Origin of the sequence: Halobacteriovorax sp. (assembly GCF_048381875.1) — a bacterium.
GTDB classification, from domain to species: domain Bacteria; phylum Bdellovibrionota; class Bacteriovoracia; order Bacteriovoracales; family Bacteriovoracaceae; genus Halobacteriovorax_A; species Halobacteriovorax_A vibrionivorans.
In genome coordinates this window covers 713,956-829,298 of record NZ_JBLXBP010000001.1, presented here as the reverse complement: position 1 = coordinate 829,298, position 115,343 = coordinate 713,956, and the positions used below count along the sequence as shown (strand labels likewise).

104 protein-coding genes (2 of these 104 only partly in view) are annotated in these 115,343 nt (G+C 35.8%); 49 read left to right on the top strand and 55 right to left on the bottom strand.

Annotated features, from left to right (window positions below):
- Together ACN5L8_RS03855 and ACN5L8_RS03850 are read left to right on the top strand one after the other, a co-directional pair.
- Positions 1-622, top strand: partial view of an acyl-CoA dehydrogenase family protein gene (locus ACN5L8_RS03855; protein WP_158536922.1) — the final stretch only. 1,145 nt of this gene lie to the left of the window's left edge; 622 of the gene's 1,767 nt are visible here — the last part of the coding sequence; its start codon lies beyond the left edge, outside the window; the stop codon is at positions 620-622.
- Between the two features lie 79 nt (positions 623-701).
- On the top strand, positions 702-2,366 hold the full coding sequence (locus ACN5L8_RS03850) for a CRTAC1 family protein (protein ID WP_419172358.1): 1,665 nt from the start codon (positions 702-704) through the stop codon (positions 2,364-2,366).
- A 28-nt stretch (positions 2,367-2,394) separates the two neighbouring features.
- Here the strand turns inward: ACN5L8_RS03850 and ACN5L8_RS03845 are convergent, their stop codons facing one another.
- From ACN5L8_RS03845 to ACN5L8_RS03830, 4 genes are all read right to left on the bottom strand, one after another.
- Complete coding sequence (locus tag ACN5L8_RS03845; protein WP_419172357.1) at positions 2,395-3,003, bottom strand: transposase; 609 nt, start codon at positions 3,001-3,003, stop codon at positions 2,395-2,397.
- Between the two features lie 159 nt (positions 3,004-3,162).
- Positions 3,163-3,672 carry a YtfJ family protein gene (locus ACN5L8_RS03840; RefSeq protein ID WP_419172356.1) on the bottom strand — a complete coding sequence of 170 codons (510 nt, stop codon included), beginning with the start codon at positions 3,670-3,672 and terminating at the stop codon, positions 3,163-3,165.
- 8 nt (positions 3,673-3,680) lie between these two features.
- On the bottom strand, positions 3,681-4,031 hold the full coding sequence (locus ACN5L8_RS03835) for a hypothetical protein (RefSeq protein ID WP_115363551.1): 351 nt from the start codon (positions 4,029-4,031) through the stop codon (positions 3,681-3,683).
- A 3-nt stretch (positions 4,032-4,034) separates the two neighbouring features.
- On the bottom strand, positions 4,035-4,532 hold the full coding sequence (locus ACN5L8_RS03830) for a hypothetical protein (RefSeq protein WP_115363549.1): 498 nt from the start codon (positions 4,530-4,532) through the stop codon (positions 4,035-4,037).
- Between the two features lie 84 nt (positions 4,533-4,616).
- Here ACN5L8_RS03830 and ACN5L8_RS03825 point away from each other — a divergent pair, with 84 nt between their 5' ends.
- Together ACN5L8_RS03825 and ACN5L8_RS03820 are read left to right on the top strand one after the other, a co-directional pair.
- Positions 4,617-5,294, top strand: coding sequence for a hypothetical protein (locus tag ACN5L8_RS03825; protein ID WP_419172355.1), 678 nt, complete (start codon positions 4,617-4,619; stop codon positions 5,292-5,294).
- A 20-nt stretch (positions 5,295-5,314) separates the two neighbouring features.
- The gene (locus ACN5L8_RS03820) at positions 5,315-6,337 is read left to right on the top strand and encodes a CpaF family protein (protein ID WP_419172354.1); all 1,023 of its coding nucleotides are present in this window, start codon (positions 5,315-5,317) and stop codon (positions 6,335-6,337) included.
- Here ACN5L8_RS03820 and ACN5L8_RS03815 read toward each other — a convergent pair.
- From ACN5L8_RS03815 to deoC, 3 genes are all read right to left on the bottom strand, one after another.
- Positions 6,334-6,606: a hypothetical protein gene (locus ACN5L8_RS03815; RefSeq protein ID WP_115363543.1), complete on the bottom strand. Its 273-nt coding sequence runs from the start codon at positions 6,604-6,606 to the stop codon at positions 6,334-6,336. The two genes, ACN5L8_RS03820 and ACN5L8_RS03815, sit on opposite strands and share 4 nt — an antisense overlap.
- Positions 6,607-6,688: 82 nt before the next feature.
- Complete coding sequence (locus ACN5L8_RS03810) at positions 6,689-6,988, bottom strand: hypothetical protein (RefSeq protein WP_120405085.1); 300 nt, start codon at positions 6,986-6,988, stop codon at positions 6,689-6,691.
- A gap of 73 nt (positions 6,989-7,061) precedes the next feature.
- Positions 7,062-7,742 carry a deoxyribose-phosphate aldolase gene (gene deoC, locus ACN5L8_RS03805; protein ID WP_412473538.1) on the bottom strand — a complete coding sequence of 227 codons (681 nt, stop codon included), beginning with the start codon at positions 7,740-7,742 and terminating at the stop codon, positions 7,062-7,064.
- A gap of 63 nt (positions 7,743-7,805) precedes the next feature.
- Here deoC and ACN5L8_RS03800 point away from each other — a divergent pair, with 63 nt between their 5' ends.
- Genes ACN5L8_RS03800 through ACN5L8_RS03785 form a run of 4 tightly spaced genes read left to right on the top strand, consistent with a single transcriptional unit; the run spans position 7,806 to position 11,003 of the window.
- Positions 7,806-8,759, top strand: a complete 954-nt coding sequence (locus ACN5L8_RS03800) for a sensor histidine kinase (RefSeq protein WP_419172353.1) — start codon at positions 7,806-7,808, stop codon at positions 8,757-8,759.
- Between the two features lie 3 nt (positions 8,760-8,762).
- Entirely contained in the window at positions 8,763-9,440 is a 678-nt protein-coding gene (locus tag ACN5L8_RS03795) for a response regulator transcription factor (RefSeq protein ID WP_419172352.1), read from the top strand.
- Between the two features lie 16 nt (positions 9,441-9,456).
- Positions 9,457-10,224, top strand: coding sequence for an enoyl-ACP reductase FabI (locus ACN5L8_RS03790; protein WP_115363532.1), 768 nt, complete (start codon positions 9,457-9,459; stop codon positions 10,222-10,224).
- A 2-nt stretch (positions 10,225-10,226) separates the two neighbouring features.
- The gene (locus tag ACN5L8_RS03785; protein ID WP_334678315.1) at positions 10,227-11,003 is read left to right on the top strand and encodes an exodeoxyribonuclease III; all 777 of its coding nucleotides are present in this window, start codon (positions 10,227-10,229) and stop codon (positions 11,001-11,003) included.
- A gap of 53 nt (positions 11,004-11,056) precedes the next feature.
- Here ACN5L8_RS03785 and ACN5L8_RS03780 read toward each other — a convergent pair whose 3' ends face one another.
- The 6 genes from ACN5L8_RS03780 to hemC form a co-directional block, all read right to left on the bottom strand.
- On the bottom strand, positions 11,057-12,277 hold the full coding sequence (locus ACN5L8_RS03780) for a M20/M25/M40 family metallo-hydrolase (RefSeq protein WP_115363528.1): 1,221 nt from the start codon (positions 12,275-12,277) through the stop codon (positions 11,057-11,059).
- Positions 12,278-12,425: 148 nt separating this feature from the next.
- The gene (locus ACN5L8_RS03775; RefSeq protein WP_419172351.1) at positions 12,426-13,463 is read right to left on the bottom strand and encodes a uroporphyrinogen decarboxylase family protein; all 1,038 of its coding nucleotides are present in this window, start codon (positions 13,461-13,463) and stop codon (positions 12,426-12,428) included.
- Positions 13,464-13,480: 17 nt separating this feature from the next.
- Positions 13,481-14,179 (bottom strand): response regulator transcription factor, encoded by a 699-nt coding sequence (locus tag ACN5L8_RS03770; protein WP_158536921.1) that lies wholly within the window; start codon positions 14,177-14,179, stop codon positions 13,481-13,483.
- On the bottom strand, positions 14,172-15,080 hold the full coding sequence (locus ACN5L8_RS03765; RefSeq protein ID WP_419172350.1) for a sensor histidine kinase: 909 nt from the start codon (positions 15,078-15,080) through the stop codon (positions 14,172-14,174). Before ACN5L8_RS03765 ends, ACN5L8_RS03770 begins: the two co-directional genes overlap by 8 nt.
- A 7-nt stretch (positions 15,081-15,087) precedes the next feature.
- A complete protein-coding gene (locus ACN5L8_RS03760) occupies positions 15,088-16,359 on the bottom strand; it encodes a glutamate-1-semialdehyde 2,1-aminomutase (protein ID WP_419172349.1) in 1,272 nt (423 codons plus the stop codon).
- A gap of 15 nt (positions 16,360-16,374) precedes the next feature.
- Entirely contained in the window at positions 16,375-17,907 is a 1,533-nt protein-coding gene (gene hemC / locus ACN5L8_RS03755) for a hydroxymethylbilane synthase (protein WP_412473536.1), read from the bottom strand.
- A gap of 227 nt (positions 17,908-18,134) precedes the next feature.
- Here hemC and ACN5L8_RS03750 point away from each other — a divergent pair, with 227 nt between their 5' ends.
- On the top strand, positions 18,135-19,457 hold the full coding sequence (locus ACN5L8_RS03750; RefSeq protein WP_419172348.1) for a S8 family peptidase: 1,323 nt from the start codon (positions 18,135-18,137) through the stop codon (positions 19,455-19,457).
- 41 nt (positions 19,458-19,498) lie between these two features.
- On the opposite strand, the gene ACN5L8_RS03745 is transcribed toward ACN5L8_RS03750, so the two are convergent.
- From ACN5L8_RS03745 to ACN5L8_RS03725, 5 genes are all read right to left on the bottom strand, one after another.
- The gene (locus ACN5L8_RS03745; protein ID WP_115363514.1) at positions 19,499-20,512 is read right to left on the bottom strand and encodes a hypothetical protein; all 1,014 of its coding nucleotides are present in this window, start codon (positions 20,510-20,512) and stop codon (positions 19,499-19,501) included.
- A gap of 11 nt (positions 20,513-20,523) precedes the next feature.
- Positions 20,524-21,486, bottom strand: coding sequence for an HlyD family efflux transporter periplasmic adaptor subunit (locus ACN5L8_RS03740; RefSeq protein WP_419172347.1), 963 nt, complete (start codon positions 21,484-21,486; stop codon positions 20,524-20,526).
- Positions 21,455-23,620 carry an ATP-binding cassette domain-containing protein gene (locus tag ACN5L8_RS03735; RefSeq protein ID WP_419172346.1) on the bottom strand — a complete coding sequence of 722 codons (2,166 nt, stop codon included), beginning with the start codon at positions 23,618-23,620 and terminating at the stop codon, positions 21,455-21,457. Before ACN5L8_RS03735 ends, ACN5L8_RS03740 begins: the two co-directional genes overlap by 32 nt.
- Positions 23,621-23,628: 8 nt before the next feature.
- The gene (locus ACN5L8_RS03730; RefSeq protein ID WP_419172345.1) at positions 23,629-25,275 is read right to left on the bottom strand and encodes an ABC transporter transmembrane domain-containing protein; all 1,647 of its coding nucleotides are present in this window, start codon (positions 25,273-25,275) and stop codon (positions 23,629-23,631) included.
- A 71-nt stretch (positions 25,276-25,346) separates the two neighbouring features.
- Positions 25,347-26,249: a hypothetical protein gene (locus ACN5L8_RS03725; RefSeq protein ID WP_115363506.1), complete on the bottom strand. Its 903-nt coding sequence runs from the start codon at positions 26,247-26,249 to the stop codon at positions 25,347-25,349.
- A 272-nt stretch (positions 26,250-26,521) separates the two neighbouring features.
- On the opposite strand from ACN5L8_RS03725, the gene ACN5L8_RS03720 reads away from it, so the two are divergent.
- Both ACN5L8_RS03720 and ACN5L8_RS03715 read left to right on the top strand, forming a co-directional pair.
- Positions 26,522-26,857: a hypothetical protein gene (locus ACN5L8_RS03720; RefSeq protein ID WP_115363504.1), complete on the top strand. Its 336-nt coding sequence runs from the start codon at positions 26,522-26,524 to the stop codon at positions 26,855-26,857.
- Positions 26,858-26,878: 21 nt separating this feature from the next.
- Positions 26,879-28,492: a PhoU domain-containing protein gene (locus tag ACN5L8_RS03715; protein WP_419172344.1), complete on the top strand. Its 1,614-nt coding sequence runs from the start codon at positions 26,879-26,881 to the stop codon at positions 28,490-28,492.
- Here the strand turns inward: ACN5L8_RS03715 and ACN5L8_RS03710 are convergent, their stop codons facing one another.
- The 9 genes from ACN5L8_RS03710 to ACN5L8_RS03670 all read right to left on the bottom strand — a co-directional run bounded on the left by ACN5L8_RS03710 (position 28,493) and on the right by ACN5L8_RS03670 (position 43,001).
- On the bottom strand, positions 28,493-29,065 hold the full coding sequence (locus ACN5L8_RS03710) for a hypothetical protein (protein ID WP_419172343.1): 573 nt from the start codon (positions 29,063-29,065) through the stop codon (positions 28,493-28,495).
- Positions 29,066-29,138: 73 nt separating this feature from the next.
- Positions 29,139-29,906, bottom strand: coding sequence for a hypothetical protein (locus tag ACN5L8_RS03705; protein WP_419172342.1), 768 nt, complete (start codon positions 29,904-29,906; stop codon positions 29,139-29,141).
- A gap of 80 nt (positions 29,907-29,986) precedes the next feature.
- Positions 29,987-31,285: a S8 family serine peptidase gene (locus tag ACN5L8_RS03700; RefSeq protein ID WP_419172341.1), complete on the bottom strand. Its 1,299-nt coding sequence runs from the start codon at positions 31,283-31,285 to the stop codon at positions 29,987-29,989.
- An 88-nt stretch (positions 31,286-31,373) separates the two neighbouring features.
- Positions 31,374-32,288 (bottom strand): endonuclease/exonuclease/phosphatase family protein, encoded by a 915-nt coding sequence (locus ACN5L8_RS03695; RefSeq protein WP_419172340.1) that lies wholly within the window; start codon positions 32,286-32,288, stop codon positions 31,374-31,376.
- Entirely contained in the window at positions 32,289-33,086 is a 798-nt protein-coding gene (locus tag ACN5L8_RS03690; RefSeq protein WP_419172339.1) for a hypothetical protein, read from the bottom strand.
- Between the two features lie 75 nt (positions 33,087-33,161).
- A complete protein-coding gene (locus tag ACN5L8_RS03685) occupies positions 33,162-34,226 on the bottom strand; it encodes a hypothetical protein (protein ID WP_419172338.1) in 1,065 nt (354 codons plus the stop codon).
- A 136-nt stretch (positions 34,227-34,362) separates the two neighbouring features.
- A complete protein-coding gene (locus tag ACN5L8_RS03680; protein WP_419172337.1) occupies positions 34,363-39,456 on the bottom strand; it encodes a hypothetical protein in 5,094 nt (1,697 codons plus the stop codon).
- 182 nt (positions 39,457-39,638) lie between these two features.
- Positions 39,639-41,819, bottom strand: a complete 2,181-nt coding sequence (locus ACN5L8_RS03675; RefSeq protein WP_419172336.1) for a hypothetical protein — start codon at positions 41,817-41,819, stop codon at positions 39,639-39,641.
- Positions 41,820-41,915: 96 nt separating this feature from the next.
- Positions 41,916-43,001, bottom strand: coding sequence for a tRNA dihydrouridine synthase (locus tag ACN5L8_RS03670; RefSeq protein WP_120405067.1), 1,086 nt, complete (start codon positions 42,999-43,001; stop codon positions 41,916-41,918).
- Between the two features lie 94 nt (positions 43,002-43,095).
- Between ACN5L8_RS03670 and ACN5L8_RS03665 the strand changes: the two genes are divergently transcribed.
- Entirely contained in the window at positions 43,096-43,737 is a 642-nt protein-coding gene (locus ACN5L8_RS03665) for an HAD family hydrolase (protein WP_158536917.1), read from the top strand.
- A 9-nt stretch (positions 43,738-43,746) separates the two neighbouring features.
- Positions 43,747-45,183: a signal recognition particle protein gene (gene ffh, locus ACN5L8_RS03660; protein WP_419172335.1), complete on the top strand. Its 1,437-nt coding sequence runs from the start codon at positions 43,747-43,749 to the stop codon at positions 45,181-45,183.
- A gap of 443 nt (positions 45,184-45,626) precedes the next feature.
- Here ffh and ACN5L8_RS03655 read toward each other — a convergent pair whose 3' ends face one another.
- The 5 genes from ACN5L8_RS03655 to ACN5L8_RS03635 form a co-directional block, all read right to left on the bottom strand.
- Entirely contained in the window at positions 45,627-46,070 is a 444-nt protein-coding gene (locus ACN5L8_RS03655) for a hypothetical protein (RefSeq protein WP_419172334.1), read from the bottom strand.
- A 180-nt stretch (positions 46,071-46,250) separates the two neighbouring features.
- Positions 46,251-46,460, bottom strand: coding sequence for a hypothetical protein (locus ACN5L8_RS03650; RefSeq protein ID WP_419172333.1), 210 nt, complete (start codon positions 46,458-46,460; stop codon positions 46,251-46,253).
- The gene (locus ACN5L8_RS03645) at positions 46,460-48,031 is read right to left on the bottom strand and encodes a hypothetical protein (RefSeq protein ID WP_419172332.1); all 1,572 of its coding nucleotides are present in this window, start codon (positions 48,029-48,031) and stop codon (positions 46,460-46,462) included. The genes ACN5L8_RS03650 and ACN5L8_RS03645 overlap by 1 nt, the downstream gene beginning before the upstream one ends.
- A 33-nt stretch (positions 48,032-48,064) precedes the next feature.
- Entirely contained in the window at positions 48,065-48,553 is a 489-nt protein-coding gene (locus ACN5L8_RS03640; RefSeq protein ID WP_419172331.1) for a hypothetical protein, read from the bottom strand.
- Between the two features lie 200 nt (positions 48,554-48,753).
- Positions 48,754-49,047, bottom strand: a complete 294-nt coding sequence (locus ACN5L8_RS03635) for a hypothetical protein (RefSeq protein ID WP_419172330.1) — start codon at positions 49,045-49,047, stop codon at positions 48,754-48,756.
- A gap of 100 nt (positions 49,048-49,147) precedes the next feature.
- On the opposite strand from ACN5L8_RS03635, the gene ACN5L8_RS03630 reads away from it, so the two are divergent.
- The 7 genes from ACN5L8_RS03630 to ACN5L8_RS03600 all read left to right on the top strand — a co-directional run bounded on the left by ACN5L8_RS03630 (position 49,148) and on the right by ACN5L8_RS03600 (position 54,628).
- Positions 49,148-49,966 carry a hypothetical protein gene (locus ACN5L8_RS03630; protein ID WP_419172329.1) on the top strand — a complete coding sequence of 273 codons (819 nt, stop codon included), beginning with the start codon at positions 49,148-49,150 and terminating at the stop codon, positions 49,964-49,966.
- On the top strand, positions 49,959-50,306 hold the full coding sequence (locus ACN5L8_RS03625) for a hypothetical protein (RefSeq protein ID WP_419172328.1): 348 nt from the start codon (positions 49,959-49,961) through the stop codon (positions 50,304-50,306). The genes ACN5L8_RS03630 and ACN5L8_RS03625 overlap by 8 nt, the downstream gene beginning before the upstream one ends.
- A 344-nt stretch (positions 50,307-50,650) precedes the next feature.
- Positions 50,651-51,550 (top strand): M48 family metalloprotease, encoded by a 900-nt coding sequence (locus ACN5L8_RS03620; protein ID WP_419172327.1) that lies wholly within the window; start codon positions 50,651-50,653, stop codon positions 51,548-51,550.
- Positions 51,551-51,552: 2 nt separating this feature from the next.
- Positions 51,553-52,341 carry a MotA/TolQ/ExbB proton channel family protein gene (locus tag ACN5L8_RS03615; protein ID WP_419172326.1) on the top strand — a complete coding sequence of 263 codons (789 nt, stop codon included), beginning with the start codon at positions 51,553-51,555 and terminating at the stop codon, positions 52,339-52,341.
- Positions 52,341-52,985, top strand: a complete 645-nt coding sequence (locus tag ACN5L8_RS03610) for a hypothetical protein (RefSeq protein ID WP_419172325.1) — start codon at positions 52,341-52,343, stop codon at positions 52,983-52,985. Before ACN5L8_RS03615 ends, ACN5L8_RS03610 begins: the two co-directional genes overlap by 1 nt.
- A gap of 247 nt (positions 52,986-53,232) precedes the next feature.
- Entirely contained in the window at positions 53,233-54,240 is a 1,008-nt protein-coding gene (locus ACN5L8_RS03605; protein WP_419172324.1) for a hypothetical protein, read from the top strand.
- Positions 54,224-54,628: a hypothetical protein gene (locus ACN5L8_RS03600; protein WP_419172323.1), complete on the top strand. Its 405-nt coding sequence runs from the start codon at positions 54,224-54,226 to the stop codon at positions 54,626-54,628. The genes ACN5L8_RS03605 and ACN5L8_RS03600 overlap by 17 nt, the downstream gene beginning before the upstream one ends.
- Here the strand turns inward: ACN5L8_RS03600 and ACN5L8_RS03595 are convergent.
- Both ACN5L8_RS03595 and ACN5L8_RS03590 read right to left on the bottom strand, forming a co-directional pair.
- The gene (locus ACN5L8_RS03595; protein WP_419172322.1) at positions 54,625-57,696 is read right to left on the bottom strand and encodes an AAA family ATPase; all 3,072 of its coding nucleotides are present in this window, start codon (positions 57,694-57,696) and stop codon (positions 54,625-54,627) included. The genes ACN5L8_RS03600 and ACN5L8_RS03595 overlap by 4 nt on opposite strands.
- Positions 57,697-57,698: 2 nt before the next feature.
- Complete coding sequence (locus ACN5L8_RS03590) at positions 57,699-59,330, bottom strand: hypothetical protein (RefSeq protein ID WP_419172321.1); 1,632 nt, start codon at positions 59,328-59,330, stop codon at positions 57,699-57,701.
- A gap of 152 nt (positions 59,331-59,482) precedes the next feature.
- Between ACN5L8_RS03590 and ACN5L8_RS03585 the strand changes: the two genes are divergently transcribed.
- Both ACN5L8_RS03585 and ACN5L8_RS03580 read left to right on the top strand, forming a co-directional pair.
- Positions 59,483-59,938, top strand: coding sequence for a hypothetical protein (locus ACN5L8_RS03585; RefSeq protein ID WP_419172320.1), 456 nt, complete (start codon positions 59,483-59,485; stop codon positions 59,936-59,938).
- 19 nt (positions 59,939-59,957) lie between these two features.
- Positions 59,958-60,941, top strand: coding sequence for a hypothetical protein (locus ACN5L8_RS03580; protein ID WP_419172319.1), 984 nt, complete (start codon positions 59,958-59,960; stop codon positions 60,939-60,941).
- Here ACN5L8_RS03580 and ACN5L8_RS03575 read toward each other — a convergent pair.
- Complete coding sequence (locus ACN5L8_RS03575; RefSeq protein ID WP_419172318.1) at positions 60,938-61,486, bottom strand: hypothetical protein; 549 nt, start codon at positions 61,484-61,486, stop codon at positions 60,938-60,940. The two genes, ACN5L8_RS03580 and ACN5L8_RS03575, sit on opposite strands and share 4 nt — an antisense overlap.
- Before the next feature lie 95 nt (positions 61,487-61,581).
- Here ACN5L8_RS03575 and ACN5L8_RS03570 point away from each other — a divergent pair, with 95 nt between their 5' ends.
- Entirely contained in the window at positions 61,582-63,480 is a 1,899-nt protein-coding gene (locus tag ACN5L8_RS03570; RefSeq protein WP_419172317.1) for a hypothetical protein, read from the top strand.
- Positions 63,481-63,763: 283 nt separating this feature from the next.
- Here ACN5L8_RS03570 and ACN5L8_RS03565 read toward each other — a convergent pair whose 3' ends face one another.
- Positions 63,764-64,306, bottom strand: coding sequence for a YceI family protein (locus tag ACN5L8_RS03565; RefSeq protein WP_419172316.1), 543 nt, complete (start codon positions 64,304-64,306; stop codon positions 63,764-63,766).
- 34 nt (positions 64,307-64,340) lie between these two features.
- Between ACN5L8_RS03565 and ACN5L8_RS03560 the strand changes: the two genes are divergently transcribed.
- Positions 64,341-64,580 (top strand): hypothetical protein, encoded by a 240-nt coding sequence (locus ACN5L8_RS03560; RefSeq protein WP_419172315.1) that lies wholly within the window; start codon positions 64,341-64,343, stop codon positions 64,578-64,580.
- Positions 64,581-65,177: 597 nt separating this feature from the next.
- Here the strand turns inward: ACN5L8_RS03560 and ACN5L8_RS03555 are convergent.
- Positions 65,178-66,473, bottom strand: a complete 1,296-nt coding sequence (locus tag ACN5L8_RS03555) for a chloride channel protein (RefSeq protein ID WP_419172314.1) — start codon at positions 66,471-66,473, stop codon at positions 65,178-65,180.
- A gap of 59 nt (positions 66,474-66,532) precedes the next feature.
- Positions 66,533-66,967, bottom strand: coding sequence for an Rrf2 family transcriptional regulator (locus ACN5L8_RS03550; protein ID WP_120405060.1), 435 nt, complete (start codon positions 66,965-66,967; stop codon positions 66,533-66,535).
- Positions 66,968-67,113: 146 nt separating this feature from the next.
- Here ACN5L8_RS03550 and hmpA point away from each other — a divergent pair, with 146 nt between their 5' ends.
- From hmpA to ACN5L8_RS03530, 4 genes are all read left to right on the top strand, one after another.
- Entirely contained in the window at positions 67,114-68,283 is a 1,170-nt protein-coding gene (gene hmpA / locus ACN5L8_RS03545) for an NO-inducible flavohemoprotein (RefSeq protein WP_419172313.1), read from the top strand.
- Positions 68,284-68,397: 114 nt separating this feature from the next.
- A complete protein-coding gene (locus ACN5L8_RS03540) occupies positions 68,398-69,699 on the top strand; it encodes a cytochrome-c peroxidase (protein ID WP_419172312.1) in 1,302 nt (433 codons plus the stop codon).
- A 123-nt stretch (positions 69,700-69,822) separates the two neighbouring features.
- The gene (locus ACN5L8_RS03535) at positions 69,823-71,091 is read left to right on the top strand and encodes a hypothetical protein (RefSeq protein WP_419172311.1); all 1,269 of its coding nucleotides are present in this window, start codon (positions 69,823-69,825) and stop codon (positions 71,089-71,091) included.
- A complete protein-coding gene (locus ACN5L8_RS03530) occupies positions 71,088-71,516 on the top strand; it encodes a hypothetical protein (protein WP_120405056.1) in 429 nt (142 codons plus the stop codon). The genes ACN5L8_RS03535 and ACN5L8_RS03530 overlap by 4 nt, the downstream gene beginning before the upstream one ends.
- Here the strand turns inward: ACN5L8_RS03530 and ACN5L8_RS03525 are convergent.
- A complete protein-coding gene (locus ACN5L8_RS03525; protein WP_419172310.1) occupies positions 71,508-72,383 on the bottom strand; it encodes an arginase family protein in 876 nt (291 codons plus the stop codon). The genes ACN5L8_RS03530 and ACN5L8_RS03525 overlap by 9 nt on opposite strands.
- A gap of 23 nt (positions 72,384-72,406) precedes the next feature.
- Between ACN5L8_RS03525 and ACN5L8_RS03520 the strand changes: the two genes are divergently transcribed.
- Positions 72,407-73,720: a DUF4339 domain-containing protein gene (locus ACN5L8_RS03520; protein WP_419172309.1), complete on the top strand. Its 1,314-nt coding sequence runs from the start codon at positions 72,407-72,409 to the stop codon at positions 73,718-73,720.
- Positions 73,721-73,731: 11 nt separating this feature from the next.
- Here the strand turns inward: ACN5L8_RS03520 and ACN5L8_RS03515 are convergent, their stop codons facing one another.
- Positions 73,732-74,571, bottom strand: a complete 840-nt coding sequence (locus ACN5L8_RS03515; protein ID WP_115363455.1) for an MBL fold metallo-hydrolase — start codon at positions 74,569-74,571, stop codon at positions 73,732-73,734.
- Positions 74,572-74,774: 203 nt separating this feature from the next.
- On the opposite strand from ACN5L8_RS03515, the gene sucC reads away from it, so the two are divergent.
- The 4 genes from sucC to ACN5L8_RS03495 all read left to right on the top strand — a co-directional run bounded on the left by sucC (position 74,775) and on the right by ACN5L8_RS03495 (position 77,961).
- Positions 74,775-75,947, top strand: coding sequence for an ADP-forming succinate--CoA ligase subunit beta (gene sucC, locus ACN5L8_RS03510; protein WP_115363454.1), 1,173 nt, complete (start codon positions 74,775-74,777; stop codon positions 75,945-75,947).
- Entirely contained in the window at positions 75,947-76,822 is an 876-nt protein-coding gene (gene sucD, locus ACN5L8_RS03505; RefSeq protein WP_115363452.1) for a succinate--CoA ligase subunit alpha, read from the top strand. The genes sucC and sucD overlap by 1 nt, the downstream gene beginning before the upstream one ends.
- A gap of 44 nt (positions 76,823-76,866) precedes the next feature.
- Entirely contained in the window at positions 76,867-77,295 is a 429-nt protein-coding gene (gene ndk / locus ACN5L8_RS03500; RefSeq protein WP_115363450.1) for a nucleoside-diphosphate kinase, read from the top strand.
- Positions 77,296-77,487: 192 nt separating this feature from the next.
- The gene (locus ACN5L8_RS03495) at positions 77,488-77,961 is read left to right on the top strand and encodes a CarD family transcriptional regulator (protein ID WP_233500278.1); all 474 of its coding nucleotides are present in this window, start codon (positions 77,488-77,490) and stop codon (positions 77,959-77,961) included.
- Positions 77,962-78,074: 113 nt separating this feature from the next.
- On the opposite strand, the gene ACN5L8_RS03490 is transcribed toward ACN5L8_RS03495, so the two are convergent.
- Positions 78,075-78,671, bottom strand: coding sequence for a TetR/AcrR family transcriptional regulator (locus tag ACN5L8_RS03490; RefSeq protein WP_419172308.1), 597 nt, complete (start codon positions 78,669-78,671; stop codon positions 78,075-78,077).
- Positions 78,672-78,775: 104 nt separating this feature from the next.
- Between ACN5L8_RS03490 and uvrB the strand changes: the two genes are divergently transcribed.
- Positions 78,776-80,773, top strand: coding sequence for an excinuclease ABC subunit UvrB (gene uvrB / locus ACN5L8_RS03485; RefSeq protein ID WP_419172307.1), 1,998 nt, complete (start codon positions 78,776-78,778; stop codon positions 80,771-80,773).
- On the opposite strand, the gene ACN5L8_RS03480 is transcribed toward uvrB, so the two are convergent.
- The gene (locus ACN5L8_RS03480; RefSeq protein ID WP_419172306.1) at positions 80,736-81,248 is read right to left on the bottom strand and encodes a hypothetical protein; all 513 of its coding nucleotides are present in this window, start codon (positions 81,246-81,248) and stop codon (positions 80,736-80,738) included. The two genes, uvrB and ACN5L8_RS03480, sit on opposite strands and share 38 nt — an antisense overlap.
- 113 nt (positions 81,249-81,361) lie before the next feature.
- Here ACN5L8_RS03480 and ACN5L8_RS03475 point away from each other — a divergent pair, with 113 nt between their 5' ends.
- A complete protein-coding gene (locus ACN5L8_RS03475; protein WP_115363440.1) occupies positions 81,362-81,760 on the top strand; it encodes a hypothetical protein in 399 nt (132 codons plus the stop codon).
- The gene (locus ACN5L8_RS03470; protein ID WP_115363438.1) at positions 81,738-82,886 is read left to right on the top strand and encodes a metallophosphoesterase; all 1,149 of its coding nucleotides are present in this window, start codon (positions 81,738-81,740) and stop codon (positions 82,884-82,886) included. Before ACN5L8_RS03475 ends, ACN5L8_RS03470 begins: the two co-directional genes overlap by 23 nt.
- Here ACN5L8_RS03470 and ACN5L8_RS03465 read toward each other — a convergent pair.
- Both ACN5L8_RS03465 and ACN5L8_RS03460 read right to left on the bottom strand, forming a co-directional pair.
- Positions 82,883-83,893, bottom strand: coding sequence for an HD domain-containing phosphohydrolase (locus ACN5L8_RS03465; RefSeq protein WP_419172305.1), 1,011 nt, complete (start codon positions 83,891-83,893; stop codon positions 82,883-82,885). The two genes, ACN5L8_RS03470 and ACN5L8_RS03465, sit on opposite strands and share 4 nt — an antisense overlap.
- A complete protein-coding gene (locus tag ACN5L8_RS03460) occupies positions 83,890-86,448 on the bottom strand; it encodes a hypothetical protein (RefSeq protein WP_419172304.1) in 2,559 nt (852 codons plus the stop codon). The genes ACN5L8_RS03465 and ACN5L8_RS03460 overlap by 4 nt, the downstream gene beginning before the upstream one ends.
- A gap of 227 nt (positions 86,449-86,675) precedes the next feature.
- Here ACN5L8_RS03460 and ACN5L8_RS03455 point away from each other — a divergent pair, with 227 nt between their 5' ends.
- Positions 86,676-87,509: a flagellin gene (locus ACN5L8_RS03455; RefSeq protein WP_419172381.1), complete on the top strand. Its 834-nt coding sequence runs from the start codon at positions 86,676-86,678 to the stop codon at positions 87,507-87,509.
- A 60-nt stretch (positions 87,510-87,569) separates the two neighbouring features.
- Here the strand turns inward: ACN5L8_RS03455 and ACN5L8_RS03450 are convergent, their stop codons facing one another.
- Together ACN5L8_RS03450 and ACN5L8_RS03445 are read right to left on the bottom strand one after the other, a co-directional pair.
- A complete protein-coding gene (locus ACN5L8_RS03450) occupies positions 87,570-87,914 on the bottom strand; it encodes a hypothetical protein (RefSeq protein WP_115363430.1) in 345 nt (114 codons plus the stop codon).
- A gap of 131 nt (positions 87,915-88,045) precedes the next feature.
- Complete coding sequence (locus tag ACN5L8_RS03445; RefSeq protein ID WP_115363429.1) at positions 88,046-88,453, bottom strand: DUF523 domain-containing protein; 408 nt, start codon at positions 88,451-88,453, stop codon at positions 88,046-88,048.
- A gap of 134 nt (positions 88,454-88,587) precedes the next feature.
- Here ACN5L8_RS03445 and ACN5L8_RS03440 point away from each other — a divergent pair, with 134 nt between their 5' ends.
- Together ACN5L8_RS03440 and ACN5L8_RS03435 are read left to right on the top strand one after the other, a co-directional pair.
- Entirely contained in the window at positions 88,588-89,775 is a 1,188-nt protein-coding gene (locus tag ACN5L8_RS03440) for a hypothetical protein (protein ID WP_419172303.1), read from the top strand.
- A gap of 105 nt (positions 89,776-89,880) precedes the next feature.
- Positions 89,881-90,135, top strand: coding sequence for a hypothetical protein (locus tag ACN5L8_RS03435; RefSeq protein WP_419172302.1), 255 nt, complete (start codon positions 89,881-89,883; stop codon positions 90,133-90,135).
- A 100-nt stretch (positions 90,136-90,235) separates the two neighbouring features.
- Here ACN5L8_RS03435 and ACN5L8_RS03430 read toward each other — a convergent pair whose 3' ends face one another.
- From ACN5L8_RS03430 to ACN5L8_RS03395, 8 genes are read right to left on the bottom strand one after another with little or no spacing between them, the layout of a single operon-like run.
- Positions 90,236-91,726 carry an aldehyde dehydrogenase family protein gene (locus ACN5L8_RS03430; RefSeq protein ID WP_419172301.1) on the bottom strand — a complete coding sequence of 497 codons (1,491 nt, stop codon included), beginning with the start codon at positions 91,724-91,726 and terminating at the stop codon, positions 90,236-90,238.
- A gap of 9 nt (positions 91,727-91,735) precedes the next feature.
- Complete coding sequence (locus ACN5L8_RS03425; RefSeq protein ID WP_115363423.1) at positions 91,736-92,947, bottom strand: thiolase family protein; 1,212 nt, start codon at positions 92,945-92,947, stop codon at positions 91,736-91,738.
- The gene (locus ACN5L8_RS03420; protein ID WP_115363421.1) at positions 92,944-93,606 is read right to left on the bottom strand and encodes a 3-hydroxyacyl-CoA dehydrogenase family protein; all 663 of its coding nucleotides are present in this window, start codon (positions 93,604-93,606) and stop codon (positions 92,944-92,946) included. The genes ACN5L8_RS03425 and ACN5L8_RS03420 overlap by 4 nt, the downstream gene beginning before the upstream one ends.
- Positions 93,599-94,462, bottom strand: a complete 864-nt coding sequence (locus tag ACN5L8_RS03415) for a 3-hydroxyacyl-CoA dehydrogenase NAD-binding domain-containing protein (protein ID WP_334678347.1) — start codon at positions 94,460-94,462, stop codon at positions 93,599-93,601. Before ACN5L8_RS03415 ends, ACN5L8_RS03420 begins: the two co-directional genes overlap by 8 nt.
- Positions 94,463-94,468: 6 nt before the next feature.
- Positions 94,469-95,281 carry a Phenylacetic acid catabolic protein gene (locus tag ACN5L8_RS03410; protein ID WP_115363416.1) on the bottom strand — a complete coding sequence of 271 codons (813 nt, stop codon included), beginning with the start codon at positions 95,279-95,281 and terminating at the stop codon, positions 94,469-94,471.
- A gap of 28 nt (positions 95,282-95,309) precedes the next feature.
- The gene (locus ACN5L8_RS03405) at positions 95,310-96,098 is read right to left on the bottom strand and encodes an enoyl-CoA hydratase/isomerase family protein (RefSeq protein WP_419172300.1); all 789 of its coding nucleotides are present in this window, start codon (positions 96,096-96,098) and stop codon (positions 95,310-95,312) included.
- A gap of 2 nt (positions 96,099-96,100) precedes the next feature.
- On the bottom strand, positions 96,101-96,880 hold the full coding sequence (locus ACN5L8_RS03400; protein ID WP_419172299.1) for an enoyl-CoA hydratase-related protein: 780 nt from the start codon (positions 96,878-96,880) through the stop codon (positions 96,101-96,103).
- A gap of 14 nt (positions 96,881-96,894) precedes the next feature.
- On the bottom strand, positions 96,895-97,206 hold the full coding sequence (locus tag ACN5L8_RS03395; RefSeq protein ID WP_115363410.1) for an EthD family reductase: 312 nt from the start codon (positions 97,204-97,206) through the stop codon (positions 96,895-96,897).
- 285 nt (positions 97,207-97,491) lie between these two features.
- Here ACN5L8_RS03395 and ACN5L8_RS03390 point away from each other — a divergent pair, with 285 nt between their 5' ends.
- The gene (locus ACN5L8_RS03390; RefSeq protein WP_120405043.1) at positions 97,492-97,857 is read left to right on the top strand and encodes a hypothetical protein; all 366 of its coding nucleotides are present in this window, start codon (positions 97,492-97,494) and stop codon (positions 97,855-97,857) included.
- 7 nt (positions 97,858-97,864) lie between these two features.
- Here the strand turns inward: ACN5L8_RS03390 and hppD are convergent, their stop codons facing one another.
- A complete protein-coding gene (hppD, locus tag ACN5L8_RS03385) occupies positions 97,865-98,938 on the bottom strand; it encodes a 4-hydroxyphenylpyruvate dioxygenase (RefSeq protein ID WP_158536916.1) in 1,074 nt (357 codons plus the stop codon).
- A 102-nt stretch (positions 98,939-99,040) separates the two neighbouring features.
- Between hppD and ACN5L8_RS03380 the strand changes: the two genes are divergently transcribed.
- The 9 genes from ACN5L8_RS03380 to ACN5L8_RS03340 form a co-directional block, all read left to right on the top strand.
- Positions 99,041-99,556 (top strand): energy transducer TonB, encoded by a 516-nt coding sequence (locus ACN5L8_RS03380; RefSeq protein ID WP_419172298.1) that lies wholly within the window; start codon positions 99,041-99,043, stop codon positions 99,554-99,556.
- Between the two features lie 83 nt (positions 99,557-99,639).
- Positions 99,640-103,068, top strand: a complete 3,429-nt coding sequence (locus ACN5L8_RS03375; RefSeq protein ID WP_419172297.1) for a thiamine pyrophosphate-dependent enzyme — start codon at positions 99,640-99,642, stop codon at positions 103,066-103,068.
- Positions 103,065-104,402: an NUDIX domain-containing protein gene (locus ACN5L8_RS03370; RefSeq protein WP_419172296.1), complete on the top strand. Its 1,338-nt coding sequence runs from the start codon at positions 103,065-103,067 to the stop codon at positions 104,400-104,402. The genes ACN5L8_RS03375 and ACN5L8_RS03370 overlap by 4 nt, the downstream gene beginning before the upstream one ends.
- Before the next feature lie 255 nt (positions 104,403-104,657).
- Positions 104,658-107,525, top strand: a complete 2,868-nt coding sequence (locus ACN5L8_RS03365; protein WP_419172295.1) for a hypothetical protein — start codon at positions 104,658-104,660, stop codon at positions 107,523-107,525.
- A gap of 319 nt (positions 107,526-107,844) precedes the next feature.
- Complete coding sequence (locus ACN5L8_RS03360) at positions 107,845-110,421, top strand: hypothetical protein (RefSeq protein WP_419172294.1); 2,577 nt, start codon at positions 107,845-107,847, stop codon at positions 110,419-110,421.
- 126 nt (positions 110,422-110,547) lie between these two features.
- Positions 110,548-112,170: a carboxyl transferase domain-containing protein gene (locus ACN5L8_RS03355; protein ID WP_115363396.1), complete on the top strand. Its 1,623-nt coding sequence runs from the start codon at positions 110,548-110,550 to the stop codon at positions 112,168-112,170.
- Between the two features lie 22 nt (positions 112,171-112,192).
- The gene (locus tag ACN5L8_RS03350; protein ID WP_419172293.1) at positions 112,193-112,987 is read left to right on the top strand and encodes an enoyl-CoA hydratase-related protein; all 795 of its coding nucleotides are present in this window, start codon (positions 112,193-112,195) and stop codon (positions 112,985-112,987) included.
- 6 nt (positions 112,988-112,993) lie between these two features.
- On the top strand, positions 112,994-114,898 hold the full coding sequence (locus ACN5L8_RS03345; RefSeq protein ID WP_334678353.1) for an acetyl/propionyl/methylcrotonyl-CoA carboxylase subunit alpha: 1,905 nt from the start codon (positions 112,994-112,996) through the stop codon (positions 114,896-114,898).
- Between the two features lie 11 nt (positions 114,899-114,909).
- Positions 114,910-115,343: the start of a hydroxymethylglutaryl-CoA lyase gene (locus ACN5L8_RS03340; RefSeq protein WP_419172292.1), read on the top strand. Its footprint extends 481 nt past the window's final position; only the first 434 of its 915 coding nucleotides appear in the window; its start codon is at positions 114,910-114,912; the stop codon falls past the right edge of the window.

Here is a 115,343-nt window from a genome sequence, read left to right as displayed (position 1 = left end):
TGAAAGATATATGCGTGACTCACGTATTAATATGATCTTTGAAGGAACAAATGAAATTCTTAGAATCTTCCTTGCTCTTTCTGGTATTAGAAATCCTTCTGAAAGTATGAAAGAGTTAGGTAAAGCGGCAGACGTTTCTAAAGCACTACAAGACCCAATTAAATCAGTTGGTGTACTAACAAACTTTGCACGTGGTCGTTTCTCTAAAATGATTGGACAACGTCTTATTACTAAGCAACATGAAAAGCTAGATAAAGAAGCAGGGAAGTTTAACTCTCTTCTTGGTCAATTTGCGATTCAAGTTGAAAATACACTAATGAAGTACGGTAAGAATATTATTGGAAATGAGCTTCCACAAAAGAGAATTGCTGAAATGGCAATGAATCTTTATGTAATGCTTGCAGTAATTTCACGTACAACTTCTATTTTAAACAGTGAAAAAGTTGATCAGGCCAAGAAGGACTATTGTCTTAACCTTGCTCGTGTAGCACTAAAAGATGCTAGAGCAGTAGTTGTAACAAATCTTAAGTCAATGACAAATCACGATGATAAGATTGTTAAAGCAACTTCAGATATGGTTTGTGATAATGATGGTTACGGATTAGACATTATTAACTTCTAATTTCTCTAAAAAAATATTTTTCACAAATATTGGCCCTAGTTATTTGCTAGGGCCTTCTTTTTTCTATTATCATATAGGTATGAAAATTCACTACTTATTAGTCTTCGCTTTATTATTTAGTGCTTGCTCTTCTTTTAACAAGAAGAAAAAAGAAGTCAAAAGAAAGCGAGCAAAAATTAATTACGGCCCACAGAAGAAACCATCTGCATTTATTGATGTGACTCATAAGGTTGGCCTTGCAAATATCGAAGCTTCTCGTGTTTATATTTATGATATCAATAGTGATGGGCTTGAGGATTTAGTTTTTCTAAGTGGGAATTATTCAACAGCTCAGTTCTATTTGGCCACAAAGAGTGGAGAGTTTGTTAAGGCGAAGAATATTTACTTTGAGGATGATGTTCAAGCAACGTTTTTTCAGTTTTCTGATTTTGATAAAGATGGAACGACAGATGTATTAGTTGGGCTTCACAATCAAAAATCGGCCTTAACGAAAAAACCAATCTCTATTTATTTGGGAAATAAGTCTCGCGGAAATAGTATTATTTTTAGAAAGGCACATGAATTTAAATTTGATTTCATCGCACCTATTACTAATGTAAACGTCTTTGATTACGATAATGATGGTGAATTAGATATGTTTGTTGCAAGTTGGTTTGACCGTCGTAACAAGGGGAAACCTGTTGCAAACCGACTATTTACGGCCAAGAAGAAAAAAGTCTATGAAATATCAGGGGCCTTAACTTCTGAACTGGCAATGCGAGGTGATGAAGAGTATAACGTCGCACCTACATTCTCATCTAGTATCTGTGATATCAATAATGATGGATATCCGGATATTCTAACTAGTAATACCGCCGGCTATCCTAATAAACTTTGGCTTTCAACTGAGCAGAATAAAGTTTTAAAATATGTAGATTATGGACCTCAATCTGGCTATGCCATGGATAGTATTACAAGTGGTGGACGTTTTAATGGTGGTAATTCAACCTTTGCTATTTGTGGTGATTACAATAATGATGGTTATTATGATATTGCCATGGGAGAGGTTTCAAAGTCTCTTGATCTCGACTATCGTGACCGTTCAAGTATCCTCACAAATAGAGGTCTTAAAAAGATTTCATTTTTAAGAACAGAATATACAAATGATGGTGCACTTACTAATTGGAACCAAGGTGATATGCGCGGGCTTTGGAGTGATCTTAATAATGATGGCCTCATTGACCTAATTGTTGATAATTCGGGGTTTCCTCCGCACACAAGACTCGTTAGCTTTGTACAAGAAAATGATCACGAATTAGTAAACCGCTCTAAAGATTACGGTATTGATATTGTAAACCCAAGCTCAACTGTAGTCTTTGACTACAATGGTGATGGAAGAAATGATCTTTTAACAATTCAAGTTAATACCAGAGATGCACGTATTAAGCCGCGTGTTTATCTTTTTGAAAATAATTTACCACAGAAGAACTTTATTAAGTTGAAGCTTGAAGGTAAGAGGTCTAACCATGATGCAATCGGTGCAAAGATTATTGTTGTCACAGATAAAGGTCGTACACTAACGCGTCAACATTATTTTTCATATGGACAATTCCAACCACAAAACTCATCGATTGTTCATATCGGCCTTGGAGATGAAAAGGTTAGTGAAGTCATCATTGAATGGCCTTATCGCTTAAAAAGTGGAAAGAAACTCCGAAGAAGTTATCCTGTTATAATGAATGAGCTTACGCTTATTAAGGAATAGGTGCCATGCACCTTTTGTTTCGCAACTGCTAAAGAATTCTCCTTGAAGATTGGTTTACTATCGGTTTATAGACTGGTTTTTGCAGCGACTGTCTTGTTTGGTCTGTCGCTTTTTTATCTTCAAGGTTTACCCATTTTAAAAAAGACGTTTTATCTCCATATATCGGGTCTTTTAATTTGAAACCAAGATTTTGGTTGTTTATATAATGGTAGAGTGAAGAAAACTCATATTCTTCACAAAGGCTTGAAAGGTCTTTCCTCAACGGATTTTGATATATATAGCGCAGAACATTTAAGTAATATTTTTGATCTCTTATTAATGACCACTTATATCGATCACCAAAGATACGGTTTATTCTTCCTGTATATTTTCTGATAAGTTTGCTTAGGTGAGAGTTAAAAAAGAACATAAACTTATCAAGATCACTATTTGGGGTCCATATCATTAAATGATAGTGATTCGACATTAGGACGAATGATTGAATTTCTACTGGATGATGAAGGTTTGCATAATTTATTGATTTCATACAAAAAGACCAGACAATAGGCATGGGAATATCAAACCATTCCTTATTATTAGTTCTTATTGTTACATGATAAGGACAAATATTCGTTCTTATTAAAGATTTTCTAGGCATAAAATGATTAATAGTGTCAAATGTAAAAGTTGTAAGTATGTTTTATGAAGGTAGTTGAAGTTTTTCAGTATTGAAACATAAGTATTAAGAAAAAAATAAAAAAAGACTTCTGAAGAGAAGTCTTTTAGCAGTTGCGAAACAAAAGGTGCATGGCACCCTTTAGAGATTATTTTTGATTAAAGAGATCATCTCTTTTACTTGCTTATCACTGGCCTTACCATTGATTTTATAAATGATATTTCCGGCCTTATCAAAAACAATAATATTAGAATCATCATCTTTTACAATTCCGTCCCATTTTTTTACGACGACTTTTTCTAGGTCTTTAACATATAATGTATTAGGGTACTTCTTTTGCTTATCTTCAAGAGCACCTTCTAGGATTGAGTTAGGTAGCCAAGTTGCATCCATATTGATTACGGCAACTGAAGCGTATTTTTTTAGATCAAATTTTTCAGCGGCCAGTGCTTCAGAAGCATGATTATTTAAGTCTTTCTCATCTGGATCAACATAGAATAGTACGTGTACTTTGCCTTTTAGCTCTTCTGAAGACCAAGCATTCCCATTTAAGCGTCCGCCATTATCTCCTGAAATTTCTACTACTGGTGGTCTAATTGCAAATGATGCCACACTTGAAAGTAGTAGTGCCCCTAAAATCAACTTCTTCATAACCTCTCCTAATCGATAAATGTTTTATTGAATATTTGCTTAATATTCTTATTAAATTTTGAATCTTTCTTTAGCGTATGCTTAAGTATTTTTGTTCTTAAAGTATCGTTATATTCAACTAATTCCTGCATCAACTCGTCAAATTGATTTAATTCAATCACATTTGGAATACGTGTTTGAAAGAAGTCCTTTAGTTGTTTGATTCGATTCTTTTCAATGTCCAAAAAATTCGTCAGCTTATGTCCTTCTTGTCCATTATCGCTTCTCTTTTGAACCGGCGCAAACTCTTCTCCTAACACTTTTCGGATATGTTGATCAATTTTCTTAGCATCGTTATTATCATTATTGTCGTCGTTCATACTTTATCCCTTGGCCTCTTCTTCAAGAATTTTTAGAATTTTTTCAAGTTTACTTCCTTCCTTGGCCAATGATTTAATAATTCTTTGAGATGAGATTGTGCGAGAGAACTCGTCTAAGCATAGCTGAACATCTTCATTTCTTATGTTAGATGCTGAGATATCGATGAAGTCCAGTATTTTTTGTTCCTTAGTCGTAGGTCTCGTTGCTTCAAATTGATAATAACTTGGGAGCTCTTCTATACTTTTGAAGATTGGAAACTTAGTCCAAATATCTTCGATATCGGAAATAATATAAAAAGGGTAGGGAAACTTAGGTGATAAGTTTTCCTCTTCCATAACATTGGAGAGAAGGCCAAGTAACTTGATAAGACGATCTCTTTTAAGGCGAGAAGCATCAAGGTAAACCGGTTGATGGCCAACACGATAATGTTTTAAATTTGCCTTGATTTCCACTTTATCAATGGACTTCAATTTGAATTCTTCAAGAATAGGAGTTTTCATTTAATTATTATAACAGTTTCTTGTGTTATTGATAAAGCGAATATAAGTCTGGAAAGTGATGGAAATCTCATTTATCATAGGTATATGGAATTGGATTACATAGAACTTCCCGAGGCATTTTGTCAGTTACTCATCAGTAACGTATCAAGCTCAAGTCAGGCCTCTGTGGATCTTCAAAAATATATTTATCAATCACCGGCCATGGCAAGAATTCTCTATCGAGTTTTAAATGCTGGTGAAGAGACAGACCTCACTTCACTTATTAAGAAGTTTGGATGGCATGGGATTCGTGATCGTTTATTGGCCTATTATATAAACTTCTTAGAAAATAGTAATCATCCTCATTCAGTTTTAGTTGATAGTGTTGATGATATTACAAATCTAGAAGCTAGGTTTCGTGATAAAACAGTAAGTGGATATTCTAGACTAATATCTCTTGGCTTTTATTTAAAAGTCTCTTGTTATGAACAAGACTTAAAGTCATTGGATGAGCATCCTTATTTTCCATCTCGTAAAATCGATCAATTAATGGCCTCTGTTACAAATCGAAATATAAGAATTGATATTCTGATTTTGATGCTTGTGCATTTCTTAAAGTTTCTAGGTGAAGAAAAGCTTTTTGGATTAATTAAGGCCAAATCAAGCTTTGATATGATTGAGACTATGCTCGAACCAAATCAGAAACAATTACTACAAAAGAATTTAATAAATTATGCGCTTAGTATTGGGGATCTCGAACTAGTTGCGGCTAAGACTGTTTAGGATTCATTTAAAGGAAATATATGACTGAAAATAGTATTTGGAAAATGTTAGATGATCTATCAACAAAACGAGGGATCTCTGAAATTGTCATTAATGGACCAAATAGTGTTTTTGTTGAAAGGGCCGGAGAGTTCATTGGCCTAAATGTGAATATTAATAAAAAAGATATTCTCGACTTTGCTACAGAAGTTGCAATTTTTAATAAGAAAGAATTCTCAAATAATGATCCTATCTTAGATGGCCGTCTACCAGATGGCTCACGTGTTAATATTATTAGTGAACCATTTGCCTCAAGTGGTACATCCATAACAATTAGAAAATACCTTTCAAATAACTTTGAGCTCGAAAAACACGGAGCTCTCTTTAATATTCCTGAAAATGTCGTTCCATTCCTTATGGCCTTAATGCGCTCAAGAAAGAATATTCTGATCTCTGGTGGAACAGGTTCTGGAAAGACGACTTTTATGAATATGCTTTTAAAAGAAGTTGATCAAGGAGAGAGAATTATTACCATTGAGGATACTATTGAGCTTGTTTTAAAACAGCCAAACTCTGTTCGTCTTGAGGCAGGGCTTGATAAGAATATCTCAATGAGTGAGCTCGTTAAAAATACCCTACGAATGAGACCTGATCGAATCATTGTTGGTGAGGTTAGGGGAGCTGAGACTTTTGATATGATTCAGGCGATGAATACTGGCCACGATGGAAGTATGACTTCAATCCATGCGAACTCACCTGTCGAGTGTCTACAAAGAGTTGAGTCTCTCTTTCTAATGTCGGGCTTTGATCTACCATATCATGTAGTTAGACGTTATATCTCCACGGCCGTTGATTATATTATTCAATTAGGACGCGGTGAGAATGGAAGACGTAAGGTTACTCAGATCATGGAAGTAAATTCTATGGAAGGTAATCACATTCTAACAACTTCAGTTTTTGAGACTGAAAATGATGAATTAATCTTCAGTGGAGCAGTTCCTTCAAGTGCTAATGATCTCCAGTATAAAGGGGATTTAGAAATCAATTATTGGAATACTCTTTAATTCACTATCATTGTCGCATCAATCTTAGTGAAAATATTCTCATTCATCTCATCGGAGTGAATTGCCGTGATGAGACAATGATGGTCGATATCTAAAATAAAAGCTGCGATGGGAGTAATGATCAAGGACTCATGAGAGCCTTTGGCCTTTAGTTTCATTGCGGCTTCGCTGAGTTTAAATAAGTCCCTATCATTTAATTCAATCTGACGCTGAGACATTCTCTTTTGTGCATGTTTTGAAATTGATAATTGATTAATGACTCTTTCCATACAAACCTTCCATGGTTATTGTTAAAGTCATTTTGCCACCTTGCACATTATTAGCGGTAGGTGGGAAGCGGTAAAGAAAAGCTTATAATTTCTTTAGCTCTTTTAATTCCATGAGAATTCCAAGCTGTTGATGACGTAAGCTTAGACATTTTGATTGAAAGTAGTAATTTCTCGTTTGATTAAAAAGTGAATTGATTTGTTTTTTAAGGTCCTTACCAATCTTCTTGGTTCCAGCCTCATTAACAACTTTCTTAATTCTTATGAACTCTCTTGTGTTCTTATAAGCAATATTCTGATCTTGTTGTTCGCAACTTGCGAGGCTCTGTAATGAAAAGATTGTTGTAACTAAGGTAAGCGTGGTGAAAAGGAAAGCTTTAAACATTCGATCTCCGGCTAGATTGAGTAGCGTCTTGCTACTTATCTATCAATACCATAAGAACGCGTCTACTTACACCTTAGTAAGAAGATGTTGTGTTTTTTTCACCATTCATAATCGCAATTCCAGAACTTGTTCCAAGTCTTGTCACACCCATTTCGATGTATTTTATTGCGTCTTCGTAACTTCTAACACCACCAGATGCCTTTACCTCACAGCGTTTCTGGGCCTCTTCTAACATAATTTCAACAACTTCTGGTGTTGCCCCTGAGGAAGAGAAACCAGTTGATGTTTTTATAAATTTTGCACCAGCATCGATGGCCGCATTTGTGGCCAAACGGATTTCCTTTTCATTCAATAGGCATGTTTCAAATATAACTTTTACTGTCTTCTCTCCAGCTTGTGCAACAACTGCTGCAATATCACTTTTTATATAGTCAATTTCCCCTTCTTTAAGCTTTCCTATATTTAAGACCATATCAATTTCACTGGCACCTTTTGCGATGGCATCTTTCGTTTCAAACGCCTTTGCCTCAGTTGTCATGGCCCCTAATGGAAAACCAATAACAGTACAAATCATGGATCTTTGCGGGTCAAGATGCTTCTTTGCTTCTTCAATACGAGAAGGGTTAATACAAATTGACTTAAATCCATATTCATTGGCTTCAGTACATAACTTCTTTATCTGAGCAGCACTTGCTTCTGGCTTTAAAAGAGTGTGGTCAATATACTTTGCAAGATTTTGGATTTTTGATTCCATTTTGTCCTCATTATTAAACATTTTTCCTTAACTTATAGTGCCAATAATTGCTAAAATTTGCAAATGGCACGTCAAATTAGGGGACCTGTATTTTTACATCCCGTCTTTATTTTTATTTCATCCCTTGTAGCTCTTGGGGTTTCATTATACCTCTATATTTCTTCATATTTAGAAGTTAACGAGAAGCTAACGATATTTGTTGAAAAGTCTGGGATTCAGCTCGTGCAATTTCAGCAAACTCAGACCTGGGTTATGATCCTGGTCTTATCAATTCTTGTTACTTTGATTATCTTAGGCTTTAGTTTAGTTTTTTATTACTATCAAAAATTACGTCAGCTCTATCGTATGCAACAAAACTTTATTAACGGTTTCACGCATGAACTAAAGACACCGGTTGCTTCTATAGGGATATTTATCGACACCTTAAAGAAACATGAATTTCCTCGCGAAAAGCAAATGGAATACTTAGATGTTATGCGCCAAGATACGGAGAGACTAGGCGATAATATTGAACAAATCCTTCAGCTTGGACGAATTGAAGAGAAGAAGGTCGAGCCAGACGTGAGACTGATTGGGGTTCGTACGGCCATTGAAGAATTTCTGGATAGAAATAAGCATAATTTTAAAGATCTTCAGGTTAGTTTTCTTCATCTTGAAGAGGATGCTTTTATTGATTTTGATCCGAAGCTCTTTGATATTTTACTCATGAATATTTTTACCAATGCGATTCGATATAATAGTAAAGCTCAGAAGAAAGTTGAGGTTATTTTTCAAAAATCTAAAAACTTTGGAGAGTTATTCTTTGTCGATAATGGTGATGGTGTTGAAGAAAAAGAATTAAAGAATATATTTAAAAAGTTTTATCAAGTTGGTAGATCCTCTAAGGGCAGTGGTGTTGGTCTTTATATGGCCACTCAAATTATGAAAATTCACTCTGGTAGAATTACTGCTTCTAGTGAAGGTAAAGGCAAGGGTCTAACTTTAAAATTATCATTAAAACTACATAAGAAGGATTAGATTATGAGTCATATTTTACTTATTGAAGATGAGGAGAATATTGCAAAGGGAATCATCCTAAATTTAGAACTAGAAGGATTTGAAGTTACTCATGCTGCCCGCGGTGATGAGGCCATTGAGATCTATGAGCAAAAGAATTTTGATTTGGTGGTTCTTGATCTAATGTTGCCTGGACTAAGTGGTGAGGATATTCTTGTAAAAATTCGCGATGTAAATGAGAAGACACCTGTTTTAGTGCTATCTGCTAAAGATAGTAGTAAATCTAAAGTTCGCTGTTTTAATTTGGGGACAGATGATTATCTGGCAAAACCATTTAACCTGGATGAGTTTATTTTAAGGGTTAAAAGGCTTCTCAAAAGATCAAGTTGGACAAAGAAAGAAGTCGAAGTTTATAAGTTTGGAAATAATGAGATTAACTTCTCAGACTTTAAGGCCTATTCAAATGAACAGGAGTATTCACTGACTGAGCAAGAGGCTAAGATTTTGACACTTTTAACTCAAAATGAAGGAGAAGTGGTAACGCGCGGTGAGTTACTTGAGTCATTGGGCTACAAAAAGGATTCAAATACTCGTACAATTGACAACTTCATTGTACGTTTTAGAAAATACTTTGAAGAAAATCCAAAGGAACCTAAACATATTATTAGTATCCGCTCTGTCGGCTACAAGTTTGTTAAATAAAGTAATGGAGATATAAATGGGAATTTTAGAAGGAAAGAAAGTTCTAGTCCTAGGCCTTGCAAATGATAAGTCAATTGCATGGGGAATTTCAAAACAAATGAAAGAGCAAGGAGCACGTCTTGCATTTTCATACTTAAACGAAGCTCTACAAAAAAGAGTTGAACCACTCAGCGAAGAAATTGGTGGAGAGTTTACATTTGAGTTAGATGTTCAAAATGAAGAGCATATGACTAAGATGGCAGAAATCGTAAAAGAGAAATGGGGTGATGTTGATGTTATCGTTCACTCACTAGCATTTGCAGATAAAACAGATCTTAAGGATCGTTTTCATAAAACAAGCCGTGAAGGTTTTAAAATGGCACAAGATATCTCAGCTTACTCACTTTTAGGTGTGTGTAATGTTCTTAAGCCACTTATGGCAAAAGATTGCTCTGTTATCGCTCTTACTTACCATGGATCAGTAAAAGTCCTTAATGGTTATAACGTAATGGGTGTTGCAAAAGCATCTCTTGAATCAACAATGAGATATCTTGCTGATGATTTAGGCCCAGAAGGGATTCGAGTAAATTGTATCTCTGCAGGTCCAATTAGAACTCTTGCTGCTTCTGGTGTACCAGGGCTAAAAGGATTCTTAAATGACGTTGAAGAGAAGTCGCCACTTCGTCGCAATGTAACTCAAGAAGATGTTGGTGGAGCTGCTGTGTTCTTAGGTTCACGCCTTGCAAATGGTGTAACTGGACAAGTGCTTTACGTTGATTCTGGTATCTCGATTTTAGGAGCCTAGTTTTGACTAAGATTTCAAGTTGGAACGTTGCAGGTCTTAGGGCCTGTGAGAAAAAAGGTTTTTACGATTGGTATTTAGAAGATGATTCAGATGTAATTTGTCTCCAAGAGACAAAGGCACTACCTGAGCAATTAAGTGATCGCCTAAATAATCCTGATAATCACGAAGTGTTAATAGCACCTGCGGAAAGAAAGGGATATTCAGGTGTGGCCACTTGGGTACGCAAAGGAATCAATGTTAAGCACACGGTTGGACTTGGAATACCTGAGTTTGATTGTGAAGGACGTACCATCATTTCAGAATTTGATGATTATATCCTCTTTAATTGTTACTTCCCAAATGGGCAAAGAGATCACGCAAGAGTTCCATATAAGATGGACTTCTGTCGTGCTGTTGCTGATAAAGCTTTAAAGCTTAAGAAGAAGACAAAGAAAGAAGTTGTGATCTGTGGTGACTACAACACTGCCCATACTGAAAATGATCTTGCTAATCCAAAAACAAATAAGAAGACGACAGGTTTTCTTCCTCTTGAGCGTGAATGGATGGATGAGTTTAAGGCCCAAGGCTTTACTGATCTTTTCCGTGAATTCACTTCTCCAGAAGAAAATGGCCACTATACTTGGTGGACTTATCGAAGCAATTGTCGTGAACGAAATGTTGGTTGGCGTATTGATTATTTTTGGTCAACTGATGAATTTGTTTCAAGAGTAGAGAATTGTTGGCATCAGCCAGATGTAATGGGAAGTGATCACTGTCCGCTTTCAATTGAATTCAAATAAAAAAAAGCCTCCTTTCGGAGGCTTTTTTTATATCAAAGTTGAGAGATCTGAAATTATCTATCAAGTTCAATGACAAATGATAAGGCAAGCTTAGCAAATTTTAGTGCATGATCTGCTGTTCCACCCATGTAATCTAGAGTATCACGTGATGTGTGAATTCTTCCATTCATTTCACGCTTACGAGTTTCAAATGGTGTCGAAGCTGGAAATCCTTGAGCTGTCCACGAAGCATGGTCTGAACAAGCATATCCACAAGTATCACGTCCCCAAGTTAATTCTGGAAGATATGTATCAATCAGAGATCCTAGGAAGTTATTTTGTGCTTCATTAGTATAGTCAGTAATAATCGTAATATCGTCATTAGAGTTATTGAAGTTTGTCATATCAAGTTGCATGACACCAACAACACTTTTACCTTCACGCTTGTGAGTTTGTGCAATATCTTTAGATCCAAGAAGTCCAACTTCTTCTGCTGCATAGGCCATGAATTTAATTGTCTTCTCTGGTTGATAACCACTTTGAGCTAAAACCTTTAAAACTTCTGTTACAGTTGCTGTTCCTGAAGCGTTATCATCTGCACCTGGTGCGTGAGCATTTGTACGTCCCCACCAACCAGCAATAGAGTCAGCATGTCCACCAATTACGATAATATCATCTGATTTACCTTTAATTGTTGCAATTACTGATGGTTGAGGGAATCCTGAATGATTAAAGAATTCAACACTGATATCATTTCTGTGTGCCGTTAGGCTCGTCCAATGATCCTTAAGCCATTGTTGTGATTGAACACCTGTTTCTGACTTATAATAACGATTATGGAAGCTAGACATCTTTTCAATAACACCTCTAATTGAGCTTTCCTGTGCTTTTGAAATAGTATCTCTTACAAGATCTTCTTGGTTAAGAGTGTAGTCGGCAACAAGTGAACTATAGTCTTGCTGTCCTTTCATATTTTCTTGAGATTCTTTAACGAATTTTAATGCTTCTTCTTTTGTTTGAAATGCGAAGTATCCACCACATCTTTTATGTTCTTCGTGGGCAAGGTGAGAAATTTCAGCTCGCTCTTCCATTCTTTTTGTTTTTGCAATAACAAGATCTTTTTCAACTTTAATAACATCGAGTTGCATTTCAGAGTGTAGACTCTGAGTTGATGTGAATAGGTCTTTTCCTGTTACAATGTAATTATGCTCGTGATTCCCGTTTAGATCTTGGGCAAAAGAATTAATTGTTAAAAGAGACAGTCCTGCTACTAATACCTTTTGTGTAAATTTCATTCAACCTTCCTTGGTCAATTTTATCTATTAACTAAACAAGTTTATGGCCAAACAACTGATTAAAATAGCGATAGATTCTATTATATTCTTACATAGAAGCTGTAAGGGCCTTGTATTAGGAGAGTTTGGGCGCTATGCGCCCAAACAATTAGTATTGAAACTTACTTTGAATTAATTCGACACTTTTTCTCACGTTTTCTTGGTCAATCCACTGAAGACAACCGTGTCCAAGTCCACAAACCCATTTATTCATCGGAGCATTGGCCGTTTGGAGTGACTCATAAAGCCCCATCCATTTCTTCTCTAGAGTCTCCCATGGAAGACCTAAGTATGCTGGTTCAAGGTTTCCTTGAATATAGTAGTCGTTACCTAGAGTGTTTAGAACATGACCAAGATCATGTCTCCAATCAACACCAAGAACATCAATATTATCGTCCTCGATTGCTTGTAGATAACGAAGGTGAGTCATTTTAGAATAGTAGATGACTTTTTTATTTGGGAATTCTTTTTTGAATTCTGCTGTAACTCTTTTGAGTACAGGAAGAACGATCTGAGTATAATCTTCGTAGTTTAACTCACCAGAAGCAGTGTCAAATAAACACATAGCATCTGCTCCTCCTAGGGCCTGAGCACGCATCTCACCAAGAAGTTCTGGGATAAGTAACTCGACAAATGCATTCCAACGTCCATCATAAAGACCTAGCTTTGAACTATAAAGTGATCCAGCATGAGATCCTTCAACAGCATAAGTGTATAGAGTGAAAGGAGCACCAACAAATCCTAGAAGAGTCGTTGTATTTGGTAGAGTTTCTTTTAAAAGTGTACAGGCTTCACCTTGGAATTTATAAAAGTTCTCTGCTGTATCAAGAAATTTTAGCCCTTTAATATCAGCTACAGTTTCTAGTTTCTTTTCTAATTTAGGTCCTGGTGCATATTCTAGTCCCATTCCCATTTGCTCAAGAGGGAAAAGTAGATCTGAAAATAAGATGGCCGCATCAAATTTAAAGTCATTGATAGGACCCATTGTTACTTCACATGCTAGCTCTGGTTGCTTGCATAATTCCATAAAAGTATTCTTCTTTTTCATTCCTTGGTAATGATCGTGGTAGCGTCCAGCTTGACGCATAAACCATACAGGTACAAATTCTTTTCCGTTTTCACTTTTGCGATCGTTAAATAATCCCATCTCTTAATCCTTTTTGATTATTTATTAATAATCAATTTATAGCCAATTCCACGAACACTTTGAATCTCTAGGGAGTTCTTGGAGTCGCTCTCGGCCCACTTTCTAAGTTTAACAATATAATTATCCACTGTTCGTTGAGAAGGGAACTTGTCTTCACCCCAGACTTTCTCAATAATAAGATCCCTCTCTACAGCTTCGTTCTTTTTCTTTAATAAGATCTCAAGAATTGCGCATTCTTTTTGCGTTAAATTAATTATTTTTCCTTCACCATCTTGAACTTCAAATCTTTTTGGCCAAATCTTTAAGTCACCAATGATAATTTCATCATCTAATGAATCAATTGTAGTTTTAAAGCTAAGAAGACGATCAAGCCTAATTGTTAGCTCTTTTAAAGCAAATGGCTTTGTTATATAGTCTTCTCCACCTGCTTCAAATCCTTCAACCTTCGTTTGAGGGTCATTAAGGGCAGACAAGAAAAGAAGAATGAAGTCTCTTCTTTCTTTTCTAAATTCTTTTGCTAATTCGATTCCATTACCATCAGGTAGACCAATATCCATAAGAATGATATTTGGGCCAAATTGTTCAAAATAATATCTCGCATCTTTGACATTTTTTGCAAGTTTACATTGATGACCAACATCTTCTAAGTATTCACTTAGAGTATCACCAAGGTTATTATCGTCTTCTACGACTAGTATCTTTCCGAAGTTACTCATTTTCTTCCTCGGCTTTTGAAAGTGGTAGAGATATCTTAAAGATAAGTCCATTCTCCTTCGTAATATCTAAACTTCCATGCATACGACTTATTAACTTTCTTGATAGATAAAGTCCTATTCCAGAGCCTTTTGTTGACTCATGTTTATAAAAGAGATTTCCAAGTTTGTTAATTTCACCATTAAAAGTACCTTTGTCTTGGTATGTAATAATGGCCTTATTTTCAAGGGTAGTAATTGTTATAGAAACATCTTTCGAGTTCGTATGTGAAATCGTATTTTCTAAAAGATTTTTGAATATAATATTTAGGGCAAACTCATCAGCACTTACACTAACTTCCTCAGCACCGTCTTCTAGTTCAACATTAAGTTTTGAAGAGTAATCTGACTTTACAATATTAGCGATAAAGTGAGTGATGTCGACATCAACAAAATTAAGATTTCCACCTCTTTCTAATCTCGAAAGTTGAAGGATTTTATCCATTTGATTCTCAAGTCGAATGGTATCCTCAATTAGGCGATTCGTTAATTTTTCTAATCTTTGATTTTCTATTCCATCAACTTCGTCTTTAATGACTTCCGATTGTAGCTTGATACTAGCAAGTGGCGTTTTAAGCTCATGTGTAAGACCTGCAAAAAAAGCCGTAATAGATCGATTCTTTCTTTGGTCGCGTATAAATAGGAGAGTATGTGAAACTACTAGAACTAGAATTAGCACTAGAAAGGTTGTCCCTTCCCACTTTATAAGTGATACAATATTTAGGTCTTCTGTAACATTTAAGCTACTAAGGCGGTCACTAAGCTTAAAAATTAAATAAAGCCACCAAACTCCAAAAAGAAAGATTAGGCCACTTGTGATGGCCGATACAATGAAAAATGGTGATGATGACTTCTTAAGTTCCAAGTTCTAACTAGCTCCAAAGTCTCTTTTCGAGGTCTTTTGCAACATCTTCGTCGTGAGCAAGTGAGCCAAAACCAACTTCATATGCATTAGGTGAGAGATAAATCCCTTTTTCTAATAGTAGTTCAAATAATGGAACAAAGTCTTCACCGATGTTTCCTGGAATATTACCAACTGACTTTATCTTATCTCCTGGAACAATCCAAAATAGAGAAGAGTGGTGGATAATATTATAATTTGAAAACTGTCCATCGTTATACTCAGCTAGCCATTTCTTAAAGATATTTACAATTCTTAGAGTGTTTTGTTCTAGCTTTTCGTAATTTTCTTTTGTCATCTGCTTAAGCGTCTCAAGCCCTCCAACCATTGCAAGTGGGTTGGCACTTAAAGTACCTGCTTGATAAACACCTCCAACTGGAGCAAGGTGTTCCATTATCTCTGTTTTCGCTGCTAGAGCACCAACTGGAAGACCACCGCCGATAACTTTTCCGTAAGTTACGATATCTGGTGTGATTCCTGTAAGCTCGGCCATTCCACCAAAGGCAACACGGAAACCAGAAATCACTTCATCAAAGATTAAAAGAGCATCATTTGCTTTTGTGATATCGCGAAGTCCTTGTAGGAATTCTTGATCTTGAATAAGAAGTCCATTATTAGCTGGTAGAGGTTCAACGATAATTGCTGCAATTTCATCTTTGTGGTCTTCAAAACATTTTTTTACACCATCAAGATCTTCTAGTTCTAGAATTAGAGTATCGTCAGCTACACCTTTTGGTACACCTAGTGAAGATGATTCAGCTGCTCCAGCAAGACCTGAGCCTGCTTTAATTAACATGGCATCAACGTGTCCGTGGTAACAACCGTTAAATTTAATGATTTTATTTTTCTTTGTTACACCTCGAGCAAGTCTTAAAGCAGTCATAACCGCTTCAGTACCAGAGTTCACAAATCTGATTTGATCAACGTGAGGTAGACGAGAAAGTAGGTATTCAGCAAGGTCAACTGAGTATGGCTCACAAGCTCCGTAGCTCCAACCACGACCAAGGGCCTGGGTCAATTTTTCTTTTACTACTGGATTTTGGTGTCCAAGAACGAGGGGACCAAAGCTCATGCAAAAGTCGATATAGTCTTTACCCTCAATATCAGTAAAGTATGCACCATTTGCGCTCTTGAAAAACTTAGGAGTTGACTCCATTCCCTTGAAAGATCGAACAGGTGAGTGAACTCCTCCTGGAACCATCTTTTTACTCTTTTCAAAAATCTCTGTGTGTAAATTACTCATTATTTAATCCTTTTCTTATTTTTGCTTCATCCAGTTTTTAAACTCTTCCATTGATGTGAATGGACGAACTGTAATATCTTCTTTTGATAATTGTTCAAAAGTCTTTCCAAGCCCACAAGCATGGAACTTATTCTTTATTTCTGGAATATGTTGTGTATAAGTTTTATATTGTGAGAAGCTTGTCCAAAAGAAGACATCACATTGTCTTAATTCGTCCATAAATCCTTCACGAATGTCATTCGTACTTTTTTCGTAAGCTTCCATAATCTGGCCGTAGTCAGAGTATGAGTCCTTATGAGTTAGAATGGTTAATTCTTCTTTTGGCCCATTCATCACTTCAATTGCTTTGGAATCACGAATTTTATCTAGATATGCTTCACCTAAGCTGTCACAGCTTCCATGAACCCATTGACCATTCCTAGCAAGTAGTCTCCAAGTTGAAAGTCCTGCCGTATAAACTGCCTTACCGTGGTTTTTGAATAGGTTTGCACCGTAACGAGCAGAAACAAGAAGATCATTATTAGGAATATTTGCTTTCTTAAGCGATTCCTTATTTATTAATTCACAATAAATATATTCATCTTCTCTGTGATCAGCGTGAGGAAGACCGATGAAGGCGCGCTCTTTCTTTTCTGGAGAAGGAAAGCTTCCTTCAAGATGTCTCTCAAAGATAACTTTGTCATCTACTTTACCTTTATGAGTATGAACGTAGTAGTCGCCTTTTTTAGTAACGTTAATTCCAACTGCTAAGTGACAACCTCCACCATAGCTTGCAAAGGCCTGGCGTTCACGACTTACTTCACTAACTGTATCTTTATCTTGAAGCTGTTTTAACTTTGCTTCTAATTCACCATTATCATCACGTCCTTCAAGGCATTCAATTCCTAGAGCACCTTGAGATGCCGCTGCTGGGAATTGGCTATGAGGCATAACCATAAAAGTCATATCTTTTAAAAGTGGCTCGAGCTCTTTTCTCGATGACTCAGTGATTGCAAGTCTTTCAATCCCAGGCATCGCAAGAACGATGGCATGATAATTACCATCTCTCAATTTTTGTAGGCGTGAGTTTACATTTCCTCTAAGCATCTTTGTCGTAACTTTTACGTTCTCTCCATATGGAAGATATTCAGCAAGTGAGCTTTCGATATTTGTAATTCGTCTTGGTGATGATGTTCCAACAACAAATTCTTTAATTTCTTTGCACATTAATTGGCTTACAGTTTCTTCTTTAATAAAGAGAATATCGTGAGCGTAATCTCTTTTTGTAATGGCCGCTAATTTAATACCTTCAGGCCTATCACTTCCAAGGTCTTTATAAGAGTGAACCACCATATCAATTTCTTTATTTAAAAGGGCCGCATCAAGTTCTTTAGTAAAAAAGTCTTTACCTTCAAGTTGCCAAAGAGGCTTGTCTGTAACCTGATCTCCTTGAGTCTTGATAACCTTCAGCTCGAACTGATCTCCAGTTAATTCTTCTAATTGATCTTTAACTTGATTACATTGTGTAAGTGCTAAAAGAGAACCGCGTGTTCCAATGATGTACTTCAAAATATATCCTTGTGTTTAGATGTGAGTCTGTAAATTACAATACTTAACTTACTTTTTTGTCATGAATTTGTCATTAAAAGTGGGGTAAAAACAACGTGTGCGCTATGTGTTAAGAGATGGTAGTGGTCCCATATCCGATGAAAAATGTAAGAAAAAGATATTTTCTTTATTGATTTTATATGGCTACACTTAAGTTGTTGAAATTTAATTAGCAAAAGGAATTGCAAATGAATCGTTCGATCTTGATTGGAACAATCTTAATTGTTCTGGGTTTTTTTCTGAATATATCAGCTAAGGCCACATCAATACACGCCAACTCGAAACGAATTGTTATCAAAGTAAAGAAAGGGAAGTCGCTGCCACAATTTTCTGGTGTTCAAAAGATTAAACATTTCTTTGGTGAAAACTATGTCGCTTACACAAATGGTGATGAATCATTAATTGATCTCTATCTTGATCATGAAAATGTTAAAACAGCATACTTCGATACATATGCGGACTCTGAAAAGTTACCTCGTCCAACTGATGTGGAAAAAGTAGCGCCTCAATTTAATAAGTCTCGTGCAACTCTTTTTAATGATCCAAAGATATCAAGGCTATGGGCATTCGATTCAGCTTCTGAATATGGTATGGGCGTAACAAGAGCGTATGAAGAGTTTGGATTCTCTACTGGAGCTCCTGTTATTGTAGCAGTTGTTGATACTGGAGTTGATTATAATCACGAAGATCTTAAAGATGTCATGTGGATCAATGAAGATGAAATTCCAGGTAATGGAATTGATGATGATGGAAATGGGTATATTGATGATATTCATGGAATCAATACTCTTGAGCGTGACTCTAGTGGAGAGGCGACAAGTGATATTATGGATAAGCATTCTCATGGGACACATGTTTCAGGAACAATTGCAGCAAAACAAAATAATGGAAAGGGGATTGCTGGGGTAGCTTCAAATGTTAGAATCATGGGGCTTCGTACTGTTCCTAGTCGAGGTGATGAAACTGATGTCGATGTTGCAGAAAGTTTTCTTTATGCTGCAAGAAATGGCGCGCGTATTATTAATTGCTCATTTGGAAAGTCTCATAATGAAGGTGGAGACCTTGTTAAAGAGACAATTGACCATATAGCAAAAGAGTATAATGTTCTTGTTGTAACAAGTGCAGGTAATAGCTCAAAGGATATTGATCGCTATCTTACATATCCTGCATCTTTTAATAGTGAGGGGATGATTGTAATAGCCTCATCAACTAAGTATGGGCGTTTTTCGTATTTTTCTAATTATGGAGTTCAAAATGTTGATCTCTCATCTCCTGGTTCATCGATCTACTCGACAACACCTGGGAATCGTTACGGGAATATGTCTGGAACATCAATGGCCGCACCAAATGCTTCTGGTGTTGCAGCAGAAGTTCTCTCTCGTAACCCAAGCTTAACAGCGGTGGAGCTAAAGAAATTGTTAATGGATAATGTCGTTAAGAATTCATCAATGGATGGCGATATTCTCACGGGTGGAATTATTAACCTTAATTCAGTATTACAAGCACTTTAAAAAATAAATAGTGCCCTATTCAGGGCACACTTTCCTTTTAGTTAGTGCCAAAGTTTATATCTTTCCTTATGATTTACTTTCAACTGAGTTATATTTCCTACGTCATTATAACTTAGATTAATTCCTTTAGTGTTATTTGCGATATAAATGCCTTTTTCTGACTCATTAGCAGATTCACTTGAGTTGGTTTGTAAATACTTCTCATAATTAAAACCATCACCGCCATCGATGATGTTGATTAAATAATATTGATCACACTTTTCAAAAGTAATAATGATGGGTTCTTTATTTCGATTTGTTAATATCTCTAGATAACTTTCATACTCACCGCTTTCTTTGGTTCTAAGTCTTTCTTTTTTATTAATTTTGAGTTGGCCATGTTCGAGAGAGTTTAGAATCAATTCAAAGAAGGCCCTTTCTTGATTTAGTGTAGCATTGGTTATCTGTTTTAAGGTTCTTGCACAGCCTGCTACATCGGCCAACGTTCTTACTTGCATATGTGCTAATGAGATAACATCAAGTCCACTTTTATGATCAATAGAGTAGTTTATAATTGAATTAATCCGAGACTGTATTTTGATTTTAGACTTAACCATTTGTTGTATAAGAGGGAAGCTCTGCATGTCAATGAAGTCACTTATGTCATTTTCAAGAAAATGTACTTTTCTTTTTTCGTTAATCTCTTCTGCTAACACAATAACTGGAACGTTGGTAAAGCGAGGGTATTTCTTCATCATTGAAATTAGTGAGAGATCTTTTTGGGGATCACTATCATAGTAAATAACAACATCAATATGTTCTCTTTTTACACTTGCAAATAATTGAAAGATCATTGATAAGTTCTCTCTTTCAATTATTCTAAAATTATCTCCAAGTAGAAGCCTGAGCCTATTTGAAATTTTTTTATTATTTGAAACGATAAGAATACTAGGCTTTTGCTCCTTTATTAGGATATGTTGTTTGTTTTTTTTGTTTTCAGGTAAGTTGGTGCTACTTCTTTCGAAGTCTGATGAGTCTGGAGTATTCCCAATGGCCTGTAAGATTTTTTTTAACATTTATTGCTCCGTTAATGTGTAGAAAAAAATGGTTTTCGAGTTACTTCTTCCAGTGGTCCAATTAGATATTTTAAGATGCTTTTTCTAGCGGTGAGAATATCCGCATGTATTTTCATACCTGGTAAAATTAAATTTTGAATATCATCATTTCCCATGTAGTTTTTTGATAGCCTAACAACCCCACGATAGTAACTCTCATTCTCGTCTGAGTAATATGTGTAAGGTGAAATTGATGTGATGATTCCTTCAACTGAGCCATATATTCTGTAGTTATATGAGTTCACTTTAATATCAACAGGCATGTTGACTTGAACAAAGCCAATATCATTTGGGCTGATTCTAATAATTGCATTTGTCGTACTCTCAATGGGAACTATTTCCATAATCTTTTCATTTGCTACAATTGTATCTCCAATGTTCTGTGCTTTTATAGCTCTAGCGATACCTGCACTTTCGGACCTAATATTTAATGTTTCGATTTTATTTGTAATTTTACTTAACTCATCCTTTAAGGATATGAGTTTTTTGTTAATAAGAGAGACTTTTGATGTTTTTGTGGAACTATTTCCAAGTTGTAGGTTCTTGAATTGAATCTTTAACGATTCGATCTCATTTCGAATAGAGTTTTCTCGACTTCTTAAACCCTTATCTTCTAGAGTGAATAAAATATCTCCTTCTGCAACAATTTGACCCTCGTTAACATATATATTCACAATTGTTCCTCCATGCATATGTTTGATAGAGTGAACCTTTGTAGAAGGCCTTATTTCACCTTCACTTTTAACGATTTCTTTTACTGTTGTTGTCGATGCCCAAAGTATTAATCCGCTAAAGCCTAGTAGGAGAGTTAATATAATAGATTTCGTTAGTAAGGGAACTCTAGCTTCTGCCAGTAAAATATCCTGTCCTATATAATCGACTTGTCTAGAGTATTCGATATCATCAACTATTGATGTAAATTTTCTTTTGATCATTTAAATCTCCATTTTGGACAACTTTAATATATGACTCCTTAAGAAGCGTAGCTTTGTTTTTTGTGATTATTTTAGCGTCTCTTGTTAGATATAAAACTTCATCACATTCTTTAAGTATTTCAAAATGGTCACTTTTAAAAATAACAGTGAAGTTATTGCGAGCTATATTGATAAATTTCCTTAACATTGGCAGACTTTCGTTGATTATTGATGATGGTATCTCTTCGATTAAAACAATTTTTGCCCTTGTTGTAAAAGGGATAAGTAATACAGTCGCGGCATATAGTTCTTTTGAAATCTTGTAATTATGTGGTCCATTCAGTGGTGTATCGATAGTCAAATCACTGTCTTTAAGCATTTTGTTTAATCCAAATATTTCCATACTAATTAGTAATTCTTTTTTTGTTATTAGTGGATTTATGTATTTTATATTCTCAAAGATGCTAAGGTTTTTTAGTAAGGACTTTGTTAAATTAAGAGTTATCAATCGTTGTCTTAGATACATTGTGTCAGCTTGGCGGTGATCAACATTTCCAACTGTTATAGTCCCAGTGTGAGGCATGTATGTTTTATTAATAAGTTTTATTAGTATATCTTTTCCTGTGTTGTGATCACCATCAATACCAAATATCTTTCCATGTCTTAAGCATAAGTTAATATTTTTTAATAATGGGATCAGAGTAATTGGGTTTGTGTAACTGACTTGAGTAAATCTCAAATCGAGGCTTTTTAAATAGAGATCTTCAAGTGAGTATAGTGACCTTTTTTCTATATCTTTAATTAATTCTATGTGTATGTCTTTTAGAACTTTTCTCGAAGATAAATTGGAATTTCGATTAGTTAAGTAGCGATTTATTGGAAGAAAGATAAAAATAATGAGCGAGATACTTGCTAATAATTTTGAGATACTTAAATCTTGATTCCAGTATTGATTTATACCGATCGTTAAACACAGAATTATCGTAATAAATGATAAAACGTAAAAATGAATTGCATATTTGAAAATAAGCATTTCACATTTTAAATCATGTAAAGCACTACCGGCAGTCATACTAGTAAGTCTTTTATTAAAAATAGGAAGTATATTTTCAAAGAAAATAGATTCAGAACGCCTTTTTAATTCATTTGTTAGTATCATTCTTTGCTTTGAAATATTTTGGAATAAAGTTTTTGCAATACGAAGGTTACGATGATGTCTCTTATAATGAAGAAAGTAGAAAGGGGACATGATCAATATTGGAAGGGCCATCTTCCATGATATGATCACTAATGGGATAAGAAACAATGGTACAAAAAGTAAATCTAGAATTTGAGCGGTTGTATTTGAGCCAAAAAACCTTGTCATTCGATTAATCTGCTCGTATAGGTTTATATTGATATGTTCCTTTTCAATATTCGCATCTTTAAAGTTTATCATTTGTCTAAAGAGTTCTGTCTTTAAAAGATAATTAACTCTTGATGATGTCCATGCGATTATACTCGATCTTATATTTCTTATTCCGTAATCAATGGCCAGGACTATGACTACTCCCGTTGATGCATTGATAAGAGTTAGACTATCTCTTGTGATTAAATAGTTCTCGTGTATAAAATAAATGTAGTAGGGTATTACTAGTATTGAACAGGTGGAAATTAAAGTTAGTAGATATAGAGAGTTTATATTTTCCCTAAAGCGAAAGAAAAACTTTATCATCCATTTTTTTTCATTTTTGCTTATGTTGTTTACGGTGTTTTCTTTGTCGTCGCTACTGATCAAAACCCGTCTTTTTACAAGTATTGCTGAATTAATATTTATATGACTTGTTTTTGAAAGGTCTTTTCTTTGACCTTTTGAGTTTAGAAGGTAATATTCCTTTTTGCCATCATCATAAGAATAAATTAATAGGTCACCATCTTTACAGTAGTTATCGATGTTTTCATTTATTATTATAAAGCAAGGTAGTGCCTCTCTTTCTATGTTTTTAAAGCTAATATCAAGATGAATGCTTTCAAATCCTAATGATGAAAGTGCATTTCTAATGTCTACTAGTCGCATTCTTGGGTACGACAAAAGAATCTCACTTACATCTTTCTCATGTATATCGTCTTTTTTTAATTCAATAAAGTAGCTAAATAACCTCTTTTTATTATTCATACATTATCCTAGGTTAAGTAACTACTGTATTCACCTATGCGATTATTAAATAAGTCTCTATTACATAGGTTTATGTAGTTATGGTCTTTTGAGTTTATGAAAATTATTTTATTGTCTCTAATGTTTGCGATATGATTGTATACTTTTGCGTAATCTCTCTTATCAATATTCGCTTCAAAGTCGTTGAGGAAGATGACCTCTGGGTCTAAAGCAAGTTTTCTTGTCATGTAAATTAGTGCTTTTGCTTCGTTTGAAATTAAAGATGTATCCTCTTGAGTGATATATGTCTCTAGTCCTAGAGGTAATGCGCTTAGTATTTCGTTTAATCCCAGTGTGTTAATGTAATAGTTTAAATTTGATTCTGGTATCAATCCAAACGAAGTTAGGTTCTCTTTGATTGTTCCATCCCATATATTCACCTGTCCATTGAGTATAGTGATTTTCTTATAGATAGAGGTCTCATCAATGTTTATGAGGTAATCATCATTAATGAGAATTTTATTTCTTAATTGATTGATTTTTGATGATAAGATGTAATTGATCATGTTTTCATCTGCATTCTCTAAAGAGATAGTATCTCCTTTCATAAATGGAACCATTACTTCTTTCTTATTTTGCTTTAGAGGGATAATCATTGAATAGATGGTTTCAATAACTTTTGTTCCCATCTCCTTTTGATGTATAGAGGGGCTGATTGATAAGTCTTCTATTATCTTTGTTTCATGTAAACGTTTTATAACTTTAAACATACCAATGGTCGGGCCAAAGGACTTACTTGCAATATATACACTTGCCACAAGTCCACCTATTCCTATTTGATTTATCGTTATTAGATACGAACCTACAGCTATGATTAAGATGATATTTATTTGGGCAAATAAGTTATTTAAGTTTATGTTATTTAACTCTTCTTTATTGGTGATAAACTCCTGTTTAACTGCTCTTCTCATTAATACTTTAAAACGATTGTGAAAAAGGTTAATTCGACCAAATCTTTTAATTGTTCTGAGGTTGTTTAGTGTGTGATAAAGAAGGTTATCTTTCTTTATAATTGAGAGATGCTTAAAATATATTGAATCTCCAACTTGTTGTGTTGAGTTTAGTGAAAATATTGTGAATATGATAATTAACACTAATGGAATAAATGCCAGTATTGGATTGATATATAAAAGAAGACCAATGTACATAAGAAGAAAGGGGAGCTCTGTAAGAGTAACAATGCCACTATTTGCATAAAGGGCCTTGTCTGCACCGATCTCATTTAAAGAATGCTGAAAGAGTCCTATATTATAATATGATGGATCCATAATGATATTTTTAATAAGATTTTTAGTCTTGTTGTTATCGTAACGGGCGCTGTTAAACGTTATTATATAAAATCTTAAATATTTAAGGCCGGCCTCTACCAATATAAAGACAACGAGTGCTAGCAGGATGTAAAGTAAGAGCGCTGTATCTCTTTCTGGAATTGCTCTGTCGAAGATATTTAATATAAGAATCGGTATCGCAAGAATGGCCAGATTAATGATAAAGTTTAAAGAGATTAATAATGGTAGAGAGATAAAGTTATAATTATATAATTGAACACACTCTTTAAACCACTTTCTAAGTGAATTTGGTAGGTGTGAAAGGCTGATATTCTCTTCATTAGTCATGCCATCTCCTATAGTGGGAAACTATATGAGATTAATCGACGACACTGAGAGACTTTTTGACTTAATAAAAGTTAAATTGCAGCTCTTGTATTTGCAATTGCCAAGTGTTTAGCTCTTCTTTCTACAAGGTCTTGAATAGCAAGTTTTGCTTGATCAATCTTTTCTGTCTTCTTCTCGTTTAATACTTTACCGTGGTTTAGGATATCTCCAAGGCGGTAAACTCCATGCTGCTTGTCGTATTCAGTTTGAATCGCAGAAGGTGAGCCAAGGTCTACGAAAACAGAGTTATTTGGACAGTGACCTCTGAAGTGCTCATCAGCAAAAATGGTATCATTAGATCCAATTGTATTCACATGAGAGTTGAATTTGTAATAAGAATCAAAGTCTCTCCATTTAACGGTTTGAATATTTACGTTTGGAAATTCTTCAATGAGAGCTTGTACTTTTTGTGGATTTCTAGCACTGATATAAATATTGTATTTCTTCATTAAGTGCTTAATCGAATCTCTTGCAAGTTGTCCTGAGCCAAGAATTAAAACATCACCAGTTTCATATTTTGACTGAATGATTCTTCTCATGATTCCGGCATATGATTGTTGACCAATCTTAACGAGGTGCTTTTTTCTCACTTCTTTAGCATCTTTAAAAAGTTTTTCTAAAACTCTTAGAATGACAGAAGAGCGAATATCTTCTTTAAGGTAATTTGCAAATGCTTCTTTAAATTGAGCAACGATCTCACTTTCACCTTTTAGTTTACTTTGTAGACCGCAAATCGTTTCTAAGAGAAAGTGATAGGCTTGTTTTGAAGTATGGTATGTACCTAAGGCTTTATCCTGTGAATCAAACTCTGTAGTTGTGAGAATGATTGTTCTTTGGCAAGTAATTAGAACAAATGCTCCTGGCATCTCTAATAGTCTTTTAGGTATTTCGTTACTTTTTGTTTGAATATTAAGTAAATGGATCTTTTCTAACAAAAATCTGTTCCTTGCGTTGTGTTATTGTCCGATCTCTGTAAAAAGAGATTACAAAATTCAACACTTAAAAGTGTCACAATTTTGTAGAATTCATTATGCATTGACGATATTGCGCTAATTTGTCTTCATTGAGCAAAATAGTCAATGTTTTCTTTACAATATTACTATCTTACACATTTTTATTTAGGTCTAATTGAGTCTGTCTATGATGCGATCAATAACTTCCTAAAGTTCTTTTCACGGGTAGAAATTTCTGCTAATTTGTCCTCATCATGAATACAGTTACGAAAAGTTCAAATGATGTGGCCAGTGAGGCCAAAAAGCCTAAATCAGCGTTTAAAAGAGTGCTTGAGAGGCTATGGAATAAGTTGAAAAAGCCTGCTTTAGCATTTGATCGCAAGGTTGATGGGGCCATTTCTTTCTTTATTCAACACTATGGCAAAACAAAGTTCATGGTAGCCATGTCAAAGAAAATTCAATACTTAGGAATTGAAGGACTTTGGAATAAAGGCCCAAAAGCTTTTATTTATTTTTTCCTATTTTATCTAATTCGAGATACAATATTGTACATAATCATACCAATTTGGGTGGCCAAGGCTACTTCGTAAATTAATTTTATTATGTACTATTTGCAACACATCTTATTTTTTATCTCAGGTCTCGCAATTTTCTATTATGGCCAAAGAATTATTTCAGCTGGAATTCAAAGTTTAGGCTCACAAAGTATTAAACATATCGTCTCTGATATTGATGGTAAAAACTTTGTAGTTAACTTTTGGAATGGAGCAAGACTAAGTCTTTTAGCATTTTCCCCAACTATGGCAAATCTTGTTACCATTGGTCTAGTTAATGCTAACCTTATAAAGCAAAAGAGGGTGTTGCCTATGTTTTTAGGCTCATCCCTGGGCTCAATTGCAATATTCATTATTCTTGTTTTCTCATCTCAAGAGACGGCCTTGAATCTGATGGCCTTCGCTTTAATCTTAGGTTTAATTTCCCGCAATCTCTATATTAGAAAGTTATGTAAGCTCTTATTTGGTCTTGCTTTCCTATTCTTAGGCGTTGCAGTTATGCACGAGAGTTTTGTAAACCTTGTAACGTGGAAGTATATTCAAAACTTTATCGTCTTATTTATCGATTACTCACTTTTTACAAATATGCTAATAGGACTCACTGTTGGAAGTATTATTGCTGTTATCTTAAGAAGTCAGACAATGACTTTGGCAATTGTAGTGGTTCTTTTAATTAGTAACCTTTTTCCAACTAGTTTTTGCTTTGCAATGCTTACAGCGTCTTCACTTTGTTCGTTTGTCATTAACTTTGATACAGCAAGACGAAATGCAAGACCTTTGGCCATAAGACTAAGCCTTGGCCCGTTAATTCATTATTCAGTCGCTACAGCAGCTTCTTTTCTATTAATTGTATTAATTGATCATAATGTTCAAACTGATTTAGATCCACTTAACCTTGTTGTTCTGGGATTCTTCTTTGTAAACATTTTAGCTATTCTTAATTATTTCTTTTTTAAAAACATTATTTCAGAAATGGTTAAAGGCCTATATCCTGATGCTAAGTTCAAGGATCGTCCAAAGCTCAAATTTCTAGGTGATCGTCGTCACATATCTTCAACAATGGCCTATGTCCTAGTAGAGCTAGAAATTGGGAAGCTCATGGATATTGTTTCTCGAATGTTTGATAAATGTTATGAGTACGTAGAAAGTCCAACTAAAGGTGCTAGGGCACTTGCAAAGATTAAAGATTACGAAAAGATAATCGACAATATTCAAGTTGAAATCAATGAATTCATCTCTAAGGTCATCTCTAGCGGAGTTGAAGAGGAAGAGAGTCGCAATGCTATTAAGTTAATGCAGATTGCTTCTGATCTTGAGCAGTTAGCTGATAGTCTAGATAAGTTAACGACAATGCTTACGAAGTACTATGAAAATTGGCAACTATCGGCCGATGAGTCTGAGCGCTTATTAAACTTTTATAAGGAAGTTCAAAATCTTTTTGCAGAAAGCTTAAGCCTTTATGAAGGGCATATTGCCTCTGAAGAAGATGTTGAACGAGTTATTCATGATACAAGAGAGCTCAAGAAGCATCTGATGACTGAAAGAGAGGACTTCGCTAAAGTTCATCACAATGAAGATGGTCGAAAACATATCTATTATTCTGATATGATGACTTCAATTTCTGTTGTTAGAGCAAATGTAAGAGATATATACTTACTTCTTTCAAAGTAATTATTCCCATTTCTGCGTTAATTCGTTTTGACAAACGACTAGTGGAAGCTCTTTAACGACAGTGTTTTGATCCTTATTAATTGCAAAAGGAAATAACTTTTTAGTTGAAGCTATCTTTCGTCCAATAATCTTTTCTTTATGTGCACGAGAGGCCCTTACTCTTCGATAACGAACACATTTTTTTCCTCTCATTTGAATACATTTTTTTATCATGGATACTTTATGAATTTGACTCTCGTGGTATTTCATCTCCTTTTCGACTTTTTCTTTTGTATTTGTTATGGGGATAAACTTTTCACCATTTGTTGTTCTAATTCGGTAATTACCAAATGGTCTAACCGGTCTTAAAGTCAGTAGATCTTCTTTAGCTTTAAGATTGATATCAACTTTATATTCAAAACAACTATAGTCTTGATCAACAACTTCACTCATTACTTCTAATGCTGTTATTTGAATTTTAAAAAAATTTGGTATTTCATAAAAGTCACGAGTAATCTCAGACAGTCGTTGCTGTGAAGGTTTTTGGTTACAACTTAAAAGTAGTAGGGGAATGATTATTATTAAAGCTCTCATGAAATAATCATAAGGCCCTAATGCTATCTTTTAATAGTGGGGAAACGCTTAAATTAGGTTAATAAAGCTAAAGCTAAAACCAAAGTGCTTGCATGCGCTTAAGAGAAATATCAGTGTATTCGATATCTTCTGTTTTAGATGCAAGGCCTCTTCCCTTATCTGCTTTTTCTTTATGTGCTAGATTTTCAATAAGTAGTTTATTAAATACTACGCTCATCTTAACTAGTGAATTAGCACCTTTTAGAGTTTGTGCTGATACTTTCTTATCTTTAGCTAGTGTAATGTAATTAGCAAAAGTATAGTAATTATCTGAGAATCCATTATAACAAAGTTGCTCAAGTTCTTTGTGTGTTCGATCCATATGATCTCTCATCGCCAGAGGTAGAGTTTTCTTTGTTGCTCTTTTTCCTTCGTATGGAAGATGCCACACAACATTTTCAATATCGTTTGTAATTTCTTCTTTCAAGGTATATTCCCACATTTTCGGTCGATCATTATAATTAATGAACTCCTGATGAAAGGAAGCACATGTTTTAATCTCTTTTTTAAAACTAGGGTATATTTGTGAGAAAGTTAAATATTGCTCATATAAAGATAAGAAATAGACTTTCTTATTATCTAGCTTTGAAATATCTTTAGAGGTTTGTGAGTCTGCACTTGCAGGACCTCTTTTTTTCTTTTCAAACTTACGAACTTTATAAGTCGGAGTAGGGTTTACTTCGCTTTCTGATCGGTCTGTAAACTGTGCAAATTGGTCACCAAGCCCGTTACCGTAATGTTGTGATCCAGCACAGCTAATAAGTGTTGTCGATAATAGAAATAGTGTTCCAATTTTTTTCATTTTAGTCACCTCTTATTATCTCTTATCGACAGAAAGAGGCTTATATTTAGAAAAAATAGATGTGTTCTAGAGTGAACCTATCACCATCTTAAGAATCGTCTTGCCGTCATTATTGCGGCCGATTCATTTAAAGTTCCACCACTTACACAAAGATTACTTAATTTAGCTTTCTTAGTGGCCGATGATAATAGTATGTCTTTTACATGCGCTGGCGAAATGGGCTTAGCATAGTAGTCGGCCATTGCGAAAATTTTGGCCGCGATATTGGTAACGTGAGGAGCTGCCTGTGACGTACCATTAATTGGAATGTAGCGATCTCCTGGTGAGCATGAGTATATGGCCACACCTGGTGCAAAGAGAGAAACAGTTGTTTTCCCAAAATTAGAAAAATAAGCTTTATCTTCATTGTCTTCGTCAATTGCTCCTACGGAGATAACATTATCAGCGATAATTGATGAAGGGTAGTGAAGCATTTCATCTGTATTATCTTTCTTATTTCCAGCAGAGAAGACGAATAAAATATTTGAATAGCTTTCTACGACTCTTTGACCTTTTTTCATAAGGCCCTTCATATAGTCGTTACGAAATTTCGTGATTGTTGACTTGTACTTCTTATCAGCTTCTTTCTCACTTATATCAAACTCGTCTTGAAAGAGCTCGTTTACCATATCGTATGCAGGCTCCCAGCTTTGGCCCCATGAGGCATGATAAATCTTCGACTTATTTGCTGAGTATTTAACTGTCTCTTCAAACTTCTTGATCATCCAAGACTGATAATAGTTTAGGTAATTCTTAATATTTTGAATTTTATAATAGCTTCTTGAATATTTACTCGGTGTAAACTCTTTCTTTTTAAATAGCCCGACTTCATCGTCACCAAGATAGCGTATAGGCATGAACTTAAGGTCCCAGCTTTTCATTTCATACGGAAGCTTTTTTGTATTCATCGCAAGACAAGTGACATGAGAGCCATGTGTATATGAAGAGAAGTCACTTCGATGATCCATGAAGTCATCATCTTTTCTTATCTCTTTATACCATTCAAGTTCTTCATCTGTTGCAATCTTTAATGTTTTTCGACGTCTAACTTCATAGTACTTGTATACATTTGGATCAAAAGTACCAATGAGTGAAGGGTCGAATACTTTATTAGTATCATGAATAAAGTTCCACCCATTAAGATCATCAACTTTTCCATTTCGATCGGTGTCATATCCGTTTTGATATTCAGAAAAGTTACGATAGAGGTGGGCACGTAGTTTTTCATGGCCAATATCTATTTGGTTATCGCTGATGGCCACGACTGTAGAAGCATACGTACTACTTACGAGAATTAATGAAATTAAAGCTTTTATAAAGTGTTGTGTGTATTTATGCATGAGAAAATAAATAATTGATCTTATGCGTCTTTGCAATTGCATCGCATAAAATAATGCTTTGCGCAACGCCTAAGTGATTGAATATTAATTAGTCTTGAATTTTTATGATGGCATAGACAGGGTAATGGTCAGATGGATTATTCCAAATATCACCTCTTCTACGAGGAGGGCCAATAAGACGACCTGTTGAATTCTTATATTGATAGACAGCAGCATCCATTAAACGATGACCAAATGACTCTTCCATGAAGATATAATCTAATTGAAGTTGGTGTGCGGCTTGTCCTACAAATTGATAAAACGTTGTTCGGTATTGTAGGGGAAGCTGACGCATAGAAAGTACATCTTTAAGATCAGTCTCTTTATAAATGACTTTAAATTCTTCATCTGTATTTTCATTTGAAGCATTACCATTAAAGTCACCACATAAAAGGATTGGAGTACTAGGATATTGCTTCTTCTCTTCTTTATAGACTTTTAATAATAATTCCAGTTCTGCTTGGCGCCTTCTTACTGACCTAAAGTCATGGCCAGTATCATCATCTCTTTGTGACTTTAGATGTACATTAAAGAGGCTAAGTAAATGCTCTCCATTTTTTCTATTTACACGCAAGTGGGAGAAGTCTCTACTTAGAAAGTAGTCATTGTCATCTTCATCGTGAAGTTGAAAGTCGATTTCTTTATTTGTATGGCTTAGATGTTCAAATTCAAATTCAAGGCCTTTTCTTACTAAGAAAGCATTTTCAATTCCGCGATCACTATTGCCTTGTTGATGGAATATTTCATAACTTTCGTTAAGATAAACTTCGTTAAAGTAGACTAGGCTTTCAACTTGGCCAACTTCTGTTAAGGCATAGATATCGGCATCTATTTCAGTAAAAACTTGTTTTAATTGATTTAAGTTTAGTTTTGATTTGAAGTAGTTTATATTTGGAGGGTTATCGAAAGCATCCCTAATAAAGAAGTTCTCAAGATTATAAATACAAATTTCAATTTGTTTCAATTAACAGCTCCAGCCGAAGATATAGCGATGATACTTTTTCTCTTTTGTATCATAGATCATTTTACAATAAGCTGATTGATATATTCCACTCTTATTGATCTTTTTAAACTTATCCACAAGTTCCTTTGAGCAATTCGTATTTAATATTTCTTTATTTGGAAACTTCTTTGTTGCTAAAGATATATACGTGGCCGTTGAGCTCTTATTTGGTGAAAGTTTCATCGCATAATCAACTTCACGAAACTCTTGTCTAAAGAAAAGGTCGTCTCCATTTGTAAAAAATGGAATTGTTGATCGAGGAATAAAGTAAGTTTTATCACTTCCTTCTTTAATCATTTGATTTAGTATCACCCCATGAAATGAAGTGATTTCGTTAATATTTTTTGTAAAGCGAATCCCTTCATATATTTCTTGGCGCTCTACTAAGACTTTTCCAAATTTATCTTTTTCAGTCTTATGATGTATACAACGTGATTGGTAGGTGATGACACTATCTTGTGCGACTGTTGTGGTCCAGAAAGTGAAGGGGAGTCCAAATTCCTTCACAAAACTTTTCTTTTCTTTCAAACTTCCATTTGTAAAGACTTCTTTGAATTTCTCTGAGGTCTTACCTGTCTCTTTTGAACATTTAGAGTTCTCAGGACAGCCTTTTATAAGATGTTCAACCATATGTGGCTTAAAGTTTACTTCTTCAATTACTTGAACAGATGATTGAGTATTTTGCTGCTGTGTCATTGCAATACTTAGAGTCGCAATTATACAGGCGAAGCTATATTTGAATAGATGGGCCAATTTCATAATTAAATTGTACTTGGCAATGGAGTTGGGGTCAAAAAAAAAAGCCTGCATTTGCAGGCCTTTTTAAGGGGGGGGTTATTGATTCATCCCACGGTTATTGCCGTCTAGGAGGAAATCAATTTGGGATTGTATTTCATATTTTTCAGTAGTCTGACCTCTTCTTATATCGCTGATTCTTGTGTTATTTGAATCATCGCTGTCACGACTTCCTTTTTGTTTAAGAAAGTTTTGTCTTTCTTGCTCATCAAACTTTACGATAACTTTTTGCTCATCTTCATCACTGTCGATTTCAGCAGAGTTAACTTTCGTTTGTAATGTTGTTTTTGTATCAATATCATCAAGTTTATCTTGCTTATTAACTGGATTACTAACACATTCAATCTTAGAGAATTCAAGAGCTCTAATATCTCCAACAAATGTTGATGGAAGACCTGAAGCTTGTCTAATTTCTAGATCTGCATTGAATTCAATTCTTTCTTTTCTTGATGTTTCAAATTCGTTTGTTACTGTTCCAGCTTCAACATTATCACCACTATTATACCATTTCTTTTGGCCAATTGTGAAAGCTGCCGTTGCTGCATTACTATCAAATCTTGACTCTAGCTGCTCTTGAACAGCAACAGGAGTTTCAACTTGTCCCATATGGTCTTTTTCAGCAATTTCTACCAGTGCAGTTTTGGCCTTTGCGTTCTTATCACTTAGCATATTCTGACAGATTGCATTTGCATCAGACATCTTTTGTAAGTAAATATCCTTGTCTCCATTGTATGCTCTATACTTAAGTGAAGCACGGTAAGCAATAATAGGAGAGTTGTCATAGAAGTCTCTAAGATCTTCTTTTGAGATTTCAATTGATTCACGATCTTTAATGAAATCCTGATGCTCTTTCTTTTCTTGATTATCTTTCTTTAATTCTCTTTGATAAGCTTCTTCAGCAACCTTGTACTTACCAAGATCACAACGCTCTTTGTATTTTTCGTATCTTTGACGATATTCTTCATCGAAGTCGCTGATCTTTTCAAAGTCCTTGCGATCGAACTTTCTTTCAACGATTGTACAAATGCTTGCATACGATGACAGTGGAATTAGTCCCGTTAGGATAGCAATTTTAATCATAGTTGAGATGTTTTGCTTCTTCATAATAGCCTCTTGTTTTGTGTAAGTTAAGATACTATTAATAAAGCAATTGCTATGCCAAAAAGGATAAAACCTAAGGCATTGAAAATTTGTTTTAATTGCTAAGAAGGCCGTCTAAATATTGAACAGTGTGTGAAATTTAATCACAGTAGAAGTGGCGATTCCAGCGCTTACCAGAAATGAATTCAGTGTAGTTTGCTGACGTGGCCGTTAGATCATCCATCGAGTCTACAATTGTATTATAGCTTGTTAGTTGAGTGTCTTCTGTAAAGTACCCAGCTGCTGGTTGAGGGTAGAAGTTATCAAAAGCAGAACCATTGCTCACAGTACCTAATTGACAGAATCTTTCACCAATTTGTTGAATCTTTGATCTTACAGTCTCACTTGAGTGATCTGGATAACCAGTTTCAAGGTTATAATGTGTTTCGTCTGGAGTAAGGGACATATTCTCATCATCAGTCACTATACCTTCTGACGAAATAAAGAGGTTTAGGTATAAGTTTAGGTCTGTTCCACTAGGGAGACGACACTCGTAAGTATTGTCACTATTTAATACTCCAAAACCTGAACAGCACATATTACTAGGATCGGTTACATTTGAACCTAATTTAGAACAGCACTTGAATTCATCCGCAGAGAAAATCTGTGGTAGTGAAATCGTTGAGCCATCTGTCTTATAATAAACCTTAGATTCAACACCAGCTGGAGTACCTGGAATAGCATCTGCTGTAAATGGATCTGGTCCAGCATCATTATATACACCTTCAATCAAGCGACCAACATTTGATGTCCCATCTGCCGGATTAGCTTTTTCATCGTTACAACGAATTGCTTCGTAAGCAACTTGAGGAACGCCAAGAAGTTCGTATTTCTCAAAGATATCTTCGTAATAAGCTTGGTTTCCTGGAATCGTACCAAAGATCTCATCTTTTAAATCGTATTCAAAAGAGAACCAACCTTTTTGGAAACCATTTAGCGTGGCCTGATTTCCTACATAGAAGAATAAGTAGTTAAAGTTGTCCTGAATAATACAGTAACTAGGCTCTCCAGTATTTCCATCAGAGTCGATATCATTACTATCAGTAAAGAGAAGATCGTTTGCTGCAGTACTCACTGAAGAACACGTTACTTCATCTCCATAGTTTTCTGGTGCTGGAGCTATTGCAGAAGGTGGCCCTCGTAGCATATCGCTACTAAAGTTAATATCTGAAAAGTCAGCAGCATCAGTATCGTCTGTATAGTGGAGTAGGACATTGCGAATAGAAGTTATATCCACATAGTCTGGAATATAAATTGCTAGATAAAGGTTGTCTGGTGCAAATCCATTATCACTACTTGGAGCACTAACAAGTGGAGCTTGAGGATTATTAAATCCTGACGGCTTTAAAATAACAGGAGGGTAAGGAGCATTGTAAGTGTCACTAACACCTAATTGCTCATACATACCATAAACTGTTTTTGCTGCTAGACTAATTTGTCCTTCGGCATCGACAGGGCTTAGGCTTATTCGTCCAGATAGGCCTGTTGCCGGTATTTCAGTTGGAGCTTGTGGTGTTTCTGAGTCATTTTGAATATTTGCTTGTACGGCACCTACAGGGTCTCCAGGACGTAGCCAGTCAAAAAGGTTCGTTGGAGAGTCTGGGTAAGTTCTATAGCCTCCAAGTGAGCTCATATATGAGTATTCCATTAGCCAATTATTTTGATTAGTTGGATCAAATCCTTTTTCCCATGATCTCATTGAGTAGTTTAGACAAGCTAACTTAGATGGTGAAATATTTAGGCGATTACCAACTGTCCAATTATTTGTCCCATCTTCAAACTTTCTTATAAATCCACCACCACAACAATTTGCACGACCTGTTTCATTGATAACTTTTGTATCATTTGCTGAAGGTAGGCCAAAAGATGGAATGGATGGATTTGTCGAGTATGACTCAGCTGCTAAGTATCTTGAGTAGCGTCCGGTCTTATCATTATCTGAAATTGAATCTCTAAGTGGGTTTAAGGCCACGTTATCGACGTTGTAACCAGGTAGGTCTGAGCGTGCGCCAACTGCAGTATACATTGTAAAAGTCTTACTTACTTCACGACAGCATCGATTCTTAGACATGTCATAATTATAATAATTTGCTCCAAGAATCGTATTAAGAAGTGGCTCTTCTTGGCTTTGTCCACAAACTAGCTCTTCTTCCCAGAACTTCTGCTCGGCCATCGTACCACCAAAGCTTGAAGGGGATAGTCCTCTGGCGACATCTGCATGTAAACGGTTAGGGCCACAATCTAAGTCAGTATGACAAATTGCTCCTGCACGTCTTAAACAGGCGTTAGCAGCAAGGGTTTCACTTTGTACATTTAATACGTAGCTTAAGTTTCCAGCTTCTATTGACTTGAATGTTGACTCAGTTGTCACAGGGTCAATAGAGGATGCACTACACATATTTTGTCTAACCGCGAGAGGGTTTCTTATTGGTGTCTCATCATTAAGATAGTTACCATTTTCATCAAATACTGGACAGCTTCTAACTTTGCCTGTTTGGTATGCTGTCTCATCACAGGCAGCGATTTGAGAAATATAGTCTGTTCTATTATCGTTATCTTGTTTTTCGTGTCTTAGCTCAAATGCTTCAACACCTGTATTTCCTGTATCAGCTGATCTTCCTGGGATACAAAGCCCAACTTCTGAAGGCTCGTAGCTTCCAGTTGCAGCGTAAATTGATAAGTTTTGTGCAATTGCATTTTGTACTTCTTGTGGTAACTCGTCAGCTCGATTTGTATAAGATATCGGTCTTCCAAGAATGCTTGCAGCTTGTCCAAATAGAATCGAAGTTGGCTCATTAGGGGAGCGAATAAGTTCTTTTGAAAAACTTGCTGAATCAAGGGCCGCACAATAGAAGTTAGGAGCACAAGTTAGTAGCTTTGACTGACTTGTCTTCTTCACATTTTCATTTGGATTAAGCTTACAAGGAGAACCTGCTCCGCGGTAAAGACAGCGGTTATTTTGTCCGCCACTAATATTTCCTGCAAGTATTGCTGAAAGTGAAATGGCCTCTCGACTGTAGTCATTTTTTTCAAAGGCATCAATATCAAATTTAGGCCAATTTGTTTTTACGTCTGTGATTTGTCCACATGCATATTCCCATCCTAGCTTTGCAACACAATCGCTATCAGTGTTACAAGAATGCATATACTGGCAACTCGCTCCAAAGTTTTGAGCAGCGCTATCTGGGTCTAGAGAAAAGTCGTAGTCATGATCAGCTGCTGTTTGACCACCAAGGTCTTCTACAACTGAGACTGTAAAATTACTGTTTTGAGTAAGGTCAGCAAATGGTGCGTTGATTGCTAAGAAGAGTTTATTTGTTGTCGATCTTACTCGTCTTCCTGCACCGACTGCAAACCAAGAAACACCATCAAAAGAACCAATTAGAGCTCCTTGATTAAAGCCATACCAATCTCTTTGGTAACCATTAACATACATCGCTGCTTGAGTCGTAAGGCGGTTTCTTCTTTGAACTCCAGCATTTGAGTAGCTAATATGTGAGCTTGCAAGCATCGTTGGTGGAACCCAGCAGGCCCTTCCAAAAATAGTGTCTTCATAATTACCAAATGTTGTATTGCTTCCAATAGCTGTACGATCTGTCGTGTAACCACGCCATGTTAATCCATATCCTTTAGAAGACTCAGGATGAGAACTTAAAACTTTTTGCCAAGCATCTTGTTGACAGTATGGGCATGGAGTTGAATATCCACTTGTAGCCGAAATGATATAAACTTGGTCAACATCAACTTCAACAACCTTAGCTGGTTGAGCTTGTTGGAGATCAAGAGTCATCGGGCCAAGGACTGCATTCATTGAATAAGTTGTTTCAATTGGACCTGCTTTATTTGCATCATCAAGATAGAAGAAATAATCTCCTTCCTGATTTGTCCCTTCAGGAACTTCTGATAAATTATCGTAAGGCACTCCCGCTAAAGAGAAGAAGCGGTGAGGTGCACTTTTGGCCGATACTAAAACTGATAAGTTTTGAAATGGAGCATCGTCATTTTCATTTACTGGAATATCACAAGTGATATTTAGGATATTGCCATTAGCATCCTTGTCGGCCTTTAAGCCGTAATCAATACAGCGGGCATCTAGTTGCAGCTCTCCACCAGCATAAGTTGGCTCATGTGGACATCCACACTTTTCCCATATCTTCACTCTTACAGAGTCGAGATCTGGTGAACACTCAGCTGTTTCTCCTAATAAACACTTATAGTCTTTTATATCTGCTTGTAGCTGTTGATTTGCATTATCTAGCTCATCTTCCGTGTCAGTCTCATCATCTTCACTTGGATCAGTGTTGATTGGACACACATAGAAAAGGTTAGGGTAGCTCTTAAATGCATTTGGATTTTCTAACATTTCATTTAAGGCTGTTTGGTATTCAAGACTGTCTTCATCAATATTAGGTCTTGTTGCACCGTCGTTAACACATTGGCCGTTAAGACAGCAGTTATACCCTTGTAGCTGGCACGAAGAGTTTGTACAGCTATTTGTATCTGGATTAGTGGTTGTGTTTTTAACATCAATATTTAGGTTTAAGTTATCAATACCAATTGAGCCAAGAGTAGGTACACTATTTACTGTACCGTACACTGATTCATGAAATCTTAGGTTAAGAGCAGGGAAGCTAGAGTTACATGTAGGACATACATCATTTAAGCTATAAGCTGCTAAAGTACCTGAGATTTTATTATTTAGATATGTGGTATGAGTTGTTGAACCTGTATATCCAATAATTCCGTCTCCACAGAAGGCTTGACTATCAATTGCATTTGCAATTTCGATTCGCATACTTACTTCTTGTGATTTACTAGATTTAATAGGAATTGCCTTTAGGCGAACTTGGGGTTTTTTTACAACACTTCCTGAAACAACTTCCCCGGCACCATCGAAATCAGCAACAAGACAAAAAGCTGAATTTACTTTTTCTGAAGATACAATTGAATTATTAACAACACCACCGACCAGATAAATTGATTCAGTGTCTGTTGAGTTAATGGTAATTGGACCTTGGATATATTGATTCTTTGCATACCATGAGGCATCAGTTGGATTTTCGATAATATTATTCGTTGATTCTTGTTCTGAATCTTCACCATCGACAGAGAGTCGATTATTGGCCGCTTGCATACAAGAGGTTAGTAGCAAGATTGCGGCAAGGAATGTTAGTAAAGGTGCACGTAATTTCATTAATTTTCACTTTCCTATCTCTTAACTTTTCGCCCTTTTACGCCGGTAACTTTATAATAACTTATTGATATTAAAAGAAAGGTAAGAAATACCTAATGATAGGTTAAGTGCTTAGAATTACTGGTTAGGTGAGTAGGTCAGCTAAAAGTGTGAGTTTTTCAGTCGACAATTATTTGTGTGGTTTACCAGCCATAGCCGAAATCGATCTGTCCAACGGAGTTATTTGAGTAAAAAGGTCCACCCCAAAATCCGAACATATTGGCATCACTTAGATCTAGTTTTTCCATATACCAGTCATAGTATTGTTCTCGATAGGCTATTTGTTGTTCCTGATACATTCCAGTGTATATAGCACTCGGTAGTTGTGCTCTTAATTGTTGGGTAGCAATCATTGGTCCCATAAATTTATAAGATTGTTCAGCTGCATACATTGCAACTCCAGGCCAAAAGCTCTGTTGATGGCGTCTAACGACAGAACGTTCTGAAATTGGATCCCAGTCAACATATTCATTATCATCAAGTTTAAAGCTATCTTTTGAAAGTGATAAGCTTTGTTGGTTACAGCTTCTTACTTGTAAATATTGGCAAGCTTTCGGAAATTCATCAGGATCGGTTACATCACCATTTCTAACTTCATTTCCATTACAATTGATTTTATCTGATTGTGGACAATACTTTTCTAAGTAACGATTAGAAGTTTGGTAGTCATTTGTATCTTTAGCTCCATAATAATATCGAGAATAATCTTCAACAATAAGCTCTTCTTCTAAATTGTCACCAATAATAGACAAGGTCTTAATACTCTCATTAACCCCTTGAAGAGGTGGTACACAACGGAATTCATGAATCTGTGGATCTTCACATATATTCTTATAACTTCTCGTAAGAATTGATTTTATAATCTCCAGGTCCTTCATTGGTTGGCTTATAAATAAATCACTAATGGCCTTTTCTGCCTTTGCTAATTCTTCTTCTTGTTTACTAATCAGCTCATCAAGAGAGGAGTCGTCAAGTTCGTCTTGAAGGCATTTAAATACCTTATCTGAAATTTCATTATTAGAGATAAGTCTATCTGTCGTAGAAACGCTTTGCGGACAAAGCTGACTTAGTTTACTAGCAACTTCACCGTTAAAGTCAGTTTTAGTACCTGTTGTTTTATTATAGGCTTCAGTTTCTGCTAGTCCCTTTTTTAGGATATCGTGAAGCTTATTCTTCGTTTCTTGTCGTCTACCATTAGCAAAAATTGTGACGTTTGAAACACTATTGCCACTTCCTATACTTTCGTTTGCTGAGTTAATAGCTCTTGCAAGTTTTCCTGTATCAATAGACTCGTCACAATCTACGAGTTTACCTTTACACTTTTTTAATTCATTTAAAGCGGAAGAAATGTCATTGAATGATTGGTCTTCAATTGAGTTTGTAAAAAACTGAGTAGCAAAACTACTTTCAGGAGAACTAAATATATTCTTGTCTGAATTATGCTCTTTATTTAAGTCATAGAGTTTTACAATTGTATTTTGATAATAGTTCTTTAGTTCATCGCTCTCACTAAGCAGTGAAAGTGTATTATTTGGCTTACTGATGGATAGAGATGGACTTCCATCTTCTGCCTTGTCTAATGAAACATTGTATTGATCGGTCTTAAGTGCATTTAAATGCTCTTTAAAGAAAGATGTTGCATCTTCTTGTGTTGCCACACCAGCATAAATCTTCTTCAAAATCTGACCATAATTATTAATGGTATTCTTGGCCATCTCTTCGTGGCCATCACCAAGTTTGAAGTTTTCAGTAAAGTCATTAAAGACTGAACATTCCTGTTTTACGTCCTCACTAGCATCATCACAAGCTGAGCGCATATAGGAGTAGAGGTTCTTACCGTCACCATTTTTAATATGGTTGAAGATTTTTACAAAAGGATTATCTTCCGTTGAGTTTTGAGCAATACTGTCGGCTTGCTTTTTTGCAAGTGCTGCTACTGTTGAATGGATAACTGCATACTTTGTTACGGCCTGTGTATGCTCCTCAAGAGCAAATAAGGCTTCTAGGGTATTGTCATCAAATAACTCGGCCACATCAAGGCTTTGAGATTCTTCTTTGAATTTAAGATATTCATCGCGAATGTTCTTAAGTGATCTTAGCGCAATGACTTGGGCCATTTGAGCGTCTCGAGCCCCTTTTAAATCTGCCAAGGTTGGAGAGTTTGGCTTGTTTTCATCTGCCTTCATTCCATTTTGCTTGTCGTGAACCGACTTAATTTCCATTTCCAGTTCACTACAGTATTCAGCAAATACATTGAGAGAGAGGGAACTAAGTGATGTTCCAATAATTAAAGCTCGAATGAATTCTTTAAATGGTTTTCTCATCTGATTTCTAAAGTTTAAGTTTAAACTATTCTCCCTCAAAGAGACTTATCGTTATAAACATAAGAAAACTTTAGTAAGCCTAGAGAAATTAGAGACTTAGCCGTGACCGCCGGCCATGAAGACTTGATTATGGTCGATCTTCTTGTGGCCATCTTTAATGGCATCGAAATATTCTCGAGTTACGTTCATTGTTTCTTCAATATCTGGCGTCTGAAACATTGCATTTCTAAAGTGAGTTACATTTGGAAAACCAGCGGCCATCCATACGATATTCTTTCTAAGAGTTATCAGAACAGTTCTTTCACGATCCGTGTACTCTTCAAGATAATCGCGGAATCTTTCAATAACCTCCAAGTAGTCACTAGGAGTAAATTGAATATCGTCGTCTTCTTTTAGAAAACTTTCTAAAAAGATGAATGGATTTCTAAGAGGCCCTCGACCAAGCATTAGGGCCTGACAGCGAGTTGCCATAAGTCTCTTTTGTGTCATTTGCCAAGAGTGAAGATCTCCGTTGCCAATAATTGGTAGCGGAGAAGTCTGGGCAATACTTTCTAGTAGATCCCAATTTGCAAGGCCCTTATATGCCTGAGTACGCGTTCGCCCATGAATAGCAACAAATTCGACACCTTCTTCTTTTGCGATATGAATAACTTCTTGGGCGTTGATAGAATCATCATCCCAACCAGTTCTAATTTTAATTGTTAGAGGAACCTCAATGGCCGACTTCATTTGATTGAAGTACTTACCAAGTTTAGAAGTATCTTTCATAAGGGCAGAGCCACCGCCTTTAGAAACAACCTTTCTAACTGGACACCCCATGTTAATATCGATGAACTTTGGCTCGCGCTCTTGTGCGACTTTGGCCGCTTCTGCCATGGCCGTGCCGTCTTCACCAAAGAGTTGAAGACCGATATTCTTCTCTCTTGGATGGATTTCTAGCATCTTAACAGTCTTTTCATTCTTATAATTGATGCCGTGACATGAAACGAGCTCACTAACTGTTCCACCTGCACCCAGCTCTTCCATCAATAAACGATATGGAGCGGTACAAATACTACTCATTGGAGCAAGTAGAAGTGGTGAATCAAAAGAAATATCCCCAAGTTTGACTTTTGGGCGTCGTGACATCAAGGTGTCAATCTTAGCTTGAAGAGATGGTGAAAAAGTGCGATTATTGGCCATGCGATTATTTAGCAAGTAGCTAGAATTAGGTCAACATTTTTCGATAATTTGGAAATAATTACTGATGTTTTTTGAAAATCCAAGAGGATATATTGTGTTTGATTGTGATGGGACTCTCGTTTCATCAAAAGAGGCCGTCATTAGTGCTGTCGCGGAAGTTATGAGTATTATTCTTCAGCGTGACGTAAGTATTGAAGAGGCCCGTAAAAAGTATGGTCCTGATATGGTATATACTGCAAATCAATTTGGACTCGACCCAGTGGGAAGTGAAATTCAAAGAAATAAGCTTATGAGTACTTGGAAAGAAGTTACTTCTAAGCAAAGTAATGATTATAAGTTGTTTGCAGGAATGAAGAAGCTAATCTTGGATCTACTAAATCAAGAGTTTCAGCTCTACGTATGGACGGCACGTGATCGTAGGTCGACTCTTAGAATTTTAGATGATCAGGATGTGTTGCAGCACTTCTTGGAGCTTCGTTGTCTAGATGATACAACTCCTAAACCTCATCCACAGGGACTTATCGAAATGCTTGAAGACGCACCTAAAGATAAGATTATGCTAATAGGTGATAGTTTCTCAGATACACAAGGAGCCAAGAGCTTTGGTGTAAAGTCCATCGGTGCTCTTTGGGAGAGTGGGATTACAAAAGATGGATTTGGTGAGCACACTGCCGATTATTGGGCAACTCATCCAAGTGAATGTTTAGAAATAATTTTGAATAATATAAATAAATAGGGAATTAGAATGTTTGATAATTTAAGTGATAAGTTTTCAGAAGCGTTTAAGAATATTTCAGGTAAGGGAAAGATCTCTGAAAGTAATATTGAAGAAACATTAAAGCTTGTTAAGACAGCTCTTTTAGAAGCAGATGTTAATTTTAAAGTCGTAAAGAACTTCATTAATAACGTTAAAGAAGAAGCTCTTGGTGAGAAAGTTATCAAAGGTGTTAATCCAGAGGAACAATTTGTTAAGATCGTTCACGACGAACTTGCAAAGACAATGGGTGATAAGAACACTGAGCTTAATTATGTAGAAGGTGGAATCACTCCTATTTTAGTCGTTGGTTTAAACGGTCAAGGTAAAACAACTTTTTCTGGGAAGCTTTCACTTTTCCTATCAAAGAAAGAAAAGAAGAACGTTCTTCTTGTTCCTGCCGATACATTTAGACCTGCTGCCAAAGATCAGCTAATTACTCTTGCAAAATCAATGAATATGGATTGGTTTGATTCAGACCTTTCAAAACACCCTAAGGATATCGCAGCTGATGCCATGGCATACGCAAAAGAGCACGGTAAAGAAATCGTTATTATCGATACGGCCGGACGTCTTCATGTTGATGAAGAACTGATGGGACAAATTAAAGAAGTTCGCCAAGGACTTGAAGGGCTAAATCCAGAAGTTCTAATGGTTGCAGATGCCATGACTGGGCAAGAAGCAGTAAATGTTGCAAAGAGCTTCCATGAAGCTGTAGGGCTTACTGGTGTTGTTCTTTCAAAAATGGACTCTGATGCTCGTGGTGGTGCCGCGCTTTCAATTAAGCACGTAACAGGAGTTCCAATTAAATTCATCTCAACTGGTGAGAAGATGAAAGACCTTGAACTCTTTCACCCGGATCGTCTTGCGGGACGAATCCTTGATATGGGTGATGTTCTAACGCTAGTTGAAAAAGCTGAAGCTGCTATTGATAAAGATGATGCTGAAGGCATGATGAAGCGTTTAGAGAAAGGGAAGTTTTCTGTAAATGATTTCATGAAGCAAATGGATATGATGAAGAACTTAGGCTCTATGGCATCTATTATGAAAATGATCCCAGGTATGGGTGGCATGCTTAAGCAAGTAGGGGATCTCACTCCTGCTGAAAATGAAATGAAGAGAATGCGCGTTATCATCAACTCGATGACAAAGAAAGAGCGCGACAATTATAAGATCATGAAAGACTCACACATCAAGCGAATTGCAAAAGGTTCAGGAAATACTGAAGCTCAGGTTCGTGACTTCATTGCTAAATTTAAGCAAATGGAGCAGATGATGGGGGGACTATCAAAGATGATGAAAGGTGGAGCGATGCCGGGGATGCCTGGTATGCCAGGGATGGGTGGAATGCCGAATATGCCTGGACTTGGTGGGAAGCCGAAAAAGAAACGCAAGAAAGGCGGAAAATGGGGCGGTGGCTTTTTTTAAGCGCTCCGCAAAATTGGCCGCCCAAAGGCGGGCTATTGTTTGCGGCGCTAGCTCCCCAGTCTTTAGCTAAAAATCTATTTCAACAAGCCGGGTTCAAGCCCGGCTTTGTTGTCTCTGGAGCAATGGGTAAGTTGTCGAATTGAGCAAGACGTCTGCTGCGCCTGACTTCGGTTATGTCTACGATGGACGGTATGTCCGCGAAGGCAGGAGCCGAGAGCGGACCGGCGTAGCAAACTACGCCTTCCCTTGTCTTACGCTAGCATCCACAGCAAGCTTTAACGAATCAGTTACTTCAATTCAATTTTAGATTAAGTTTTTTACGGCTTCGCCGTTGCTCGGGCTACGCCCTTCGCAAATGCTAGGACTTCGTCCATCGCATTTAGGCTAGGACTTCGTCCGTTGCAAAAAAAAACGGCCACTTTGGGCCGCTTTCTTTATGGGAATTATTTTTGTGAGTAAGGAAACTCTAAAACTAGCGTTCTGTCGTGACACTGATCCCAAGAGTAGCTGTGGTAGAGAGAAAGTTTTGTTAACTTAAGCTCTTGTGCTCTTGTTTCTTTGTCTTGTGAAATAACCATTTTGTATTGGTATGAAAATGCTTCGTATTCATCACAATAACCACTTGAAAGAACTACTCCATCTAGCTCTCCATCTAGTAGGTATTTAGCTTTAGAGTCTGTATAAAGGCGCTCGTTAATTTTTGCAACTAATTCTCTTTTTTCTCCATTGATAACAGCAGTAACAACGGCCTTTCTTTCAAACAGATCTGCATTTATAAGAGTTAGGTTTTCAACTGTTAAATCCACTAGTGGTTGGTATGAGCGATCAGTTCTTGATGATAGTGAATCTGTTAGTACATAAGTATTTGCAAATACAGATGCAGTCATAATAATTGCAATTCATAATTTCATAATTATCTCCCTAATAAATATTTATTTGTTTTCTAACAAGTAATGTCTATTATGAAAAGTTAGGATTGTGTTAGTATGTATGTTTTTCTTGTCAGTAAGCTATTGGAATCGCGGCAGGTTCAGGGGCCTGCCGCGAGTGTATTTATTATACAACAATCAGTGCTTTTTGTTTGATTGCTTTCTTTGTTCAATTTTAGACTCTGCTTTATTATTAAACTCCTTCATTTTTGGATATGAATAGAAAGCAAAAACTAAGAGTGATGGTGTGAGTAAAGTAATAAGTGATATCAAAAACCTATGTTGCTTATACCTTAAACTTTTCTTAAACTTTTTAGTATCAAATGATCTAATCTCTTTTATATTCATTATTTACTCCAATCTACTTTTGAATAATCTAAAATAGCATTCTCTAATTGAGAAAGAATTTTTCTTATTTGTTCAATATTGTCACTGCAGTTTAATAATAAGTCCTTATCAAGGATTAAGCATTGTATACAGTCAGTGATGTCGTTCTTTCTTAAACATTCTATAATGTGACGATCCACCATATGTTCAGAATTAAATTTTTTAAATGTTTGTTCAATATTCGAATCTATATAAAACTCTTTGGGGAAGTATTTCTTATAATCGAAACTGATGGTAGGCATGATAGTGCTCTTCTTTGCTGCTTCTTCTTGAAGCATCTTGTTGAAGGACTGTATCACGGGGGTTGTTTTCTTTGCTATATCTAGTAGTCGATCGAGCTCGCTAATATCTTTCTTGTACAGAAGCTCTTCTTTTTTTAGTTGATCATCTTTTGTTGGAAGTTTGTTGGCCTCTGATATTAAGCGTTCGATTTCCAAACTTTTACTATCACCGATACTAGATTCATTGAATGTAAAAACAAAGAAAAGTCCAATTGCAGAAAGAATGCCATACATGATGAAGTTGCCAATTGTATCGAGTGCATTAAACTCATAATTTAATCCACCAGGTCCTTCTAGGTAAGTAGTGTATGAATAATTAAAATAGATAACAGCTGCAAAAGGAATAATTACAGAAATTATTATCATAAGATTAAGTGTATTCGAAGTTCCTTGTGCCCTTATGTCATTCTGTTTTGCTTCATGGAGCTTCTGTTGCCATTCGTCTGTTAGAAGTTTTTTTTCTATTGGAAAACTATCAATTTCTTTACTTTTTTGTTCGTATGTTTTAAGCCTCTTCGTTTTTAAGTAATTGATATTTTCTTTGTTGATATCCTTAAATGATTTTATCTCATCGTTATTCACTATCGATTCTTGAAGTTTTATGAACTCATCTGGGTTTACATTATGTTCCCTTATTTCCTTAGCAAGTTGATTATTTATAAAGCCAAACTTGTACAACTGCAGCTCCAGTGCCATACCTTCAGGATTTGCTAATACCTGTAGAGTAAAATCATTCTCTTTAATATTTAAATCTTGAAGTAATTTTTTAAAAGTTTCGTTTACCTTTGACTTTACCTCACTGTAGAAGTTCATTTTATCTTGCGAAATGAAAGTTTCATGACCATAGCCTTTTTTTAAAGATTCACGAAAATTATAGATATCTATTACTTTTTCTTTTCTTGTACTTTCTTCGGCTTTTAAGGTTTCGTTAACTTCAAAGATAAAGTTGCTATAATATCTTTCGGCCTCTTTTCGACTCTCTTCTTGCTCTGCGATCTCTCTTACTCTGGCCGCGTCTCTTGCTGCATCTCTTTGGTGAGCTTCGGCCCTTTGCGAAGACTCTGCTGCTAGCTTTGCAGCGTGCGCACTTTCTCTTGCCGCTAATTCTTGCTTTTGTTCTATTATTAGTCGCTTCTTTGTGGCCTCAGCGTATTCTTTTGCTGCCTTCGCTTGTTCTTCAGCTGCATTTGCACTTCTTTCAGAGTTCTCTTCAAGCCTTCTTTTGTGCTCTTCCCATTCATAGTTAGACATTATATCTCCCTTTTTTGCATTGGACCTTTCTTGTTAGTTATTAGTATTCTCTAAAGTCTTAAGGTAGCTATTTTTACTAACTTTAACTCTAGTGTAATAAATGATGTTCTTTAACTTTTTCCCATCGACTTCTCTTTCAATGACTTTATACCAGCGGTCTGATACGTGGGCCTTAGAGATAATTGATTTTGAAATTTGTTTCACTAGCAGATTTATTTTATCCTTTGACTGACTTTCTAGATTTAAGTTTTGTTCATTTTCAATGTCATTCATTATTTTCTTTGTAACTTCACTCCATGCGAGATTTTCAGATGCGGATTTTACTAGGTTAATATTTGTGTTTTCTTTGTAGTCTGTTTGGTAAACGCCAATGAAGTAGGCGTGGTCCCCATCATCTTCAAAAGTCTTAGCTTCTGTTGCCCAACTTGGTTGTCCTATATCTTCCATAGTGTAGAGGGTTTTGTAGCTTGAACATGAGACGAGTGCTACCGTTAGTAATAAATTCATAAATAACTTTTTCATAAATTCTCCCGTGTGTATTATTGTGTCTGTATGTGTATGTTATACTGGTTTTGTGTGCATGTCAACACGTTGTGTCATGGTGTCGCAAGGAGCTAGCGTAGTTTTAATGGTTTAGCTCTTATTTTTCTTAGTTTCTTATGACCTTATTAATAAAAGGCATAATATTAGGGTAAGTTTTTGATCAATTATTAGGTATGTTCTTAGAGATGTTTTTTTAGGAGCTCATCAATTTCTTTGTTGAGATCTTCTTTCTTGTTTGCAAGATATTTTATAATTGCTTCGCTGATGTACGGAGATAGTTCTTCATCACTTCCGCCAGTTAGCGCCATTGCTTTATTGTAGAGTTCATGAATCTCTTGAGTCACTGATACTGTAATTTTACTTTCTGAGTAAAAGTCTTCAAGCTTTTCTCTTACTAAAGCCGATAAGTTTAGATTATCTTCATGCACTTTTTTGTGGAGTGATTCATCTATTGATATATTTACTCGTTTCATAAGTCCCTCTATAGTCATTCTACTTCGCTTCAATTAAATCTATAAGTTGTTGAAAATATTTCCTAGTGTATTTAAATTGTAGAGTATTAAAATATTATTTATGGAAAAATATGAGATAGGTACATACGCTTCTTCCTCAGTTGATATACGGGAATGTCAAGAATGTTTGGGTAAGGAGTTTTCTGAAGTCAATTCTTGTCGAATTTGTGACGGCGCAGGAAACCTAAGGCTTATTAATACTTCTTTTATTGAATTCAATGATGATTTCAAAAATACTTCAAACACAATTTATCAAGAAGGGCCACCTACTACTAAAAAGGATTTAATAAAAGAGTTAAACCAAATCAATTGTAAATACAATACAAAAGATATTCCAAGAGAAAGTGAATCTTCACAGGAGTCTATAACAGAGATCGATAATAAGAGCTTAAGTTTCTCGAATAAGATTGTAAACTTTGTTCTTTTTGTAATTGGTTTGATAATTCTTTCTACCTTACTATTCTATGGACTTGAGCAATCAAGAAAAAATCAGAAACCTGAAACTCCAAAAGTTCAAAAAGAAAAGAAAGAGATCTCTAAAACTGAAGAAAACGCTAAGGCTGATGATAAAAGAATATCTAATGGATTTGATTTATCAAATAACAAATTATTAGAAGCCTATCGAACACTTTCTTATGATGATATTCGAAAGAATAAGTCTCTTATGAAATTTATGAAAGCTAACCTCGTGAAAGGCCAAAGGCATAAGAATGAGATGTTAATGTCTACAAAAGGTGTTTTTCATATTTGCTCTTCATTTGAAAAACATAAAATAGAATGTCGAGATAAATGGTTTAGGTCTAAGGAAGTTAGAGACCAATTTGTTGAGCGTATTAATAAGATTATTAAAAAGAAAGAAGGATACGATTACCTTGAGTAATATATTTGTCACTTATAAATTAAAAGCTAATGTTATTTGGGTTGTTGGATATGCAACGAACCAAAAGGTCCATGTTAAAAGACTAGGTGATAAAATTACTCGCGATGTAGAGTATCATGAATTTATTAATGATTATAATCTCATTAAAGGGAAAAAGATTAACTCAGAGCTGAATAGAATTTTAGATAAAGAGCAGGGGCTAGTTCTTCCTTATATTTATATACTACATTCTAGCCTAGATGATGAAGGGATATGGTATGCCGTTGAAAAAGTATCTATTCATAGTTACGATTTAAAAAGTGAATTTATTAGGTTTGATAAAACAAGGAAGTTGATTTGATGGATATGGAATTTTTTAAGACTATCTCCTATGTTTTATTTGCAGTTTTTATATACTTTGCATTTTCCTATATTTTTATACCAGCATTTAACTTTTCTACTGTCGTGAGAAAACGTATGATTACGTATGTTGAAACACTTATATTATGTGTTTTTATGCGAGCCTCTACAGTTATTTTACTTATTCTCTTATCGGCGGTATGGATTCCTGTTCTATGGGGGATCGATTTACTTTTTAATATTTTGTTCCCTAGTCAATTCTATATCGACTTACGCTTGATGGGAGTGAGCTTCTTCTTTTTTATATTGATACTAAATACCGGTCTTAGACTATATAAAGAATATATGAGCATAAAAAGAGGTGAACTTATAGAGATAAGTATTGATCAAATTGGACTCAATAACCCATACTTTTTGAGCGACTTTATTGATGAGCGCTATTCAAATGTTAAATTATACAAGCGAAGGGGGCCAGAGCCAGTTGCTTATACTTATGGCCTATTATTTGTTAAACCCCGAGTTGTCATAGGAGAAATGCTTTTAGATGAAGGCTGGGCCTCTCAACTTAAGTCTGTCTTAGAACACGAATATAATCATATACAACGTCTTGATATTTACTATGCTCTTGTCTTAAACACTTATAGTCATTGCTTTCTAGGTATTTTGAATTTAGTGAATCGCTCGTTGTCTGTTTTATCTTTAATCCCTTTTGTTGGCACATTTATATACTCTTTATTCTTAATTATTATGAACGCTATTTTATCTGTATGGAACTTTTTCCTTGCCTTAATCAAGCTTTCAAGTCGCAAGAGTGAATTACTGGCAGACCTTGGAACAAAGGGGTATGGTAATTATGATAATTTAATCATTGCTCTAAGGGATTTATCACGAGGGACATTAGGTTACTATCATTATTCAAATCCAAGACTCATCTCTCAGGAGATCATAAACGAGTTTGTAAAACGAAATAATTTTATTCCTCAAAGTCTTATAAAGAAACTTGGTGAGATGTTCCAAAATAAAAGTGAGCACCCTGGGGTTAAGGAACGTATATATTGGGCAAATTATTATAGTGATTATTTAGAAAGTGATGCCGTTATCCCTAAGGTGAATATCGTAAATTGTGTTGGAGTTCTTCTTGTTGTAGCAGTTTTTTCTCTTCTTTCAGTTGATATAAAAAAGTCTATAGAATTTGAATATACAAATAAAGAGTTAATTAATTATATGAAAGAATTAAGGAAGTAGCTATGTTAAACCCTGGAAATAGAAGACTTTTGGATCTTCTTGATTACACACCAAAGCGTAAGAGAGTTAACTGGACAACTGTGGGAGGTGGTATTCGTGGAATTATTCTTCTTATTTTCTTCTTTGCGCTAGGTGCACTTTTAGCAAGTATTAATGAGTACTTTTTTTCAATTACTGCACTTGTAATTGGTATTTTATTATATAATCTAGACTCACATATCTTTATATTTTTTGAGAGGATATCAGCAGGTGTCTTAAAAAATGCACATATCACACCAAATGCAACGCAATTAATTGAATTTAATAATACAATGGATGCAGTAGAGCATGACTATTATTTGAATAATATGAGTCAACTCAATGACTTCGATTCTCTAATTAATAAAAGCTCTCTTTCAAGTCATTTAGTATATGAGTCAAAGGAGGATTTTGATACCATTGAAAATACTTTTGAGAATATTATTTATAATGATACACATGAGATTTATACATTTTTTATTTCTGTCTTAGATACGATCGCAGGTATAACCCCTTTAATTGGTTTGATAGGTACTGTTTTTGGAATAGTACAAGTACTTAAATCAATGGGAGGCTCAGTTGATGACTCTATGATCACAGCAGGTATGGCATTAGCAATGAAAACAACTCTGTATGGTGCCATTTATAGTGCTCTATTTAAAATTCTTTCAATGAGATTAAAAATTAAAAGAGATGCTCTTGATTATGATTTTGAGAGGTGTAAGAACCATCTACATTTCATTGTGAATAAGAGGAAAAGTAGGGACGTATAATGCCAAAGTTTACGAGAAGAACATATGAGGATATATCATGGAAAGATGTTTATATGGACCTTGTTACGCTGGTCATGATTTTGTTTTTGGTTCTATGGATGCGTAGTAAAGGTGGAGATGGAGCACCTATTGATATTAATAATGCTATTCCATTTACTAAGATAACATTAGGTGATTCTGCTTATAAAAATGGAAGCACTGAGTTGACAAACCAGACAAAGAAAAGACTGCGAGATCTTCTTTTGTCAGATGAATATAAAAAGAAATTTTCTCTTTTGGGAAAGTCTGATGAAGATGGCTTCTATTATTATGTTACAGTTAATGGCCATGCTTCTCCTGATGGGACTAGTTTTGATAAAAACATGAATAGCTATGCCATACCAAGAGCAAAGAAAGTTCAACAATTTTTAAGTGAAATATATAAAGAGATTGGACATGAGAATTTTCCAAATAGAAGGCCAAATACTGAAGATAACTTTATGATTTCTGTTTGTGGACATTCTGACAACTTTCCTAAAGTTGAATATAATCCTAGTTTGAAACGTAGGAACCAAATTATTGCGCAAAGACCAAATAGACGCGTTGAAATATTATTTCATAAGGTTCATATGAGTGTGATGAATAAGATGTATACTGGAGAGTGATGTGAAGTCAGTCTTAAATGTGCTTATATTTAGCATCAATTTATTAGGCTTATACTACTTCAAAGTTATGAACGAATACGTGATACTTCTAAGTAGTGATTTTTGGAAGACTATTAGTGTCTTCTTAGTATGTCTAGTCTTGATAAATATGATATTTATGAGCTTAAGACATAATCGTAAGGTATATTTCGTCCTGACTTTTAATTTTATTATTATACTGACTCCATTGATAACTAAGAAGTCTAGCATGTTGATTCTGCCATTCTTTAGGGCCATAACAGAAGCGGAGTATGTGTGTCCAAAATCTGTTATAACAAAAGGTAAGAGCTTTGACTTCAGTGGTGCTCAGAAAAAACTGGAAAACTATAAAAATGATGATAATGAAAATATAGCTTCTAGCACAGAAGCCTCAGAAAAAGAAAAACAACCCCTTCCATGTTTAGGACGTTATGAAGGTGAGCCTTTTTCTCTATACATTGGCAGAAGATTCTATATTTCTTTTTTTGAATTAAAGAACATTCAATTCTTAGGCTATATCCGAACTAGATATAAAAGCTTTAAATATAAGCTAAGCTTACTGGTTAAGGGTGAATATCCTTTAATAAAGGTCTCGAGTGAAATCACAAAGCCTAAATTGTTTATAAATTACTTCGGTGCTACAGAGAAGAATCTAGAACGTTTGAAAAACATTTCTTTTAAGGCTTTTGTCTCTGGTCGTTATCATGAAAGTAATCTCAGTCAAGAGAATATTATATTGTCAAACTATCATAGTTGTAATTCTTTGAAGCCTGAGCTGGAAAGATTAAAAGGTGATTTAATTAAAAGTTGTCATGAAATCAATAAACAAGCCTTCTATCGTTATTGTTTAAATAATGATAATTTTTTAAAAGATGAGAGATGTAATTTATCTAATAAATATAGCCATCTTGAATGGGCCGAAACTGACTTGTGTGATAGAACACAAGTTAAGAGAAATTTTAAACTAGTCTGTCTAGGAGAAAGTTTTAAATTTTCTTATATAGATAATGAAGACATCTTAAACCTTGCAGAAGTTGTATTTGATAGTACCTTCCAGCTTCGTAATAAATCATCTAATAAGTTAACAGGTCATTTAAATAAACTCATAAACGTTTTAAACTTCAGAAACTTTTTACAAGGACAGAATAACTCTTATATTAATCATTACAAATTATATAAATGGATTCGGTTTCACCAATATAATGAGTTAAGGAAACTTGATGAGACACTTTATTAAATTATTAATTATATCTGTTCTCTTTACTCCGCTTTGTATTGCAGAGTCATTGGAAGACTTTATTTTTCAAATACGAGGGGAGAGTATTGATAAGCAAGTAGTCTTAATGGAAGAGATAAAGGGGGAACTTTGTGGAAAAGATTCTCTGTGTAAATTCAATGCCGAGATGACTTTTTTGAGTTCAATATATCCGAAATATCTTAAAAAAGCCGGTATTGATCCTATTGTGGCAAAAAAATTAATGAAAAGAAGAGATATGAGAAATTCACGTTGTCTTGATATGGAAGAATGTTCTGATGAAAGAATAAGGAAGCAGTGTCAAAAAATGGATAAGACAACGTTTATGCCTTATCCATTTTGTATCGCTATGTTATATACTAGTAATTAGGCTGGGTTCTTTATTAAACTTATTTGTCCCTGTCTTGAGCTATTGATGATTTTATCTTCATCAAATGCCTCCAAGATGCACTTTCTTGCAAGCTCATTAGTAATTTCCTTAAGTCCTAATCTCTCCATCTTTGCAATAATCCTCTCAACTGCGCTCCTTAGTACTCCTCCTGATATATTGATTCCGTCTAGTACTTTCTTTGAAGAGAAATTATCAGATAAGGGAGCATCTGGGGAGAGTAGTTGATCTAGCATTGCAGCTAGAAGGTTTGTAGAAGGTAATTGATAGAAACATTTGATATCAATTCGCCTTGAAAAAGCGGGATCGATTGCTGTTGGGGAATTTGTTGTAAGAATAAGTATACCATTAAAGTTTTCAATTAGGTTTAACAGATGATTTGCAATTTTTTTATTGAATTCATTTGCTTCTTGGCGATTCATTAAGAAAGTGTCACACTCATCAAGTAGTAGTACCGCATTTCCATGAGATGCTAGCTTAAAAACACGAGATAGAGTTTTTTCTGTTTCTCCCACATACTTTGATTGTAACTTACCAAAGTCGAGTTTCCATAGGTCTTTATTTGTCTCACTTGCAATAACCTCTGCAGACATGCTTTTCCCGGTACCTGGAGGGCCTGCAAATAACGCAACGACTTTGGAATTTTGTCTTATTTTTTTAGCAAATTGATATTTGAATTTTCCAAGGTTCTTGCTTCTGGAGATTATATCTAGTAGTAATTCGTTGTTATTACCTTCTATCATTATATCTTTTAGTCCTAAAGAAGGTTTTGTAATTTCGATTTGTCCTATACTTTCCTGTGCTAATTTATCTTTGTAGTCTTCTATTGTTTGCTCCAGAATATCGTAGTCAAACTTGACATCTAACTGAATTGACTTTTGTTGAGCGTGAGAGATTATTGCATCTAGCTTCTGTGGTGTCGTTCGTATATTTGCCGATGATAGTATTGATATTGTTTTTGTGTCAATGTCACTTATATAATTGTGCTTTCTTAAAATAGCGGTAATTAGCTTTGTATAAGTTTTCTCTTCTGCATAATCACTTTCCTCTATGACTAAATTAAAATGGTAATCCTTAAGATATTTAAAGTCTGGCAGGTAAGGGGTGCTAAATAAACCTTCACTTCTTTCGTAACCTTGTATTAACAATGTAAGGCCTTTCTGATTATTTCGATAGTGTTGTAGTGCCCTTTCTTGAGAAGTAAATAGAATTGCGATAGTATTTTGATCATCGTTTTGTGATCTGTCTGCTTCTTTGTCACTTATGACTCTTATGTTAATCTCATTCATTATTGATTTTGCAATTGTGGTTCTTCCCATCCCTTGTGAACCTGATATAATTAACATCGGAGCTCTGTTCCCTAATTGAATACAGGTCTTAGTTTCTTCGATAAACCTCTTTGACAATTTTTTATCTTTTTCTGAAAGGGCGAGGTTATTGAGGTTGATGATATTTGTATTCTCAATTGAGTTTAATTTTAAGAACTCAATGACTTTTTTGTAATTATGATTATGTTCTATTGACTTACAAAAACCTAAGAAGTTATTCTTTGAGTTTCTATATAGGTCTTTGTAGGCTTTCTCAATATTATCAAAATTGAAATTGTTATTTGTTGACATGATTTGACTAACTTCGAAAACTTTATGGTTGCCTTCATCATCTAGCATGGCTACATTTTTCTCTGGATTTTTATTTTGTGACTTTTCTTCACCGAGCATCTTTTCAAATTCGGAAAGAAGATTGTCTGGTCTTTTTTTTGAACTGTCTTGTTTATCTTTTTCTGTACGTTTATTCGTTGTCCTTACGTTATGAATATTATTTTTAAAAGTAGAAAATACATTCTGTGATCGATTGTTTTGAGGAGCTACATGCAGGGATTCAAGATCATCTCCAGAGTATAATCTCTCAAGGTTTTTGTTGTTTTTGAAAAAGCTGTTGTGGATGGAAAACTTTTTAAAATAACTAATGTTGTCAGAGTTCGATTTGATTTTCTGTTTGTTACCAGCTGAAATTATGATACATTCATCTTGCGATAAGTATGGTGTGAGAACTTCTTTTCTTTCGAGCTTATCATCTAGAAAATGTAGTTGTCCTACTCTTTTTGTTAAAGGTCCTCTGTTTTCACTTGTAAGTAAATCACTTTCCAGTGAACTATAGTTGTTTTGATAGAAAACAAAGTGTGTTTGGCACTGATTACGTACAGCTGAAATTATATCATTTTGTCTTTGTGTTGAAAGAATTAGGTGTATTCCAAAGGCCCTGCCTTTGCGCGCAATATATTCAATGATATTCCTAAGAGTATCCTGTTGAGGAGAGTAGGACTTCATGTCAATGACTTCATGGGCCTCATCTATCCAAATAAAAAAACGTTTAAAATCAGGGAGATCATTGCGGTTATGTTTCTTTCTTTCTCTTTTGTATTCATCTATTTTAACGGGGGGAGTCGTAAATGATTTGTTAAAATAATATTCTCTTGCTTTAAGTTCAATCAATAGATATGTAAAAAGCTCATTCCAACGATCTTTTGTATCTGCATAAAAACCTACATTCTTATGTTGTTGCATATGCTTGTAATCAACTCTTTTAGGATCTACTATGAAGTTACTTACATCATCTAATGTATTAAGAGTTTGAGTCATAAGATGCTTGAAAAAGGTACTCTTACCGTAGCCTGTTGCACCTGTTATATAAGCATGTGTAAAGTTTTCGAAACTGTAGTGAATAGGTCCAAAGTCTGAGAGGCCAAGAAACCACCCTTTATCCTTATTATCATCCAAGTATTTTAAGTAATCTTTATGTTCAATAATTTTATCTTCTAGATCTACTTTTGAAATATCTACTCTTATGCAATCTTTATCTACAATATCTATAATCCTCGTTTTTCTACCGCCAAATACTTGTGAAACAAGTGTTTTTGATTTTGAATGTGCTTTAGCACCACTAATATAAATAGAGTCAAAATAGTCACTTTTTTCTATTTTTATTATCTCTGCTGCATTTTCTTCAACAGTTCTTTGAAACGCATTTATAATTGAACTTAGTGAACTCATTACTACTTATCCTCGTATTTTAATATTTGGTTAAGCTTATTAGGATGAATATATAAGAGTGATAATTTCTTTTTTAATTTCTTAAATGTATCGTAATTCATATCGATCTTGTTTACTATCTCCTCAAAATCAGCAATTTCTTTTTCTGTGATTTTATTATTGGCCATAAATAGTATAAAACAAGTATTTAAAATATTATCCTTTAGCTCCTCTGGAAAGTTTTTAATTCTCACTCCTTGAAGTAACTTTGGTAATTGGTATGCACGATTATCACGACTACTTGCATTTGCTCTTAAATAAACCTCTGCTAATAAAAAATCTTCAATTGTGTCACTCATAGACTCCATTGAATAAACCATTTCTCTATTTTTTAATAGTAATATTAAAGCTCTTTGAGTTTGATTTAGTTTCTTATTTGAATTCATTTCTTTAATTACCGATTCATTGAAGTGAAGGTTTTGTAACTTTTTTATTTCCTCGACAACTTTTTCAGAACCTTCAGTGATTGCTTCCTGTTCATCTGGACACACAAAGTTGTGATTTGTGCATTTGATTAGCAGCTTAAGCTTATTTCTAACTCTCTCATCTTGGTTAAAATAAATTAGCTCCAGGGCAAGTGATTCAAATCGGTTGTACGTATTAGGAATTGTTCTACTTATAAATTGATTAATAAGTTCAATAAGTGGAATAATATCTTTAGGAATATCATACCTTATGATAATTGAAGTTAAGAAGAGATGAGCATAGATCCCAACTGTTTTATCAGTTGTTTTGTTTATTAATGACTTCACTATTTCGAATAGGTACTTCTTTTCTACGTTACATAACTTGTTATCTAGAAGTGCAGTCTCTAAAGTAAGAAAGAATGTTGCCGTTAATTCGATCGAGCTCATTGACTTTATCGCTCTACTAACGTCTTCTTTTTCATTTTCAAAAACTATTAAGTCTTCTGAGTCTAAGCAGTCTTTACTAAGTCCGAGCCTTTTGATCATTTGAGAGATTTTCGACTTGTCTCTACTATCTATTTCACTATCGAGATAAAGGATTGATAGTGTTATTTTTATTACATCTTTTCTTTCTTGTAACGTAAATGATTCATTATTTAAATTAAAGTTAGGATATACTTTAGATAGAAATAATGCATATGAATATATGATATCTTCGTTAAACTTCAATTCATCTAGTAACTGTCGTAAGATCTTCTTTTCTCTATTATCAATATAATGATCTTCAGACATCATTATTTGTGTGACTAGAAATATTATATCTTTCTTGTTTTCAAGACTTAGGTTTTGAAATGATGAAGTTTTTAAAAATATCCCCAAACTTTCATCTTGAATGAAAGCTTTATCGCTAAGTTTTAATATTTCTTTGTAATGAAAAAAATTAGTAATGGCCTTCCACTTAATTTCATGATGATTTATGATAAAGTCAAATATTAACTTTAGGGCCTCTGTTGCTTCTTTTGGATTAGTTAATAATTGATTTTCATTAACTTTTACATCATCTAAAAGCTTTTTATATTCAGCAGAATCTTCACTTAGGTTAAGATATCTGGCAATTTCTGTTGTTAATTGTTTTATAGCTGATCCATATACTAATTTGAACCAATCAATACTCACTAGATTTTTCATGACTTACGTATCGTAAATAATTGATATTTCTTAAGTCTTTAGTGGATTTATCTACCTATTTCTATATGTTTACACTTACTTTAAAATAAAATAAATTATTTGTATTGCGCTGCGTTGTGTGTTAGTGTATCATGTTGTGTATGAAGGTGTTTTTGATAAGAATTGTAATTTTTCTGATATTTATCTCATGTGCAGGACATCAAAACGTCCTGTACACCATGGAGGATCTCGATCGACCTAGTTGGGCGACAGAACAGACCCCATGTGTTGAGGAAAGCGAGAGATTAACTTGTGTTGGTGTCTTTCAAATTAAGTATCAACCTTCACTGAATTTGAATATGGTACGCCAGAAAGCGGAAATTGAGGCCAACGTCCTAATCTCAAAACGAATTAGGCAAATCATTAGCTCAAATGATACGGCATACTTGGATACAAATTCTAATAAGACATTCATATCAAGCTTTTCAAATACACAGACTAAATCAACTTTAGAAAGAATAAAGGTTACTTCACGATGGTATGAGGTCGTAGAAATAAGAGAACCTGAGGAGACTACAGTAATACGATATTACGTAAAAGTTGTTATCCCTTATAACTTTCTTAAGTAATTTGTTAAAGGAAACATAAATGAAAAAATTAAAAATACTTCTTTTATCATTTTTTTTTATCCCATCAACTACACTTGGAGATGAGGTAAGAAGACCTTCTTGGACAAAACGTACAAGTGTAAAAATAGAAAAGGGAAAGCGTATAAGATTCCTTGGAGTTGGTCAATCTCGTAGTCGTGAGATCGCACTTAAGAATGCAAAGGCAAATGCTATTTCAAATTTTATTGATTTAAGATTTCCATCGCTAACCTCAAGAAGTAATTCGTCAGCTGAAAGCTTTACTGAAGTAAAGAGTAAATCCCTGACACAGGTTCATAGAAAAACCGTCGAAGTTAAATATGATAATTTTTTAGCATGGTGTGAGAGAAACGAAACAAATGATTATGACTGTTATGTCGATGCAATTATTACAAAAGATGATTACGCTAATGCCTATGTTAAAGGTCAAAAGAGTTCACAAGATGATTTAGAGAAGTATACAGTTGAAGATTTAAATCAACAGTCTAAGAATTCCGAAGTTCTTAAGGATCGGGCTTGGACTATTGCAATATCACCCTTAACAGGAGATGGGTTTTATCTACTTCCCATAGAATTAGAATACGCATTTCTTTCAAGACGATTATTTATAAGTATAAACTACAATCTAAAGAGTAACTCACCGGATGATAATTTATCAAATATGAAACCTGGCCTTGAAAGTATCGTTCGTATAAAAAGTGGTGGAGCTATCGGCGTAAACGTTTGGCAAGACTTTAATAGTGAAGTTTCTTTTGCTGCTACTTATACTAAAAACGAGGCCTCTTATAATTATTATAATGGTGACGAGGAAAAAATCGAAAACAAGGAGAGTATCGGTGCAAGTATTACTTGGAGACAGCTATTTTCAAATTCTCGTCGCGATAAGCAGACTCCTTGGGGTTATCAGATACGTGTTCACACAGAGGATATTGAAGAAGACTATAAAAAGGTTAATTATGGAATCGGTTTATTCTATAGTTTTTAAGCTTGATAGAAAAAGATTTGAGATTGATAGTTTCTAAATCCTGCGTATTCGTCTTTATTAAATGTGGCAATATGTTTGAAGCCGTTTTTCAAATGGAACCTTACAGATGCTTTATTTTCAATTGGCTTGGTCACAATAAAAGCATAGAAGTTTTTGTCTGGAAATAGTTGGAACATTTTTCGATATGTAAAAGAACCTGCACCTTTAGCACTATCCTTATTAAGAAGACAGATTCTATCTATATACTTTGGCTTTAGTGATACAAATTTTTCTTTAACTTCTTCATCTTCCCATTCTAGCTGGTCAGGAATACGTTTATCTACTTTATCGCTAAGCTCAAGAAAGCCGACTGTTTCATTTGATATGGTGTTATTAATTAGGTAAAGACCAATGCCTTTTTGTAGTTTTGCAAGTGTTTCATCATATGAATATTTATCAAGGATAAATCCATCTTTGTCTTCACGATTTGTTCTTGAATTGTTGATATCAACAATTACTTGGATGTCTTTTTCGGTTGCTGAGATAAGCTCAAAATTATTTTTCATAAAAATATTTTAATTCACTTCTTTATATCAAGCAAATAATACCTAAGTGAAAAGCTAACAAGTATTGGTATAATTATATTTAATTGAGAGGGGCTATGTTTGACTTTTTAAAAGATAAAAATGAATTATCTGTATTTTATGCACTAATGACTTATATAATTTGGGGAATTGAAGCACCAATGGCCATTTGGTTCGGTTCAAATTTTGGAATAAATAATATTATTGTTTATAGTTTCATTTTTATCTTCGTATTTACTTTTTTTATTCTATACATCAAAAAAATAAATGCCTTTAAGGTATTTAATAACCTCAATTTTACTGAACAACTTCTTTTGATACTTGCAGGAATATTCAGAGGTGCAAAAGATAGCCTTTATTATGTTGTTCTGATTCTTTTTATTGGTAATTCATTAGAGATCATCACACTTAATTACCTTTGGCCAATTCTCTTATTTCTTTTAATCAGGGCTCAAAGCTATAAGAAAGAGGGGGGGAGATTTTTACAAAATCAAGAAATTGTCATTATTCTTTGGTCAGTATTTATTCCTTTTCTATGTTACAAATCTCTTGAATCAAATGTCGTAAATTCAAAAATAATCTTTTTGTCGCTCTTAAGTGCATTGTTTGGAGCTCTTCATTCATTTATCTATCGTAATTACAGTAATATCATAACAGCTAGGGCAGTTGAGGATAAAGTTGATATTGAAAAATATAACCCTAAGTATTTCTCTTTATGTATTAGATCTTTTATAGCTATCTCAGTGTCGCTTCTCATATGTAGTCTTTTTGATCTTAAAACTTACACTCTGTCTCCAACAATTTTATCATTGGCCATCTTATTTGCTTTTATTCAGGTTTTTCTAGCACAGCATCTTTATTCTCTTTCAATGCGAGGTAAGAGCTTTGCTCAACAAAGTTCATTAACTATATACAGTGTATTCTTGGGCTTTTTTGTAACAAAGTATTGTTTTGATATCGATCTTAATTATCTTACTGTAATGGCAATGGTATCAGTTGCTTTTGTTATTTACTTTATTAGAAATTTAAAGTCCTATTTTACCGCAATGGATAAGACGATTTTGATTCTAGTTTTATTTTCTCTTGTTTATTATTCTCCGTATAAATATATTCAGGGCCTAGACTTTTCACCAAGTACTGAAGTCTTAACAGGAATTTTCTCTATTATTATAGGATTTACCTTATCCAGGCTTGTTGAAAAGGTGAGAAAAGAAGATGAATTGCTTACAAGGGCAACTATGGAGCTATCTAAAACAATGAAGTTTCTTGAGTTGAAAGCAACAAAAGAGACTTTTGTGAACTTTAAAAAAGAGGCAAATTCACTCTTGAGAAGTATTACCCGCTATAACTTTTCTCCTATTGAGTGGACTACTTATCGAACTCATGAATTAACTAGAAAAATTGACCACTTTTGTAGTTTTATATTAGAGCGTCCAGACGTTCGAGAAAGTGATGAGTTTATTTCTATTCTTGAATATATCAATTCTTTTGAAAGTGAAATTGAACTTTGGCTTGCTGAAAGGTCAACTAGACTTCCTCGTGGAGAGAGATATGCCTCTTGGATTCTCGGTTTTTTTTCTATTTTGAGCTTTACGACTGATATGATAGGAAGCGAAGAGAGTGTAAGTGCCTTTACAAATCTTGCAATTATAGCATTTACATTTACAATTATTTATCTTTTAACAAGTGTGGCTGACCTTGATATCAACCGGCCTGACACTTCTGCTCGCTCCCTTCTTTTTAATCAAAGGCCTTTTAAAAAACTTGATTTAAATTTTTATATACCACGCGAACAAATATCAAGAGGTCATATTGATATTTTTAGCAATAAGCTAACTTTTGAAACGGAGGTTTCTCGCGTTGATAAGAGTCTAATCAATAGAGACTTTAGAGACTTCCCATTCCTTTTTAAAGTTTTAAAAACTGCTACTCCATTACTTATGTTAGGTATAATCTTACTTGTAAGTTTTATATAAAGCCGTTGGAATCGCGGCAGGTTCAGGGGCCTGCCGCGAGTGTGTACTCTAAACTTTATTACTCTGTGCTGTAAGAAAGAGGAGAGGTTTATTGTTCTTTTAAATTACATTTTGTGTTGGATATAAAGTAGCAATTACTTTCGGCTTAGGAAAGTTGAGATTGTGTTAAGATTTTTAAGTTGGTCTTTTTCATCACAAATTTTATTAATCTATGTGTAGGCCAAGTTGATGAAGTCTTCATAAAGCTTGGCCTATGTATTTGAGATAGAAGCTAGGTTAGGAATTAATTACATTTTGAAAATTTTGACTCAATTTCAATCTGAACATCACTCCAAGTTTTTCCTTCATGAAGTGCGTAGCATGCCTTGTTTAGGGCAGCTAGATTTTCGCTTAGAGCGAAGTCAAGAACATCGATTGTTCCTTCTGCTTCAAGCTCACCATCTTCAATGTCATACTTCATAGGAACTTTCATTGTCTTTCCTGCAAGAGTCATATCAATATAAAGATAGTTGCTATCGATCTTGTTCACAACACCAGAGATTTTCATATCCTTAAAGAAGAATCTTTCAATCTTTGCATCACGAGATGTATCCTTTGTATGAACTGAGTTTACATCAATTGTAAATCGAGCACCTTTAACAAGGTCTTTAATTGTTCCTTGCTTTTTAGTTGTTTTGATTTCAAACTTTTTAAAGGCACCGCCAACGCCAGCTTTCTTAGCTGTCTTATATGCAGTCCATTTTATTTCAGTGTTTGCATTGCTATATTCAAAACAGTTTGCAAAAGTCATGCTAGAAAACAATAGCCCAGCAATTATAAATTTCATTGTCTTTCTCCTTTGTATTAGATACACCAAGTATATGAAACAAAACGACTATCCGAAAGAATTTTATGTGACTTTACAAAATAATGACAATTTACTTGGTCAGATAGAAGTTAACCGAACAAACAATGGTTTCAACGCAGAAGTCGCTATCGTTTTTAAAGAGACAAAGAAAATATTTAAGTATGTTGATCAAGTCTTTGGTGCTGAAGATGAAACTGAAGCATGCGATATTGGAATGATGAAATTGTCTCGTTTTTTAAAGTCAATTAAGTAACGCCTTGTCTATGCGTGTCAGTCATAAATATGACGGCGCGATTTTCATGATGTATTTATTTTCAGTGACTTTTCGATGCGTCAACGTGTTGTGAAAGTTGGCACGGGCCTTGCTTTATATAAAGCGTGTGTGTGTTGGAGCAGAAAAAAGGATTTTTTCACTCCGTCAAAATGTCTCTCTTTAAGAAGCCGGATCATTGATCCGGCTTTTTTTGTTTGCAGCATTTGCAGGAGCAAATGATGCAATACAACCCAGAGGCGACCACGAAGGGAGCCTTCGGGTACGGTCGCTGCAAATTAAGCCAACTTTTCATTGAAGTGACACCGAGCAACTCAGTGCGAGCGAGCAGGATGCGAAGGAGAGAGGGTTTTCATGCAATCTAGAATATCCCTTCAGGTAATTACCACCCAATCAGCAACACTTCACGAAGTGAAGTTAGCCTTACCAGTCTTTATACATTTACGTAATCCACGCTTCAAGTAATCTTAATTGTTAACTCACCTGTGTGCTGGTCTCTCTTTAGCTGGTCTACTTTTTAAAGCGCGCTCTGTATCGTCTTCACATTGAGTGCTCAAATGTAAATAATTTAGTCAGTGTTTAAGAATAATGAGTATGCATTATACTCTTATTAACGAGAGACTTTGTTACAAGTGTTGCAATCATTGTTATACCAAAGCAAAGTGGTAAATATTCAAGCTTTCCTGTCATTTCTAAAACAATCAGTGCTGAAGAGACTGGTGCACCAGAAATTGCTCCAAAGTAGCTTCCTGCTCCGACTAGAGACGCTAGTCCGATTAATGTTGGTGAAATTGATAGGGGAATAGTTAATTGCATAAATGTAAAAGCCGCGATTCCAGCACCAAATATGAGTAGAGGGGCCAAGGTGCCAGAGGTAGTTCTAGAGCTAACTGCAAAGGCCCAGACACCTCCTTTAATTACAGCAAGCTCGACTAGAAAATAATTATTGCTTTTTAAATTAAATAGTGATTGAAGTAATTCGTAGCTGGCACCTAAGATTGAAGGAAAGAGAAAGCCAAGTAGTGATACTGGTATCACTCCTATTACTGGCCACCACATCCAGTGAAGTGGTAGTTTGTCATAGATACACTCAGTTAGTTCTACTGCATGGATAGTTAAGGCCGCAGTAATTCCTGTTACTATTGCCATAATGACAAATGCAAGAGTTGCATTCTGTCCATAGTGAAAGCTTAGATCAGCTAAGTGAAAAAGTGGGGCATCGCCTATAATTAATACTCTAGTCAAGAAGGCTGATAAGGAGCAAAGTGCTATTGGGAATAGGTTGTCAATTCTTTGGTCTCTTGTAAATAGCTCTGAAACAAGAAATATTGCTCCAACGGGAACCCCAAACACCGCAGAAATACCTGCTGCTGCACCAGCCGCGAGTAAGACTTTCTTTTCTCTGTTTGTTAAACTAAAAGTACGTGCAATAAAAGAACCTAGTGCGCCACCCATACCGATTACAGGACCTTCTGCACCATATGGACCACCAGTCCCTATTGAAATTGCACATGCAATAGGTCTTAGCCAAAGTATGCGAAAGGGGATGTGGGACTCATGGTATTCGATTCGCTCGATTACTTCGGGTATTCCATGACCGCGAATTCCTTGATCAATATATTTTGCCATAAGGCCAAGTATAAGTGCACCAATGATTGGCATAAATATAATAATTAACCTCTGCGGGTCGCCAAAATTACCATGATGAAAAGAGAATTGCTGATTAAAGGCCAAGTTAGTAATTAAAGAGATTAGGCCCAATAGAAGCTGGGATGCAAAGAACATGAGGATACCTAGTGATATGCTCAGTGATATAAGTTTCCATGATGCAGGAAAAAGTAGGTATTTTTTTATATTAATATTCTTAAATTTCATTGTGACATACTAAAGAAATTTCAATATTTTGTAATGGCACAACGTTTCGACACATACTGTTAGCTAAATAGCGAAAGTAATTCTTCTCGATTCTCAACGATGTCTTCAAGAGTATACTTTTCTAAGTTCTGAATAAATAGAGATAAGGACTCATTCATTATTGATTTCAATTTACAGTGAGGTGTTAGTCGGCAAGGTGACTTGCTCTTGTCACCAACAAAACAGTCCACAATATTAAAGTCAGGTTCAATTTCTTTAATTAATAAACCAACATTAATATCTTTAGGCTCTTTTGCTAGCCTGATCCCGCCACTTGCTCCTTTGTAGCTTTTAATAAAGCCTAGGCGTGAGAGCTGATGGATTATCTTTGCAAGATGGTTTCTTGAAATCATGTAGGTTTCTGATATTTCGCTAGAAGTACACAGGCGCTCGTGATTTAGGCTTAAGAATATTAAAACTCTAAGGGAATAGTCAGTATATGAAGTTAATTTCATACTTCTTTATTAGCATATATCTATCTGAAACCTATTGTTTTTTATAAATATATATTAAAAATACATGTTTTTATTGCTAGCTCGTTCTTTGTATTATAAATATGTATTTAAAATACATAATTAAGCGGCAAAGATTAGGAGTTGGTATGCTATCTACACAAACTATTGAAATTGTAAAATCAACAGCACCTGTATTAGAAGAGAATGGTGTATTACTAACAAAACATTTTTATCAAAAAATGTTTGAGAATAACCCAGAGGTCCTTCCTTATTTTAATCGTGCACATCAGAACAGAGGTAGTCAGCAAGAAGCATTAGCAGGAGCAATCTGTGCGTATGCTAAAAATATTGATAATCTCGAGGCCCTTGGAGATGCAGTATCTTTAATTACAAATAAGCATGCTGCTTTAAAAGTTGAGCCGGAACACTATCCAATTGTAGGAGTTAATCTTCTTGCATCAATCAAGGATGTCTTAGGAGATGCGGCCACTGATGAAATTATTAATGCATGGAAAGAAGCATATTTCTTTTTGGCGGATATTTTAATAGATGTTGAAAAAGGTATTTATAATGAACAAGCTTATGAGGATTTTAAGGAATTTAAGGTCGAAAAGAAAATTAAGGAAAGTGAGATCATTACGTCTTTTTATTTAAAGCCTAGTGATGATTCAAAGCTTCCTGAATTTAAAGCTGGTCAATATATTACAGTACGAGTTCCATATGATGGAATAACGACAATGAGAAATTATAGTTTATCAGATTATCCTGTTAAAGACCTCCTTCGTATTAGTGTTAAAAGAGAAGAAGGAAGTCCTGATGGATACGTGTCTAATTATCTTCATTCAAAACTAAGTGTGGGGGATACGTTAGAAGTTGCAGCTCCTGTTGGAGATTTTACTTATAAGAAGTCTGAGAATGGTAGTGTCTTTCTCGCTGGCGGTATTGGGATTACACCTCTTTTAAGTATGGTAAAAGCTGCTCTTATAGAAGGCGAGCCTAGAGTTGACTTTATTCATGCTAATAAGAGTCGATCGGTTCAGGCATTTAAAAATGAACTATCAGATTTAAGTGAAAAATATAAGTGCTTTGCACCATTGTACTTTTATGAAAATAGCAGTGAAGAGCTGGCCGATAATGAATATGAGGGGTTTATCACCAAAGACTTCCTTGAGAAGAGAAGCTTTGATTTAAGTTCCAATTTCTATATTTGCGGGCCGAGTGCGTTTATGGCCATGATGAAAAAACACCTTCTAGAGCTAGGTGTTGATCCAACTAAGATATTCATCGAATTCTTTGGCCCACTAGAAACTTTATAATCTTTTAGGTACGCGGTCCCTTAAGTCATTTTAGGAACCACGTACCTAAAAGTGTTTGACTCATCAAACTTTTCTTTCTACTATTTCCCGGCACACAATTTTGGGACACACACAATGAAAGTAATTCTAATCCTCACACTGAGTCTTGTGGCGAGCTTCGGCCATGCAGACCAACTTGATATCAAGCTTAAACGCTACACAGAGCGCTTCTTTTTAAAGGCCGTTGAAAAGCCGACGGGAAAGAAGGTAGAGCTTTATAAATTAGGAAAAGAACTCTTCAATGAGAAAGAGATTTCTGGAAATCGCAATATTAGTTGTGCCGATTGCCATATGCCTGAACTTGGAAGTGGTGATAAGTTACCTGTTGGTATTGGTGAAGGTGGAAAGTGGCAAGGTAAGGAGCGCTTAATTTCTAAAGGACAAGTGATCCCGCGCAACTCGCAACCGCTTTATAACTTAGGTCACGAAGAAATCACACATATGTTTTGGGATGGCCGAGTTCATTACCGAAAGGATTGGGATGTTTATACAACTCCAGTTGAAGCCTTAAATGGTGACTATCCTGAAAGATGGGATATCACTGAGAATTTAGGAAGTGCACTGGCCGCACAGGCCCTGTTTCCAATTACTTCACATGAAGAGATGCGTGGAAAGAAAGGAAGTAACGATATTGCCAATGCTCCAAATGAAGAAGCGGTTTGGAAAATTGTCATGCGTAGGCTTTTGGCTATGCCTAAGTATCGTAAGCTCTTTAAAGAAGCTTATTCAGCAACACCTAAGAACGAATTAAATATTGGTCATTTTGCACAGGCCATTGCTCACTTTGAAACTCATGAGTTCGCTGCTTATAACACTCCTTGGGATAATTACTTAAGAGGTGATAAGAGTGCATTAAATCAAAAGGCCAAGCGTGGTGCCCTCGTTTTTATGGAATCAGGAAGCTGTGTGGCCTGTCATGTTGGAACTCTTTTGGGGGGGCGTGGATTTGCTGCAGTTGCAACTCCACAAATTGGCCCAGGTAAGAATGATCCACGCAAAAATGATGAGGGAAGGTTTCTCGTTACTGGCCGTGAATATGACCGCTATCGATTTAGAATTCCACCTCTTAGAAATATTGCCTTAACTGCCCCTTATTTTCATTCCGGAGCCTACGGATCCTTAGAAGAAGTTGTTGAGCACTACCGTGCTGGGATTAAGGCCTTAGATCATTACGATAGCTCTTGGGTAATTAATTCATTTAAAAAGAATTTTGATAAAATTCTATTTGTTGAGACAAATCCATATATGCTTTTTAAGAAGAAGGATGCTGCTCATCCAATCTTTAAAAATGGTGAAATTCAGATCAGTAACTCTCAAAAAAGCGATTTAGTTTACTTTTTAAAGCATGCTCTAACTGATGGTGAGCAGCTGAAATAGATCTGCTGCCCACTATTTTTGTTAGCAAAACTTCGTAATCCAAGCAATTTTAGCCTCTTTTTCACTCTTTGTACTACATCGTGTTATCATCATTGTTGACGTATTGGTGCGTAGGGGAAGTTGATGAAGAGGTTTTATTTATTTGCGTTATGGTTTGTGCTCGTTAATTCTAATCTTCTAGCAATTGACTTGTCTTCTGAAGATATTTCAGAGATTCAATTTGATGTTGTTCGTTCGTTTGATATTTACGATCCAAGCTCTGGATATTCACATCGTATTGAAGCTCCTAGTAGTAACGATAATAAATCAATAAAAGTTAGAATTGTCGGCCAAAATAGTTGGGCCTATAAAGTTATGCTTGAAGTTGATGGTGTGGAAAATCCAAAAGAGTTCTTAGTAACTAAGAAGTATCTTAAGTCAGCACTTGATACTGCAACTGCTTATAATGCTCTTAGGCTTCAACAAACGATCAGTACGGCAGGAGAGCCTCCTAATGCTCCTTGTGAAGGAGAGGAGAGGGAAGGTGTTAACGCAGGAGACTTCTTTCAAGAACCAAGTACTGCAGTTATTAGTAATCAGGAGTGGAAGCCTGGTTGCGAGGTGTTGGCCAATCGTCAAAGTTTTTCATCTGGTGATGATGTCACAAAATCAAAACTAACACGCTGTATTCGAAGTATTCAAAATTCAATTACTCGCCAAGGCTCTGTTAAGAACAGGGGTCAGGTCTTTAGAAATATGTATCGTTATCTTAGGCCACAAGAGCAGCACTTTGCTGCAATGGTTTTCACCTCTCAAGGTGAGGCCGGAATTCTTGCACGTGATATACAGACTGAAGAAAGTAGCCATCCGGAAGAAATGATGATGATTATGAAAGTGATTGATAACCGCGTTCGTAATGTCATTGAGGATGATGCGAGAAGGGGGAGAATCACCAGAACCAATGCGCTGGATATTGCTCTGGATCCTTGGCAGTTTTCTATGTACAACCAAGGTGAAGATAATTGGAAACAGATGATGTACCCTGGGCGAAATCAACAATTTGGTTCAGCTATTGATGCTTATATGCAGTTTCAAACAGCTGAGTTTGAACCTGATCCAGAAGTGAACCACGTTTATCATTACCACGCTAATTGGATGCTGCCGAGTGACAGTGCATGGGGCGATGGCTTTAGGGCCAACCAAGATAATTGGGAGTTGAATGTGCAAGTTAATGGAGATTCTCTAAGACAAGCAAATCCAATGTATAACGAGAATAACAGTAGCGATCGCAGAAAAATTGCTCGTCACTGGAAAAGACAGAGGCATATTTTTTATAAACCAATTGATACCGATGGAAGAATCACAGGTGGTGATGATTGGCATTGGACAGTAAGGACGCCGTTTCGCTTATGAGAAAATTAATCATTACACTCACATTCTTAATAAATTGCGCAGCTTTTGCTGATGTAAGTGACTGGTCTATTAAAAACGATAATGGAGACTACTGGCTTCACTATAAGAACTCTAAGAAAATCAAAGCAAAAATTACAAAGAGAACTGGTAAGAGTAAAATTGTCGAGACAAAAGACGTTGGTAAAAATTATGAGCTTGTCATTTATTATACAGGAGCAGCGGGAACATTTAATATTGTAAATATTTACTATGCCGTAATTTTTGATAAGAAAACTATGCAATTTATTGGGGACTATCCTTGGGAGTATAAGTCAGAACAAGGAAAGAAAGTTGCAAGTCCCAAATGGGAAATTACGCAGAAGAAAATCACCATTAAAGATGAACAAACGGCCTTAGATAAAACGATCTCTTTATTTTCAAATTAAGTAATCGTAAATGAGAGAGGCAAGGCTTCTGGCATCTTTTGCAGACAATTCATCAAAGAGTGGATTGTATTCATAAATACCAAGGGTCTGTTTCTTGTCTTTTGTATATTGTTGGTACTGGTCTACTAGCATTCTTAAAAATTCAAATGGAATACCATCATGGTTTACTGCACTCACACTTTGCATATCACAACCAGCAATAGCGTCAGCATCGATACTAAAAACAATATCGCCATCGTGCTTTTCATAAACTTTATTTAAGAAAGATACGTCTCTAAAGAGATTAGATTTTTGTTTAAGGGTTTTCGTATCGATGACATCCATTTCTATGCCTTGGTAGTTTTGAGAAACATTAGCATATTCGTGGATACCAATTTGGAGCAGCTTTATTTTGTTTTCATTTGCCAATTGTCTAAAGGGAGTTCCTGAGTGATGGATTTCATCATCTCGTGTATCCAAGTGAGCATCGATATTAATGATTAATGGGTTGTTGAACTTCAGTCCTGAAACAAGAGGATAGATATGGTCGTGTCCTCCACCTAAATGAATAATTTTCTGTGACTTTATTTTGCTGATCTCATTAATTGAGTTCTTTTGCATTTGGTTGAAGTCATCTTCACTTTGATCTGTAATATCAATTAAAGAAATATTTTTTATCTTCTGATGATTTGCGAATTTTTGTAATTGAGAGATTAGAACACGAGGGCCTAAAGCTGCTCCGCGGCGACCACCATTTCTTACGACCCCAAGATCATTTGCACTAATTAGAATTGAATTTTGTGAATCATTGGCCTCTTTAGACATCACATTCGCTATTGATTGTGATTTTCTTTTTGCCAAATTCTCATCTACCTCTTTCCACCCCATGTATCTTCCTTTAAACTACAACTATGCAAAAAAATTGGTATATTAATCAGTCCGGTAAAAATAAAGGACCATTTACAGCTCAAGATATTATCGACTTTTATGATAAAGGTCTAATTAAGTCTTATCAACTTTGTTGGCGCAAAGGGGCAAAGAATTGGAAACCTGTCTTTGCTGTAATTCAATTGGCCCGCCAAGAAGCTCAGTCTTATTATGAAACTCAGGTTCTAAAAGAAGATGGCCAACTTCCTGAGATACCAATAAACGACGTAAAGGCCTCAACTGAAACTCCCGATATTCCTGCCAAAGGGCCAGTGGAGCTAAAAGAAGTGCCAGAGGAAGAATCAGATTTAGCTAATATTGAAATTTTTCCTAGTAAGTTTCCGATATACACAACAGTTATTGCCACTTTCTTTATAGCAGTGACACTCATTGCTAGTATTTACTTTGCAGCTGGCTCGACAAAGTTAAAGAAGGTTGAGGTCCAAAATATTTCGGTGACAACTCTAAATGAGATGAAAAGGCCTGTTAAAGATGGCGATGTACACCTCTTTGTTAATAAAGAGATGTCCACTATTTATGCTAGGCTTCCTTTTAAAAAACCAGTGAGTGTTGAATTAATTCTTCATCGCAAACCCGATCTTTTAGATGGATCTGAAATTTTGATTAAGGCCCATAATATTGGAGAGGGTGGGCTTATTGAATTTAAGGACCTTGTCTTTGAAGAGGGCCGTGAATTCACCCCTGGTTCATATAATGTAACGTTCATTTATGAATTCTTATCTGTCACAGACAATATTAAGAATAAATTGGGAATGGGAACGATTCGAGAAGTTCTAGAAAAGAAAGTTTTTCTTGTTCCTGAGTCGAGGCAAGCTTACTTGGAGCAGATTGCAAAAATTGAAAAAAAGCGCAAAACAGCAAAGAGAAAGGCCATAAGTACAATTCGAGAAAAGCTTAGAACACTTGAGTCTCTAATTTCATCGATGTCCATTCATTATCGTCTGTCTTTGAGTCAAAAAAGTGGTTGGCTTGCTCATAAGGAATTTCAACAAAGATATGCTCGAAATATTGGGCCACTTCTACAAAGTATAGTTCTATCTAATTATGAACTTGATAAGACTAAATTAACGAGTACTGAGTTAAAGTTAGAAAATGAAATCCACAATCTTGGTAAGGATATTAGTGCGTGGAGTGCAAAGCTTGTGGAGAAGCTGTCACGTTATGGCTACCTTAATAAGCAGAAACGTCTTCATTTAAGAAAGTTCATGGATGATGATCGAGTGGTGCTTCAATCTGTTAAGAATGAGATTCAAAAACAGATTGAAAGCTTAATGTAGGTCATTTTAGGTCACTGTAGATCTTTACAGATATATTTTCCGCGCTCATTTTGCGTGACTTTTGCACTTGCATACTTCGGGTCGTGCTCAAAGATTACTGTTAGATCCTTTTCAATGATCATCTTTAAGAATTCCATCTTATCCACTGTCGTTTGACCTGGGGCGATATCATAGCCCATTACCCATGGTACATGGACGTGATTTGAAGTTGGGATCAGGTCTGCCAAGTAGATATACTCACTTGTATAAGGATGCACGAGGTGAGGTGTGTGTCCGTAAGAGCATTTAAATCTTAATGTATCATTTGATAGTTTGAGTATCTCACCCTCTTTTCCAGTAAGCCAGTGGACGCGTCCCGCTTTATCAAATTCCTCGATAATATCTTTAAAGTACTTCTTGTGAAATGAGCCGCTGTCTCTTAATGTTGGATTAAGGGCATATTGCCAATGTTCTCGATGTAGGTGGATCGTTACATTTGGTAGAACTGGTTTAAAGTTGTCGCCATCTTTATAGACCATACCACCGACATGATCGAAGTGAAGATGCGAGATAACAAGATCTGTTACATCTTCAGGTTTTATCCCTTTGTCTGCTAAGGCCTTTACGAGAGGAGATTGTTCTTGGCGAACATCGAATTGTTGGTCGAACTTCTCTCCGTGGTAATCACCAATACCAGTATCTGTTATAATAATTCTGTCTTGGTCTTTAATGATCCAAAGCCTTAGATCGAGGTCGATGCGATTGTATTCATCTGCAGGGTGAACCTTGTTCCATAATGGTTTTGGGATGATTCCAAACATGGCCCCGCCGTCGAGCCTAAATTTACCTGGGCTTATTAGTATGTTTTCCATGAGCTAATTGTGCGAAAAATCGGAAATTGCTACAAGACGTTAAGCGTTATTTTGTGAATAAGTCCATGAATTGCCCATTAATCAGTTGAATGACAAAAAACTTGGCAAAAATGACACGACTCACCTAGAAAGTTATAGAGATGACCACTATTATAAGCCAGTAAAATCATGAATATTTCATACACGAAAACTTAGGAGTTTTAATGAACGTACATGAGTACCAGGCCAAGGGTTTAATGAGAGACATGGGCCTGAAGGTTCTTAGAGGTGAAGTAGCAAAGACTGTTGATGAGGCTGTTGCTGCGGCAGAAAAATTAGGTGGAAATATTTGGGTAGTAAAAGCTCAAATTCACGCTGGTGGGCGTGGTAAAGCAGGTGGTGTAAAGCTTGCAAAGTCATTAGATGAAGTTCGCTTACACGCTGACGATATTCTAGGTAAGACTCTTGTAACTCACCAAACAGGTCCAGAAGGAAAGAAAGTTCACACTCTTTTCATCGAAGAAGGATGTGACATCGAGCACGAGTACTATGCTGGTGTTGTTCTAGACCGTGCAACTGGTAAAGTTACAATGATGGCCTCTGAAGAAGGTGGAGTTGAGATTGAGGAAGTTGCTCATAAGACTCCTGAAAAAATCATTAAAGTAGCAATTGACCCAGCAGCTGGATTCACTCCATTTGTTGCAAGAAAGCTAGCTTACGGAATTGGTCTTAAGACTAAGGAAGAAGTAAAGGAAGCAGGTCAATTCTTTAAAGGTCTTTACGATCTATATATGAAGTACGATTGCTCAATTGCAGAGATCAACCCATTAGTAAAAACTAAGCAAGGTGATATCTTAGCACTAGATGCAAAGCTTAACTTTGATTCTAATGCTCTTTTCAGACACCCTGAAATTCAAGAGCTAAGAGATCCAACTGAAGAAAGTGAAAAAGAGTTAGCAGCAAGTGAATTTGGTGCAGCTTATATTGAACTTGATGGAAATATTGGTTGTCTAGTAAACGGTGCAGGTCTTGCAATGGGTACAATGGACATCATTAAGCTTCACGGTGGTGAACCAGCTAACTTCCTAGATGTTGGTGGATCAGCGACAAAAGAAACTGTTCAGAAAGCTTTCTCTCTTATCCTTCAAGATGAGAATGTAAAAGCTATTCTAGTTAATATTTTTGGTGGAATTATGAAGTGTGACATCATCGCTGAAGGTGTTGTTGCAGCCGCTAAGGAACTTGATTTAACAGTACCATTAGTTGTTCGTCTTGAAGGGACAAATGTAGCTCTTGGTAAGAAAATTTTAAATGAATCAGATCTTGCAATTATTGCAGCTGAAGATTTAGCAGATGCAGCGAAGAAAGCTGTTGAAGCGACAAAAGGGGAGGCGTAATGGCCATTCTTATTAATCGTGATACAAAATTAATCACTGTTGGTTTTACAGGTAAGCAAGGAACTTTTCACTCACTACAATCAAGAGATTACGGAACTAACTTTGTTGGTGGTGTAACTCCAGGTAAAGGTGGAACAGTTCATGAAGGTTTCCCTGTTTTTAATACTATTAAAGAAGCAATGGATAAGACGGAAGCAAATGCGGCCATGATTATGGTTCCACCTCCGTTTGCAGCTGACTCAATCCTAGAAGCGATTGATGCTGAGATGCCACTTATTATTGCAATTACTGAAGGGATTCCTATCCTTGATATGGTAAAGGTTAAGGCCGCTCTTGAAGGTTCAAAATCAAGACTAATTGGTCCTAACTGTCCAGGTGTTATCACTCCAGGTGAGTGTAAGATCGGGATTATGCCAGGTCACATCCACATGCCAGGTCGTGTTGGTGTTATCTCTCGTTCAGGAACTCTTACTTATGAAGCTGTTTATCAGTTAACTCAAAGAGACATCGGACAATCAACTTGTGTTGGTATCGGTGGTGACCCAGTTAACGGAACAAACTTCATTGACGTACTAGAGCTATTTGAAAAAGATCCAGATACTGATGCTGTTATTATGATTGGTGAGATCGGTGGTTCTGCTGAAACAGATGCTGGTCGATGGATTCAAAAGAATATGAGTAAGCCAGTTGTATCATTTATCGCAGGTGCTTCAGCGCCTCCAGGTAAGAGAATGGGGCACGCAGGTGCAATCATCTCTGGCGGTGACGATACTGCAGAAGCTAAGTTTAGAATTCTTGAAGAATGTGGCGTAACAGTTTCACGTTCTCCAGCTGAGCTTGGTGAAACAATGGAGAAGGTTTTAAAGAACCTTTAATTAAAAGAATTTAGGGAATTTTTCCGCAAGATAATTTTAAGGAGATTAAAATGGAAAGAACTTTTAGTATCATTAAGCCAAATGCACTACTTGATAACAACATTGGTAACATCATTAAGAGATTTGAAGAAGAAGGTCTAAGAATCGCTGCTCTTAAACTTGCTCACCTTTCAAAAGAGAAAGCTGAAGGTTTCTATATTGAGCACAAAGATAGACCATTCTTTGGTGAGCTTGTTGCTTTCATGACTTCTGCACCAGTTGTTCTTATGTGCCTAGAAGGTGAAAATGCAGTTGAAAGAAATAGAGAAATCATGGGTGCAACTAACCCAGCTGAAGCTGCTGAAAACACTCTTAGAAAGCTATATGCTAAGTCTATCGGTGAGAACGCTGTTCACGGTTCTGATTCTCTTGCTTCTGCTGAAAGAGAACTTGCTTATTTCTTCGAAAAAGATGAAATTTGCCCACGTTTCTAATTAGTTAACTAATTGAAATTACAGATATATTTATCGAATTAAGCCCCTCTTATTGAGGGGCTTTTTTTTGCCCCGCATTTCTACAACCTTCCGTCTAAAAATCATACCCCATGTGTAAATCTTACAAGCTGCATTGAGAGTCATGGCGCGTCGTAGTATAACTGAGTGAGAGAAATACCCATGGAGGTAGAAATGTTTAACATTGGTGATTACGCAGTTTGCCCAGGACACGGTGTTGGTCAGATTGTGGACATCGAAGAGCGCGAAGTAGGAGAGCACAAGCTTTCGTTCTACATCATTAAGGTTGTAGCAAACGGAATGACTGTCATGGTTCCTACCAATTCTAAAGATGGAATTAGAGTGCTTGTTGACGACAGCGAGATCAATGAAGTTTATCAACTTCTAAATGATCACGATGTAAAAGTTGATAACTCAACTTGGAATCGTCGTTATAGAGACTATATGGAAAAAGTGAAAACTGGTTCACTTTTAGAAATCGCAGATGTCCTAAGATCTTTATTCTTACTTAAGAATAAGAAGAATCTTTCATTTGGTGAGAAGAAAATGCTTGAGCAGTGTAGAGACTTAATTGTTCAAGAGATCTCAATCAAGAATGGTTCTGAGAAAACTGAAATAAAAAATCAAATTGAGAGCTGTTTTGAATAATAGCTTTAAGTTCGAAATTCTTTTTTGAACTTATTCTCTTGTGTTGTGTGTGTGAAATAAGCGTTTGTGGGGTAACTTGCAAACGCTTTATTTATTTTTGGCCTCACAATTTCTTAAGCCTTCAGGCAATCTAATAATTCATTTAATCTAATATCAAATTCTTGAACTTCCTTAGGAAGAAGACTATTTTCATATAGGCAAATTGTTTGCATTAATGAGCCCGTCAAAAATTCGTGTAGTAGTCGTCCCCAAAGCTTAGCATCAACTTTTGGTGAGATGCTACCTTCAGCTTGTCCTTCAACAATTAAGTCCTCTAATCGATTTCTTCCATTGAGGATGACCTTCTCTCCAAATGGTAGAACGACAGAATTAGTGGAAGATTGTTGATATAAGTAGAGGATGATTTTAGCTTCACTGGGCCTATCAATTAGCCAGGTCAGACTAGCTTGGCAGTGCTTGCGTATACGGCCAATACTATCATCAGTTGGTGTAATTAATTGATTTATTAATTCAGTACGCCTTTCAAGAATACTTTCCAAAACCCCAAGAAAAAGCTCGGTCTTATTCTTAAAATAATGAAAGACACCAGACTGGCTAATACCTAGAGTATCGGCAATTTTTTGAAATGAGGTCGCAGCGATGCCTTTTTCAGCGATCTGACCTATGGCAATATCAATGATCTTTGCCCTTTGTAGTTCACCTTTTTTCATTTTTTATCCCTAATTAAAAAATGATCAATTTAGTTAATAATGTAACATATTTATAGCTCAGATAATAATTGTTATCTTTTAATCTAATAGGATACAATCTCGATATGAGTGATAAGACCTTTAATTTACAGTCAAAATTTGAACCTTGTGGGGATCAGCCAGAGGCCATCAAGACTATTGTGGAAAAACTCTCTTCTGGAGAAAAAGAGCAAACTCTATTGGGCGTTACTGGTTCTGGTAAAACATTTACCATGGCCAATGTGATTCAAAAGCTTGGAAAAAAGACCTTGATTTTGGCCCATAATAAGACTCTTGCGGCGCAACTTTATGCCGAGTTTAGAGAATTCTTTCCCGATAATGCTGTGGAGTACTTTGTTTCGTATTACGATTACTATCAGCCTGAAGCTTATGTTCCGGGAAGTGATACTTATATTGAAAAGGACTCATCTGTTAATGATGAGATCGACAAGCTTCGCCACTCTGCAACTCGCTCACTCTTAGAAAGAGATGATGTCATCATAATTTCTTCGGTTAGTTGTATTTACGGTATTGGTTCTCCTGATGAGTATGCAAGTATGAGGGAGACTCTCTTTGTTGGTGATGAGAAAGACCGCGATGATTTTCTAAAGTCTTTAGTTGCTATTCAATACGAAAGAAATGATATCGACTTTGTTCGTGGATGTTTTCGCGTAAGAGGGGATATTGTTGAAGTCTTTCCTGCTCATGAGGATTCGAATGTTGTTCGCATTGAATTCTTTGATGATGAGGTCGAAAGTATAACAATTGTTGACCCACTTAGGGGAACAAAACTTCATAATCTTAGTAAGGTTACAATTTATCCAAAGTCTCACTATGTTGTTGGTGAGGAGAAAATGGATGGTGCTCTTGAGACTATTAAAGTTGAGTTAAGAGAGCGCCTACAAGAGTTAGAGAAACAAAATAAATTAGTTGAAAGGCAACGCCTTGAACAAAGAACTCTACTTGATATTGAAATGCTTGAAGAGATGGGCTTTTGTTCTGGTATTGAGAATTATTCTCGTCATATGACGGGGAGTAAACCAGGAGATCCTCCACCAACACTTATTGATTTCTTTAAGAAAGACTTCTTAATGATTATTGATGAGTCACATATAACTATTCCGCAAGTCGGTGGGATGTATCGCGGAGACAGGGCCCGTAAAATGAATCTCGTCGATTACGGTTTTCGCCTACCTTCAGCATTAGATAATCGTCCTTTAAATTTTGAGGAGTTTAAAGGAAAGCTCGATGATGTTCTTTATGTTTCTGCTACCCCTGGTAATTACGAATTAGAGCGGACCCATGGAGAGTTTGTTGAGCAAATTATTAGGCCCACTGGACTTCTCGATCCGATTATTGAGGTTAGGGATGCAACTAATCAAGTTGATGACCTCTTAGTTGAGGTAAGGCGCATTATTGAAAAAGGCCAGCGAGTTCTTGTGACAACTCTTACAAAGAAGTTGGCAGAAGAGTTAACTAATTTCTACCATGGTAGTGGAATTAAGGTGAAATACCTTCATAGTGATATTGATACGATTGAAAGAGTAGAGATCATTCGCGATCTTCGCCTTGGTGAGTTTGATGTTCTTGTGGGAATCAATCTCCTTAGAGAAGGTCTTGATATTCCTGAGGTTTCATTAGTTGCCATTTTGGATGCTGATAAGGAAGGCTTCTTGAGATCTGAGCGCTCCCTTGTTCAGACTATTGGACGGGCCGCTAGAAATAGCGATGGTAAAGTTCTTATGTATGCATATCAAATAACGAAGTCTATGGAGCGAGCAATCGGTGAGACGAAACGTCGTCGAGCTATTCAAATGCAATATAATGAAGATCACGGCATAACTCCGCAAACGATTCTTAAGGAAGTCTCAGGTGGAGTAATTGAAACTTTACGTGGTGGTAAGAAGAAGGGGAAAAAGAGCGGTCCTAAAGACGTTACCATGTCTCCTGATGAGATTAAAAAGCGTATTGCTGAGCTTAAAATTGAGATGAAAGAGGCCTCAAAAGACCTCCGCTTTGAAGATGCTGCTAAAATTCGTGATGAAATTAAGTTCTTAAACGAATCATTTCTAGTCTTTGGCTAACTTCATGACTAATAGGCATTTTCATTAAGAAGTTAAATAGACCCTTTCCAAATCCATGTCTAATAGCAAAGTCATCTGCTTCAATTTGCTTTGTCATTTCATTTGCATGTAATCTCATTGTGAAATGACGATAGTAGAGATGTCCTAATTCATGAAATATGATTGCATAGGCCTCTTCATTATCTGCTGTTAGAATTGCTTTTTTTAACTGTGGATAGACAAGTACAAATGTCTTATCTCCATGTGATGGAATAACGCTAGAGTGCATGCCCTGACTTTCTAAAAAGACAAGTTCCCCATAAGTGGCCAAGCTGTCTTTTTCTTCTTCACTCAATTGTGAAATGACGTCCTCAAAGAATCTTTTGATTCTTGGATTCTGATTAATCCAGTGATGGGCCGGGTCTGAGAAGTTGACCTTAAAGCTTGGGTTAGACTCTTGATTCTTTGTAAATGTTTTCTTTAGTGTACTTATCATGAATATCTTTTCGTCAACATTGAAGTTGGCCCAAGAATTTAGCTTATTCTGAGTGAACTAGGTAAGCTTTGCCAATAAGGACCAACAAATTATTAAATAGTTACAATATAAGTATGACAAAAACTAAATTTCTTAAGTTTTTTACTCTAGCTTTTGCATGTCTGATCTCATGGCATATGAACTCATATGCGCAACAGAGAATGGAAAAGTCTGAGGCTTTTTTAGTAACAGCTATGCCCAGTTATTATAAAGTTATCTCTCCGGTAAAGAAGAGGGGCTCTCGCGTTGCAGTTGTTATTAAAAATCGTACCCTTTCAACAATTAGAGGGAAGTTTGTCGATGACAATGATAAGAATTTAAAATTTGTCACGATTAAGCCAGACGCTGAAATGAGTATTGAGTTTGATTTTAATACAAAGAATAAATTCTACTTTGTTCCACTAGACCCGTCTTTTCAAAGAGTCGTGTTAAATATAGGAAAGTCCGCATATGAGATTCCTTCGCAAGAGTAACTCAAAGAAGACCATAATCATAATCTCTGATGTCCATCTTGGCGCAGGAGAGTATGTAAATGGTATTAGAAATTATCTCGAAGACTTTCACTATGATGAAGAGTTAGTTGATTTTCTCGAATACTTCAGCAGTGATGAGTATGCCAGTAAAGATGTCGAGTTGATTATTAACGGAGACTTCTTTGACCTTTTAGCAGTTCCTTATGTGCAAGTATTTGATGATGAGTTTTGGTCTGAGGAATCATCGAAGAAGAAATTACAGCTAATTCTAGATGCACATAAAGAGGTGATGCAGGCCCTTAACGACTTCTTAAAAGTAAAGAATAAAAAGGTTACATTTATTATTGGTAATCATGATGCGGAGTTAGTTTTTGACTCTTTAAAAGAGATGGTACTCAATTGTTTTGATAAAGAAGTACGAGATCGCTTTGTCATAAGAGAGCTAAATGATGAATATCGTCCTACTGATCGTGTAGTACTAAGGCATGGCCACGAGTACGAAATTGCTCATACTTTTGAAGAGGAAAGTTGCATTATAGAGGATAAGGACGGAAAGAAATACTTTAATCCGCCTTGGGGCTCTTACTATGTAACACGAGTGATAAATAAGTTTAAAGAAGAACGAGATCATGTAAATGCAGTTCGCCCAATTAATAAGTTTCTCATTAATGGACTTATTTATGATACTTTCTTTACTCTTCGATTCATGTTGGCCAATACCATTTACTTTATAATGGTTCGCTCAATCTATCTTTTTAAAATAAGTAATAACTTTGGAGATTGGTTAAAGCTTTTCATGAAAGAATTACACCTCTTTCAGGATTATGAAGAATTAACTTTTGAATATCTACAAGATGCAAAAGATACGGATGTATTGATTGTTGGCCATACACATGAGCCAATTTGTCGCACCTATACTAATGGTAAAACTTTTATAAATACTGGAACCTGGACTAGAATGTACAATCTAGACTTTGGTAAAGGTGGAGGGAATACCCAACTTACTTTTGCAAAAATTGAAGTCTTAGATCCAAAGAATAATAAAGATGAGCACTTGCCAAAAGTTCAAGCAAACTTGCATACGTGGGAAGGGCGAAATACATTGCCGTATGGTAGCTTCAATTAAAGGCTTAGTACGCTAGTGATGTGAGGCTTTATCTTGTCACTGTAGTTTGTATTAAGACCGCCTACTCCTGCTTGAGCATCAACCATATATATAACGCTGCTTAGAGGTGATTTTTCTCCGTTAATTAATCCTGTGCTAAATTCTAGAATATGAGAAATAAATTCTAGGATTTCACTTTCAAGGCTAAGTCCAGCTTGAGAAATTTGTCCAGGCATTCCGCTACCATCATGTTTCTCATGATGGTGATCAATAATTGCCTTACACTCTTCTGATAATTGAACACCTGACTTTTCTATAAGCATACGAGATACTTTCACATGCTTATAATATTGTTCTCGTTGATCGCTTGTAACTTCTTCAAAGCTCTCATGGATGATGTTTGGAGAGATACTTGTAAGTCCAATATTTGCTAGAAAAGAAGCACAGATTAAATCGGCTTGCTTTTTATAGTCTTCAATTCCAAGTTTCTTTGCAAAGAAGAAGCTCAGTGCCACAATTCGATTTGTAAGATTGTCCTTATCAAGATGGGTCATGGCAAAATGTCTTGCAAGAGAGATAGTATGAGATAAGTTTACAGGAAATGTTGATATCTCCTTTTGCGCCCTTAATATAATTGGTAGGAAGTCGTCCTGATCGATTGCTTTTGTTAAGACACTGCGAAGAGGTAGTCTTGTTCTTGCTTCTTTTTGATTTGTTTCAATCGCTTTTTCATGCTCTTTTAAGATGTTGATCTTTTCACGAATTTGATTTGCCTCTTGTGGAGTATACTCACTTAATTCTCCAACTGTTGCAAGATAAGTCATTCGTTGCGAAAGCTTAATTGCGATTTTTCCTGTCTTGTTATCTTCAATATACTTTAATAGGTTATAACTATCTTGAGTTAAAGGAGTGTTTGCTTTTAAGTATTCTGTGTAGAGATTCTCTTTCTCTTTATAGACATAGAGAGTAAAAGGGAAGGTGCGAATGTCTTTAAGCGATTTAAGCTTTATATAGAAATAGGCAATCATGTTCGTCCTTTACCAAATATTCCTTTAAAGAGGCTTCCCACTGAGTTTTTTAAACTTGATGCAGCAGACTTATTAGATGAAGCTATCTTCGTTGTCATACGATCTTCACCACTTTTATAACTTCCTTTTAAGGCCTCAAGACAAATCTCTATCCTTTTAGGGGTATCTTCTGATTTTTCGATCTCTTCTCTTGTGGTGAAAAATACTGTGAAGTAACTATAATTTGTATTCTCAATAATAGGGCAGTGATAGTAAAGTGTTTCAGCTTGGAATGTGTCATCATTCCAACTTGGTTTTCTCTTTATTTTTAATATATTCTTCACTGCTTCAAAATTATCTGGTCCCTTTTCACTACCCATAATACATTCATTTTGCAGGTTATAAACAATGAGGGTTCCATCACAGAATTCATTTATATAATCTGAGGTCATCTGTTTTATCTCATCACCATCAATGAGCATGTCTGTGGCACGAATGAGAAAGTCCATATCCTTTGGTTCAGGAATAATTATGGAGTTAAGGGCCTCTTCTAACTCTTTTTGATCTTTTGCTTCTTCAATGGCCGACTCGGAGTCAGTGGCTTGCTGATCTTCTTTTGTATTACTTGAGTATTGATTAACTTTTAGTTGATGATCTTGATTATTTGCATTGTTATTATTTGATGGCCTTTTGCTATAATCATAACCTGGAGCTTGATCCTGTTCTTGAAGTTTTTTTAATGCATTACTTAGGTCGTAATCAATTTCTTCTTCACTCTTTTGGTCATAGCCTTGGTCTTTTTCTTTGTTATTTTGCTCAGGGGCATCTGTTACTTTTATTTCTAATTTTTCTTTCGTTCCACCACTGTATTCTGGCTGTTTATCAAGGTTGCGATAATCGATAGTCTGTTCACCTAGATCACCCTTTTTCTCATATTGAATCGAGCCGCCTTCTGCTTGGTCTTCATCTTGATTATCATCCTCTCCATCATCAGACTTTTTCTTTTGCTTTTCATCCCTTTGAACAGGTTTTCTCTTTCCATGTTGTGCTAATGATTCAAAGAGGTCTTCATCTCTTTGCTTGGCATCTTTATTTTCGGTAAGATCTCTTTCAAGGCCCTTTTCGTTATCAATCATTTCATTGTCAGGACTGCCTTGACTTGGTCTTTTTGATGATGCTCCCTTCTTGTGTGCATCCAAAGAAGCAAATAGGTCTTCTTCATCATCATTTTCTTCATTTATATCGTCTATTTCTGGACCAATATCGCCCTGATAATGACCACCAAGATCATTTTCTTTTCTTTTTACTCCACTTTTTACGGCATCCAATGATGCAAAGAGGTCTTCTTCTTTGTCTTCTTCTTCTTCAATCTCATCCATCGTTGGAGCAGTTTGGCCTTTATAATGTCCGCCCTGATCCTTTTGCTGTGTTTGCTTGCCTTTTGAGACTGAGTCTAGTGCAGCAAAGAGATCTTCTTCATCTTCTTCATCTTCGATATCGTCTAGGCCACTTGAAGTTTGTCCCTTATAATGTCCACCTTGATCTTGATTGCTAGAGGAAGACTTTTTTGTCGCCGAATCAAGAGCTGCAAAGAGATCTTCTTCGTCCTCTTGATCTCTTGAATCTTCCATTGTAGGTGAGACATCTCCACGAAGTGCGCTACCTTTATCCTCTTCTTTATATGAGCTTTTTCTAACACCTTCTAAGCTTTTAAAAAGATCCTCATCAAATTCATCATCATCTTCTGATGCCTCAGATTCTGATCCTAGCTTGCCTTGAAGGTTACCACCTAGTTGGTCGGCCTTATTTGTTGCATTCTTTTTATCTTGGTCTTGTCCATAAAGATCATCATCAAATTGAATATCATCTTTATTGGAATGCTGCTTTTTATTGTGAATTTCGCCTTCTAGCCTGCCTGCTGTTTTTGAGTTAATGGCCTGCTCAGCGCTATATTCTTTTGAGTTCTTATATGGATCTTCTTGTGTCTCTTCCCATTCTGAACCAACATTTCTATCATCATCAAAAACATCTTTACCATCTTTGAGGTGATTGTTTTTGTTAACTTTACCTTTTAGGTGGCCAGCATCACCAAATTTTTGGGCATCGGCTTTATCTTCATATTGATCATCATCGCTAAATGTTTTCTTCTCTTCCTTAGCATGGTATTCCATTTCATCGCCATCATCTTGCTTCTTAAGGGAGCGCAGGATTAAGTTGATTTTATAAAGAAGAGTCTTAGGTGGAACAGGCTCTTGGATATACTCTGTAAGACCAATCTTTCTAAACTTATCAAGGGTCTTTGGTGGAATATTCTTACTATTAATAAGGAGTATCTTTACATTATTCTTAAATATGAACCTTTTTAAAGGTTGAATACATTGAGCACATTTCTTCGGTTGGCAGGCGATCGTGAGGGATTGGCCAATAGTAGGGACGAGTTGATTATATTCCTCTGGATTTTCGACATCATAGATTTCAATACCGTCATTCTCGGCATTTTGCTCGATTGTCTCTTTAAGTGCCTGCACACTCTTAGTTAAAGGATGCAGAAAGATTAGTGGTTTTCCCTCTTCCATGGTCTCTATTATCGGCTATTTATGAATTTTATTTATGAACATATATGTAAAATATTTTAAATTATTTTTAATTTTTTCTAAAGCTTTAGTTTTTACCTCCGAGAAGCTTTGTGTTAGGTCAAATGACTTAATTGAAATTTAATAATTCACAAGAGCAGTATGCTCATTGTTCCAATGGTCGGGACAACCCTGAGTACGGGGAGTATGTAGATCACGGAGGTATCACAATGGGTATGCGTATTAACACAAATGTAACGTCTTTATCAGCACAAAGAGCGTTAGGTCAGTCAAATTCAACTCAACAAAAATCTTTAGAAAAGCTATCATCTGGTACAAGAATTGTACGTTCAGCTGACGATGCTGCAGGTCTAGCAATTTCTGAGAAATTAAAGAGTCAGGTAAGATCTAGTAAGCAAGCTGAGAGAAACGCAAATGACGGTATTTCAATGATTCAGATCGCAGAAGGTGGACTGAATGAAGTATCAAACATCTTAGTAAGACTAAGAGAACTATCTGTTCAATCAGCATCGGACACAGTAGGTGACACTGAGAGACAATTTACTGATCTTGAGTATCAAAACCTTAAGCAAGAGATCCAAAGAATTTCTGAAGTTACAGAGTTTAACGGAAAGAAACTTCTAACTGGTTCTGGAGATAAGTATGATATCCAAATCGGTATTAATAATGATGATTTCCAAGATAGAATTCAGTTCGATACAAACGTACTAAGTTCTGGTCTTGAAGCGCTAGGTGTAGCTGATTTAGAAGTTAGTTCAAAAGAAGGTGCTCAAGCAGCTTTAGCAAATCTTGACTCTGCAATTGAAAATATCGCAGGACAAAGAGCAGAGCTAGGTGCTAAGCAGAACAGACTTAACTCTACAATCAACAACCTACAAATTAGTACTGAGAACTTAAGTGCAGCAAACTCACGTATCAGAGATACTGACTATGCAGCAGAAACAGCTAAGAAAGCAAAGAGTGACATCCTTGTTAACGCTGGTACTTCAGTTCTTGCTCAGTCTAATTCTCAAGGTGCTGCAGCTCTAAAACTAATTGGTTAATTAAACCAACCACAATAAATACTGCAAAAGGATGGCCCCGCGAATGCGGGGCATATTTACTTAATGAGCAAAATTTACTTGAGTAGGGTTATTAATCAAAATCTCTGGCCCGTATGCATCTAGGGCCTTTAAAACTTCATCAAATTGTTCTCGAATTATATCAATTGTTTCATTACAGAATTCATCATTTAGTTGATTTTGAAGTAGGGCCATATAATGGGCCGCTTTTTCACTACCTAGAGTAATGGAGTCATTGATTACATGATTAATCTTCATATTAATAATTTCTTTAAAATCTGACCATTGTTCAGGGTAGTCTTTTAAGTGAATTAGTTGGTCAGTGATATGCTTCATTCTTCCTTGTAGATTCTTTGCTAATAATAGCTTCATTTCAAGATCATTCATTTCTACTCCTTAGAAATAGGGTGCCATGCTCCTTTTGTTTCGCAAGTGCGAAACAAAAGGAGCATGGCACCTAATATACCGAATTAAAGCAGTTGAAGTTAGATTTTTTGAGTGGGTGTGAAAAGATGAAATTAGTTACAGGACTTAACTTGAACGCCATTTTCTTTTAAGAGCTTTGTGAATTCACCGTCACCATCTGTTAATTGACCCTTAAATGATCCGTCATAGATTTTTCCAAGGCCACACATTGGAGATTTCGACTTTAATAAAGCCTGCGTGCATGAGTTTTCAAGTGCGATCTCTAGTGCCATTTGTGCTCCCTTCTCATAATTTAAGGTGACATCTTTGCCATCAATTGTGATGAGTTTACCGTCTACATTCTCAGCAGGTGGCCTAGGCGTAGGTAGTCCTCCTAGCTCTTCTGGACATACCGCAATGGCCTTGCCCTGAGCAACGAGTTCTGTAACATCTTGAATTTCCTTGTGCTCCCCGTCATAACGACATTTCTTGCCGGCCAAGCACGCACTAACAATAATCATATTTAACAAGAATAAGTTAATTTCGTCGAAAATGCCACGTTGAGTCGAGGATTCTTGAATAATTTACAATACTATATTTGATAAGAACTATTATGCTATTACGTAGTGTTAAATAAAGTTTTTGGAGAGAGACTTTGCTTAAGAACGCAACACTTGTATTGGCCCTTGTTTTTCTAGTGATCTCATGTGGAGCTCCTGAAGGCGAGAGTCAATCAAAACCAAATATTCAAAAACAAGAATCGAGGCTAGAGGCTTCGACGAAAGTTAATTTCACTTGCTTTGAAGATGGCCAGTGTTCGGACTCGTTCGTACTCTCTATTAATAGCGCATCTGACTTTCCTCTATATTGTACAGGGTATCTAGCAAATAAGAACCATATGATTGTACCAAGTCACTGTCTTGCTAAGGCAAGTTGTGAGCAGATTGCTGCAAAGACTATCTCTGGTGAGATCCTTAAGTGTAAGAGCATTGAAGATCACAATACGAAAATTGATAAGAAGAAAACATTTAACGGTGAATTCTCAGTTGTGGAGTTAACTCCTTCTTTAGAGGGTGAGCTTACACCAGTATCAGATAGTAAGATGAGAGACTTTCATTATTATCAGCTTTGGTATGTTAGAAAGAATCTTGGAAACTCAGGTTATCAGCTTCGACGTATGAGATACAATTGTCGTAAGACGACCGATAATGTCATTTTCCCTGGAAATAATTATGATTCTTCAGTTGTAGCAATGAAGAATTGTAACTTAAAGAATGAGGCAATGGGGGCAGCTGTTGTGGATACTCGCTCAGGTGAAGTCCTAGGCTTAGTTCACGATGCTATTTCAGAAGATAAGACTTATCGTCGATTTATGCATGGTAGGCGTGGAACATCTTTGACCTTGGCAACTCCTATTAATTGTATTCTTAAGGAGTTCAATATGGAGACAAAGTCATATGATGACTCTCTAAAATATTGCAACCGTCCTGTTCACCGTCCTGGTACTGAAAACTTCTCAAAACAATTAAAATCTCTTTTCACTTTTTCTTCAACACGTTCAATTAAAAATGTATTCACTAGACTTACAAGTGATGAACTTACAGGTGAGGTGAAGCGAGAGTTCTTTGCAATGGAATATGAAGTATTACCTTATCGATATCCAAGAGTTAAGCTATGTCGTTTTAACCCATATTTAGATCGTAATTATGAAGTATATGGTGGTGATTATACTTTGGGTTGTTATGATGAAAAACTAAATATTGTCTATAAAGAAACTCAAATGGAGAATTCATTTTCTATTTACGATGACTTTGGAAACCTTGCCGTAAAAATTAATTACTAATTACCTGTCTATACTTTAAGCACATCCTAGAGTTTTTTCATAAAGCCTACTTAAAAATTATTTTCATCGTTAATATCTCCCAAAGTATTCATTTAGGGGGGACAAATGAAGAATATTCTAATAGGGGTAGTACTGCTTACCTCAATATCAGCTATTGCAAATTGTAATATTATTATTAAGACAGCACCGGCCTGTGAAACGATGTTAAAGTATGAGTCTCGTCATGGAGGTGGTAGGTGTACTTATTTTCAAGACGATATTACTTCGGCAGTAGAGAAGCTGGGATTCGGTGCGCATGATGATGTTTCTAGACCTAAATTAATGCACAATATTTTAAATTCAAATATTCAGTGTCGATAATTAAGGGAAGTTTTATCTTATATAAAAAAAGCAAACTTTAGACTTATCTTTTTCAAGTAATCTAAAGCTTGCTCGATTTTATTGATTAGTATTTTAGATCTTAAAATATAGCATCAAGCCACATTTTTCCTTCACGAGTATTGCAATCAGACTCCCAAAGGTGCTTCACTTCAAGGTAGGCCTTGATTCCTTCTTCACCCATTTCACGTCCAATTCCTGACTGCTTGTAGCCACCAAATGGCATTCCTGGATTAAGTAGGTGATACTCATTAATCCACACAGTACCAGCTTCAATCTCTTTTGCTATCTTAAGTGCACGATCTTCATTCTTAGACCATACTGCTCCAGCAAGTCCGTAGATTGAGTTATTTGCCATGTTGACTGCATCATCTTCTGTTTTAAACTTTGTAATTCCAACAACTGGCCCAAAGATCTCTTCATGCCAGATTGTATTGTCTGGAGTGATCTCAAATGCCGTTGGTTTAATGTAGAAACCTTTATCAAGACCATTCTCTAGTTCTTGCTCTCCACCATAGATAAGCTTGGCACCTTCTTCTTTTGTTTTATTGATATAATTCATAACATTATCAAATTGCTTTTTACTTACAACTGGCCCAAGCCCCGTTGTTTTTTCTTGTGTTGGCCCTAGTGGAACCTGAGCAATTCTTTCTTTAAACTTTGTCATAAATTCATCATAGATCCCTTCTTGAACAAGAAGGCGAGTACCAGAAGTACATGCTTGACCTGAGTGATAGAGAAATGCGTAAAGTGCAGCATCCACTGCAATATCAAGATCAGCATCATCAAGGATGATATTTGGAGACTTCCCACCAAGCTCTAGTGTCGCATTTTTTACTTCATTAGCAGCTTGCTTTAGGATCTCTCTTCCAATCTCAGTTGAACCAGTAAAGGCAACTTTTGAGATATCTTTGTGATTTACTAAGAATGCGCCTTCTTTTGCTCCACCAGTCACGATATTAACAACACCTTTAGGAACACCTGCATCGATTAAAACCTCTGCAAGCATCATTGCTGTCATTGGCGTTTCAACAGCTGACTTTAAAACTGTAGTACAACCTGTCGCTAGAATCGGTCCGATTTTCCATGCGGCCATTTGTAGCGGAAGATTCCATGGGATAATTTGAGCACAAACACCAATTGGCTCAAAACGGCGAGTGTTCTTAGAGAATCCGGCACGAGTTGCTTTCTCATCAATTTCTTCAAATTTAAATCCTGCAGTAACCTTACTCATGATCTTAAAGAAGCTTGCACTATTATGGATATCTGCAGCGGCCTTTCTAAAAGTTGAACCACTATCTTTAATTTCTGCAGCGATGAAATCACGCTTTCTTTCTTTGATAAGTTCTGAAACTTTAAGAAGGATCTCTGAACGTTTTAGCTGATCCATATCGCGCCATTCTTTGCTGTAGAATGCTGTTTTTGCTGATTGTACAGCTTCTTCTAAGTCCTGAGTGGAAGGGATATGTACCTTTGATACAAGCTCCCCATTTGATGGGTCTATTGAGTCCACCATTTCACCAGTTGAAGAAGGTCTAATTTCACCATTGATATATAATTTTACTTCATCCATACTTTTCTCCTATTTACAGTTTTCTACGCTTAGCGAGACACCTTGACCGACACCAACACACATTGAAGCCAGTCCTTGTTTAAGACTCGCATTATCTTTCATTATATGAGTTAGTGTTGTTACAATTCTTGCCCCAGAACATCCAAGAGGATGGCCTAGTGAGATTGCTCCACCACGTAAGTTTATTTTTGATTCATCAAGGCCAAGTTCTCTAATACAACCAAGTGATTGAGATGCGAATGCCTCATTTAATTCCACAACATCAAAGTCCGAAACTTTCTTGCCAAACTTATCCATTAGCCTCTTTGTCGCTTCAACTGGGCCTAGTCCCATGATATTTGGGTGAATTCCTCGAACACCGGCCCCTGTTAATTTAACAAGTGGTGTAAGATTATGTCTTCTTAAGAAGTCTTCACTTACTAGTGCAACACAAGCAGCGCCATCATTCATCATTGAAGAGTTTCCGGCCGTTACACTTCCATCTTTTTTAAAGACAGCACGAAGGCCAGAGAGAGCTTCCATCGTTGTTGATGGCCTTGGTCCCTCATCTTTAGATACTGTTAATGTTTCTTTTCTAAGCGCAATTTCAACTGGTAGAACTTCATCGTTAAAGTCTCCATTCTCCCATGCCTTACAAGCCTTTTGATGTGAGGCAAGAGCGAAGGCATCTTGATCTTCTCGAGAGATTCCAAGTTTTGCTACAACTTCTTCTGCTGTTTGACCCATTCCAAGAAGTGGAAACATCTCTTCCATTTTCTTATTTGGAAAACGCCAACCAAAAGTCGTATCAAACATTTTTGAGTCTCTACCAAATGGTGTTGATCCTTTTGAAATAACTAAAGGTGCACGAGTCATACTCTCAGCTCCTCCAATTAGGAGGCAATCGGCCATTCCAAGATTAATTCGTGACCAACCGTCAATAATTGCATCTAGTGAAGATGCACATAGGCGGTTTAATGTTACACCTGGTACTTCGTAGGGAAGTCCTGCCAGAAGTGCTGACATTCGTGCTACATTTCGATTATCTTCACCAGCCTGATTTGCACAGCCGACTATGACATCATCAATTTCTTTCATATCAAAGTCGAAATTTTGTGAAAAATCCTTGAAAAGATTGGCCAGCATATCATCGACTCTTAAGTGAGATAAGCTTCCTCCAAGTTTTCCAATAGGGGTACGTTTTGCATAAACGATATATGCATCTTTATATTGTATTGTCATAAATTCATCCTAAGTAAGCGGGAAGGTCGATATCTAGCATCACCAGTAACTTCCCTTAGTTCTTCAAGAAGCATGATTACTTTTTCTACTCCAATCTTTTCACACCATTCAAAAGGTCCATGAGGATAGTTAACTCCATAGCACATGGCCTTATCGATATCTGCTTGAGTTGCTAGATTTTCTTCTTTTGCAAAGAAGGCCTCATTGATTATCTGTGAAATAACACGTGGGTAGGTAAATCCAATTCCTACGTGATTAACGATTTCAAGATCATATCCTAAGTCTTTGAAGACTTTAAAAGTCGTCTCTTCATACTCATTATCTTTTTGATAAAGTTCAAAGCATTTTTTTGGAGAATAGAATGCTGAAGCAACAGCTCCAACAACATTCTCATATTGTGTTATGAGGTATTCACCCCAATTTATTGTTAAGTCTGAAATAATTGGGCCATCATAAACATTATCTAAATGTTCGTAGAGGTCCATCTTAGAATTTCGATCAAAACAAGTTAGATCAATGATTAAAGATGTTTCATCAAAGTCAACGCCATCAAGTGTGTTGATATTGAATGGATCAACAGTGATAGAAGGGTAGTCACATCCGTGAACACTTTTAAGAAGAGGGTGATTGTCACTTATTAATATAGTTACCTTATTCATAACGATAAAATCCTTCTTTTACTTTGCGTCCAATACGTCCACTATCAACCATTTCTCTTTGAATCTTATGTGGTCTAAAACGAGGTTCATAGTAATATGATGCCCAAACAGATTGGGTAACATCATAGTTTACATCAATTCCTATTAGATCCATTAATTCAAATGGTCCCATTCTAAAGCCACCCACATTCTTCATCACGCGATCAATCTCTTCTACTTGATCCTTGTCGTAATTTTCTAGACGGTGAAATGATTCACCGTAAAAGTTTCGGGCCACACGATTAACAATAAAACCAGGTGAGTCTTTGCAAAGGGCCGGTTTTTTACCGTATCTTTCAAACCAATCATAAAGTCCGTGAGCAATATCTTTCTTACTCCAAGGAGTTTCAATTATTTCTACTAGCTTCATAATCGTAGCTGGATTGAAGAAGTGTAGTCCTAAGAAGTTTTCTCTTCTTGTCTTTGATAAGTCCTTGGCCATCTTAGTTATTGGAATTGAAGAAGTATTAGAAGCAAAGATAGTGCTTTCTTTCATGACCTCATCAAGTCGGTTAAAGACTTGGCATTTGATATTTAAGTTTTCAACGATGGCCTCAATCACAAGATCGTGATCTATTTGGTGTTCCATCATATCTACGATTCTAAGGTTCTTTTTAAAGGCCTTAATCTCATCTGCATCAAATTTTTCTTTGGAATGTAGTTTATCCCATGAGCTATGAATTAGATCGCCGCTTGCTTGGGCCATCTCTAAATGTTGGTCGACCAGTTCAACTCTAACACCGTGTTGACAGAACCATTGAGCGATTCCTCGCCCCATGGTTCCTGCACCAATAACTAAAACACTATTGATATTCATATAAGCTTATTGCCTTTGAGGCTGTTCTTCTTCCTTATACTCAGGAAGAACTAGACCAGCTTCTTTACATAATTTTTCTACTTCATCGACAAAAACGTCGCGAACAACAGCATTTGTTCTCTTTTTAAGACCTAGCTTAACGTAGAGATCATTTGAGCGTCCCTTAGTTGAACCAAATACATTCATAACTCTTGGCCACCATACGTTTAATCTTTCTTGAAGGAATTCTTTGTTATCACCTTCAGCTAGAATCTTGATCCACTTGTCACCGTGTGCAAGGTGCATGATCTCTTCTTTATAGATTCCTTCAATTCCTTTTTTCCACGGTAGGTAGCTTGAATCAAGAGTATCTTCTAGTTGGTGACCTGCAGCTCTATCCATTAAGAAGTTAAATAGAATAAAGTCTTCCCAGTAATTAATACCGTAGTAGAAGATATTAACTCGGTAATCTTTTTTCATTCTTTGAAAACCTATCTGAGCTAGATCTTCTTCCATTTTAAAACCTAGTTCTGATTCTTGAATGTGAGTATCAACATCTTCACCTAGACCTTTAAGTAGACGGTAGCAAACTGAAGCGTGTCTCATTTCATCTTTTACAATTTGAGCAACAACAACCTTTTCTTGCATTGTTGGAGCTTTCTCAATCCATGGTGCATAACCAAGAGCACCTGAATATTCAGAATCATGTTGCATCCAAAGTAGATTTCTTAATGCTTTCTTATATAGGGGAGGAAGTTCATCACCCTTATCAAATTTCTTTCCATTTTTAATGTCTTCAAAAAGTTGAAGTTCTTCTTGAGTGTATTCTCTTGCTGCCATATGGCCTCCTTATTATTAATTCGTCTTTTTATTTACCTAAAAACTTTGCTTGTCTCTTTTCAAAGAAGGCATTTAATCCTTCTTTATAATCTTCACTATTTCCTAGAAATCTTTGATAAGAAGTTTCTCGATCCATTGATTCTTGAAATGTTGAGTCTGTGGCCACTTTAATATTCTCTTTAATCGCTTTTAGCGATAAAGGGGCCATGGCATTAATTTGATCGGCCCACTTCTTAGCATCTTCAAATACTTCTTCACTAACCTTATTGATTAGACCAGCTCTCTCCATTTCTTCTGAAAGTAGTGGTTGATTGAAGAGGAAGAATTCCATGGCCTTCTTTTGACCTAAAGCTCTTGTAAACGTGAACGTTGATCCTGCATCTGGACAAAGACCTAGTTTTGAAAATCCAGAGACAAATTTGATACCTGGTTTTGCAATAACAAGATCACAAGCTAAGGCCACAGATACACCCGCACCAGCAACAACACCTTCAATTGCTGCAATAACGAGTTTTTTAGAGTTAGAAATTGCATTAACAAGTGGATTCCATTCTGTTTCTAAGGTAACACCTAAATCAACAGGCTTTTCTCCTGCTTGAACAGTTCGATCATTTAAGTCTTGTCCTGTACAGAAGCCTTTTCCTTTCGATGCTAGAATGAGACATCCAACCTCATCGTCTCTATTTAGAGTTCTTATGGCCTGAATGATTTCTAACTTTGCTTCCTTAGAGAGAGCGCCATAAACTTCTTCACGATCAATAGTGATAATTCCAGTAAATGACTTCTTTTCTACTATAATGTTTTTATATTCACTCATGATTAATTACCTTTATATTCTGGGTCGCGTTTTTCTAAGAATGCTCGCATACCTTCTTTTTGATCACTACTTGAAAAAGTAAGATAGAAGTTACGACGTTCAAAGTCGACACCGTCACTTAGGCTCATTTCAAAGGCCTTGTTAACAGACTCTTTAATAAGCTTAATTGCAACAGGGGCCTTGTTTGCGATATTCTTTGCTGTCTCATATGTTTCTTGCATTAGTGTCGTACTAGGTACAACTTTGGCAATGAGTCCCCAGTCAAGTGCTTGCTTGGCCTCAATCATCTCTCCAGTCATTGCAAGCATCATGGCCTTTGATTTTCCAATGGCGCGAGTAAGGCGTTGAGTTCCACCAGCTCCTGGAGTTGTTCCAATCTTAATTTCTGGTTGGCCAAACTTTGCGCTGTCACCGGCAATGATAAAGTCACAATGCATGGCCAATTCACATCCACCACCAAGGGCGTAACCATTTACGGCCGCAATAATTGGCTTTGTAATTTGAGCAAGTTGTTGCCATGAGCGGAAGCGATTATCATTGATTTGATCAATTGGTGTTGCTTCAACCATTTGTGCAATGTCTGCTCCAGCAGCAAAAGCTCGATCGTTACCTGTTAGAATAATGACTCTGACTTCAGGGTTGTCATCCAGTTCAAAAAGCTTGTCTACTAACTCTCGCATTAAGTCTGTAGAGAGGGCATTTAGAACTTTTGGGCGATTAAGTTTCACAAGGGCAATATGCTTGTGATCGTTATATGGAAATTCACATAAAATATTACTCATTGAGTTTTCCTTAATTAAAGTGAGATCACTTCTTCTTTAGCAAAGTGAACAGAAACAATTTCCTTTGCGAAATTGAATAAGTCTTTTCCACAGGCCATATTCTCTTCTGAGCTCATTCCTGTTTTAAAATCATCTTTATTTTCAAATACCAATTCTGCAATAACATGAAGGTCACTTGCTCCACGTGGTGTACCTGTAATGCGATTGAGACGGATTTCTTTGAGGCTTGGAACTTTCTTAACTAGGGGAGTATGAACTTCTGAGTAGTGCTTTTCCCAAGCATCAATATCATTTGGTATTTTATAAATAGCGATTAACTTATACATAAGCGTCCTTTCTTCATGAGTGTCAAAATTTTAGTTAATTAAAGCAATATTGTAGGAATAGAAGACCCTTTTTGAATAGGCTTGTTGAGTCATTTCTTGACGTGTTTTCAATAGTTTAGACAGTAGAATAATTAGATATTAGGATAAACTAATATCAGCTATGAGATTTCTATAACGCAAGGTGAAATTTGTTCAAAATAACCCTTTGCGTTGCTGATTTAGTTTATATTCTTCACAGTTAATAAATTATGAAACAAATGATTATGCCTTAGGGCGGAGTAAAATATGAAAAACTTAATGAGAGCAATATTCGCAATTTTTCTTGTTAAAGCAGCACTAGCAACTTGTGTTGCACCTAGAGATCTACAAGTATATGTAGTTGAGTCATTCCTTCCATTTCACAACACTCACGTTGTTGTTAGTATGGATCGTGAAGATTTAATTATTTCAAAAGATGTTGTTTGTACTAATTTTGAATTTGATTGTGCAGACAAGTCTGATTACGAAGTTTTAGAAAGCTTTGTTCAGGAACTAATCCAGATTCGTAAGGTTGCTTATGAGTCTTGGCAAGATATAACAGTAGACAAGAAATGCTTTGTTCCTACATCTGTAAGAAAGCAAAGCATTTCAGATTGTCTTAAAAGAATTTAATTATTTCTTAGTCCAGGTATCCTCTTGCGATTTGATCCCTTTCAATAGCATCAAAGAGGGCCTGGAAGTTTCCTTCACCAAAACCATTGTGATTCTTTCTTTGAATAAATTCAAAAAATAGTGGGCCAACGTAAGTTTGAGTAAAGTTTTGGATGAGGTAGCCTTCCTCATCACCATCTACAAGTAGTTGACGATCTTCAAGCTCACTTAGATCTTCAGTTACAGTGAAGTTTCTTTTTGGAATATCTTCATAGTATGTATGAGGAATGTCTAGGAACTTAATATCTCTTTGTCTTAAATCTTTTACAGTTGAAAGAATATCACCACAAGTTAGAGCAATGTGCTGAACGCCAGCTCCTTTATGTAGATCGAGAAACTCTTGAATTTGGTCTTTTCCACCAGCTTCTTTTGGTTCGTTAATTGGTATAATTACTTCGCCTTTAGGTAGCTGGACAACTTCTGAGTTAAGCCCTGTTTTTGATCCTTTGATGTCAAAATAACGAGTTACCTTAAATCCATAAACACGGTCATAGAATTCAACCCATTTCTTCATTTCACCCTTTGGAACATTATTTGTTAGGTGATCAATTCTGGCCACTCTTGAAGCAAGAGGCTGGGCCTTTGGGTCTTCTTCTAGTTTTTTGAAGTCTGGACGAAAGTAAGCTTTTGGTCTTTCTATAAATTCATTGGCGACATCTCCGAAGCCCTTGATTCTGGCACTCTTATAAACACCATGTTCACTTTCTGTTGTGATTACTTCTTGTAGGGATTCAGCACCACGCTCAAGTGCTGTCTTGTATGCATATTCACAATCTTCAACTAAGAAAGAAATTGTCGAAACACCTTCACCATGAGCATTTAAATACTCTCTTGCGTGTCCAGATTCGTTTGCTGTTAAAAGGAATCGAACTTGGCCTTGAGAGAACAGCTCCTTCTTTTCTTCTTGGTTTTCATATGTTTTAGAAAAACCAAAAGTATAGAATAGGTCCTTAGTCTTAGTTTCTAGTGAGTCACATGTGAACTCGAGGTGATCAATTGCTAAAACCCCTAATGGATTTTCTGGAGAGATTTTTGAACTCATAAAACTTTCCTTGCTGTATAATTTAATATTGTTGATTCTCTTAATATGGAGCAGATAGTAACGATTTTTCCCATATGGTGCAAGATGCATTATGATAGGCCTATGAAACATCGATTTTGGTTCTTCTTTTTTGCAATAAGTCTTTTGGTGCATGCTGTTATTTTCTTCACAAATCTACGTGAAGGCAGAAAACAAATGCAGCGAGAGCGTATGGGGATTGATATTCAGATTAAGGCCCACTCAATAAAAAAAGAAGAGTTTAAGGAACCTGTAGAAAAAGATAAACAAAATCAAAAGAAAATTGTCGAAGAAAAGTTATATAAGAAATCTCAAAAGAGACAACAAGAAGTGGTTACAGCTAAGACTTTTGAAAATCAAATTCTACAATTTGTTGCTCCTTTATACCCTCGAAGTGCAAGACGTATTGGTGCAAGTGGTATTGTAGAGGTCCTGATAAAGGTTAATCCAAGTGGGAAGGTCGAGTCAGTTGAGCTTGTTAAAGGTGCCAGTTATGACGCATTTAATACTGCTGTTTTAAAAGTGGCATCTAACTGGAAATTTAAGCCTCAGAAACTTACCACGACATTTAAGAAGAAGATTGTGTTTACAATCGATTAAAAATTATAAAAAGTGACGCGCTGGTACGTCAAAAAACACGATTAAATCACTATACTCATTTCTCAATTAAATTTAGAGGACATATGGCAGAATATCGAATTCTTAACGGGAATGAATTAATCATTCAAGGTGCACTTGAAGCAGGCTTTAACCTATATACTGGTTATCCAGGATCACCTTTAGCAGATTACTTTAATATCTTATATAAGAAGAAAAATGAGATGCATGAAAAAGGCATTCGTGTCGTTATTGCAAACTCTGAAGCAAATGCAGCGGCCATGGCAAGTGGTGTAAAGCAAGCAGGTCGAGACTGTTTAGTTGCAATGAAGTCTATGGGGCTACATGTGGCAAGTGATGCTCTTAGTGTTGGTAACTTTGCTAATCCTGCTAAACCAGAAATAATAGATGGCCGTGAAATTTATCCGGCAACTGTCATTTGTGTTGGTGATGACCCATGGTCAATGTCAACTTCAACAGCTGCTGATTCAAGATATTTATTTAAGCATTTACATATGTCATTTCTTGAACCTTCAAATCCAACAGAGTTGAAGGATTGGATCGCCAAAGCAAAAGAGATCTCATCAAAAACGAGTCTCTATCAAGGACTTCTATTAAGCACTTTCTTAGCTGAAGGTGGAGGACGAGTTGAGTGTTTTGAGGAAGCAAAGATTGATGGTGAGTTAATTGACGTTGATCCTTCAACATTTGATCTACAAAAAAACGTTATGGTTCCCCCAAACTCTCTATTTGCAGATATTTCTATGATCAAAGAACGCTTTCCAAAAGTGAAAGAAGTTCTAAAAGAAATGAAACTTGATGCAAGGTTTGGAAATGAGAATTCAAAAATTGGATTTATCTCAAGCGGTGTTATTTTTGAAACCTTAAAGCAGTGCTTAGAAGAAGGGGATTATCTAGAACACTTCTCTTTATATAAAGTAGCTTCTTCTTTTCCTCTTGTGGATGATTTATTAATTCCTTATTTAAAGGGATTAAAAAAACTTGTTGTGGTGGAAGAAAAACGAGGATTCTTAGAAGGTGAAGTACGATCGCTTTGTCAAAAACACGGTATTGAAATTGAGATCGTAGGTAAGGAGTTTGGCGAAAATGAGGGCTTTCCTGCTTATGGAGGTTTAAGTTTTGAAATCATCAGTGAGAAACTAGAGGCCCTTAAGGACTTTCTTGAAATTGGGCAATGTAAAAGCCTAGCATTTGAAGAACGTAACTTTGGTGAAATCTTACCGAAGAGACTTCCTACTTTTTGTCCAGGATGTCCTCATAGAGAAACTCTCTCATTATTAAAAGACTTACGTCGTTGGCTAAAGGCTCAAGATATTGATCTCATTACTCACGGTGATGTTGGTTGTTATTCTTTATCATTTCTACCGCCGTTTGGAGAAATGCATAATCTTTCGGCCATGGGACAAGGTGGTGCCCTCGGTGCTGGTATGGACTTATTTACTAAGAATCCATCAGTGGTCCTTATGGGAGATTCGACTTTCTTCCATTCTGGGATAACAGATATTTCAAATTCAGTACAAGCTGATCACGATATAACTTATATACTTCTGGATAATGACAATACAGCAATGACAGGGCACCAGATGACCCCTGCATCACAAATTAATGTAGAAGGTAGCAAGAGACCTAAGCAGGATATGCTTAATATTGTACAAAATTTAGGAGTAAAGACTGCTAAAGAAGTTCATCCAAGTGATCGTTATTTTTACAAGAATCTCATGCGAGATTTTGTGACACAAAAAGGTGTTAAGGTCATTATTTCTAATAAAGAGTGTTCTCTTACATATCAGGCCAAGATTAGGGCCAGTGAAAGAAATACGATGAAAAATAGTGGAGTATTAAAAGAGAAGACTTTCTACCAAATTAATACTTCTGCATGTGAAGATTGTCGTGTTTGTATTGAAGAAACAGGATGTCCTGGACTGACACAAGTATTTGATGCCTATGGAACAAAGATGGGAATTGACCCTACAATTTGTGTAGCAGATAGCTATTGTACTAAGTTTAAGGTCTGTCCAAGTTTTGAGAAAGTAACAGTTAAAAACTTTCATCCTACAAAGTATCGTCCAAGTGACTTTTCACATTTAGATTTTGATTTAAAAGATGTTGAGACAAAGAAAACTTTTGACGATATTGCTCAAGGTGATACTTGGCGTATGGTCGTCACAGGAGTCGGTGGATCAGGAATAACAACGATATCTAAAATTATTGCAAACGCAAGTATTAAGATGGCAGGCCGTGACGATCTGGACTTCAAGTTTATGGATCAAAAGGGTCTTGCTCAAAGAAATGGGAATGTGACGGGTCATATGTCGATTTGTCATAAAACAAAGTCAATGGGGGCCGTAACTCCTCGAGGAGCTTCTGATGTACTTTTAAGTCCAGACCTACTTGATGGAATTGGACAATTAGGCTTCCTTCATAGTGAAAACGGAGTTGCTGTTTTTGATGACTCTTATCAAGTTCCACTCTCTATTATGTTAGATAAAGGACTATCTGAAGAAAGTCTTACAAAACAAAAACTTATTGAGAAAGTTAAGTCTCGTAATGATGAGAGAATCATTATGGTTCCACTTAAGAAGTGGTGTAATCTATTCTTTGGAAAAGCTGTCTATGCATCGAGTATGATTTTAGGCTACGCTTATCAATTGGGACTTGTTCCTTTTAGTGACCAAGACTTATTAGACGCTCTTGGAAATTCAATTAAAAAAAGTGAAGTCGATAATAATATTGCAGCTTTTAGACTTGGACAAGAGATGGCATCTCTAGGTGTCGAAGAGTTTGAAAGAAAGCATAATGAATTAAAAGTTAAAGAAGAGACAACTCTAAACTTAGCTATTGCATCTTTAAAAGATTCTCTTCTTCCATGGCATAATACAAATTATTTTATTTCTAAGTTTAAAGAAAACTTAGATAAAGCAATTGTTGATATTCCTTGGATGAAAAAAAGACATTTAATACAAATTCTACATGATCAATTTATTTATAATAGAGGAAAGGATACAACTGAATTTATATCAGGAGCTCGTGCCATCAGCACTATTGTAAGTGAAGAGAACCGTGTCTTAGCAACTCAAGTTCTAGCAAAGACATATTTTGTAAAAGATGAAGTTATGGTAGCTCACTTAATGCTTTCTCCTTTCTTAAAACAAATGGAAGACAAAACTTATGGTGCACTTGGTACAGGTATTGTAAAACAACGAATTAATCGTCCTTCATTTGATATTTTAAATAAGAAAATTGAATTTGATATCTCACCAAAAAATTGGCAATTAAAATTAATGCGACACTTTAGGGTGCTTAGAACTCTTCTTCCATCATGGCATCATAAGGAAAGAGCAATAGCTAAAACAACTCGTGACTTCTTATTTAATGGCCTACAAAAGGTCGATAATGAGTATCATGCTTTAAAGTTACTTGATAATATTAAAGGTTATCGAGATGTACGTTATGAAAAAGCGCAAAATGCATTTAATGAATTGGGAATAAATTGAAACAGTCAGTATCAGCTATATTTATTTGTGGTGAAAAAGTTCTCTTCATGAAGAGACAAAATTATCTAAGGGCCTTTCCTGGGTATACCTCTTTTCCTGGTGGTAAAGTTGATAAAGAAGATATTTCAGAAGGCGGGGATAATTATCTTGAATACGCTCTAAAAAGAGAAATCAAAGAAGAGTTAAATATTGACCTAGATGATCTCCAAGTATCTGGGCATATTATTGATATCGCAAAATATTCACTGGCCGTAACACCTGACTTTAATCCACATCGCTTTGAAAATTATTATTTTAAGATCTTTATAAAAGATGAAGCCCATCTTGATGATATTAAATTTGAATTTGATCAAGGTGAGATTGCATATACGAAATGGTTTAATTGCCACGAAGCTTTTGAATCATACAAACAAGGGCAAATGCTTGTTGTCCCTCCAATGATTACAATTTTAGAAGACTTAGATCGAGATATAGCAAGCCTTGATTTTTTAGATGCAAATCTAAAATATGATTCAAAAAAGTGTGTTCCTATGATTGAGCCTCTCTTTGGTTTACGTCAATATATGCCACTTTCTAATACATTTCCTCCAGCAAATCGCACAAATTGTTTTGTTCTTGGTGATGACGGGCACAAGAAAATTATCATCGATCCTTCTCCTAAAAATAGTGATGAATATGAAAAACTTCTTAACTCTATTGGTGAACATGACATTTCAGAAGTTTTTCTAACTCATCATCATCCTGATCATCATGAATACAGCAGAAGACTGGCAAAAGAGCTCGGTATTTCATTTTCAATGTCTAAAGGAACTTATGATCATCTACTAGAAGACTTCGATAAAGATTACTTCAACGAGTTTGATGTTAAGTTTTATCAAGATGGTGATATCGTTGTTAAGTCTTGTGGGGTGGATGTGAAGTTGATTACAACTGGCGGTCATGCTTTTGGGCAAAGTTCTCTATACCGAGTCGATGGTGCTTGGATGATCGTTTCAGATCTTATCCAAACTGTTGGTACCGTAACAATTGGTGGTAAGGGCTCTTGTATGAGAGAGTACTTTCAATCCTTACAAAATGTTATCGATATAGATCCTCAAGTTATTATGCCTTCTCATGGTATTTGTCTTGGTGGAACTCTTAAGATAAAGAAGACACTTGAGCATCGTTTAGAAAGAGAAGAGCAAGTAAGGAAATGTGTTAGTGAAGGCAAGGAAATCGAAGAGATTTTTAACGAAATCTACCCTGATTTACCAGAGCGTCTTAAGTCATATGCCATGGCAACAATTACTTCTCATCTGAAAAAGCTAAGGGATTTTGGCCCTGGAATTTGCTAATTGTGTCTATTTATTGGCAGAAAATAATGTCCAAATTTTGATGACTATTTCTTAGACTCATTATCGAAACTCAATAATTTTAGCGTGTTATTGGGTTAAAAAAAATTATCTTTAAGATAATGGCCTGAATTCATTTATTCCACCTCAATTTCAAGTGAAAATAATAGTAGGGGAAACTTACTGTAGTGATCAGTTACTCAAGAAATCTTAATAAATAACCGATAAATTAAGAAGAGTTATATTGTGAGGAAGGAAATGAGAGCTTTAAATTCAATATTGATTTTGATCTTTGCCACTCAGACAACATTTGCGAATGATATTCGCTTAGATTCGTCTCAAGTCGTGCAAGCATCTCCATCCAGTCTTGATGGTGCTGCGGGGAATATTTCACTAGAAGCTAGCGCCTCTCGAGCTCAGCAGGGGATGATTGAATATACGGTTCAAGAATACGATGCTATGAGTGAATTTGATAAGCCGGATAACTCAATTCTTTCTATAACTGAATTTAGTGATTCAGTATCAGTTGACCAGTACTTAATGAGTCCTGCATATAATACTGATCTTTCTTATAGTAGAGATATAAACCTAGAATATAATAATGAGCCTAAAATAAATATCGATAGTTCAAAGTTTAATTTTAATTATCGATTCGATGACGATTCATCCCGGCCATGTGGGTCTTTAGAAGGATTTTCGACTGATGAAAGTGTATTTAAGAGCTTTTTAAGCTTTGGACGTGACTACCAAGTTTTTTCATCTGTATGTAAGGATTATCTTGAAGAATTTGATTCTTCAGAAGGTCTGACAACTAAATTAAATTCTCAAAGCTATTGTGGCTGTGTAGGTGACTTAGCATCTGAAGAAAGTCATGCAGACTTATCAGATGATGATGTTTTAAATGATTTCCAAAAAAGCTTTTATCAAAATATTATTGCTAATCGAGTAACTGACTTTCTTCAGACATTAAGAAAGAATGCGCACCGATATCAAGACTTAGATAGAGCTGAAGATATTTTCGATTTTGAAGCAGGTGACTTTGGATGTACTGAAGATGATATTGATTCGATGGCCAAAGAGCTTAATCAGTGTTTTGAGGGGCCTGCAGCTGCTCTAATTGATGAGAAGAATGGATTTAAAGATGAATTTCTATTCTTAAATAGTAAGGCCAATAATAGAATTTCTCAGATCTTTAAGAAAGCAAATGAAGAAATTAAAGATTTAAGAGAAGATCATATTGGTCAAGGCTCTAGTCGTAATAGAAAATTCATGAGAGATGGTGGCGATGATGAGCGTATTAGACGAGCAGGTCAAAAATTCTCAGATTTATTTATTGTAGGTTATGCTAAAAATAATGATGGTACAGGACGATTTCCTGATGAGTATTTAAGTCAAGTAAGAGACTTCTTAAATAGGAATCCTCTTTTAAGACAAGAATTTCATGCTCACAAACAGCGTTATGTGGACATGTACAATGTTAAAAAGCGCACAGAGCTTAGAAGTAAGGGGATCGCTATGTCTCCTGTTGAAAAAACAATTTATGATATATCTGATGAACATGAAAAGCACTTTGCTGGAATGTTTGCAAAACTTTTAAATGAAAAGTTAATGATCAATCTGGGTAAGAGACCAGAGTATAAAGACAATGCTAATTATAATGAAGAAATTGTAAATGGTATAATACAAGGAAACCCTGAAACATTTGCAAGTATAAGAACTTCGATGGCAGATTATTTAGCGTCTAGTTATGAGGAAAATATGGGCTCTTGTTCTCAAAAGATACAAAAGCTAAAAGAGTCTTGTGATCCTGCTAATGCAAAACAGGTAATGACAAATGTTAGTGCGCAAGAGTTTATCGATGCAAATAGTGAATTAGATAATGATTCAAGTGTTAAAAATTCTAAACTATATTGTGAAGTACTAAATCGTGAATTAATTGATACGACAGTAGCAAACTCTAGAGCAGGAGAGGTTAAAACATTAACACCACAGCAAGTTTACGCTGAAGTTAAAGAATCAGAAAAACAAAAAGTTTTCTCAGATAGCCCAGACTCTACAGATACTGCTTCTGGAACAGAAACTATTGTTAATACAACAGAACGTGGAGATCAGATCCTTGATAATAGTGGACCAGAAATCGATGATGCTGTTGCAACTTCAACGAGTACTCAAACCACTACTGAAGAAAACTACAATTTCTCGGAGGCAGCGAACTTATTAGATAATATGAACTCGTCTAATAATATTCCAGATTCAAACGTGATAGATGGTAATACAATGCAAGCAATTGTATCAAACCCAAATACATCAGTTGAAGAGATTGAGTCAGTTAAAGATCGTATTGAAAGAGAAGCACAAAATATTGAAGAAGAGCTAGAAAAGAGTGAAGAGTCAGTATCTGCTGCTCAAGTTGATGAAAATAACGCTCTTAAAAAAGAGTTAGATGCCCTTAGGGCACAGATCTCTGAGCTAAACTCTGCAATTGCAAGTCGTGATAAGAAAACAGAAGAAGAAAATGAAGATAGTCTAAACGAAGAAGAAAAAGTTGTAGAAAAACCTCAGCCTACTTCAAATAACTTTGCTGGCTTTGGTTCGGGGAATAATGTACGTAGAGACAATGCTTTTGCTCCACAACAAGCGAGCCGTGCTACAACAGGTAGTGCCGCTGTTCCAACAGCTCCGGCAGCGACATCATCATCTTCATTCTCTTCGGCCGGACAAGGACTTTCTGCAATAAATAAATTAGGTGCAACTGGAGGCCTAGGATTATCTGGAAACTCTGGATCTTCTAGAGCTGTTAGCGGTACTGTTTCTAATTCAAATATAGCTAAAAGCGATCAAAGACTTGTTGCAGAGGCAATTTCAAATGGAAGCACTAGCGTTGTTCTAACAGATGGACGAGTATACTATATTGGTCAAGATGAAGAAGGAAACGTTATTCTATCTGAGACTGCCGAAGAGGTGATGGCCGGTGTAATGGGGCCAGAACAAGAGGGTCCACAATTACCAAAGCCTAAGGCTGAAGATGGGCCTAAGCGAGAAATTGCATCAGAAAAAGATGAGACAGCAGTACAAGAAGAAAGTATTTATTCTAAATTTTTAGATGCTGCAGAAATATCAGAGTAGTAAAACTTAATATATTTATAATATATATTGGCCATCTTAGGATGGCCTTTTTTTATATTTATTTTAAACATATTCCACACTTTATTGGCGCAAAGAGTTTTTATTCATTAAATACCATTTATTTTTTATTTCATCTTAGTAAATCAATTTATAGGTACTTATGTATTAATGAAGTTTTCTCTGTAAACTATATATGTAGCTATAGTCGTTCTTTGAGATAATAAAATCCTCGAGACGACCTCTATCAATAGATTTTGGTCACTTTAGGAATCAGTTTAACTATCCGATGGATAAAACAGATCAAGTATCTAGGAATAAAATGAAATTTAAAACGATTATAATTACTCTATTCTTTTTTCAACAATCAGTTTACTCAGCTTCCTCTAGTTTATTTGCTTTAACAACACAAGGGGGAAGTCTTAATAGTCGTGACCTTCAACAGCAGATTGAACATTATCAAAATGTATTTGATCACTCGAGAAGATCTCAATCAATAGACTACAATAATCCTACCAGCAATATGAGTGAACTCCCTCCGTCAGTATTATCAAAGTCAATATTTTCAAATAGTGGCGACTGTTTTGGAAGTGTTGTTCCACAACAGACACCTTTGAATGTTGTGACTGACTTAGAAGATGATCTCAAAGATCGAGCCTATGCCTGTCGCTATGATCTGTATAGTTTTGATACTGAAAAACCTAGCGAAAAAAAGATTAATGTCGATCAATATTGTCGCTGTGTCGATAAAGTCGCAGCAACTTCTCCTGAGAAGTTTGTTATACCTGATAATTCTTTTGAAGCCTTTAAGAGTAAGTCCTATAACAGTATTATGGCAAATAGAGTTTATGACCTTTTTAATTTAATAGAGTCCAATGCCTTTAGTTTTAATAAATACAAGGAACAATATCATATCAATAATGGAGCTTCTCCAGACTTTTCTTGTACAGAATCAGATATTGATAAAATAAGTGAAAAAATTAAGGGATGCTTTAATACAGATATTAAAAATGCCTTAGATGAAAAATTTGAATTATCATTTAGTGCAAAAGGTTTTAGAGACGGTGATGGCAATCTAAAAGATGCAAAGATTCGCTTAACACATATTTTTGATAATGCTACTGACAGAGTAAATGAGTTTTACGGTAGTGATAACAGGAGAGTATCAGATTCTTCACAAATTATTGATCTTGTGTATAACGAATTTAATAAAGAAAGTCATGGGGTTGATAAATTTAGCGATGAGTATCTCGGAAGAGTTAAAAATTTTATTGAATCAAACGAACTATTTCGACACGAATATTATGGCCATCGTCAAAAGGCGATTGCTGAAGCGGATGAAGATAATCGTATTCGCTATTACCAAACAAGAGGTAATGAAGGTACATTGAATTATAAAGAACGTATTTTTTCGACAAAAGATGAAAATGATTTCATCATAAGTTATTTAACAACTCTAAATATTAATTTCCTTAAAAATGTAGTGAATAATTTCGATGATCTTGAAGAGGTATCAAATTTTCTAAATGATCTCGATAAGTCAGAAAACTTGACTGTAAAAAGAAAGGCTAACTCAATTTTTTGGAAAACAATTCATAACTCTAATAAAGAACTTGTTGATGAGTGTAAAGATAGAATTGAAGCACTAGAATATGCCTGTGATCCAGCTAATACAGATGAGGTTATGGAAGGTATTACGGCCGTGGAATTTTCTAAGTCCAATGAAAACTTTGGTGGGCAAGATATCTTTTCTGCTAAGTATTATTGTGGTTCAGTCGGAACAGCAATTGATACAAAAGTTGCTTCTAGTTATGGTAAAGTCTATCGTTCAACGGCCGATACAAGTACAATTTTTAACGATATAAAAACATCTTATTCAAATGAAATTGCAAGCTTTAGTGAATCTGGAACAAAGAATAAATCGTCATTAGTTGACTCTTCATTTACAACAAATAAACAACCTATTACTGAAGAAATTACAGATAATACTTTTGATCAAAGTGCTGAGTATTTATCTAAAAACTTGGAACAAAGAGAAAACTTACCAAATCAAATGGATGGGCAAAATCTAGCATCCTCTATAGTTCAAAATAATTCTATTAAATCGTCTCGTGATGAAACTTACTCCGACAATAAAGATGAGATTAGTGATGTTATAATTGATCAAGATGAGAAAATCACGAGTGATTCTACTGATCAATTAAGAGATACCGAAAATAGTCTAAGAAAGCAGATTTCTGAATTACAAAATCAAGTCGCTGAATTTACAAAAAATGTTAATAATAGAAAAAAATCGCAACGTGATAAACCTTCGAATACAAAGAAAGCTGCTAGCGCTTCAAATGAATTAGAGAATCCATTTAATAGAAGCTCTAATAATATTAGTAGAAGCAGTGGAGCAATAATTCCTTCTGTATCTAATATTGCCCCAGGTCCTCCAGCCACTGCTTCTAGTAGGTCAGCTTCTTCTGGTAGTTTCTCATCTTCAACCTCATCTGGAACTGCATCTGGAACTTCATCGATCGTTAATAATGGAGGAATGAAGCTCGTAGCAAACTCAAATAATGCCCAAACAATTAAACTCGATGATAATGTCATCAATTCTCAAGATAGAAAGTTAGTAAAAGAAGCGCTTCAAAGCGGAAGTAATATCGTTGTATTGGCAAATGGCGTTACTTATTTCATTGAGCATGATGAAAACGGAAATGTAATCCTGTCTGAGTCTTCTGAAGAACTGGAGGCCATAGCATTTAGTTCATTTGTTGGCCCGCGTCTTCCAATGCAAGCTAATGAGATCAAGCAAGTGGCCGGTCGCAGTATTGCGTCTGAAGTTATTGAAAAAACAGATGAGGATAGTATTTATATGAAGTTTCTTAACGCTGCTGAGGCCATAGAGTAATATTAAAGACCTTCCTTACATCTTCTTGGGTTTTGCGGTGCATCATAACGTGCCTTGCCTTGTCAAAATCTATGATAAATAGATAAAATTGCTCAGTTTTATTACAAATATTAGAGGCAATTTTCTATGACTAATTCGCAAGATACGATTTCGATTCATTCGAAAGTCGATCGCACTAGTGACGACTTTAAAGAAAACTTCAAATTTCATTTTTCAAATGTTGAAGAACTTAGACAAAGAGTAAATAAAGCTCATCAAGGTGGAGGAGAGAAGTCTGTTTCACGTCACCATTCACGAGGAAAACTTTTACCACGTGAACGTATTGATAAGATCCTCGATGCAGGATCTCCATTTATTGAACTTTCATCATTAGCAGCTAATGGGATGTACGGTATGGATATTCCAAGTGCCGGTATTGTTACTGGTATTGGAAAAGTTCATGGTGTTTGGTGCATGTTTGTTGCAAATGATGCAACTGTTAAGGGTGGAACATATTTTCCAATGACTGTGAAAAAGCACTTAAGAGCCCAAGAAGTTGCACGTGAAAACCGTCTACCATGTATTTATCTTGTGGATTCTGGTGGAGCATTCTTACCGATGCAAGATGAAGTTTTTCCTGACAAGGAACATTTTGGAAGAATTTTTTATAATCAGGCACAAATGTCTGCTCAAGGTATTCCACAAATTGCCGTGGTTCTAGGATCATGTACTGCTGGTGGAGCTTATGTACCTGCAATGGCAGATGAATCAATTATTGTAAAAGATAATGGAACGATCTTCTTAGGAGGACCTCCTCTTGTAAAGGCCGCAACAGGTGAGGAAGTAGACGCTCAGACTCTTGGTGGTGCCAAAGTTCACACAAGTGACTCTGGTGTTGCTGATCACTTTGCAGAAGATGAAGAGGACGCATTAGCGATTACTCGCTCAATTGTTGAAAATACAAATTTCATTCAAAATGAAGATGACTTTAATTTTGAAATGCCAAAATATGATGCAGAAGATATCTATGGAATTCTACCTAGAGATACGAAGAAGCCATTTGATATTCGTGAAATCATTGCTTGTATTGTTGATGGATCACGCTTTCATGAATTTAAAGAAAAGTACGGGCCAACACTAGTGTGTGGTTTTGCTAAGATCTGTGGTGAAAGAGTAGGAATTGTTGCTAATAACGGAATTCTTTTTTCTGAATCAGCAATCAAAGGCTCTCACTTTATCCAACTTTGTGGGCAAAGAAATATTCCACTAGTATTCCTGCAAAATATTACAGGGTTTATGGTTGGTTCTAAATATGAAGCAGAAGGTATTGCAAAGCATGGCGCTAAGATGGTTACAGCTGTTTCTACTGTAAACGTACCAAAGTTCACTGTTGTTATTGGTGGATCATTTGGTGCTGGAAATTACGGTATGTGTGGACGCGCTTATTCTCCACGTTTTATGTGGATGTGGCCTAATGCACGTATCTCAGTAATGGGTGGAGAGCAAGCTGCTGGAGTTCTTGCGACAGTAAGACAAGATGGCCTTAAAGCAAAAGGTCAGGCTCCAATGACACCTGAACAAGAAGCTCAGTTTAAACAACCAATCTTAGACAAATATGAAGAAGAGGGAAGTGCTTATTATTCAACAGCTCGACTTTGGGATGATGGTGTAATTGAGCCACATAAGACACGAGATATCTTAGGTGCCGCTATTAAAGCAAGTAAACAAGCACCAATAGAAGAGACTAAGTTTGGTGTCTTTAGAATGTAATGAGAATTGAGAAGGAGTTTATATGAGTGGATATATTAAGGAATTAAAAACGAGTGGCGAAGAGGCCGGTGTATGTTACATCACTTTAAATCGCCCAGAAGTACATAATGCTTTTAACGATGAGATGATTGCTGCTCTAACAGAAGAGTTTCTTGGACTTGAAAGCGATGACTCTGTAAGAGTTGTTGTTCTAACAGGTGAAGGGAAGTCTTTTTGTGCGGGTGCTGATCTAAATTGGATGAAGCGTATGAAAGATTATTCGATGGAAGAAAATATTGCTGACTCTAAGAAATTAGCAGGACTTTTTCATGCGATTAATAATCTTTCAAAACCAGTTATTGGAAAAGTTAATGGAGCCGCCCTTGGAGGTGGTGTTGGACTTGTTGCTTGTTGTGACTTTGTTATTGCAAGTGAGAGTGCAAAATTTGGTTTAACAGAAGTTAATCTTGGACTTGTTCCTGCTGTTATCACTCCATTTGTTATTGCAAAAATTGGAGAGTCAAATGCTCGCCATCTTTTCTTAACTGGTGAGAGATTTGACGGGAAACGCGCTCTTGAGATTGGTCTTGTTCATCAAGTTTCACTTGATCGTTACTACGATGCCGATATTGTACATATGGCAAAACAACTTATTAAAGTTGCTCCCAAAGCTCAAAGAGAAGCAAAAAAGCTTATTTTTGGTGTTAAAGAGAGACTTGGAAATACTGAAGAAGTTACTGACTACACTTGTAATGTTATTGCAAAACAAAGAATTTCTGATGAAGGTCAGGAAGGGATGAGTGCATTACTAGAAAAAAGAAAACCAAACTGGAAATAGAATAATATGAAAGAAATAAATAAAGTTCTTATTGCTAACCGAGCTGAAATTGCATTACGAGTAATTAAGACTTGTCGCAATCTCGGGATTAAAACTGTCACGCTTTATACTTTTGAAGAAAGAAACCTTCCTCAAAGAGAATTTGCTGATGAATCTTATTATTTAGAAGGAAACCTTCTAAGTGAAACTTACCTAAATATGGATAAGATTATTCAAATCGCAAAAGATAGCGGCTGTGATGCAATTCACCCTGGTTATGGTTTCCTATCTGAGAACGCAGAATTCAGTCAAAAAGTAACAGATGCAGGTCTTATCTTTATTGGCCCTACACCCGAGCACATTATTCTTATGGGTGATAAGAAAGGCTCAAAAGATAAGATGATCGAAATTGGTGTTCCTGTTATCCCTGGATATAATGGCGAAAACCAGGATCCTGAACTATTGAAGTCACAAGCTGATAAGATGGGTTATCCTGTCCTTATTAAAGCTTCTGCTGGTGGTGGTGGAAAGGGAATGAGAATTGTGGAAAGTTCTCAAGACTTTTTAGCTGAGCTCGAAAGTTGTAAGCGTGAAGCTTTAAGCTCTTTTGGTTCTGATATCGTTCTTATTGAAAAATTCATCACTAGCCCACGACATATTGAAATACAAGTTGTTAGTGATACTCACGGTAATCACTTCCATTTCTTTGAAAGAGAATGTTCAATTCAAAGACGTCATCAGAAAATTATTGAAGAAACACCTTCACTTGCTTTAGGTGATGAACTACGTAAGGCCATGACAGACGCTGCGATTAAAATTACGAAATCGATTAATTATCACGGTGCTGGAACAATTGAGCTTATTTTAGATGGAAACGAATTTTACTTCTTAGAGATGAATACTCGTCTTCAAGTAGAACATCCGGTAACAGAAATGGTAACGGGGTTTGATCTAGTTGAATTACAACTAATTGCAGCTAGTGGTAAAGCATTTGATTTCACTCAGGATGATATTAGACAAATTGGTCATGCGATAGAGTGTCGTATCTACGCTGAAGATCCTGACAATGACTTTATGCCTGCTATTGGCCGTCTCGAATACATAGGTGATGCTATCGACGGTGTACGTCTTGATACAGGTTACAAGAATGGAAATTCGATCACAGTAAATTTTGATCCTATGATTGCTAAAGTTATTACTTGGGGTGCAGATCGTGATGAAGCGATTGGGACAATGATAGCTGGATTAAACCATCTACCTTTTGAAGGTTTAACTACTAATAATGACTATCTTGTACGTATTCTTAAGCATGATGCATTCTTAAAGGGTGACACATATACACACTTTGTTAAAACATACGAAGAAGACTTGGCCCCTGCTGAAGTTTATGCAGAAGAAATTGCAGCTACATTAGCGCATGACTTCTTAAGAGATAATATCCTTTTCGATTCTTTTAGAATGAGCGGTGAGTCTTTAGAAACTCGCCATTATATCGTTGATGGTAATGAGCTAACTGCTACTTTTAAATTTTCTGGCGTAAGCTCACTCATCGTACGCTTCTTCGATTTTACTTTTGCAGTTGATATTGAAGAAGATGCACTATGGGTTAATGATGTTCCATTTCATATTTTAACTCAAAAGAATGCATATATTGTTAATAGTAAACGAGTTGAAGCAAAGAGGCTTGTTGCTAAACGCTCTGGTGCCGCTACTGGTGAAGCCGGTGATATGAGTTCTCCAATGCCTGGAAAAGTATTGAAAGTACTCGTTGAGGCAGGGCAGTCTGTTTCAGTTGGCGATGCACTGATTGTAATGGAAGCAATGAAAATGGAACATACTGTAAAAGCATCTCGTGACGGAAAAGTCGATGCAATATTAGTTAATGAAGGTCAGACGATTGATGGAGGAGTCGAGTTAGTCGAACTGGCATAATTGGATAATTTATGAGTAATTTTAGTAAAGAGATTAAAATTGTTGAAGTTGGTCCTCGTGATGGCCTACAAAATGAAAAAAGTTTTGTAGAAACCGAAGATAAACTAGAGTTTATTCGTCTTCTAAGTGAGACGGGACTTAAGACTATTGAAATTACAAGTTTTGTTCGTCCGGATAAAATTCCTCAAATGAAAGACGCTGCAGATCTTTATCCTAAAGTGTTAGAACTAACAAAGGGCAAGGGGATCTCAACTCCTTGTTTAGTTCCTAATTTAAAAGGTCTCGAGGTCGCTAAGTCTTTAGGTGTAAAAGAGATTAGTATGTTCACTGCAACTTCTAATACTTTTAATCAAAAAAATATAAATGCGACAATTGAAGAAGCACACGCTCGTCAAGTCGAAGTCGCTCGTGAAGCTAGTGATGCTGGAATGAAATTACGTGGCTA

Bases quoted from the DNA above. Each gene is read 5' to 3' on its own strand.
- ACN5L8_RS03550 (WP_120405060.1), bottom strand. From the start codon at position 66,967: ATGAAATTAACTTCATATACTGACTATTCCCTTAGAGTTTTAATATTC.
- ACN5L8_RS03475 (WP_115363440.1), top strand. From the start codon at position 81,362: ATGACAAAAACTAAATTTCTTAAGTTTTTTACTCTAGCTTTTGCATGT.
- ACN5L8_RS03460 (WP_419172304.1), bottom strand. From the start codon at position 86,448: ATGGAAGAGGGAAAACCACTAATCTTTCTGCATCCTTTAACTAAGAGT.
- sucD (WP_115363452.1), top strand. From the start codon at position 75,947: ATGGCCATTCTTATTAATCGTGATACAAAATTAATCACTGTTGGTTTT.
- ACN5L8_RS03365 (WP_419172295.1), top strand. From the start codon at position 104,658: ATGAGAGCTTTAAATTCAATATTGATTTTGATCTTTGCCACTCAGACA.
- ACN5L8_RS03835 (WP_115363551.1), bottom strand. From the start codon at position 4,031: ATGAACGACGACAATAATGATAATAACGATGCTAAGAAAATTGATCAA.
- ACN5L8_RS03655 (WP_419172334.1), bottom strand. From the start codon at position 46,070: ATGACTGCATCTGTATTTGCAAATACTTATGTACTAACAGATTCACTA.
- uvrB (WP_419172307.1), top strand. From the start codon at position 78,776: ATGAGTGATAAGACCTTTAATTTACAGTCAAAATTTGAACCTTGTGGG.
- ACN5L8_RS03815 (WP_115363543.1), bottom strand. From the start codon at position 6,606: ATGGAAAGAGTCATTAATCAATTATCAATTTCAAAACATGCACAAAAG.
- ACN5L8_RS03530 (WP_120405056.1), top strand. From the start codon at position 71,088: ATGAGAAAATTAATCATTACACTCACATTCTTAATAAATTGCGCAGCT.
- ACN5L8_RS03845 (WP_419172357.1), bottom strand. From the start codon at position 3,003: ATGCCTAGAAAATCTTTAATAAGAACGAATATTTGTCCTTATCATGTA.
- ACN5L8_RS03640 (WP_419172331.1), bottom strand. From the start codon at position 48,553: ATGAAAAAGTTATTTATGAATTTATTACTAACGGTAGCACTCGTCTCA.
- ACN5L8_RS03495 (WP_233500278.1), top strand. From the start codon at position 77,488: ATGTTTAACATTGGTGATTACGCAGTTTGCCCAGGACACGGTGTTGGT.
- ACN5L8_RS03405 (WP_419172300.1), bottom strand. From the start codon at position 96,098: ATGAGTGAATATAAAAACATTATAGTAGAAAAGAAGTCATTTACTGGA.
- ACN5L8_RS03610 (WP_419172325.1), top strand. From the start codon at position 52,341: ATGCCAAAGTTTACGAGAAGAACATATGAGGATATATCATGGAAAGAT.
- ACN5L8_RS03775 (WP_419172351.1), bottom strand. From the start codon at position 13,463: ATGGGATTATTTAACGATCGCAAAAGTGAAAACGGAAAAGAATTTGTA.
- ACN5L8_RS03430 (WP_419172301.1), bottom strand. From the start codon at position 91,726: ATGGATGAAGTAAAATTATATATCAATGGTGAAATTAGACCTTCTTCA.
- ACN5L8_RS03535 (WP_419172311.1), top strand. From the start codon at position 69,823: ATGAAGAGGTTTTATTTATTTGCGTTATGGTTTGTGCTCGTTAATTCT.
- ACN5L8_RS03780 (WP_115363528.1), bottom strand. From the start codon at position 12,277: ATGAAATTTACACAAAAGGTATTAGTAGCAGGACTGTCTCTTTTAACA.
- ACN5L8_RS03710 (WP_419172343.1), bottom strand. From the start codon at position 29,065: ATGAGAGCTTTAATAATAATCATTCCCCTACTACTTTTAAGTTGTAAC.
- ACN5L8_RS03705 (WP_419172342.1), bottom strand. From the start codon at position 29,906: ATGAAAAAAATTGGAACACTATTTCTATTATCGACAACACTTATTAGC.
- ACN5L8_RS03520 (WP_419172309.1), top strand. From the start codon at position 72,407: ATGCAAAAAAATTGGTATATTAATCAGTCCGGTAAAAATAAAGGACCA.
- ACN5L8_RS03570 (WP_419172317.1), top strand. From the start codon at position 61,582: ATGTTTGACTTTTTAAAAGATAAAAATGAATTATCTGTATTTTATGCA.
- ACN5L8_RS03720 (WP_115363504.1), top strand. From the start codon at position 26,522: ATGAATACAGTTACGAAAAGTTCAAATGATGTGGCCAGTGAGGCCAAA.
- ACN5L8_RS03580 (WP_419172319.1), top strand. From the start codon at position 59,958: ATGAAAAAATTAAAAATACTTCTTTTATCATTTTTTTTTATCCCATCA.
- ACN5L8_RS03420 (WP_115363421.1), bottom strand. From the start codon at position 93,606: ATGAATAAGGTAACTATATTAATAAGTGACAATCACCCTCTTCTTAAA.
- sucC (WP_115363454.1), top strand. From the start codon at position 74,775: ATGAACGTACATGAGTACCAGGCCAAGGGTTTAATGAGAGACATGGGC.
- ACN5L8_RS03700 (WP_419172341.1), bottom strand. From the start codon at position 31,285: ATGCATAAATACACACAACACTTTATAAAAGCTTTAATTTCATTAATT.
- hmpA (WP_419172313.1), top strand. From the start codon at position 67,114: ATGCTATCTACACAAACTATTGAAATTGTAAAATCAACAGCACCTGTA.
- ACN5L8_RS03605 (WP_419172324.1), top strand. From the start codon at position 53,233: ATGTTGATTCTGCCATTCTTTAGGGCCATAACAGAAGCGGAGTATGTG.
- ACN5L8_RS03840 (WP_419172356.1), bottom strand. From the start codon at position 3,672: ATGAAGAAGTTGATTTTAGGGGCACTACTACTTTCAAGTGTGGCATCA.
- ACN5L8_RS03825 (WP_419172355.1), top strand. From the start codon at position 4,617: ATGGAATTGGATTACATAGAACTTCCCGAGGCATTTTGTCAGTTACTC.
- ACN5L8_RS03760 (WP_419172349.1), bottom strand. From the start codon at position 16,359: ATGAGTAATTTACACACAGAGATTTTTGAAAAGAGTAAAAAGATGGTT.
- ACN5L8_RS03685 (WP_419172338.1), bottom strand. From the start codon at position 34,226: ATGAAGAAGCAAAACATCTCAACTATGATTAAAATTGCTATCCTAACG.
- ACN5L8_RS03355 (WP_115363396.1), top strand. From the start codon at position 110,548: ATGACTAATTCGCAAGATACGATTTCGATTCATTCGAAAGTCGATCGC.
- ACN5L8_RS03455 (WP_419172381.1), top strand. From the start codon at position 86,676: ATGGGTATGCGTATTAACACAAATGTAACGTCTTTATCAGCACAAAGA.
- ACN5L8_RS03820 (WP_419172354.1), top strand. From the start codon at position 5,315: ATGACTGAAAATAGTATTTGGAAAATGTTAGATGATCTATCAACAAAA.
- ACN5L8_RS03560 (WP_419172315.1), top strand. From the start codon at position 64,341: ATGAAACAAAACGACTATCCGAAAGAATTTTATGTGACTTTACAAAAT.
- ACN5L8_RS03515 (WP_115363455.1), bottom strand. From the start codon at position 74,571: ATGGAAAACATACTAATAAGCCCAGGTAAATTTAGGCTCGACGGCGGG.
- ffh (WP_419172335.1), top strand. From the start codon at position 43,747: ATGTTTGATAATTTAAGTGATAAGTTTTCAGAAGCGTTTAAGAATATT.
- ACN5L8_RS03770 (WP_158536921.1), bottom strand. From the start codon at position 14,179: ATGAGTAACTTCGGAAAGATACTAGTCGTAGAAGACGATAATAACCTT.
- ACN5L8_RS03620 (WP_419172327.1), top strand. From the start codon at position 50,651: ATGAGCATAAAAAGAGGTGAACTTATAGAGATAAGTATTGATCAAATT.
- ACN5L8_RS03410 (WP_115363416.1), bottom strand. From the start codon at position 95,281: ATGGCAGCAAGAGAATACACTCAAGAAGAACTTCAACTTTTTGAAGAC.
- ACN5L8_RS03480 (WP_419172306.1), bottom strand. From the start codon at position 81,248: ATGATAAGTACACTAAAGAAAACATTTACAAAGAATCAAGAGTCTAAC.
- ACN5L8_RS03735 (WP_419172346.1), bottom strand. From the start codon at position 23,620: ATGAATAATAAAAAGAGGTTATTTAGCTACTTTATTGAATTAAAAAAA.
- ACN5L8_RS03790 (WP_115363532.1), top strand. From the start codon at position 9,457: ATGGGAATTTTAGAAGGAAAGAAAGTTCTAGTCCTAGGCCTTGCAAAT.
- ACN5L8_RS03525 (WP_419172310.1), bottom strand. From the start codon at position 72,383: ATGGGGTGGAAAGAGGTAGATGAGAATTTGGCAAAAAGAAAATCACAA.
- ACN5L8_RS03635 (WP_419172330.1), bottom strand. From the start codon at position 49,047: ATGAAACGAGTAAATATATCAATAGATGAATCACTCCACAAAAAAGTG.
- ACN5L8_RS03425 (WP_115363423.1), bottom strand. From the start codon at position 92,947: ATGACAATACAATATAAAGATGCATATATCGTTTATGCAAAACGTACC.
- ACN5L8_RS03445 (WP_115363429.1), bottom strand. From the start codon at position 88,453: ATGATTATTGTTAGTGCGTGCTTGGCCGGCAAGAAATGTCGTTATGAC.
- ACN5L8_RS03360 (WP_419172294.1), top strand. From the start codon at position 107,845: ATGAAATTTAAAACGATTATAATTACTCTATTCTTTTTTCAACAATCA.
- ACN5L8_RS03750 (WP_419172348.1), top strand. From the start codon at position 18,135: ATGAATCGTTCGATCTTGATTGGAACAATCTTAATTGTTCTGGGTTTT.
- ACN5L8_RS03745 (WP_115363514.1), bottom strand. From the start codon at position 20,512: ATGTTAAAAAAAATCTTACAGGCCATTGGGAATACTCCAGACTCATCA.
- ACN5L8_RS03555 (WP_419172314.1), bottom strand. From the start codon at position 66,473: ATGAAATTTAAGAATATTAATATAAAAAAATACCTACTTTTTCCTGCA.
- ACN5L8_RS03730 (WP_419172345.1), bottom strand. From the start codon at position 25,275: ATGACTAATGAAGAGAATATCAGCCTTTCACACCTACCAAATTCACTT.
- ACN5L8_RS03415 (WP_334678347.1), bottom strand. From the start codon at position 94,462: ATGAATATCAATAGTGTTTTAGTTATTGGTGCAGGAACCATGGGGCGA.
- ACN5L8_RS03615 (WP_419172326.1), top strand. From the start codon at position 51,553: ATGTTAAACCCTGGAAATAGAAGACTTTTGGATCTTCTTGATTACACA.
- ACN5L8_RS03675 (WP_419172336.1), bottom strand. From the start codon at position 41,819: ATGAGAAAACCATTTAAAGAATTCATTCGAGCTTTAATTATTGGAACA.
- deoC (WP_412473538.1), bottom strand. From the start codon at position 7,742: ATGGAATCAAAAATCCAAAATCTTGCAAAGTATATTGACCACACTCTT.
- ACN5L8_RS03590 (WP_419172321.1), bottom strand. From the start codon at position 59,330: ATGAAAAATCTAGTGAGTATTGATTGGTTCAAATTAGTATATGGATCA.
- ACN5L8_RS03850 (WP_419172358.1), top strand. From the start codon at position 702: ATGAAAATTCACTACTTATTAGTCTTCGCTTTATTATTTAGTGCTTGC.
- ACN5L8_RS03690 (WP_419172339.1), bottom strand. From the start codon at position 33,086: ATGAAATTGGCCCATCTATTCAAATATAGCTTCGCCTGTATAATTGCG.
- ACN5L8_RS03465 (WP_419172305.1), bottom strand. From the start codon at position 83,893: ATGATTGCCTATTTCTATATAAAGCTTAAATCGCTTAAAGACATTCGC.
- ACN5L8_RS03435 (WP_419172302.1), top strand. From the start codon at position 89,881: ATGAAGAATATTCTAATAGGGGTAGTACTGCTTACCTCAATATCAGCT.
- hppD (WP_158536916.1), bottom strand. From the start codon at position 98,938: ATGAGTTCAAAAATCTCTCCAGAAAATCCATTAGGGGTTTTAGCAATT.
- ACN5L8_RS03345 (WP_334678353.1), top strand. From the start codon at position 112,994: ATGAAAGAAATAAATAAAGTTCTTATTGCTAACCGAGCTGAAATTGCA.
- ACN5L8_RS03795 (WP_419172352.1), top strand. From the start codon at position 8,763: ATGAGTCATATTTTACTTATTGAAGATGAGGAGAATATTGCAAAGGGA.
- ACN5L8_RS03375 (WP_419172297.1), top strand. From the start codon at position 99,640: ATGGCAGAATATCGAATTCTTAACGGGAATGAATTAATCATTCAAGGT.
- ACN5L8_RS03350 (WP_419172293.1), top strand. From the start codon at position 112,193: ATGAGTGGATATATTAAGGAATTAAAAACGAGTGGCGAAGAGGCCGGT.
- ACN5L8_RS03390 (WP_120405043.1), top strand. From the start codon at position 97,492: ATGAAAAACTTAATGAGAGCAATATTCGCAATTTTTCTTGTTAAAGCA.
- ACN5L8_RS03650 (WP_419172333.1), bottom strand. From the start codon at position 46,460: ATGAATATAAAAGAGATTAGATCATTTGATACTAAAAAGTTTAAGAAA.
- ACN5L8_RS03490 (WP_419172308.1), bottom strand. From the start codon at position 78,671: ATGAAAAAAGGTGAACTACAAAGGGCAAAGATCATTGATATTGCCATA.
- ACN5L8_RS03670 (WP_120405067.1), bottom strand. From the start codon at position 43,001: ATGGCCAATAATCGCACTTTTTCACCATCTCTTCAAGCTAAGATTGAC.
- ACN5L8_RS03645 (WP_419172332.1), bottom strand. From the start codon at position 48,031: ATGTCTAACTATGAATGGGAAGAGCACAAAAGAAGGCTTGAAGAGAAC.
- ACN5L8_RS03575 (WP_419172318.1), bottom strand. From the start codon at position 61,486: ATGAAAAATAATTTTGAGCTTATCTCAGCAACCGAAAAAGACATCCAA.
- ACN5L8_RS03395 (WP_115363410.1), bottom strand. From the start codon at position 97,206: ATGTATAAGTTAATCGCTATTTATAAAATACCAAATGATATTGATGCT.
- ACN5L8_RS03450 (WP_115363430.1), bottom strand. From the start codon at position 87,914: ATGAATGATCTTGAAATGAAGCTATTATTAGCAAAGAATCTACAAGGA.
- ACN5L8_RS03400 (WP_419172299.1), bottom strand. From the start codon at position 96,880: ATGAGTAATATTTTATGTGAATTTCCATATAACGATCACAAGCATATT.
- ACN5L8_RS03380 (WP_419172298.1), top strand. From the start codon at position 99,041: ATGAAACATCGATTTTGGTTCTTCTTTTTTGCAATAAGTCTTTTGGTG.
- ACN5L8_RS03800 (WP_419172353.1), top strand. From the start codon at position 7,806: ATGGCACGTCAAATTAGGGGACCTGTATTTTTACATCCCGTCTTTATT.
- ACN5L8_RS03600 (WP_419172323.1), top strand. From the start codon at position 54,224: ATGAGACACTTTATTAAATTATTAATTATATCTGTTCTCTTTACTCCG.
- ACN5L8_RS03540 (WP_419172312.1), top strand. From the start codon at position 68,398: ATGAAAGTAATTCTAATCCTCACACTGAGTCTTGTGGCGAGCTTCGGC.
- ACN5L8_RS03810 (WP_120405085.1), bottom strand. From the start codon at position 6,988: ATGTTTAAAGCTTTCCTTTTCACCACGCTTACCTTAGTTACAACAATC.
- ACN5L8_RS03630 (WP_419172329.1), top strand. From the start codon at position 49,148: ATGGAAAAATATGAGATAGGTACATACGCTTCTTCCTCAGTTGATATA.
- ACN5L8_RS03740 (WP_419172347.1), bottom strand. From the start codon at position 21,486: ATGATCAAAAGAAAATTTACATCAATAGTTGATGATATCGAATACTCT.
- ACN5L8_RS03680 (WP_419172337.1), bottom strand. From the start codon at position 39,456: ATGAAATTACGTGCACCTTTACTAACATTCCTTGCCGCAATCTTGCTA.
- ACN5L8_RS03595 (WP_419172322.1), bottom strand. From the start codon at position 57,696: ATGAGTTCACTAAGTTCAATTATAAATGCGTTTCAAAGAACTGTTGAA.
- ACN5L8_RS03470 (WP_115363438.1), top strand. From the start codon at position 81,738: ATGAGATTCCTTCGCAAGAGTAACTCAAAGAAGACCATAATCATAATC.
- ACN5L8_RS03830 (WP_115363549.1), bottom strand. From the start codon at position 4,532: ATGAAAACTCCTATTCTTGAAGAATTCAAATTGAAGTCCATTGATAAA.
- ACN5L8_RS03565 (WP_419172316.1), bottom strand. From the start codon at position 64,306: ATGAAATTTATAATTGCTGGGCTATTGTTTTCTAGCATGACTTTTGCA.